Raw genomic sequence first — 114,293 nt, forward strand, 5'->3', positions numbered from 1 at the left:
TCGTCGGCGGTCGGCGGTCGGCGGGGGGAGTCGAGTTTGTGGAGGCGGCGGAGGGGACGGGTCCGTCGGTGCCGGTGCCGGTGCCGGTGTCCGTGTCGGTGGCGTCCGTGTCGTCGTCGGTCTGGGCCCGCAGCGTGCCGCGCTGGAACCCCGCGAGGGACGAGGCGGCGCGCTCGGCCGTGAAGTCGGCGTAGGCGTCGCCGGGCGCGCCCTCCGCGCCGTCCCGACGGACGCCGGGGTCCTCGTCGCGCAGCTCGGCGGCGAGGCTGGTCTGCGGCACCCGGCGGGGCAGCGGCGCCAGGCCGCCGTGCTCGTCGCTGGGCAACGAACCGTCGCGGGAGCTGCCCGGGGTGCCCGCCGCGACCGCGGACCGGCTCGGGGGCGCGGGCCGTGACGACCGCACGGGCCGCCCGCCGTGGGCCGGGTCCGCTCCCGGATCCGAAGAGGCGCCGGACGCGGCGGACACGCCGACCGGCTCGGGCGCGAGGGATTCCGGTGCCCCGGCGGCCCGGGGGACCCGGGAGGCCAGGGCGCCGGCCGCCGTGATGCCGGTGCCGTCCGCCCGGCCGGCCGGCTCGCGCACCACGATGTCGTGCGGGATCAGCACGATCGCCGTGGTCCCGCCGTACGGGGAGGGGCGCAGCGTGACGGTGATGCCGTGCCGGTGCGCGAGCCGGGCCACGACGAACATGCCGAGCCGCAGATCGTCGGCGAGGGCCACCACGTCGAACTGCGGAGCCACCGCCAACTGGGCGTTGAACGAGGCGTAGTCCTCCTCTGAGAGGCCGAGCCCGCGGTCCTCGATCTCGACCGCCAGACCCTTGGCCACCAGCGCCGCGCGCACCCCGACCGGGTTGGGGGCGGGGGAGTAGGAGGTGGCGTTGTCGATCAGCTCGGCCAGCAGGTGGATCACGTCGGCCACCGCGGGCGGGGCGAGCGCCACCTCCTCGTCGGCGTGCAGCTCCACCCGCTGGTACTCGGCGACCTCGCCGACGGCGCTGCGCAGGATGTCCACCACCGACACGGGCTCGCGCCAGGTGCGTCGGGGCTGCTCACCGCTGATGATGACGAGGTTCTCCTCGTAGCGCCGCAACTGGCTGGCCGTGGAGTCCAGTTCGTACAGGCCCTTGAGTATCTCGGGGTCCGTGTGCTCGCGCTCCAGGGCGTCCAGCTTGCCGAGCTGCATGTTGACGAGGTTCTGGCTCTGCCGGGCGATGCCCAGGATCACCTTCTGGAACCCGCGCCGGGTGTCGGCCAGTTCGACGGCGGTGTGCACGGCGGTGCGCTGCGCGGTGTTGAAGGCCTGGGCGACCTGGCCGAGTTCGTCCCGCCCGTAGTCGAGCGGCGGCGTCGCCGACTCCACGTCGACCTTCTCGCCGCGCTCCAGCCTCGCCACCACGTCGGGCAGCCGTTCCTCCGCCAGCTTGAGGGTGGCCAGCCGCAGCCCGCGCAGCCGCCGGGACAGCGAGCGGGTGATGCGCCAGGACATGACGACGCAGAGCACCAGGGCGATCAGCCCGCCCGCGCTGAGGACGCCGGCCTTGATCAGCAGGCCCCGGGCCTCCTCCGCGCTCCGGTCGAGGAGGCCGTCCGTCTGCTGCCTCACGAGCTGGGCGTACTGCGTGGAGATCGACTCGAAGGCCGTGTTCCAGCGCTGCCGCGCGTCCGGCAGGTCGATCCGCTCGTCGCCGCCGGCCGAACGGGCCTCGATCACCTGGTCCTCGACGTCCTGCAGGGACTTCCACTCGGAGCTCGCGAGGATGCGTTCGGTCTGCGTCTTCGCGCTGCCGGTCAGCGAGGGCACGATCTGGTCCTGCACCAGCCAGCGGCGGGTGTGCACCAGCTGGGCGAAGCCGTTCCACTGCTCCTCGTCCATCCGGTCGGACGGCCAGGCCAGGGTGAGCCGGGCGTCCTCCTGGGAGACCAGCTCGGCGGCGTGCTCCAGGGCGACCAGCGGACCCGCCCGGGAGGTGAGGTCACCGTCGTCGACCTGGGAGAGCTCCTGGAAGGCGTGGATCTGCTCGTCGACGATCGAGGTGTACTGGTCGAGCGCCTGCTCGGCGGTGATGTCGCTGGAGTCGTCCACCTGGTCGCGGTAGTACTCCAGGCTGCCCACCGAACCGAGCACCGAGTACAGCCGGTCCGAGATCCGGTCGGGAGCGCTCTCGATCGCGTCCGACTGGCCCACGAGCTGGGCGACCGCCTCGTCCGTCTTCTCGCGCTGCGCGTCCAGCGCCGTCCGGTCGCCGTCCGGCGCGGCCAGCCAGGCGGCCGACAGACTGCGCTCCTTCTGCAGGGCCAGGGTGGCCTCGGTGCCCATGGCCCCGGTGTCGCGGCTCAACTCGGTCTGCGCGCGCAGCCGCAGGCCCTCCGAGAAGATCTGGACCGTCGTGACGCCCCACACGGCCGCCAGGGTGACACCGGGCACCAGGGCCAGGAGGATCAGGGACAGACGTATGGAGCCGAGGCGGCGCCGGAGACCCGTCCGGCGTGCTCTTTGCGCCTCCCGAGTTCCCCGCGCCTCCGGCGTCTCCCGTGTCTCCTGCGTCTTCCGTGTCTTGCGTGCAGACATCGTCGTCCTAGGCGATCAGGTGGGGAAGGGAAGCGGGCGCGGCTGGGCGCCGTCGGCCGCGGGCCCCGGTCACCGGGTGCCGCCCGCGGCGAACTCGGCGACCGAGTCGGCGTTCGTCTTGGTCACGAACGCCGGGCCGGTCAGCACGGGGGCCACCCCGCCGCCGCTGACGTTGCCGTTGGTGCGGTACAGCCAGAGTGCGTCCACGGCGAGATAGCCCTGGAGATACGGCTGTTGGTCCACCGCGAACTGGACGTCCCCGCGTTTGACGGCGGCGACCAGGTCCTTGTCGAGGTCGAAGGTGGCGACGTGCGCCTTGCTGCCCGCCTCGTCCACGGACTCGACCGCGGTGAGGGCGAACGCCGCGCCGTTCATGACGACTTCGTCGATGCTCGTGTCCTGCCGCAGCCGGGCCGTGACCGCCGCGCCGACCGCCTTCATGTCGGTGCCCTCGACGTAGAGCATCTCGGTCTCGCCCTCGAAGGTCTTCTTCACCCCCGCGCAGCGGGCCTCCAGCGCGACGTTGCCGCGCTCGTGGATGACGCACAGGGCGTGCTTGGCCTCCAGGTCGTTCAACTTGTCGCCGACGGCCCGGCCCGCGACGCTCTCGTCCTGCCCGAAGTACTCCAGGAGACCGGTGGAACGCCAGGCGTCGATGCCGGAGTTGAGGCCGACCACGGGGATCCCGGCCGCCTTGGCCTCGGCGACCGGCGCCTTCATCGCCTGCGGTTTGGCCAGCGTCACGGCGATGCCGTCGGCCTTGTCGCGGACAGCGTCCCGCACCAGGTCGGCCTGGTCGGCGGTGTCCGCGTCACCGGCGTAGGTCAGGTCGACGCCGTCCTTGGCGGCCGCCGCCTCGGCCCCCTTGCGCACCCGGTCCCAGAACGCGTCGCCCTCACCGCCGTGGGTGACCATCACGATCTTCATCCGGTCACCGCCCGGCCCGCCCGCGGCGTCCGCCGCCGAGCCGTCCTCGTCCCCGCCGAGGGCGGAGCAGCCGGCCCCCAGCAGACAGACGGCGGCCGCGAGGGCCGCGGTGCGCAGGGGAGCGAAGGATGCGAAGGAGCGGATGGGCGGGGGAGCTGTACTCATGGGGGCGGGGGCACCTCGCTGTGCGGCCGAGCAGGAGGAACGGAGCGAGGTGGCCCGGATCAGCGGGTCGGTGCGTCAACCGGGTGAAACTCGCCTGGCCGGAGCAAACCGTGTGTGACCGCTGGTAGTCAAGTGATCAGCGAACCGTTGTCGGTTGTCGGTGCCGCATCGTGATGATCGGGACGGCGAAAGCGGGCCGAAGCGGAATGCCGAGCGGTATGTCCGGCGGTACGGGCCGGGGCCGCCCGGCGGTGGCCAGGGTGCGCGGCGGTTCCTCCGAGGCTGATCTGATGGGCAGTTAGTAAGTGAGATATCGTGTACAGGGGGTTAAGACAGGCGGCACGGTCTGTTGAGTTTCCAGCCCAGGAGAGTTCAGCCGATGGCGAGGCAGCTACGCGCCGAGCAGACCCGCGCGACGATCATCGGTGCCGCGGCCGACCTCTTCGACCGTCACGGCTACGAGTCGACGAGCCTGAGCGAGATCGTCGCCCACGCCGGGGTCACCAAGGGCGCCCTGTACTTCCACTTCGCGGCGAAGGACGATCTCGCCCACGCCATCATGGAGATGCAGTCCCGCACCTCCCGCCGGCTGGCGAAGGACCTGGAAGGGCGGGGCTACTCCTCGCTGGAGGCGCTGATGCGCCTCACCTTCGGCATGGCCCGGCTCTGCGAGGAGGGGCCGGTGCTGCGGGCCGGGCTGCGGCTGGCCACCGCGGGGGTGCCGGTGCGGCCGCCGCTGCCGCACCCGTTCACCGAGTGGCGGGAGATCGCCACGAACCGGCTGACGAACGCCGTGCGGCAGTCCGACGTGCACCCGGACGTCGACGTCGACTCCGCCGCCCACACCCTCGTCTGCTCCATCGTCGGCACCCGCGTCGTGAGCAGCACCCTCGAACCGGCCGAGCGCTGGACCCGCCGCCTCGCCGGGATGTGGTACGTCCTCATCCGGGGCATGGTCCCGGTGACCCGGCGCGCCCGCTACGTCACCCTCGCGTCCCGCCTGGAACGGGAGCCGGGCGCGGCCTGACCGGTACGGAGCCGGGCGCGGTCCGACCGGTACGGTGACGTGCATGCCCGACACCCCGTTCGAGCCCGCCCCCGTCATTCTCGGCAACGAACCCGGCTCCTTCCCCTACGGCGTGCTCGCCGAGCGGCACCCCGCCATCGTGCGGCAGGTGCGGGACGCCTTCCCCCTCGACCCCGCACGGCGGGAGGCGCTCGACGCGCTGCTCGCGAGCTGCGCCGACGGCGTGGTCGAACCGCTGCCCGCCGCGGCCGACCCGACCGGGCGGGACCGGGACCGCTGGTCCCACTGGGGCATGGACGAGTACGCCGGCCGCTCCTGGTACGACGTGCCCTGGCTGTGGGCCGAGAGCCACTTCTACCGCCGGCTCCTCGACGCCGTCGGCTACTTCGGCCCCGGCCCCTGGCAGGGCGTCGACCCCTTCCGGCCCGCCAAACTCGCCGAACTCGACGCGCCGGAGACGGACGAGGAACTCGCCGCGCTTCACGGCCTCGACGAACTGCCCGCCGACGAGCGCGCCCGGGCCCTGCTGCACGGCTCGCTCTGGGGCAACCGCGCCGACCTCGGCTTCCGCCTCTCCGACCGGGGCGCCGGCTCCCGGGGCGAGGCGGAACCCCTCGTCGCCGACGACAGCGACACCCTGTGGTCGCTGCTCCCGGCCCGTGGGACGGGCGCCGCGCGGCAGGACCCGGCCACCCTGTGCCTGGTCGCCGACAACGCCGGCCGCGAACTCGTCCCCGACCTGCTCCTCGTCTCGCACCTGCTCGCCGAGGGCCGCGTCGACCGGGTCGTCCTGCACGTCAAGCCGTACCCCTACTACGTCTCCGACGCCACGCCCACCGACGTGCTCGACGCCGTGCGGCGGCTCGTCGCCGCGGGGGGTACGGCGGCCGCGTACGGCGAGCGGCTGTGGACCGCGCTCACCGACGGCCGGGTCGGTGTCCGCGCCCACCCCTTCTCCTGCGCCCCGCTGCCGTACGCGGACATGCCGGGGGACCTGCGCGAGGACTTCGCCGCGGCCACCGTGACCGTCCTCAAGGGCGACCTGAACTACCGGCGTCTGGTGGGCGACCGGTGGTGGCCGCCGACCACCCCCTTCGCGGACGTCACCGCGTACTTCCCCGGCCCGGTCGCCGCGCTGCGCACCCTCAAGTCCGACGTGGTCACCGGACTCGACGCGAAGACCGAGGCCGCGCTGGAGGCGAGCGGCGAGCGGCACTGGCGGACCAGCGGGACACACGCGCTGATCCAGGCCAGAGTCTGAGGGAGGGCCGGGGGAGCGCCGTACGTACTGAGCGAGAGCCGGGGAGAAGTTCCCGCATCCTGGGCTGATTCACGCGATGGTGTGATCATGTGTCGCCCGGTGGATGTCTCCCAAGGGCCTTGGGTAGTGCCCGGCCATGACGCAACAGCCCTTCCGACTCCCGCACTTCTACCTGCCGCATCCCGCGCGGCTCAACCCGCATCTCGACGAGGCCCGCGCCCACTCGACGACGTGGGCGCGCGAGATGGGCATGCTGGAGGGCTCCGGGGTCTGGGAGCAGTCCGACCTCGACGCCCACGACTACGGCCTGCTGTGCGCCTACACCCACCCGGACTGCGACGGGCCGGCGCTCTCCCTCATCACCGACTGGTACGTGTGGGTCTTCTTCTTCGACGACCACTTCCTGGAGAAGTTCAAACGCAGTCAGGACCGCCTCGCCGGCAAGGCCCACCTGGACCGGCTCCCCCTGTTCATGCCGCTCGACGACGCCACGGAGATGCCCGAGCCGGAGAACCCGGTCGAGGCCGGCCTCGCCGACCTGTGGACCCGCACCGTGCCCGCGATGTCGGCCGACTGGCGCCGCCGCTTCGCCGTCGCCACCGAGCACCTGCTCAACGAGTCCATGTGGGAGCTGTCCAACATCAACGAGGGGCGCGTCGCCAACCCCGTCGAGTACATCGAGATGCGCCGCAAGGTGGGCGGCGCCCCCTGGTCGGCCGGGCTCGTGGAGTACGCGACCGCCGAAGTGCCCGCCGCCGTCGCCGGGTCCAGGCCGCTCAGGGTGCTCATGGAGACGTTCTCCGACGCCGTGCACCTGCGCAACGACCTCTTCTCCTACCAGCGGGAGGTCGAGGACGAGGGGGAGCTGAGCAACGGGGTGCTGGTCCTGGAGACCTTCTTCGGCTGCACCACCCAGGAGGCTGCCGAGCTGGTCAACGACGTCCTCACCTCCCGGCTGCACCAGTTCGAGCACACCGCGTTCACCGAGGTGCCCGCCGTCGCCCTGGAGAACGGCCTGACCCCGCCGGAGCTCGCCGCCGTCGCCGCGTACACGAAGGGCCTGCAGGACTGGCAGTCCGGCGGCCACGAATGGCACATGCGCTCCAGCCGCTACATGAACAAGGGCGAGCGTCCGGCGGCGGGCTGGCAGGCGCTGACCGGCCCCGGCACCTCCGCCGCCGACGTCGGCGCACTGCTCGCCGCGACGGTCGCCCAGCGGGCCCGCCCCTACACCAACGTGCCCTTCCAGACGGTCGGTCCGTCCGTCATCCCCGACATCCGCATGCCCTACCCGCTGGAGCTGAGCCCCGCCCTGGAGGGCGCCCGGCGGCATCTGTCCGAGTGGTGCCTGCGGATGGGCATCCTCGGCGAGGGCGTCTGGGACCAGGACAAGCTGGAGAGCTGCGACCTCCCCCTGTGCGCCGCCGGCCTCGACCCGGACGCCACCCAGGACCAACTCGACCTCGCCTCCGGCTGGCTGGCCTTCGGCACCTACGGCGACGACTACTACCCGCTGGTCTACGGCCACCGCCGTGACCTCGCCGCCGCACGGCTGACCACCGCCCGCCTGTCGGCCTGCATGCCGCTCGACGGCGAGCCGGTCCCGCCGCCCGTCAACGCCATGGAACGCTCCCTGATCGACCTGTGGGCGCGCACGACGGCCGGCATGACGCCCGAGGAGCGGCACCCCCTGAAGACGGCCGTCGACACGATGACCGAGGCCTGGGTGTGGGAGCTGTGCAACCAGATCCAGAACCGCGTCCCCGACCCGGTCGACTATCTGGAGATGCGCCGCGCCACCTTCGGCTCCGACCTCACCCTTGGCCTGTGCCGCGCCGGACACGGCCCGGCGGTGCCGCCCGAGGTCTACCGCAGCGGCCCCGTCCGCTCCCTGGAGAACGCGGCGATCGACTACGCCTGCCTGCTCAACGACGTCTTCTCCTACCAGAAGGAGATCGAGTACGAGGGCGAGATCCACAACGCGGTCCTCGTCGTGCAGAACTTCTTCGGCGTCGACTACCCGGCCGCCCTGGGCGTCGTGCAGGACCTGATGAACCAGCGCATGCGCCAGTTCGAGCACGTCGTCGCGCACGAACTGCCCGTTGTCTACGACGACTTCCAGCTCTCCCACGAGGCACGGACCATCATGCACGGCTACGTCACCGACCTGCAGAACTGGATGGCCGGCATCCTCAACTGGCACCGGAACGTCCCGCGCTACAAGGCCGAGTACCTGGCGAGCCGCACCCACGGCTTCCTGCCGGACCGGATTCCGGCCGCGCCCGTGCCGTCCATGCCGGTCCCGGTGCCGAGGAGCAGTCCCCTCCCGACGCCCTGACCGACGTTAAGTCTCACTCTTTCGTGGCTCGTCACGCGCCGATGCGCCGGGTAGAGCACCTGCCGGAGGCGATCCATGGAACAGACAGCGTTGCGTCCCAAGCCGATGCCCGGCCGGGATCCGGGGCCCGACACCGGCCTGCGGCCCCAGGCCGGGCGCCGGCGCCGGCGGCGGCTCCTCACCCTGCTGCCCGGCGTGCTCACCGCCGTCGTTCTCGTCCTCGCGGGCGTGGGGCTCGGCACGGTGGGCGCCACCGTGATCGGCATGAGCAAGCTGGCCGAGCTGCAGCGGCAGGCGGGGGCACCGGGACCCGGTGGGGCGGCCGGAGACGGGCACGGACAAGGAGGAGGAGCCGGGGCGGGCACGGACACGCGGGCCGCCCCGGCGGACCCGTCGGGCGACGCGTCCCCCTCCGTGGCGCCGGCCGGTGCGACCCTGGGCGTGGAGGCCGTCGACGACGAGCGGCCCGGGGCGCGGGTCGTGGGCGTCCACGTGCCGGGCCCGGGGTACGCGGCGGGTCTGGTGCGGGGCGACGTACTGCTGACGGTCGGAACGACCCGCGTCGACTCGGCCGCCGACCTCGCCCGCGCCGTGGCCCGCGCCGAGCCCGGCAAGGAGGTCAGGCTCACCGTGCGCCACAAGAGCGGCGGCTACCAGCAGCTGACGGCCGTACCGGGCGTCGTCACGTGACCGTGCGGAAGTGGCTCGTGAGCCGGCCGGCGTCGTCCAGCACGTGGTAGGCCAGCCCGACCGGCGCGTCCCGGTCCGCGACCTGGTCCCCCTCCCAGGGCAGCCGCAGCGTCCACGTCACCCCGGGGCCCACCACCAGCGGCCGTCCGGCGAACACGGTGGCGGCGGGCGTGTGGGCATGACCCGTGATCAGCCCGGCGATCCCCGGCCTCCGTGCCAGCAGCGCGGCCAGGCGCCCGGGCCGGCGCAGCCCGTAGGAGTCGGGCAGCGGGTGGTGCAGCGCTGCCGGCGGGTGGTGGAAGGCGAGCAGGGCCGGCCGGTCGCCGTCGAGTCCGTCGAGCGACGCCTCGATCCAGCCGTACGTCTCCTCGTCCAGCTCCCCCTCGTCGCTGCCCGGGATGCTGGAGTCGCACATCAGGACCGCGCCGCCGTCGAAGACGTGCATGCCGTTGACCGGGCCGTCGGCGGCGGGGCGGCCGAGCAGCGCCTTGCGGTAGGGAGCGCGGCTGTCGTGGTTGCCCGGGCAGGTGAGCACGGGGAACGGCGCGGAGCCGTCGCGCAGTCCCAGGACGCGGGCGGCCTCCTCGTACTCCGACTCCGTCCCGTGGTCCGCGATGTCCCCGGTCACCAGGAGGGCGTCCACCCGCCCCGGCAGCCGCCACAGCCGGTCGCGCACCCGCTCGGCGCGCTCCCTGGCCCGCGGGCTTCCGTCCAGGTGCAGATCACTGATGTGCGCGAGTACGAGCACGGTGCCGGCCTCCTCCGGACGCCCGAACCGCGACACGGCCGCGGCGCCCCCGATGTTAATGGCTTAGCGTTATCCAACCATTAGCCGGGAGGGTCGATCAACGCCAATCGGCTCGCGTCGCCCCCGCCCTGAGGGCAGGATGCTGCCCGTGTTCCCTTCACTCTTCCGCCCCGGGAGGCGCGCATGACCGGCAGCAGGGCCGCCGTCCCCTTCACCGCCGACGACTACCGGGCCCGCATGGAGCGCGCCGCGCGTGCGGCCGCCGACGCGGGCCTGGCCGGGCTCCTGGTGGCCCCGGGCCCCGACCTGGTCTGGCTCACCGGTTACGCGCCGACGGCGGACACCGAACGCCTCACCCTGCTCGTCCTCGCCCCCGGCCGCGACCCGGTGCTCGTCGTCCCGACGCTGGAGGCCCCCGACGCCGCGAAGGCGGCCGGCGCGCCCGCCCTGACCCTGCGCGACTGGACCGACGGCAAGGACCCCTACGCGGCCACCGCCGCCCTCCTCGACGGGGCCGGACGGTTCGGCATCAGCGACAACGCCTGGGCCATGCACCTGCTGGTCCTCCAGCGCACCCTGCCCGGCACGTCCTACGCCTCCCTCACCGAGGCGCTGCCGATGCTCCGCGCCGTCAAGGACGCGGCGGAGCTGGAGCTGCTGGCGGCGGCGGGCGCGGCCGCGGACGCCGCCTTCGAGGAGATCCAAAAGGTCCGCTTCGGTGGACGCCGGGAGTCCGAGGTGGCCGCCGACCTCGCCGACCTGCTGCGCCGGTTCGGGCACTCCCAGGTCGACTTCACCATCGTCGCCTCGGGACCCAACGGCGCCAACCCGCACCACGAGGTCGGCGACCGCGTCATCGAGGACGGCGACATGATCGTCCTCGACTTCGGCGGCCTCAAGGACGGCTACGGCTCCGACACCTCACGCACCGTCCACGTGGGCGGGCCCACGGACGAGGAGCGCCGGGTGCACGACCTGGTCCGCGAGGCTCAGGAGGCCGGTTTCCGGGCGGTGCGGCCCGGTGCCGCCTGCCAGGACGTCGACCGGGCCGCCCGCGCCGTCATCGCCGACGCCGGGTACGGCGAGTACTTCATCCACCGCACCGGGCACGGCATCGGCGTCACCACCCACGAGCCGCCGTACATGATCGAGGGGGAGGAGCGGCCCCTCGTGCCCGGCATGTGCTTCTCCGTGGAGCCGGGCATCTATCTGCCCGGCCGTTTCGGGGTACGCATCGAGGACATCGTCACCGTCACCGAGGACGGTGGCAGGCGGTTCAACGACACCACGCGGGAGCTGGTCCTGGTCGAGTGACCGGTGCCGGACGGACCCCGCACAGCCCGGCAGACCCGGAAGACGACGGCGCGACATGACCCAGGCACCGACACCCACCGCGGACACCGTCCGCCGACTGGTCCGCTCCCTGTTGGGCGGGAACACGGAACCCGACGTCCGGCCGGTCGCCGAGGCCGGCGAGCCCGACACGTGGTGGGTCGGCACCCGCCACGTCCTGCGGCTCGCCCCCGACCGGGAGACCGCGGTACGCAGACGCCGCGAACTGCGCCTGCGCGAACTGGTCCGGCCGTACGTCCCGGCCGCGCTGCCGGCCAGCGTGGCGCACGGGGAGTGGGCACCGGGCCTCACCTACACGCTGGACGCCAAGGTGCCCGGCGGGTCGGGTGAGGACCACGCCGTGTCCGCTCTGGGCGAGGCGGACCTCGCGGCGCTGCTCACCGGCCTGCGCGAGGTGCCCCTGCGGCAGGCCGAGACGCTCGGCGTGCCGCGGGCGGCCCCGCGCGCTCTGGAGACCCTGCGGCAGTCCGCCGAGCGCGCCGCCCGCCGCCTCGCCGCGGCCGACGAGTTCGACACCGCGCGGCCGGAGCGGCTCACCCGGGAGGCGGCGGCCCAGCTCGGCGTCCAGCCGGGCGCGATGGTCCTCGTCCACCACGGGCTGACCGGCGACCACCTCGTCGTCAGCGCCGACGGCCGGGTGCGCGGAGTCCTCGGCTGGAGCGAGGCGGTCCTCGGCGACCCGGCCGAGGACATCGCCGGCCTCGCCCTGTCCGTCGGCTCACCGGCCGCCGTCCGCGCCGCCACCCTCGCCGGCTACGGAGCCCGGCCCTGCCTGCGCGGCCTGTGGCTGGCCCGTTGCGACGCCGTCGTCCGGCTCGCCCGGGCGCTGGACGACCGCCCCGGCGCACTGCCCCGGCTCAGAACCCGGCTGCGACGGGCCTGGGAACCGATCCTCCTGGAACGCGTGACGGAGCTGCGCGACGACGGCCCCGAGGACACCGCCTGACGGCACCGGGCCGCCGGCTCACCCGGCGCTCATTCCTGTACCAGCACCACGCTCGACTCGGCCGGCACGCGCAGTATGCCGTTCTCGCCGGGGCCCTCCACCGGCTCCCACGCGGCCAGCACGCGCGCGGGGCGGTTGCCCAGCGGGATCGCCGCCGGTTCGGTGCCCAGGTTCACGGCCACCCGGATGTCGCCGCGCCGGAAGGCCAGCCAGCGCGCCGTGCCGTCGTACGCCACCCGGGTGTCGGCCAGGTCCGGGTCGGTCAGGTCCGGCTGCTCGGCCCGCAGGGCGATCAGCCGCCGGTACCAGTCCAGTACGCGCGCGTGCGGCTCGCGCTCCGGCTCCGACCAGTCGAGGCAGGAACGCTCGCGCGTCGCCGGGTCCTGCGGGTCGGGCACGTCCTCCTCGCGCCAGCCGTGCGCGGCGAACTCCCGCCGCCTGCCGCTGCGCACCGCCTCGGCGAGCCGCGGGTCGGTGTGGTCGGTGAAGAACTGCCACGGCGTGCCCGCCGCCCACTCCTCGCCCATGAACAGCATCGGGGTGAACGGCGCGGTCAGCGTCAGTGTGGCCGCGCAGGCGGCGAGACCCGGGGACACCAGGGACGCCAGACGGTCGCCCTGGGCGCGGTTGCCGATCTGGTCGTGGGTCTGGCTGTAGCCGGTCAGCCGGTGCGCTGCCGTGCGGGCGCGGTCCAGCGCACGGCCGTGCGAACGGCCCCGGAAAGTGGAGTAGGTGCCGTCGTGGAAGTACCCCCGGGTCAGCGTCTTGGCGAGCGCCGCCAGCGGATCGCGAGCGAAGTCGGCGTAGTAGCCCTGCGACTCCCCGGTCAGCGCGGCGTGCAGCGCGTGGTGGAAGTCGTCGTTCCACTGCGCGTGCACCCCCAGACCGCCTTCCGCGCGCGGGGTGACGATCCTCGGGTCGTTGAGGTCGGACTCGGCGATCAGGAACAGCGGCCGGTCCAGGTCGGCCGCCAGGCCGTCCACAGCGGTCGACAGCTGCTCCAGGAAGTGGCACGCGCGCGTGTCGACCAGGGCGTGCACCGCGTCCAGGCGCAGCCCGTCGATCCGGTAGTCCCGCAGCCACGCCAGCGCGCTGTCCACCAGATACGCCCGCACCTCGTCGGAGCCGGGCGCGTCCAGGTTCACGGCGGCGCCCCAGGGCGTGTGGTGGGTGTCGGTGAAGTACGGGCCGAAGGCGGGAAGGTAGTTGCCGGACGGGCCCAGGTGGTTGTGCACCACGTCCAGCACCACGCCGAGCCCGAGCTCGTGGGCCCGGTCGACGAACCGTTTCAGCGCCTCGGGCCCGCCGTACGGTTCGTGCACCGCCCACGGCGAGACCCCCTCGTACCCCCAGCCGTGCCGCCCGGGGAAGGGGCACAGGGGCATCAACTCGACGTGTGTGACGCCCAGTCGCACCAGGTGCTCGAGCCGTTCGGCGGCGGCCTCGAGGGTGCCCTCGGGGGTGTACGTCCCCACGTGCAGCTCGTACAGGACGCCGCCCGGCAGCGGACGCCCGGCCCAGCGGGCCCGCCACGCGTACCGGCCGTGGTCGACGACCGCGCTCAGCCCGTCGGGGCCGTCCGGCTGGCGGCGCGAGCGCGGGTCCGGCAGCACCGGCCCGCCGTCCACCGCGAAGCCGTACCGCGAGCCGTCCTGCGCCTGAGCCTCACCGCACCACCACCCCGGCCGCTCCGGATCGCGCTCCAGCGCGCGTGTGGTGCCGTCGCACTGCAACGTCACCCGGTCGGCCTGCGGTGCCCACACCTCGAACTGCACGGACGGTTCCCCTTCGTCTTCGTGAGGTAGCTCGTCCATGGTCCTGCATAAGAGATCGTTCCGCCGGGGATTGCCCCGGCTCGCGGCGAGTGTCGTGCCGCACGCAGGTGGGAGGGCCGCCGTTTCCCGCTTTCTGGACTCTTCGGCCCCGCTGACCGACAATCAGCTGCGTGACGTCGTCCTTCGAGTTCCCCACGTACCCCGCGCGGCTGTCCGACGCGGAGCGCGACAAGGCGCTGCGCGTGCTGCGGGACGGCGTCGCCATGGGGCGCCTGTCGCACGACACCTTCGTCCGCCGGATGGAACTGGCGCTCGCCGCCCGCCGCGTGGAGGAGCTGGCCGTGCTCACCGCCGACCTGCGCACCGAGAGCCGGCTGTCGCGGATGGTGTTCGGCACCGTGGAAGCGGTGTCCGGGTTCGGCGTACGGCTCGGCCGGGCGTGGCGGGCCGAGCGGCTGCCCAAGCTGCTGCTGCCCCACCCCGGCGCCGGCCCTCCGCTGCGCATAGGGCGCGACCCGGCGAGCGGGCTGCGGCTGAGCCACGAGACGGTCTCCCGGGTGCACGCGGAGCTCAGCCGCCAGGGCGGGATGTGGGTCCTGCGCGACCTGGGCTCCACCAACGGCACCACGGTCAACGGGCGGCGGGTCATCGGCGCGGCCGTCGTCCGCGAGGGCGATCAGATCGGCTTCGGCCGCATGGCCTTCCGCCTGGCCGCGAACTGACCGGGCCCGGATCCTCTTTGCTTTTCGCGGTGTTGACGTACCCTCCAACTCGTGACTGACTGTGCGTACACCGCGCACACCAGGTGAATTGACGGCCCACTTCGTGGAGGTGTGCCCTGCCGCCCCTCCTGCGCTACCCGACCGTGGACGAGCTGGGGGCCCAGGCCGCCGCATTCGTCGCCCGGCATCCCCGGCACGCCCGGCTGCGCCGTGTCGGCACCTCCCGCGCGGGCCATCCCCTGCTGCTGCTCTCCGTCGGCCACGGCAGCCGTCAGGTCCTCGTCGTCGCCGGACCGCACGCCAACGAACCCGTGGGCGGCGCCACCGCCCTGCGGCTGGCCGAGCGGGCCGTGGCCGATCCCCGGCTCACCGAAGGCGCGGACGCCACCTGGAACCTGCTGCTGTGCGCCGACCCCGACGGGCTGCGCCGCAACGAGGGCTGGCTGACCGGCCCCTACACCCTGGGCCGCTACGCCCGGAACTTCTTCCGGCCCGGCTTCCTGGAACAGCCCGAGTGGCTGCCCGACGGCCCGGACCGCGCCACGCTCCCGGAGACCCGCACGCTGCTCGCCCTCCAGGAGGAGCTGCGGCCCTTCCTGCAGTGCTCCCTGCACGGTGTGGACGTCGGCGGCGGATTCGTCGAGCTGACCCACGACCTGCCGGGCCTGCCCCAGCGCCTCTCCCACATCGCCGCCCGGCTCGCCGTACCCCGCGAACTCGGCGCCTACGACACCTTGTACTGGCCCGACCTCGGACCCGCCGTCTACCGCATCCCCCCGCCCCGCCGCGGCGACTTCACCGCCGCCATCACCGAGGCCGCCGTCGACTCGACCTGGTGCCACCCGGGCCGCTACGGCACCGTCACCGCGGTCGTCGAGGCACCCATGTGGGGCGTGGCGGCCGTGGCGGACGGCTCGCCCCCGGCCGACCGCGACACCGTGCTGCGCACCGTGAGCCGCACCCTGCGCCAGGACACCCGGCGTCTGCACCGCGTCCTGGCCCGCCTCAGGCCCCACCTCGCCACCGTGCCGGAGGCGGCGCACCTGCTCGCACCGGTCGACGACTACCTGCTGGTCTGCCCCCGGCTCGCCGACGCGTGGGACCCCGACACCGACGACGGAACGGGCCGTTCACTGCCGCCGATGAACACCTCCCACCTCGTCGCGCTGCGGCTGGCCGGACGGCGCCTGTCCCTGCGGACCGCGGGACTGCTGCACCAGCTCGTCACCCGTACCGGGGGCGATCCGGTGGGCGTCCTGCCCGAACTGGACCGGCTCGTCGACGAGGGCTGCGCCGACTACCGTGACGGCTGCGCCGCGCACTGGATACCGGTCGGGCGCCAGGTGGAGTACCAGACCCGGGTCGTACTCGCCGCGTTCGAACTGGCCGGGCGGCGTCCCGATGCGGGCTCCCGCGTGGCCGGTCCCGGCCGGGGGACCGAGGCCACGGTGCCCATGCACCGGGACTGACGCGGTCCACCCGGACCCGCGGGCCCGCGTTCTTGCGGCTCCGACTCCTGCGCCGCCCCTCACTCCTCCGCTGCCCCTCACACCTCGGCCGCCCGGCTACGCCTCCGCCGTGTCGACCCGCTCCAGCAGCGCCACCGGCATGTCCGCGAAGAGGTCCGCCACGCGTGCGTGCCCCGCGAATTCCCGCTCCGGAGCCAGCACGTCGGCCCACCGGCCGGGCGGCAGCGGCAGCGTCGTGCCGCGCCAGCCCCCCGCCTCCGCCAGCCGCAGCGACAGCCGGGTCACCGCCGTCACGGCCTGGCCTGAGCGGGCGAATGCCACGCAGTGCGCCGCCGCCGGACCTTCGGCGGGCAGCGGTTCGTACGTCGCCGCGTCACCGAACGTGCCGGGCCGCCGTGCCCGCAGCGCCAGCGCCGCCCGGGTCACCGCCGCCTTCTCCCCCCTCTCTCCGGCGCCCACGCCCGCGCCGCCGGCCCCGGCGGAGGGGAAGTCCACCGGGCGGCGGTTGTCCGGGTCCACCAGTGCCCGGTACTCGTGCTCGGTGCCCTGGTAGAGGTCCGGCACGCCCGGCATCGTCAGATGGACCAGGGCCGCGCCGAGGACGTTGGCCCTCACGTGCGGTTCGAGCGCCTTGCGCAGGGCGGCGATCCGTTCCCCCGGCGCGCCGCACGGCCCCGAGGCCACGAACCGGGCCACCGCCTCCTCGTACCCGGGGTCCTGCTCCGTCCAGCTGGTGTGCAGGCCCGCCTCGCGCACGTGCTTGAGCAGCGCCTCCCGCACCCGTTCCTCGTCCGCCGGACCCAGACCGAACACCGTCTGCCAGGCCGCCCAGGCCACCTGCCCGTCCGGCGGTCCCCCGCCCGTCCGGGCGAGTTCCGTGGCCTCCGCGAGGACGTCCGTCCACCGCGCGGGGCACTGGGTGAGCACCGCCAGCGCGGCGCGCACGTCGGCGCTGCGCTTGGTGTCGTGCGTCGAGAGCACCGTGCCCGTCGCGGGCCAGTCGCGCTGCACGCGCGCGCAGTACGCGTGGAACTCCTCGGCCGACACGGCCGGCCTGCCGGGGTCGCCGCCCACCTCGGTCGCCGACAGCAGCGGCAGGTAGCGGTAGAAGGCCGTGTCCTCGACCGACTTCGCGCGCAGCGCCGACGCGGTCTGCGCGAACCGCGTCCGGAACTCCACGTGCTCGGGACCGTCCCCGTACCGCCCCAGCACCAGGTCCCGTACGACGTCCACCGCGCCGGCCTCCTCGGGCACCGCGAAGACGAGCCGGGCCTCGGCCGCCGCCTCCTCGGTGACGACCGCCGCCGCGTCCACCGACGTGTAGGGCCGGTACACCTCCATGCGCACCAGCAGCTCCCGCAGCGCCGTGCGCAGTGCCCAGGGCGCCCGGTCGCGCAGCGCGAGGTCGGGGGCCGTGGCGCACAGGCGGTGTACGACCCGGGTCAGCCGGTCCAGCTCGGTGGCCAGCTCGTGTTCGAGCACCTCGTACGCCGCGCACCGCACCGTCGCCCCCCACTCCCCGCCCCGGTCCGCCTCGGGGCCGGAGATTCGGTGGTACGCGTCCAGCAGTCGCCCGGACCCTGCCGGGTCCGCGAACAGCCCGTCGACGTGCCGCAGGGCGTCGTACCCCGTGGTGCCGGCGACCGGCCAGGCGGCGGGCAGCCGCTCCCCGTCCGCGAGGATCTTCTCCACCACCGTCCACCGGCCGCCGCCGGCCCCGTGCAGCCGCGCCAGGTAGGTGTCAGGGTCGGCGAGGCCGTCGGGGTGGTCGACGCGCAGCCCGTCGACCACGCCCTCGCGCAGCAGCCGCAGGATCGTCGCGTGGGTGGCCTCGAACACCTCCGGGTCCTCCACGCGGACCCCGATCAGCTCCGAGATGCTGAAGAAGCGCCGGTAGTTCAGCTCGGTGCGAGCCAGCCGCCACCACACCGGGCGGTACCACTGCGCGTCCAGGAGCCGCGGCAATGGCAGGTCCGCGGTGCCCTCCCGCAGCGGAAAGGCGTGTTCGTGGTAGCGCAGCACCTCGCCGTCGACCCGGAGGTCGCCCAGCACCTCGCCGACCGGGCCGCCCAGCACCGGCAGCAGCAGCCGGCCTCCCTGTGCCCGCCAGTCGATGTCGAACCACCGCGCGTACGGCGACTCGGGGCCCTCGCGCAGCACCTCCCACAGGGCGCGGTTGTGGCGCGGCGACATCGCCATGTGGTTGGGCACGATGTCCACCACCAGGCCCAGACCGTGCTCCCGCGCGGTGCGCGACAGCGCCCGCAGCCCCTCCTCGCCGCCCAGTTCGGCGCGCACGCGCGTGTGGTCGACGACGTCGTAGCCGTGCGGCGAGCCCGGGACCGCCTCCAGGACGGGGGACAGGTGCAGGTGCGACACGCCGAGCGAGGCCAGGTACGGCACGGCCGCCGCCGCGGCCGCGAAGGGAAAGTCCGGCTGGAGCTGGAGCCGGTAGGTGGCCGACGGGACGCGGGCGGGGGGAGGGGCGGTGGAGACGGGGGAGGCCGGGGACGGCACCGGGTCGGGTCGCTCAGGTGTCATGGAGAGCTACGTACCCGCCCCGCCGCCTTTCCTGTCACCGGCCCCCTGCACGGGTGCAGGGGGCCGGCCCCGTCCCGGGCCCTACACGGGCCGCTGCAGCACCGTCAGACTCCGGTCCAACAGGGTCAGCCGGTCCCCGGCCTGTACCTTCGGGCCCGTGCCCGCGGGCACCCCCTCCGTCAGGGCGGTGTCGACGACCACCTCCCACTGCCGGCCGTGGTCGACCGGCACCACGAAGTCGAGCGGCTTCGGCGAGGCGTTGAACATCAGCAGGAACGAGTCGTCGGCGATGCGCTCCCCGCGGGTGCCGGGCTCGGAGATCGCGTTGCCGTTCAGGAAGACCGTGAGCGCCGAGGCCCGCGCCGAGTTCCAGTCCCGCTGGGTCATCTCCGCGCCCTCCGGGGTGAACCAGGCGATGTCCGAGAGCTCGTCGTGCGTGCCCTGCACCGGGCGTCCGTGGAAGAAGCGGCGCCTGCGGAAGACCGGGTGGTCCTTGCGCAGCCACACCATCGCGCGGGTGAACCGCAACAGGTCGGGGTCCTCGTCGGGCCACGCCACCCAGGCCAGCTCGTTGTCCTGGCAGTAGGCGTTGTTGTTGCCCCGCTGGGTGCGGGCGAACTCGTCGCCGTGGCTGATCATCGGGACGCCTTGGGAGAGCAGCAGGGTGGCCATGAAGTTGCGCATCTGCCGCGCCCGCAGTTCCAGCACCGCCGGGTCGTCCGTGTCGCCCTCGACGCCGCAGTTCCAGGAACGGTTGTGGCCCTCGCCGTCCCGGTTGTCCTCGCCGTTGGCGTGGTTGTGCTTGTCGTTGTAGGCCACCATGTCGTGCAGGGTGAAGCCGTCGTGGCAGGTCACGAAGTTGATCGAGGCCAGCGGGCGGCGCCCGTCGTCCTGGTAGAGGTCGGACGACCCGGTCAGCCGGGAAGCGAACTCCGCCAGCGTGCGCGGCTCCCCGCGCCACAGGTCCCGCACCGTGTCCCGGTACTTGCCGTTCCACTCGGTCCACAGCGGCGGGAAGTTGCCCACCTGGTAGCCGCCCTCGCCCACGTCCCACGGCTCGGCGATCAGCTTCACCTGGGAGACCACGGGGTCCTGCTGCACCAGGTCGAAGAACGACGACAGCCGGTCCACCTCGTGGAACTGCCGGGCCAGAGTCGCCGCGAGGTCGAAGCGGAACCCGTCCACGTGCATCTCGGTGACCCAGTACCGCAACGAGTCCATGATCATTTGAAGGACGTGCGGGGACCGCATGAGCAGCGAGTTCCCGGTCCCCGTGGTGTCCATGTAGTAGCGGGGGTCGTCGGCCAGCCGGTAGTACGAGGGATTGTCCAGGCCCTTGAAGGACAGCGTCGGGCCCAGGTGGTTGCCCTCGGCGGTGTGGTTGTAGACGACGTCCAGGATCACCTCGATCCCGGCCTCGTGCAGCGCCTTGACCGCCGACTTGAACTCCAGCACCTGCTGGCCGCGGTCGCCCCAGGAGGCGTAGGCGTTGTGCGGGGCGAAGAAGCCGACCGTGTTGTAGCCCCAGTAGTTGTTCAGGCCCATGTCCACCAGGCGGTGGTCGTTGACGAACTGATGGACCGGCATCAGCTCCAGCGCGGTCACCCCCAGCCCGGTGAGGTGCTCGATGAGCGCCGGGTGCGCGAGGGCCGCGTAGGTGCCGCGCAGCTCCTCCGGCAGGCCCGGGTGCCGCATCGTCAGGCCCTTCACATGGGCCTCGTAGATCACCGTGTGGTGGTACTCCGTACGGGGGCGCCGGTCGTCGCCCCAGTCGAAGTACGGGTTGACCACGACCGACGTCATCGTGTGCGGGGCCGAGTCGAGGTCGTTGCGCCGTTCGGGTTGGCCGAAGTGGTAGCCGTACACCTCCTCCCCCCACTGGACAGCCCCGCTGATCGCACGCGCGTACGGATCGAGGAGCAGCTTGGCGCTGTTGCAGCGCAGCCCGCGCTCCGGGGCGTACGGGCCGTGCACGCGGTACCCGTACCGCTGCCCCGGCATCACGCCCGGCAGGTACGCGTGCCGGACGAACGCGTCGCTCTCCCGCAGCTCGATCGCCGTCTCCGAGCCGTCGTCGTGCAGCAGACACAGCTCTACTCGGTCGGCGGCCTCCGTGAAGACCGCGAAGTTGGTGCCGGCGCCGTCGTACGTGGCACCCAGTGGATACGCCTCTCCAGGCCAGACCTGCATGAACACGACTCTTTCAGGTGTGGGGCGCCGGTGCGGACGCCTTGGCTCCGAGTCCCCCGGAAGTCTCCCCGAAAGTGAGGCGACCACCTGGCACGTACGTCCTCCTACCCACCCGGGAGGCGTTCCCTCCGTAACGGACCCCGCGAAGGGTGCGGAGTCGCCGTCGCGCCCCCGGCCGCGTCACCGCTATGAAACCGCTCACTCCCCGGTGTGAGCGCAGGCGGAACACGCCCGTGGATCAAGGAGGTTGGTGAAAACCGGCCCGTCCATCGGGCTGCACCGCGGACCGTCGGCGGAGTACCCTTCCTTGATCGTTGGGACGGGGTGTCCCCGGCAGTGTCCGGGGGAGCGGAAGGCGGTACTCGGGTGGGCTCGGGAGGGCTGGAGCTGCCTCCTGGTGACGAGGGTCATCAGGGGAACTCCACGGACGTCCCGCCCGGTGCGGTGTCCCTGGCGCGGCCGATGAACGCGGGCGCGATCGGTCCGGAGCTGGACTGGGACGCCGACGCCTGGCACGAGGTGCGCACCCGTGCGCAGCGGGCGGGCCGGGCCTACATCTGGCTGAACCTCGTCGAGCAGCGGCTGCGGGCGGTGGTCGCCGCCGTCCTGCGGCCGGTCTACGAACCGGTCCACGGCGACGACTGGGTGGTCGCCGCCGCCGGACCCGCCGGACAGGAGTGGGTGCAGCGCGCCGTCGCGGTCCGCGAGGTCAGCCGCCGCAAGGGCTACCTGCTCGACCCGGCCGACGACAACGTCCTCAGCTTCCTCACCCTGCCCCAGCTGCGCGAGCTGATGGTCCAGCACTGGCCCTGCTTCGAGCCCTACGTGGACGAGCGCCGCGACGTCGAACTGGCCCTGGACGAGCTGGAGGTCACCCGCAACGTCGTCTCCCGCAACCGGGCGCTGTCCGAGGCGGTCCTGAACCAGGCCGAACGGGCCTCGGCGCGGCTGCTCGAGGTCCTGGGCGCGGGCAGCGACGTGCCGTCCGCGCGCCGGCTCCCGGTGGACGCCGTGGAGGACCTGGTCGGGGACCGCTACGCCGACGTGGTCGCCGTGCACTCGGACCGGGTGCGGCTGCTGCGCCAGTTCCCCGCCGAGGACCTGTTCGGCAGCGCCCGCCGGGTGGACGCCCTCGGTATCGGCCTCAACCTGCTCGTGCAGAACTTCTCCGGCCGCCGACTGCTGCGGATGGCCGAGGCCGGCGGCCGGGTGCGGCTGCTCTTCCTGAACCCGGCCTCCAGCGCGATCAAACGCCGCGAGCGTGAACTGGGCATCAAGCGGGGCGAGCTGAGCCGCGCGGTGGAGATGAACATCCTGCACATGCGCCGGGTGCGCGCCCGGCTGCGGGACCCGGGCGCCTTCGAGATCCAGGTCTTCGACGAGACGCCTCGCTTCACCGCCTACCTCGTCGACGGGGACGGCGCCGACGGCATCGCGGTCGTGCAGTCCTATCTGCGTCGCACGCGCGGGATGGAGGCGCCGGTGCTCGTCCTGCGCAACGGGCGCAACGGCGGAAAGGTGGTGAAGTCGGACCGGCTCGACGAAGGCGGACTCTTCCCCACCTATCGCGAGGAGTTCGAACTGATGTGGGCGGATTCGCGGCCGGTGTCCTGAACGTGGCCCCCCGGGAGGCGTAAGCGGAATGCGATCCTCTGATTGTCAGTGGCCCGTGGGAAGGTGGAGACCACTGGGGGAACGCACCACCAAGAAGGGGGACCGCCCATGGGCTGGCACCGGGAGCTGCTGATCGGCTTCGACCTGGAGACGACGGGCACCGATCCGCGCGAGGCGCGCATCGTCACGGGAGCCGTGATCGAGGTCAGGGGCGCACAGCCGCTCGGCCGGCGGGAGTGGCTGGCCGACCCCGGCGTCGAGATCCCGCCGGACGCGGTGGCGGTCCACGGCATCAGCAACGAACGCGCGGCCGGTGAGGGCCGCCCCGCCGACCGGGTCGCGGACGCCATCGCCGACGTCCTCGCGGACCACTGGAAGGCCGGCGTCCCGGTCGTCGCCTACAACGCGGCCTTCGACCTCACCCTGCTCTCCGCCGAACTGCGGCGTCACGGGCTGCCGTCCCTGCGCGAGCGACTCGGCGGCCTGGAGCCCGCCCCGGTCATCGACCCGTACACCATCGACCGTGCCGTCGACCGCTATCGCAGGGGCAAGCGGAACCTGGAGGCCGTCTGCCGGGAGTACGGCGTCCCGCTCGACGCCGCCCACGACGCCACGGCCGACGCCCTCGCCGCGGCCCGGCTGGCCTGCGCGATAGCCGGCCGCCACCCCAAGGTCGCGGCCCTCGGCCCGGTGGACCTGCACCGCCGCCAGGTCGAGTGGTACGCCGAGTGGGCGGCGGACTTCCAGAGCTTCCTGCGCCGCAAGGGCGACGCCACGGCCGTCGTCGACGGAACCTGGCCGCTGCGCGAGCCGGCCGGGGAACCGGCCGACGAGCGGGTCTGAGTCGCCCTTCCCGGGGCCGCCGGCCCGATGCCGTCGGTTCGGGTCAGCCGTCCGGGGTCCCTCCCCGGCAGTAGGGGGCCTCACGTCAGAAGGGATACCACCGCACGGTCGGGTCCCCGTCCCGCAGCGACGCCACCCTGCGCTCGAACTCGGCCAGCGCCTTCGGGTTGCTCGGCGCGTGCTGCGCCACCCAGGCACAGCTCGCCGTCTCCCGGGCGCCGCGCAGCACCGCGCAGCCGTCCCACTCGCGCACGTCCCAGCCGTAGGTCGCGGTGAAGGCGTCGTGGGCCTCGGCGGGCAGCCCGTAGCGGTCCCGGCTGAGCGCCATCACCACGAGGTCGTGCTCGCGCAGGTCGGCGGAGAAGGTCTCCAGGTCGATCAGGACCGGCCCGTCGGGACCGACGTGCACATTGCGGGGCAGCGCGTCCCCGTGGATGGGACCCGGCGGCAGGTGCGGGGTGAGCGCGGCGGCGGCCGACGCGAAGCCGTCCCGGCGCTCGCGCAGATAGGCCGCGTCCGCGGGGTCGATCACGTCGCCCGCGAGGCGCAGCCAGCGCTCCACACCGCCCAGCAGCTCGCGGGGCGGCAGTTCGAAGGAGGACGGGAGGGGGAGTTCGTGGACGAGCCGGAGCAGCGCGGCCACGTCCCTGGGCTCGGTGGGCCGCACCGGGTCGGGCAGCCGGTGCCACACGGTGACCGGGTGCCCGTCGACGATGAGCGCCGCCGGCTCGGCCGCCCGCACCGCCGGTACGCCCGCCTCCTCCAGCCAGAGCGCGACGGCCAGTTCCCGGCGCGCCCGGTCGAGGAGTTCGGCGTCGCGGCCCACCTTGACCGCCAGGTCGCCGGCGGCGAACACCGCGTTCTCGCCGAGGGCCAGCAGCCGCGCCTCCCGCGCCGCCCCGGGCAGCACCTCCGCCGCGGCCAGCACCTCCCGCGCCCGTGCCTCGTCCATCGCCTCGCGCCTCCGTGTCGTACCCGTTCCGGTCGTGCCGGGGGTCAGTGTCGCATTCGCACAGGTGGGAGCGTGTACGCGGGCTCTTGACGGGACACGGTCACTTCACGACCATGACCAGGCCCGTTCGAGCCGTGCAAAGGGGCTGATTGTGTGACATCGGTGACCGAGTCGAGGAGACCGGCGCGCCGTGCGCCCGGACCGGACGCCCCACGGGGCGGACCGGACCACGGCGCCTGGTTCCTGGTGCTGCCCGCGCTGATCCCGATCCTGGTCCTCAGCGTCGGGCCGCTGCTCCACGGCATCCTGCTGGCCTTCACCGACGCCCAGTCGGGCCGCACGGAGCCCACCGAGTGGATCGGCGCCCTGAACTTCCAGGACCTGCTGCACGACACGCTGTTCTGGGAGTCGTTCCGGATCGGCCTGGTGTGGGCCGTCGGGGTGACGGCCCCGCAGTTCCTGCTCGCCCTCGGTCTCGCCCTGCTGCTCAACCAGAATCTCCGGCTGCGCTGGGCGGCCCGCGCCCTCGCGATCGTCCCCTGGGCGATGCCCGAGGTCGTCGTCGGCATCATGTGGCGGCTCGTTTACAACACGGACGCCGGCATCCTCAACGAGACGCTGCGCGACCTCGGCCTCGGCGACGGCCACGACTGGCTCAGCGGCCTCGGCACCGCCCTGCCCGCCGTCGTCGTCGTCGGCGTCTGGGCCGGCATGCCGCAGACCACCGTCGCCCTGCTCGCCGGACTCCAGAACACCCCGCGCGAGCTGCACGAGGCGGCCGCGGTGGACGGCGCGGGCGCCTGGCGCCGCTTCCGCACGGTCACCTGGCCCGCCCTCAGGCCGGTCGCCCTCGCCATCACGGCGCTCAACCTCATCTGGAACGTCAACTCCTTCGCCCTGGTCTACGTGCTCACCAACGGCGGACCGGGCGGACGTACCCGGCTGCCCATGCTCTTCGCCTACGAGGAGGCCTTCCGCTACGGCCAGTTCGGCTACGCGGCGGCGATGGGCTGCGTCATGGTCGCGGTCGTCTCGCTGCTGCTGGCCGTCTTCCTCGTCGGCCGGCTCCGCGGCTCGGACAAGGGAGGTGACGAGGCGTGAAGACCTCGACCGGGGCCCGCATGGGCCAGTACGCCGCGCTGCTCGCGTACCTGGTCTTCCTGGCCTTCCCGTTCCTCTGGCTGATCTCCGTCGCCTTCAAACCACCGCGCGAGCTGGCCAGTCTGCATCCCACCTGGATCCCGGAGCACCCCACCCTCGACAACTTCCGGCAGGCCTTCGACGAGCAGCCACTGCTGCGCGCCGGGCTCAACTCCCTGGTCGCCGCCCTCGGCGCCGCCGTGATCGCGGTGCTGATCGCGACCCCGGCGGCGTACGTCATGGCCCGCCGTCGCGGCAGGCTCACCAAGGCGGCCACCGGGTGGGTCGTGGTCAGCCAGGCCTTCCCCTTCGTCCTGCTGATCATCCCGCTGTTCCTGGTCCTCAAGAACCTCGGGCTGATCAACTCGGTGGCCGGGCTGGTGATGGTGTACGTCGTGTGGTCGCTGCCGTTCGCGCTGTGGATGCTCGCCGGATACGTCCGCGCCGTGCCGCGCGAGCTGGAGGAGGCGGCCGCGGTCGACGGCGCCGGGCGGCTGCGGACCCTGGTCTCGGTGACCGCGCCGCTGCTCGCGCCCGGGATCGTGGCGACGGCCCTGTTCGCGTTCATCACCGCGTGGAACGAGTTCTTCTTCGCGCTGGTGCTGCTCAAAACCCCGGAGAGACAGACGCTGCCCGTGATCCTCACCCACTTCATCGGCGCCGAGGGCGTCGCCGACCTCGGACCGCTCGCCGCGGCGGCCTTCCTCGCCACGCTCCCCTCGCTGGTGGTCTTCGCCCTCATCCAGCGGCGGATCACGGGCGGCATGCTCGCCGGGGCGGTGAAGAGCTGATGCGCGCCAGGACCACCACCCTGCTCCTCGCCCTCGTCCTGCTCGTCTCCGGCTGCGCGGGAGGGGGCGGCGACGGCGACGAAGGCCGGATCACCCTCCGCTTCCAGTCCCTGGCCTGGCAGGACGAGTCGGTCCGGGCCAACAAGGAACTGGTGCGGGAGTGGAACGCCGCCCACCCGGACGTGCGCGTCGAGTACGTCCAGGGCAGCTGGGACAGTGTCCACGACCAGCTCCTCACCTCCTTCGAGGGCGGCGAGGCGCCCGACATCATCCACGACGCCTACGGCGGCTACCTCGCCGACTTCGCCTACGGCGGCTACCTCGCCGACCTCACGGAACTGCTCCCCGCCCGGCTGAAGTCGGACATCCCGCAACGCAGCTGGGAGACGGTCACCTTCGGCGACGGCGTCCACGGCGTGCCGTTCCTCCAGGAACCGCGGGTGCTGATCGCCAACGCCACCCTGCTCGGCAAGTCGGGCGTGCGGATACCGACGCCGGAACACCCCTGGAGCTGGGCGGAGTTCCGGCAGGTGACGAAGGAGCTGAGCGGCGACGGCACATACGGAGTGGCCTGGCCGCTGAAGGAGCCCGTCTCCGCCACCCTCAACCTCTCCCTGTCCGCCGGCGGCAAGCTGTTCCACCGGGGTGCCGACGGCAAGGTGACGGTCCGATTCGAGGCGGGCGACCAGGTGGTGCCCCGCACCGTCCACGACCAGGTCGAGACCGACCACAGTGCCTCGCCCACCACCCTGGGCAGCGGCGGCTCCGACACGCTGCCCGGCTTCTTCGCGGGCACGTACGCGATGGTGCCGCTGGGTTTCTCCTACCGTCAGCAGATCGAGCAGCAGGCACCCGAGGGCTTCGACTGGCAGGTGCTGCCCGCCCCGGCCGGCGCCGACGGGCTCGTCCAGGGCGTCAGCCCGCAGACCCTGTCGATCGCCGAGGACAGCCCGCACAAGAGGGAGGCGGCGGCATTCGTCGACTTCCTGCTCCAGCCGGACAACATGGTGCGCCTCGCCCTCGGCGACTGGATGCTCCCCACCGGCGAGCAGGCCCTGAAGGACCCCGCCCTGCACACGTCCGAACGCGGCTGGGCCACCGGCACCGCCCTCGCCGCCCACCTGCGCTCGGCGCCCGCGCAGTCCGTGCGGGGCTACGCCGAGTGGAAGGACAAGGTGGCGACACCGGCGCTCCAGGAGTACTACAGCGGGGCGATCGACATGGCCGGACTGCGCCACAGACTGGAGGAGGACGGTAACCTCGTACTCGCCCGCTACCAGCGCTGACCGCCGCCGGCTGCCCGCGGCTCGCGGCTCGCGGAGAAGCCGGCCCACGACGGCCGGCCGCGCGGAAACCGGTTGCCCGCCGGGCGCCCGCCCGCCTAACGTCGCGTCCGTGGCAGCTTTCAACGCGATCTTCAACTCCGGTCTCGGCCGGGGCTGCACGTACGCCATCAGGATGCGTCGTGGCCCCGGAGCCCTGACCGGCCCGGGGTCCCCCCGCCGCTGACATACCCGACGCGTTCGACGCGTCCCGGTTGCGCACGGCGGGGCTGAGCCTCCGCATTCCCTTTTCGCCTTCGTCTTCCGGTCAGGGCCTTCGGCTGCCCTTTCCCCCTCCTGTCACGGAAGACAAGGACCGCAGGCCATGGCCCGCCCCACCCAGCGTGCCCGCACGCTCTCGCAGAACTTCCTCGCCGACCGCGCCACCGCCCACCACGTGGCCCGGCTCGCCGCCCCCGACCGCGCCTCCCCTCCGCTCGTGCTCGAAGTGGGCGCGGGCAAGGGTGCCCTCACCGAGCCGCTCGCCCGCCGCAGCCGCGAACTGCACGCCTACGAGATCGACCCCCGGCTCGTCCCCGGACTCCGCGCCCGCTTCGCGCGCAGCCCGCACGTCCGCGTCGTCCCCGGTGACTTCCTCGCCGCGCGGCCCCCGCGCACGCCGTTCTCGGTCGCCGGGAACGTGCCCTTCTCGCGCACGGCCGACATCGTCGACTGGTGCCTGAGCGCACCCGCCCTCACCGACGCCACCCTCATCACCCAGCTCGAGTACGCCCGCAGACGCACCGGCGACTACGGCCGCTGGACCCTGCTCACGGTCCTGACCTGGCCGCACCACGCATGGCGGCTGGTCGGCCGGGTGGACCGCCTCCGCTTCCGCCCGGCCCCGCGCGTCGACGCCGGCATCCTCCGCATCGAGCGCCGCCCGGCTGTGCTGCTCACCGGCCCCGCCGCCCTTCGCGGCTGGGCGGACCTGGTCCAACTGGGCTTCTCGGGCGTGGGCGGCTCGCTGCACGCGTCCCTGCGCCGCGCCCATCCGAGGCGCCGGGTGGACGCGGCGTTCCGTGCCGCCCGGCTCGACCCCGCCCTGCTCGTCGGCGAGCTCGCGCCCGGCGGCTGGCTCCGGCTGTACGAGGAGCTGACGGCGTGAACCGAAAGGAACTCCAGGAGATGAACCGAAAGGAGCCCCAGAGGATGAACCGAAAGGAACCCCAGGAGATGCACCGAAAAGAGTTGCACGAGACGTCTCGTCTCGCTTACGGTCGTCGCATGACCAGTCGACCCGCCCACATCGCCATGTTCTCCATCGCCGCGCACGGCCACGTGAACCCCAGCCTGGAGGTGATCCGCGAGCTCGTCGCGCGAGGGCACCGGGTGACGTACGCGATCCCGCCGCTCCTCGCGGACAAGGTCGCCGAGACGGGCGCCGAACCCAAGCTCTGGAACAGCACGCTGCCCGGCCCCGACGCCGACCCTAAGGCGTGGGGGAGCACCCTGCTGGACAACGTCGAGCCCTTCCTCGACGACGCCATTCAGGCGCTCCCACAGCTCGCCGAGGCGTACGAGGGCGACGAGCCCGACCTGATCCTGCACGACATCGGCTCCTACACCGCCCGCGTCCTCGGCCGCCGCTGGGACGTGCCCGTGATCTCCCTGTCGCCCTGCATGGTCGCCTGGGAGGGGTACGAGCAGGAGGTCGGCGAGCCCATGTGGGAGGAGCCGCTGAAGACCGAGCGCGGGCAGGCTTACTACGCCCGCTTCCACGCCTGGCTGGAGGAGAACGGGATCACCGACCACCCCGACCCGTTCGTCGGCCGCCCCGACCGTTCCCTGGTGCTGATCCCCAAGGCGCTCCAGCCCAACGCCGACCGGGTCGACGAGAAGGCGTACACCTTCGTCGGCGCCTGCCAGGGGGACCGCACCGCCGAGGGCGACTGGACGCGACCCGAGGGCGCGGAGAAGGTCGTCCTCGTCTCCCTCGGGTCCGCCTTCACCAAGCAGCCGGCGTTCTACCGGGAGTGCGTCAAGGCCTTCGGCGAGCTGCCCGGCTGGCACACCGTGCTCCAGGTCGGCCGGCACATCGACACCGCCGAGCTGGGCGACGTACCGGACAGCGTGGAAGTGCGCGAGTGGGTGCCGCAGTTGGCGATCCTCCAGCAGGCCGACCTGTTCGTCACCCACGCGGGTGCCGGCGGCAGCCAGGAAGGTTTGGCGACCGCCACGCCGATGATCGCCGTACCGCAGGCCGCGGACCAGTTCGGCAACGCCGACATGCTCCAGGGCCTCGGTGTCGCCCGCACGCTCCCGACCGAGGAGGCCACCGCCGAGGCGCTGCGCACCGCCGCCCTCGCCCTGGCCGACGACCCGGAGGTGGCGGGGCGCCTCAAGGAGATCCAGGCGCGGATGGCCCAGGAGGGCGGCACCCGGCGGGCCGCCGACCTCATCGAGGCCGAACTGGCCGCGGCGCGCGGCTGATCCGGCACAGCACGGCGCAGGGCCCGTCGGTTCCCCCGGAACCGACGGGCCCTGTGGCCGTGGTGACGTGCCGGCCGGAAGCGGTCAGACGCCGACCGGCCTTCCCCGCTCCCCGCGCTCGCCGTCCCGCACCGTCGGGGCGATCGCCTCGGGCGACTCGTCGTGGGTGAGGTCCGGCAGCCGGTGCAGCCACTTCGGCAGGTACCAGTTGCGCTCGCCGAGCAGGGACATCACGGCCGGCAGCAGGACGCCCCGGATGATCGTGGCGTCGATCAGCACCGCCGCCGCCAGGCCCACGCCCATCTGCTTCATCGACTGCATGGACAGCGTGCCGAAGATGGCGAACACGGCGACCATGATGACGGCGGCGCTGGTGACGACCCCCGCCGTGGTGACCACGCCGTGCTGGATCGCGTCCCGGGTGCTCCGCCCGCGCAGCCGGGCCTCGCGGATCCGGGAGACCACGAACACGTGGTAGTCCATCGACAGGCCGAACAGGATCACGAAGAGGAACAGCGGCAGCCACGTGATGATGGCGCCCACGCCCTCCGCGCCGACCAGCGAGGCGCCCCAGCCGTGCTGGAAGACGGCGACCAGGATGCCGTACGCGGCGCCCACCGAGAGCAGGTTGAGCACGATCGAGGTGATCGCGACCGTCAGCGAGCGGAAGGACACCAGCATCAGCAGGAAGGCGAAGACCACGACGAACGCGAAGACCGGCAGGACCGACCCGACGAGCTGGTCGTTGAAGTCCTTGTTGCCGGCCACCTGACCGGTGATCGGGGCCTCGACGCCGTCGACCCTGCCCAGCGTCGCGGGCCGCACGTCGTCGCGCAGCCTGTCCAGGCTCTCGCCCGCCTTGTCCTGGTCGGAGCCGCCGACCAGCGGGACGTACACCAGCGCGACGTTCTGCTCGTCGTGCGTCGTGATCTCCACCGGACCGCGCGAGGCGCCCGAACTGATCGCCCGCTCCCGGAAGTCGGCGAGCGCGGCCCGTACCTCGGGCGCGTTGATGTCGTCGGCCTTCACGACCACCTCGGCCGGGTCGGAACCGCCGGGGAAGGCCTCGTTGACCCGGTTGTACGTCTGCACGATGGGCAGCGAGTCGCCGAACTCCTGGTCCAGCGTCAGGTTCTGCGTCTTCATGCCCAGGGCGGGCGCGGCGACGGCCAGCAGCGCGCCGACGGCGACCACGGCGGCGAGCAGCGGCTTGGCCAGCACCCGCTTCAGCACGGCCGTCCAGAACCGGCTGCCCTCACCCGTCGAGCCGCTCGGCCGGCGCCGGCGCAGGAACGGCACGCGGCCCTTCTCCACCCGCTCGCCCAGCAGGGACAGCAGCGCCGGCAGCACCGTCACCGAGCCGACCATGGCGACCGCGACCACCATCAGCGAGGCCAGGCCCATCGCCTCGAACTCGGCGATGCCGGTGAACAGCATGCCCGCCATCGCCACGCACACCGTGACGCCGGAGACGACGATCGCCCGGCCACTGGTGGCGGCGGCGATCCTGAGCGCCGTCTGCGCGTCCCGTCCCGCGGCCCGCTCCTCACGCTCGCGGCGCAGGTAGAACAGGCAGTAGTCGACACCGACGGCCAGACCGACCAGCAGCATCACGGAGTTGGCGGTCTCGCTCATCGGCTGGAAGTGGCTGACCAGACCCATCAGCCCCATCGTCGCGATGATCGCGGTGATCGCCAGCGCCACCGGGACCAGCGCCGCCACCAGCGCGCCGAACGCGACGAGCAGGATGCCGAGGGCCACCGGGACCGCCGAGTACTCGGCCTTCTTGAAGTCGTCGCCGAACGCGTCGTCGAACGTCTTCATCATGCTGGCGCCGCCGATCTCCTCGATCCGCAGCGACTCGTGCTCCTTCTGGACGCCCTCGACCGCCTTCAGCACCGGCTCGACCCGGTCGCCCGCGGTGTCCGCCTCGCCGCGCATGTCGAACTGGACCAGTGCGCTGCGGCCGTCCTTCGAGATGGTCTTCGCGTCGTACGGAGAGGTGACGCCCGTGACCTTCCCGGTCTTCTCCACCGCCGTGACGACCGCGTCGACGGCGGCCCGGAACTCGGCGTCCGTGGCCGTCAGCCCGTCCGGCTTCGCCTGGACCAGGACCGACTCACTGGCCGGCTCGTCGATCTCCGCCTCCTCGACGATCCTGGCGGCGGTGTGCGTCTCGCCGCCCATCTGGTCGCTGTCCTTGACGTCGACCCGGCCGGCCGCCGAACCGAGGCCCATCGCCAGGACGACGAACAGCACCCAGATCCCGACGGCGGCCCAACGGTGCCGGGCGCTCCAGCCGCCCGCCCGGGCTGCTATGCCCCGCACCCGTGTCTCTCGGTTCCGCATGACCGGCCTGCCCCCTCCTGAGCGGTGCCGGCCCCCTGCCGCCACCTTGCGATTCGAAGGTATGGGCCGCGTAAGGCCGTGGCGTCGTGCTCTCCGGTGACGTGCGACGGCGCCGCTCTCATCCCTGCGTACCGCCGCACTCACCGCTGAGGAGGATCCCGGCCCCTTACATCTACCGGGGGCTTCCAGGGGCGGTGATCAGGGTCGGGTGGCGCACCGGAGCCTTTTGGAAGAGTTGTTGATTGAGTCACAGGCGTGTGTAGTGGTTGAAGCCCGCGCACCGCATCGGCGAGAGTGACGCGCACGTGCGCCCGGCGCGCGGACCCGGCCGTCGTGCCCGCCCCCACGGGGCACGACGGCCGTTCTATGGTGTGCGGATGACGACGATGTACGCGGCGCTGCTGCGCGGGGTCAACGTGGGCGGCGGCCGCAAGGTCCCGATGGCCGACCTGCGCGCGCTGCTCACCTCCCTCGGCCACGACGCCGTACGCACGCATCTGCAGAGCGGGCAGGCCGTCTTCGCGTCCGACCACGGTGACGAGGAGTCCCTGGCCCCTGAGGTGGCACAGGCGATCGAGAAGCGGTTCGGCTTCCCGGTCGACGTGATCGTGCGCGACCACGCCTATCTGAAGGGGGTCGTCGAGGCGTGCCCGTTCCCGGCCGCCGAGCTGGAGGCCAAGCAGCTGCACGTCACCTACTTCTCCGCGCCGGTCGACGCGGAGCGCTTCGCGGCGATCGACGCACCGGCCTTCCACCCGGAGGAGTTCCGCCTCGGCGACCGCGCCCTGTACCTCTACGCACCGGACGGACTCGGCCGCTCCAAGCTCGCCGAGGCCCTGGGCAGACCCCGCGTCAACAAGGGGCTGATCGCCACCAGCCGCAACTGGAACACGGTCACCAAGCTCGTGGAGCTGACCGGCGCCTGACGGGCTCCCGGGCCTCAGGCCCCGACCGCCAGCGCGACCGGCATCCGTGCCGCGTCGTAGCGTTCCAAGACGACCCGCGCCACCTCGGGTGCGGGACCCAGGACGTCCGCCAGCACGTCCGCCCCGGCCGCGCCCCGGGCGACACGGTCCGGCAGGAAACCGGGCGCCAGGACGTACGGGGCGACGGCGACGCGCGCACAGCCCAGCGCGCGCAACTGCCGTACCGCGTCCTCGGTGCGCGGAAGGGATGCGGAGGCGAACGCAGGCCGCACGGCGCACCAACCGGTGTGCCGCCACTCCCGCGCGATGTCAGCGATCACTGCGATCGCCTCCGGGTCGGAGGACCCCGCCGCGGCCAGCACGACCCCGGTCGAGGACTTGTCGGCGGGCGCCAGGCCCGCCTCGTACAGCCGCCGTTCCAGCGCCGACAGCAGCAGCGGCGAGGGGCCGAGCACCTCGGCCTGCCGGATCCGCAGACGCGGCGGCGCCGCCGCGAGGACCGCGGGGATGTCCGCCTTGGCGTGGAAGGCGCGGGTCAGCAATAGCGGGAGGGCCACCACGTCCCGCACGCCCTCGGTCTCCAGGGACTCCAGCACCCCCTGCACGGAGGGGACGTTGAAGTCCAGGAAGCCGGTCTCCACCCGCACGTTTGGACGCAGTGCCCGCACCCGGCGGACCAGGGCGTGCACGGTCGCGGCGTGCCGCGGGTCGCGGCTGCCGTGGGCGACGACGAGAAGCACCGGCGCGGACATGGCGTATCAGCCCTTCACCAGCAGACCGCGGCTGCGCAGCACCCAGCGCTCCAGCGGGCTGAAGATCAGCAGGTCGATGGCGATCCCGACGATCAGGATCAGCAGGATGGCCTCGAAGACCATGGCCATGTCGCTGGCGTTGCGGCCGTTCTCCAGCAACTGCCCGAGGCCCACGCCCAGGTCCGGGAACGAGGCGATGATCTCGGCGGCCATCAGTGAGCGCCAGGAGAACGCCCAGCCCTGCTTGAGCCCCGCCACATAGCCGGGCAGCGCGGCGGGCAGCACGATGTGCCAGGTGCCCTTCAGCCCCGTCGCACCCAGGGTGCGGCCCGCCCGCAGGAAGATCGGGGAGACCTGGTCGACGCCGGACACCAGGCCGTTGGCGATGGAGGGCACCGCGCCCAGCAGGATGACGGCGTACATCATCGAGTTGTTCAGACCCAGCCAGATCACGGCCGGCGGCACCCAGGCCACCGACGGCAGCGACTGGAGGCCGGAGAGGATCGGGCCGATCGCGGCACGCACGAACTTCACCCGCGCCACCAGCAGTCCCAGCGGGGTGCCGATGAGCAGCGCGAAGCAGAAGCCGAGCAGGCCGCGCGAGACGCTGGTCCAGATGTAGCCGAGCAACTCGCCCTGGAGCCAGGCCTGGTGCACCACGTCCCACACGTCGGAGGGGGCCGGCAGCCTGGTCGGGTCGTCGACGACGTCGAAGGAGACCAGGCCCTGCCAGAGAGCCAGCACGAGGAGCACGGCGACGGCCGGGGGCAGGATCTTCTCCACGAAGGTCTGCCGGAAGGGCTTGCGGCCCTGCTGCACCGACTCCAGTGCGTCCAGGCCCGCCTCCAGACCGGCGAGATCGCCGCTCTCCTTCGCGGGACGCGTCGTGTCAGTGCTGGCCATGGCGGCGGATCTCCCCACGCAGTTCTTCGGTGATCTCGACGGACAGCTCCGCCACGGCGGTGTCCTCGATACGGCGCGGGTGCTCGATGCCGACCGTCCACTCGCGCGCCACCCGTCCGGGACGCGAGGACAGCAGGACGACCCGCTCGGCCAGCCGCACGGCCTCGCGCACGTTGTGCGTCACGAACAGCACGGACAGCTTCGTCTCGCGCCAGATGCGGGTCAGCTCGTCGTGCAGCACGTCCCGCGTGATGGCGTCGAGGGCCGCGAACGGCTCGTCCATCAGCAGCAGCTTGCTCTCCTGCGCGAGCGCCCGGGCCATCGCCACCCGCTGGCGCATACCGCCGGACAGCTCGTGCACCCGCTTGCCGTACGCGCCCTTGAGCCGGACGAGTTCGAGCAGTTCCTCCGCCTTGTCGCGGCGCTCGGACTTGGGCACCCCCCGCAGCCTGAGGGCGAGTTCGATGTTCTTGCCCGCGGTCAGCCACGGGAACAGGGCGTGCTCCTGGAACATCAGGGCCGGCCGCCCGTCCGTGGTGATGCCGCCCGCGCTGGGCCGGTCCAGGCCGGCCACCAGGTTCAGCAGCGTGGACTTGCCGCACCCGGAGGCGCCCAGGAGGGTGACGAACTCACCGGGCGCGACATCGAGGGTGATGTCGTCCAGGACGAGCTGCTGCCCGGCGGGGCCCGCGAAGGACTTCGAGACGTGCTCGATCCGGGCGGCGTACGCGGCCGGCTCGGTGCCGTGGGCGGCCTTGGCGAGGGTCGTGGTCGTGGCCATGGTCGTCACCTCCTGGGTGGTCGGATCCGGGCTTTACTCGACGCCGAGCCCGGCGTCGTCGACCGCGGGCTTGCCCTTGGCCTTGAGGACCTTGTTCAGCAGGGTGAGGTCGTAGATGCCGTTCAGGTCGGGCCGCTCCAGCAGACCTGCCTTCACGGCGTGCTCCGCCTCGGCGCCGAGGGTGGCGGCCAGCGGGTCGTCGGTGAGCCTGATCGACTCCCAGGCCGGGTCCAGCACGTCGGCGGGCAGCGCCTTGCCGGAGTCCTTCTCCAACCGGGCGTTCGCCGCGGCCTTCGCCTCGTCCGGGTGGGTGGTGATCCACTCGTTGGTGTCGACCGACGCCCCGAGGACCGCCTCCACGGCCCCCGGGTGCTCCTCGAGGAACTTCTGCGACACGATGACGTTCGTGATCACGAACTTCTCGTCCGGCCACAGCGTCGACTCGTCGAGCAGTACCTTGCCGCCCTCGGCGACCAGCCGGGACGCGGTCGGCTCCGGCACCCACGCGCCGTCGACGGAACCGGACCTGTAGGCGTTCGGGGTCACCTTGTTGTCACTGCGGACGACCGTCACGTCGCCCTTGCCGCTCTGCGCGTCGACCTTCCAGCCCTGCTCGGCGATCCAGTTGAGGAACGCCACGTCCTGCGTGTTGCCCAGCTGCGGGGTGGCGATGCGCTTGCCCTTGACGTCCTTGAGGGACTTGATCCGGTCCGGGTTCACCACCAGCTTGACGCCGCCCGAGGCCGAACCGCCGACGATGCGCAGGTTCTTGCCGCCGGACTTGGTGTAACCGTTGATCGCCGGGGACGGGCCGATCCAGCCGATGTCGATGGAGCCCGAGTTCAGTGCCTCGATCTCGGACGGACCCGCGTTGAAGACCGCGTACTTGGCCTCGGTGCCGCCCAGTGCCTTCTGGAAGAAGCCCTTCTGGTTGGCGACCAGCGGCGTGGCGTGCGTGATGTTGCCGAAGTACCCGATCCGGACGGAGTCGAGACCGTCGATCTTCTCGGCGCCCGCGGCGATCTTCACGGTGTCGTCGTCCTTCGCCTGCGAGCCGTAGCCGCAGGCGGCCAGCGTCAGCAGGGGAAGGGCGGCTAGGACCGCCAGCGCGCGGCGCAGGGCGGAGAGGGCAGGCACGGGAGGGGTTCCTCTCGTTGGTCCGGCACGCACGCCTGTCGGTTCGTCCGAGGTGTCAGGTCGTGGCCGGGAGGTCGGCGGGTCTTCGGCTGCGGGGGGTGAGGGCGCGCGGGCGGTGCGCGTACGTCACCGCGCACATCGCGCCACCCCGCCCTGCCCGCTGCCGAGGGCGCCGCTGCCGACGCGGCCGCCCTCCTTGGCGAACGTGGAGTAGAAGTCGGGGGAGCCCATGCTCAGAAGTCCCACCCGTCGTCGTCCGCCGTGCCCTTCACGGGCTCCGGCGCGGCGAAGGACTCGCCGGCCATGCCGGCCGTGAGCGTGGTGCCGTCGGACGGGTCGATCAGGATGAACGAGCCCGTGCGCCGCGAGTCGGCATAGGAGTCGGCGGGCAACGGCTCGGCCGTGCGGATCTTCACCCGGCCGATGTCGTTGGCGACGAGCTGCCCGGGGTGCGGGTGCAGGGACAGGTCGTCCAGCGTGAGCCGGGCCGGGATGTCCTTGACGATCGCCTTGACGGTGCGGGTGCCGTGCTTGAGCAGCACCCGGTGGCCCACGGTGAGCGGCGCGTCGGCCACGTGGCAGACGGTGGCCTCGACGTCCTGGCTGGTGGCCGGGGCGTCCTCGCGGGGCACGATCAGGTCGCCGCGGGAGATGTCGATGTCGTCCTCGAGGAGCAGCGTCACCGACTGCGGCGTCCAGGCGGCCTCGACGGGGCTGCCGAGCAGGTCGATGCCGGACACCTTCGAGGTGCGGCCCGAGGGCAGCACGGTGACCTCGTCGCCCACGCGGAAGGTGCCGGCGGCGATCTGGCCCGCGTAGCCGCGGTAGTCGGGGTGCTCGGCGGTCTGCGGCCGGATCACGTACTGCACGGGCAGCCGGGCGTGGCAGTGCGCCAGGTCGTGACTGACCGGGACGGTCTCCAGGTGTTCGAGCACCGTCGGGCCGCCGTACCAGTCCATGACCGCGGAGGCCTCCACCACGTTGTCGCCCTCGAGCGCCGAGATGGGGATCGCGGTGACCTCGGGGACGCCCAGTTCGGTGGCGTACGCCGTGAACTCCTCGGCGATGGCCGCGAACACGGACTCCTGGTAGTCGACCAGGTCCATCTTGTTGACGGCGAGGACGACGTGCGGGACGCGCAGCAGGGCGGCGATCGCGGCGTGCCGGCGGGTCTGCTCGACGACGCCGTTGCGGGCGTCGACGAGGATCACCGTCAGCTCGGCCGTGGAGGCGCCGGTGACCATGTTCCGCGTGTACTGCACGTGCCCGGGGGTGTCGGCCAGGATGAACCGGCGGCGCGGGGTGGCGAAGTAGCGGTAGGCCACGTCGATGGTGATGCCCTGCTCGCGCTCGGCCCTGAGGCCGTCGGTGAGCAGGGCGAGGTCCGGGGCGTCCTGGCCGCGGCTCGCGGAGGCCCGCTCGACGGCCTCCAGCTGGTCGGTGAGGACCGACTTGGAGTCGTGCAGCAGCCGGCCCACCAGCGTGGACTTGCCGTCGTCGACCGAGCCGGCGGTGGCGAACCGCAGCAGGGTGGTCTCCGACAACTGCCAGACCGACAGCGGCTCGACGGGTTCGGTGGTGCTGGTCATGTCTAGAAGTACCCCTCGCGCTTGCGGTCTTCCATCGCGGCCTCGGACATCTTGTCGTCGGCGCGGGTGGCGCCGCGTTCGGTGAGCCGGGTGACGGCGATCTCGGCGATGACCTTCTCGATGGTGTCGGCGCCGGAGTCGACGGCGCCGGTGCAGGACATGTCGCCGACGGTGCGGTAGCGGACCCGCCGCTTCTCGATCGTCTCGCCGTCCTTCGGGCCGCCCCACTCGCCGGCCGTCAGCCACATGCCGGAGCGGGCGAAGACCTCGCGCTCGTGGGCGTAGTAGATCTGCGGCAGCTCGATGCCCTCGCGGGCGATGTACTGCCACACGTCCAGCTCGGTCCAGTTGGACAGCGGGAAGACGCGGACGTGCTCGCCCGGCGCGTGCCGGCCGTTGTACAGGTTCCACAGCTCGGGGCGCTGGCGGCGCGGGTCCCACTGGGAGAACTCGTCCCGCAGCGAGAACACCCGTTCCTTGGCCCGAGCCTTCTCCTCGTCGCGGCGCCCGCCGCCGAAGACCGCGTCGAACTTCTCCGCCTGGATCTTCTCGGTCAGCGGCAGCGTCTGGAGCGGGTTGCGGGTGCCGTCCGGGCGCTCCTTGAGCACCCCGCGGTCGATGTAGTCCTGCACGGAGGCGACGTGCAGCCGCAGCCCGTGCCTCTCCACCGTGCGGTCCCGGTACTCCAGGACCTCGGGGAAGTTGTGCCCGGTGTCCACGTGCAGCAGGGAGAACGGCACGGCCGCAGGGGCGAACGCCTTCAGCGCCAGGTGCAGCATCAGGATCGAGTCCTTGCCGCCGGAGAAGAGGATCACCGGCCGCTCGAACTCGCCCGCCACCTCGCGGAAGATGTGCACGGCTTCCGATTCGAGCGCGTCGAGGTGGGAGAGGGCGTACGGGCCGGCCGTACCCTCCCGCGCCGCTTCGGCGGTCGTCGTCATGCCAGTCCCCTTTCGGTGAGCAGGGCGTGGACCGCCGCGGCGGACTCCTGGACGGTCTGGTCCTGCGACTCGATGCGCAGGTCGGGCTTGACGGGCTCCTCGTAGGGGTCGTCCACCCCGGTGAGGCCGGTCAGCTCACCCGCGGCCTGCTTGGCGTACAGGCCCTTCACGTCGCGCACCGAGCACACCTCGACGGGGGTGGCCACGTGCACCTCGACGTACGCCGTGCCGTTCGCCTCGTGACGCTCGCGGACCGCGTCGCGGCTGTCCGCGTACGGTGCGATCACCGGGACCAGCGCCGTGACGCCGTTGCGGGCGAGCAGTTCGGCGACGAAGCCGATGCGCTGCACGTTGGTGTGCCGGTCCGCGCGGTCGAAGCCGAGGCCCGCGGAGAGGAACTCACGGATCTCGTCGCCGTCGAGCAGCTCGACGCGCCGGCCCTCCTCGCGCAGGCGGTCGGCCAGCTCGCGGGCGATGGTGGTCTTGCCGGCGCTGGGCAGCCCCGTGAGCCAGACGGTGGCTCCGGTCGTCACGTGGTTCTCCCTGGGTATCGATGGTCCGGTGGTCGTCGGCCCGGTGGCCGTCGGTCCCGTGGTGGTCGTCATGTCAGCCGTGCAGTCCGCACTCGGTCTTGGCGCGGCCCGCCCAGCGTCCGGCGCGGGCGTCCTCGCCCTCCAGCACACGGCGGGTGCAGGGCGCGCAGCCCACGGAGGCATAGCCGTCCATCAGCAGCGGGTTGGTGAGGACGCCGTGCTCGGTGACGTACGTTTGCACATCTTCCCGTGACCACTTGGCGATGGGCGAGATCTTCACCTTGCCGCGCTTCTCGTCCCAGCCGACGACCGGAGTGTTCGCCCGGGACTCCGACTCGTCGCGGCGCAGTCCGGTCGCCCAGGCCTGGTAGCCCTTCAGGCCCTCCTCCAGCGGCTTGACCTTGCGCAGCGCGCAGCACAGGTCGGGGTCGCGGTCGTGCAGCCTGGGCCCGTACTCGGCGTCCTGCTCGGCGACCGTCTGGCGCGGGGTGAGCGTGATGACGTTCACGTCCATCACGGCCTCGACCGCGTCGCGGGTGCCGATGGTCTCCGGGAAGTGGTAGCCGGTGTCGAGGAACACCACGTCCACGCCGGGCAGGGCGCGGGAGGCGAGGTGGGCGACGACCGCGTCCTCCATGGAGGAGGTCACGCAGAACCGGTTGCCGAAGGTCTCGGCCGCCCACTGGAGGATCTCCAGCGCCGTGGCCTCCTCCAGCTCACGGCCCGCCCGCTCGGCCAGCGCCCTGAGGTCCTCGGTCGTACGCTCTTCCTGAACCGCGGTCATGTCGGTTCCCCTCCCGTGGAGTCGGGCTGGAGACCCCGGGCCAGCAGCCCGAGGAACTTCAGCTGGAATGCGCGGTTGCACGCCCCGCATTCCCAGGCGCCGTGGCCCTGCTCGCCGGGACGCAGGTCCTCGTCGCCGCAGTAGGGGCAGTAGAAGGGCGCGGCGCGCTCGCTCACGACAGGGCCTCCTCGGAGGCCCGGGCCGCCCAGGCGGCGAAGCGCTCGCCGTCTTCGCGCTCTGCCTGGAAGCGGGTGAGGACGCGCTCGATGTAGTCCGGCAGCTCGTCGGAGGTCACCTTCAGGCCGCGCACCTTGCGGCCGAAGCCGGCCTCCAGGCCGAGGGCGCCGCCCAGGTGCACCTGGTAGCCCTCGACCTGCTCGCCCCGCTCGTCGAGCATGAGCTGGCCCTTGAGCCCGATGTCCGCGGTCTGGATGCGGGCGCAGGCGTTCGGGCAGCCGTTGAGGTTGATGGTGAGGGGTTCGTCGAAGTCCGGGAGGCGGCGCTCCAGTTCGTCGATCAGCGAGGCGCCGCGTGCCTTGGTCTCGACGATGGCGATCTTGCAGAACTCGATGCCGGTGCAGGCCATGGTGCCGCGCCGGAAGGTGGAGGGGCGGGCGGTGAGGTCGAGTGCCTCCAGGGACTCCACCAGGGAGTCGACCCGTCCCTCCTCGACGTCGAGGACGATCATCTTCTGCTCGACCGTGGTGCGCACCCGGCCCGAGCCGTGCGCCTCCGCCAGGTCGGCGACCTTGGTGAGGATCGTGCCGTCGACGCGGCCGACGCGCGGGGCGAAGCCGACGTAGTAGCGGCCGTCTTTCTGCCGGTGCACGCCGATGTGGTCGCGCCAGCGGCTGGTGGGCTCGGCGGGCGCCGGGCCGTCGGTCAGCTTCCGCTTCAGGTACTCGTCCTCCAGCACCTGGCGGAACTTCTCCGGGCCCCAGTCGGCGACCAGGAACTTCAGGCGGGCGCGGTTGCGCAGCCGCCGGTATCCGTAGTCGCGGAAGATGGAGATGACACCCTCGTAGACGTCGGGCACGTCCTCGATGGGCACCCAGGCGTTCAGCCGCACGCCCAGCTTGGGGTTGGTGGACAGACCGCCGCCGACCCAGAGGTCGAAGCCGGGCCCGTGCTCGGGGTGCTCGACGCCGACGAACGCCACGTCGTTGATCTCGTGCACGACGTCCTGCACCGGCGACCCGGAGATCGCGGTCTTGAACTTGCGGGGGAGGTTCGAGTAGGCCGGGTTGTTCAGCACCCGGCGCTTCATCTCCTCCAGCGCCGGTGTGCCGTCGATGATCTCGTCCTCGGCGATGCCCGCCACGGGGGAGCCGATCATCACGCGCGGCGTGTCGCCGCAGGCGGTCACCGTGGACAGGCCGACGCCCTCGAGACGGCTCCAGATCTCCGGCACGTCCTCGATCCGGATCCAGTGGTACTGGATGTTCTGCCGGTCGGTGATGTCGGCCGTGCCGCGCGCGAACTCCTGTGAGATCTCTCCGACGACGCGCAGCTGGTCCGTGGTCAGCGCGCCGCCGTCGATGCGGACCCGGAGCATGAAGTAGCGGTCGTCCAGCTCCTCCGGCTCGAGGATCGCCGTCTTGCCGCCGTCGATGCCCTGGCGGCGCTGGGTGTACAGACCCCACCAGCGCATGCGGCCGCGCAGGTCGCCGGGGTCGATCGAGTCGAATCCACGCTTGGAGTAGATCGTCTCAATGCGTGTCCGCACATTGAGACCGTCGTCGTCCTTCTTGGTCTGTTCGTTGCTGTTGAGCGGGGTGAAGTGCCCGGCCGCCCACTGGCCCTCGCCGCGGTGACGGCTCACCTTGCGGCGGGGGCTCGCGGCAGCAGGCTTCGGCGGAGTGGCGGCCATGGGTGACACGTCCTTTGAGAACAGGTGGAAAAGGGCTCTGACCTGCGCGCATGGCGCATGGCGCTACGTGGGCGTACGTGAGACACGCGTGCGCGTCATTGCGCGGGAGCGGGGTGAATGCGGGGGTTCCGGAGGTGCTGGAGAGTGCTCTCAGCGGCCCGGACAGATGGCGCTGGACATACGGCCGAGGTCGACGTGGCGCCGACTCACCAAGGCAATTCCAGTTCCAGGCATGTCGGAAGACTGGCACGGCGATCTGGACCAGGTCCAGCTTAATCCAAAATGTGGACACCCTTGTCTCGTTGAGCGAGACAAGGGTGTCGTGGGTCACATGTGCGGCGCCGTGCGGGCAGACGGCCGAAAACAGACGTGTCGGCGCAGGTCAGGTGGGGAAGGCTCCGGGCCACGGCCCCGGAGTGGCCACGTCCGCCTCCTCCTCCACCTTCGTGTCGAACAGCCGGAAGCCGCGGCGCCGGTAGTTGTCCATGGCGTACTCGCCGTCCTTGCTGCAGGTGTGCAGCCAGACCCGCTTGGTGGTGGCCAGCCCCGGCCAGCGCTCGGCCAGGTCCCAGGCGCGGGCGGTGCCGTAGGAGAGGAGGTGGCCGCCGATGCGCCGGCCGCGGAAGGCCTTGAGCAGGCCGAAGTACTCGATCTCCACGACGCCGTCGTCCCCGGGTGTCAGCTCCACGTATCCGGCTGGCGTGCCGCGGTCGTAGGCCACCCAGGTCTCCACGCCCGGCCGCTCCAGGTGCTCCCGCCAGCGGGCGTGGCTCCAGCCGAGCCGGTCCGTCCAGCGGATGTCGCCGCCGACCGAGGCGTACAGGAAGCGGCTGAACTCGGGGGAGGGCACCTCGGAGCGGACGATCCGGACGTCCCCCTCCGGGGCGGCGGCCGGCAGCAGATCGGTCGGCGCCGTCTGCTCCAGGGACCACGTGGTCACGGCGATGTTGGTCATGCCGGTCAGGGAATCATCCGCTCCGCGGGTCTGTCGATCCCCGCCCGCGCGGGCCGGTGCGACGCCCGCGACGGCGACGGCGCGTCAGCCGAGGGCGTCCTCGATCGAGGTCATCGGCAGCGCGAACAGCATCCGGCCGGACTGGGACCAGACCTCGCCGGTCGGTGCCGAGTACGACAGTGAACCCGCCGGTCCGCTCCAGCACTGCTGCGACCGGTCCGCGCCGCACTCCGAGGCCCGCGCGCCCTGCGTGTCCTGGCGCCACAGGGTGCCGCGTCCGTCCTGCCCGCCGGGCGCGCGTCCCAGGTACCAGTCCGTCCGTGTCGCGCCGGGCGGGCGGTACGACAGTACGCCGCCGACCTCGGCCGCACCGGTCTCGTACGCCTCCACCGCGTTGACGTGCCCGGTGGAGTCCGTGACCGGCAGTCCGCCGCGCTCGGGGTCGGGGCCGGCGCGCAGGGCGTAGCGCCACAGCCGGGTGGGCCGGTCGCCGTCCGCGTCCACGCGCTCGCTCGCCACCAGGCTGTCGGGGGTCGTGCCGCGGTCCAGGGAGATCGCGCCGGGGCGGGCGGCGCCGTCGAGGTCGGGGAGCCGGTAGGAGGCGATGGCGGGCAGGACGTAGCGGTGGCCGCCCGCGGCCCAGCCGCCGGGCACCCGGCCGACGGCGTCCGCCGCGGTGGTGGCGCGCTGGACCCGCCGCACGTCGTACACGTACAGCGCGTCGCGGTCCCCGGCGGCCGCGGTGACCAGCAGCTTGTCGCGGTACCAGACCATGCCGGTGACGGGGGAGGCCAGGCCCCGGTAGTCGTGACCGCCGTCGACCGGGACGGCGAGGAGCGCCGAGGTGTAGCCGAGCCGGCCGGGGTCGTCGGCGTTGACGAAGGAGACCCGGGCGAGACCGCCCTGGGGTGTGCCGTCGTCGCGGGACCAGGCGGAGAGGACGACGCGGTGGCCGCCCCAGCGGCCGTCTTTCTCCGCCTCCCCCGAGGTGGTGACGGCGCCGGGGCGCCAGCCGTCGGTGTCGGTCTCGTCCCAGCAGTAGGCGCGGGTGGCGGCGGGGGAGACCGGCAGCGCCTCGCGCTCCCCGGCCGTGCAGTCGTCGGCGTCGCGCAGGGTGCGGTCGGCGGAGTCGAGGACGGTGTCGACGCCCACCGGGTCGCCCATCGCGGCGGAGAGCCGGTCCAGCCAGGCCGTCGGCACCCGGTGCTCGGTCAGCCGCAGCGCCTCGGTGTCGGCGGCGGAGGTGAGGGGCTTGAGGGTGCCGGGATCGTCGGCGACCGTGGCCTGCGAGGCGCTGATCAGCGTGGCCGCGCCGGTCAGGGCGAGCGCGGCGCCGGTCAGGGCCGCGCGCAGTGCCCTGCCCCGTCTGCGCCGGCGGTGTCTGCCGCGCTGCTTCATACAACCTCCACGGACACCGGACCAACTGTGCTCCACGGTGGACGCGTTGACCGAGGAGCGGATGAGGCGGTCCGTAGAGGATGCTACGGCAGACGGACGGCCCGGCGGACGCAGACGATGCAAATATGCGGAATCAACCCGTCTTTACGGCCATCCGGGTCGTCCGCATCGAGGGCGGTACGAGGCGGGTCCCGTCACCCCGTCACCCCGTCGCCCCGTCGTACGTCGGCGTCGCGGGCCCCGGTCACGGCACCGTCGCCGATGCCCGTGCCTCCGTCACCGCCGGTGCCGTGGAGTGGGGGAGCAGGTCGCGCGGATCGGCCGGGAGCAGGACCTCGACCTCCGCGTCCTCGCAGAAACGATACGGCCGGTGTTCCAGGTAGGCCCCGAGGTACCTCCGCACCCGCGACATCTCCGCCCGTACCGTCACCGTGCGGGCCCGGTCGCCGAACATGTCCTCGGCCAGCCCGGCGGCGCTGCGCCCACCCCGGTGCACCGCCAGCAGGTACAGCAACTCCGCGTGCCGGGGGCTCAGTTCCCGCGTCCAGTCCTCCGCGCCGCCCAGCACCCGCACCGACCACCGGCGCGGCCGGCCGAGGTCGAGGACGATCCGGACGGCGCCCTGGGGCACCGGCCCCGCCGCGGCCCGCACCAGCCAGCCCTCCGCCAGCGGCTCCACCGTGCACGCCCCGAACCCCGGCAGCCACCGCACCCCTGCCTCCGGCGACTTGGGCAGCACCACCCGCTCCAGGTACGGCATTCCCGTGACCGCCGCCGTCCACCCGTCCCGGTCCGCCACCAGCGCCCGCCCCTCCAGTCGGGCCAGCACCGGCGCGGCCACCGCCCGCAACCGCTCCAGCGACTGCGTGTGCAGCTCCCGCAGCCGGGCCTGAGCCAGCTTGGCCACCGAGTCGACCCAGGCCAGCGTCGCCGGATGCATCGTCTCCAGCGGCCCGCTCACATCGACCACCCCGAGCAGCCGTCCGCTGCGCGGGTCGGTGATCGGCGCCCCGGCACAGGTCCAGGTGGCCTGGGACCGTACGAAGTGCTCGGAGGCGAAGACCTGTACGGGCCGCCGGGTCACCGCCGGTGTCCCCAGGCCGTTGGTGCCGACGACCTCCTCCCGCCAGTCCGCCCCGAGTTCGAACCCGAGCCCGTCGGCCCGGCGCAGCACCCGCGCGCTGCCCTCCCGCCACAGCACCCGGCCGTCCTCGTCCGCGACCACCATGATGTGGTGGGCCACGTCGGCGACCGACAGGAGCGCCTCCCGCAGCACCGGCAGGACGTGCCGCAGCGGGGAGGACTCGCGCCGCCGCCGGATCTCCTCCGGCGCCAGCAGCCCGGAGCGGAAGTCGTGCTCCGGATCGACGCCGCTGCGCAGCATCCGGTCCCAGGACTGCTCGATCACCGGCCGCGGTGCCACCGGCGCCCGCCCGCCCGAGAGTCTCGCGGAGCGGACCTCGCTGAGCATCCGCGCCGCACGCGCCGTGTCGGCGGCGGTGAACTGCGTCACGTCCATGGGCGAGAGCGCCACGGGACCTCGTCCTTCCGGAAGTCGATTGCTCGTCTCATAGTGACCGGTTGCCCACGCCGGACGGGCACAGTCCGCACACAGCCGACCGCAAGTTGCAACCCCCTGCAACCCTGGTGGACGGTCCCGCCGGTGTCCAAACTTGAACCACGCCGTCCCGAGCGGCGTACGCGGCCTGAACAGGCCCGTGTGGCGGGGGTGGTGCCGTGTCGGCGCAGCACCACCCCCGCGCCACGCGGCCGGAATCAGAGCACGGGCCGCGCCCGCTCCACCACCGCCGCCAGGTCCGGCGTCGGCGGCAGCGTGCCGAACGCCGCACCCCCGTCGCCGCCCAGCCGCGAGGCGCAGAACGCGTCGGCCACCTCCGGCGGTGCGTACCGCACCAGCAGCGCGCCCTGCAGCACCAGCGCCAGCCGCTCCGCCAGCAGCCGCGCCCGCCCCTCGGCGGCCGCCAGGTCGGCCAGCTCCGTCAGCAGGTCCCGGATCGCCGCGTCCAGCCGGTGATCGGCCCCGCGCGCCGCGCCCACCTCCGTCAGATACGCGTCCAACGTCGCCGGTTCCCGCCCCAGCGCCCGCAGCACGTCCAGCGCCTGCACGTTTCCGGCGCCCTCCCAGATCGAGTTCAGCGGCGACTCGCGCACCAGCCGGGGCAGCCCGGACTCCTCGACATATCCGTTGCCGCCCAGGCACTCGGCCGCCTCCACCGCCACCGGCGCGCAGCGCTTGGTCACCCAGTACTTGGCCGCCGGCACCGCGAGCCGCAGCAGCGCCCGCTCCCGCTCGTCCCCGGCCTCGGCTGCGTCGTGGGCGGCCGCCAGCCGCATCCCGAGGACGGTCGCCGCCTCCGACTCGATCGCGAGGTCCGCGAGCACGTTGCGCATCAGCGGCTTGTCGGCCAGCTTCCCGCCGAACGCCTCGCGGTACCCGCAGTGGTGCACCGCCTGCGCCACCGCCTGCCGCATCAGCTGGCCGAGCCCAGCACGCAGTCGAGCCGGGTCGCCGCCACCATCTCGATGACGGTGGCCACCCCGCGCCCCTCCTCACCGACCCGGCGCGCCCACGTCCCGGCGAACTCGACCTCCGCCGAGGCGTTGGACCGGTTGCCCAGCTTGTCCTTGAGCCGCTGGATCAGGAACACGTTGCGAGTGCCGTCCGCCAGGACGCGCGGCACCAGGAAGCAGGTCAGCCCCCCGGGCGCCCGGGCCAGCACCAGGAAGCCGTCCGACATGGGTGCCGAGCAGAACCACTTGTGCCCGGTCAGCGCGTACGTCCCGGCCTCGGCCAGCGGCCGCGCCGACGTGGTGTTCGCCCGTACGTCGCTGCCGCCCTGCTTCTCCGTCATGCCCATCCCGAACAGCGCCCCGGCCTTCAGGCGGGCCGGCCGCAGCTCCCGGTCGTAGACCCGGGAGGTCAGCCGGGGCACCCACTCGGCGGCCAGGTCGGGGTCGGCGCGCAGGGCGGGCACCGCCGCGTGGGTCATCGACAGCGGACAGCAGTTCCCCGCCTCCACCTGGGTCCACATCAGGAACCCGGCCGCACGGCGCACGTGCCCTCCCGGACGCGACCAGGCATCGGTCAGGCCCGCCGAGACGCCCTTGCCGAGCAGCCGGTGCCAGGCGGGGTGGAAGTCGACCTCGTCGACACGGTGCCCGTACCGGTCGTGGGTGCGCAGCACCGGAGGACTCGCGTTGGCCTGCGCCCCCCACTCCTGGGTCTGGAGCGCCCCGCAGCTGCGGCCCGTCCCCGACAGCTCGGCCAGCGCCTCCCCGCGCAGCTGGGCCGGCAGATGCCGCTCGACCGCCTCCGTCAGGGCCCGGTCGGCGGTGAAGACGTCGTAGCCGGTCAGCGGCGGCGCCTGATTCGTCACGGTGTGGGTACTGCCTGCCATGGACGTGAACCTACCGCGCGTGCGGCCCCGGCGGGCCCGCTACGGGATCACCGGGCGTCCGCGGATGAGTGCCGGCCCCCGCGCCGGATACCTTTAGGGCGTGCAGCCAGCAAGCGACTCCCCCGAACGGCCCTCGGGCCGGCTCCACCGCGCCCGGGTTCTGTACCGGAACGTCTCCAAACGCAGGACCGCCTGGCTGCTGCTCAAGGACACGGTCAACTCGTGCATGGAGTACCGCATCCTCGGTCTCGCCGCCGAGGCCGCGTTCTTCACCTTGCTCTCGGTGCCGCCCCTGCTGCTGAGCCTGCTCGGGCTGCTCGGCTACGTCGATTCCTGGATCGGCGCCGACACCACCGAGAGCCTGCGGAACAACATCCTGGACGCCTCCCGCGCGGTGCTCTCCGAGAAGGGCGTCAAGCAGATCACCGAGCCGATGCTGGACGACGTGATGAAGGGCGGCCGGCCCGACGTCATCTCCATCGGCTTCCTGTTCGCCCTGTGGTCGGGCTCCCGCGCGGTGAACGTCTTCATCGACACGATCACCGTGATGTACGGCCTCGACGGCGTCCGGGGCATCGTCCGCACCCGCCTGATGGCCTTCCTCCTCTTCATCGTGGCCCTGCTGATCGGGTCGGTCGCGCTGCCGCTGATGGTGGCGGGGCCGGACGCCGTGGTGCGGATCGTGCCGTGGTCGACGACGGTCGTCCAGGTCCTGTACTGGCCCGTCGTCATCATCCTGTCCGTGGCCTTCCTGACCACGCTCTACCACGTCTCCGTACCCGTGCGCTCCCCGTGGATCGAGGACGTCCCCGGCGCCCTGGTGGCCCTCGCCATGTGGGTGCTGGGCAGCTTCCTGCTGCGCATCTACCTCACCAGCACCGTCGAGGGCCCCACCATCTACGGCTCCCTGGCCGCGCCCGTCGCCGTGCTGCTGTGGATCGGCGTGTCCGCGTTCGCGGTGCTCGTGGGCGCGGCGGTCAACGCGGCCATCGACCGGGTGTGGCCGGCCGCCGCCACCGCCGCCGCCCGCGAGGCCAACGAACGGCTGCGCCAGGCCCAGGTCGCCGAGTACGTGGCCCGGACCTCCGCGAACGGCGAGGGCGACCCGGACATGCCCTCCGAGTTCCCGGAACGCTGGTCCCGCTTCCTGCCGCCCGAGGACGTCACGGCCCGCCTGCGCACCCACGGGAAGAACCCGCCGCCCGGGCACCGCAACCACACCCACCCTCACCACAACCACCACGACGACGGGCACGGTCACGGCCACGACAAGCCGGAGGCCTCGTAGGCCGTGTATCGAAAGTGGATCTTGCCTGCGGAATGATCGTGGGCAGAGGGGGAGGTCTCACGAACGAGGAGTGGGTGTTGGGCCCGTCGAATACGGACGGTCGAGCCGGTTCTACGACCTGTTGTGCCGATAGCAGCGGGATGGCACCTTGGCATCGGATCCTGGACGATGGCCCTCACCGTTCCGGGCGACGTCGCCGGCCTGCTGACGGCGGGCGCCGGCTCGGTGCACCTCTCCGCCCAAGACCCGGGCGACGCCCCGGCGCGCGGCCGGCTGGGTGCCCCTCGGAGCCGGCGGCACCTTGGCGGAGGACGACACCCACTTCGTCACCGACGGCGCCGTCGTCGCGGCGGCGCGGCGGGCACTGGACGCGGCGGTCGCAGGAGCGGGCCACGCCCCTGGGTGAACGGCCCGGGGGCCGAACCGGGACACTGGCACCGTGGACGCACTCGCCGGACTGCTGGAGGGCCCCCGGGCCCGTGGCGCCTTCATGATCCGCGCCTGTTTCGACCCGCCCTGGGCCGTGCGCGTCGAGGACCGGGCACCGCTGACCGTCATGCTGATGGTCCGCGGCGACGCCTGGATCGTGCCGGACACGGGGGAGCGGCTGCGGCTGCGCGCCGGGGACCTCGCCATCGCGCGCGGCCCCGACCCGTACGTCTGCGCCGACGACCCCGCCACCGCCCCGCAGGCGGTGATCCTCCCGGGCAGCGCGTGCAGTTACCCCGACGGACGCCCCCTCAACGGCTCGATGGACCTCGGCGTACGCACCTGGGGCGACCGCCCCGACGGCCGGGCGGTCCTGCTCATCGGCACCTACCTGGTCCGCGGCGAGATCGGCGGCCGGCTCCTGGACGCGCTGCCCCCGCTGCTGTCGCTCACCTCCGAGGCGTGGGACAACCCCCTCACGCCCCTGCTGATGAGCGAGGTCACGCGGGACGAGCCCGGCCAGGAGGTGGTCCTGGACCGGCTGCTGGACCTGCTGGTCATCGCCGCGCTCCGGGCCTGGTTCGCCGGTCCGTCGGCCGATGCCCCCGCCTGGTACCGGGCCCTGGGCGACCCGGTCGTCGGCCGGGCGCTGCGGCTGCTCCAGGACGACCCGGCGCACCCCTGGACCGTCGCGTCGCTCGCCGCCAAGACCGGCGTCTCCCGTGCCGCGCTCGCCCGCCGGTTCACCGACCTGGTCGGGGAACCACCGATGGGCTACCTCACCGGCTGGCGCCTCGCCCTGGCCGCCGACCGGCTGCGCGACGGCGAGGACACCCTCGGCGCGATCGCCCGCCGGGTCGGCTATGGCAGCGCGTTCGCGCTGTCCGCGGCGTTCAAGCGGGTGTACGGCGTCAGTCCGCAGGAGTACCGGACCGGGGTCCCGGGATGACGTGGCAGGAGGGCCCGCGGAACGGGGGTCCCGGCTGACCGGCGCGGTGGCGCGGGCGGGGGCGGGGCGGGTTGCGCTGCCCGGCGTTGCGGGGTGCCGCTGCGCCCACCCGTGCCGCCCCAGCGGCACGGCTGCCCGCAGCGGCGGTGGGGGAGCGGCACGACTGCCCGCAGCGGCGGTGGCGCGGGGACTGCTCGTGGCTGGGGCGGTGTGGGGACTGTCCGTGGCTGGGGCGGTACCTGTGCTGTCCGGCGTAGTCTGGCGTGCGTGTATGCGGAGTGGGGGTCTCGGCTGGCCGGTGCGGTGGTGTGGACCAACAGCCCGACCGGGTCCGGCCCCGGGCGGGTCCTGCCCGACGGCTGCATGGACCTGCTCTGGCACGACGGCCGGCTCCTGGTCGCGGGGCCCGACACCCGCGCCCACGTCACGGAGGGGACCCAGGGCCCCTGGGCCGGCGTCCGCTTCTGCCCGGGCACCGCACCCGCCCTCCTCGGCGTGCCCGCCGCCGAACTGCGCGACCGCCGCGTCGCCCTCACCGACCTCTGGCCGGCCGCCCGCGCACGCCGCCTGACCGCCCGGGTGAACGCGGCCCCCGACCCGGCGACCGGCCTGGAGGAGGCCGCGCTGTCGCGGGCCGCCGACAGCGGACCCCCCGACCCGCTGCCGGCCCGGATCGTCGCCGCCCTCGACGCGGGCCGCCCGGTTTCCGCCACCGCCGACGCCCTCGGCGTCGGAGCCCGCACACTGCACCGCCGCTCGCTGGCCGCCTTCGGCTACGGTCCCAAGACGCTGGCCCGGGTACTGCGGCTGCAACGCGCCCTCGCCCTGGCCAGGGACGGCACGCCCTTGGCGGAGACGGCCGCCCTGACCGGGTACGCCGACCAGGCCCATCTGGCGCGGGACGTACGGGACTTGACGGGGCTGCCGCCCGGCGAGCTGCTGCGCGGCTAGCTCGTGGCCGCGTCGCGCCGCCGTCCATCAGCAGCAGCGACGTGCCCACCGTGGTGTGCGCGGCCCGCGCGTGGTGGGCTTTCGGCGGCCCGCTCCAGCGGATACATGGCGCCGATCCCTGCTGCCCAGCCTCCGACCTCGAGTTGGCTCGAGGTCAAGCCGGGCCCTCCGGCAGCGGCGCGAACAGGTCGACGCCGTGGCCGTCCGGGTCGTTGACGACGGCGTACCGCTGCCCCCAGGGCGCGTCCCAGGGCTCGCGCTCGCCCTTGCACCCGCTGCCGGTCATCTCGGCGTAGAAGGCGTCCACTTCGGGCGGCGTGTCGCACAGCAGGGCGAGGGAGTGCCGCCCGCCCCCGGCCGGCGGCTGCCACCCGGGGGTGAAGGAACGAACGGAGTCCTCGGTGTCCAGGAGCAGCCGGATGCCGCCCGGCAACGAGGCCTCCGCGTGCGGCTGCTCCTCGCAGCCCTCGGGGAAGGCGAAGCCGAGCCGGCGGTAGAAGGTCACGGAGGCGGCCATGTCGGAGACGATGAGGCCGATGGCGTCGAATCGTGCGGTCATGGGGCCACCGTAGGCAGGGCCGCGCCCGCGGTCTTGAAGAAAACGGACACGTGGCTGCCGCGCCGCGTGCCTCAGAAGCTCCTCAAGTCCGTTGATCGGAACCGGGTGTCCAGCCGATCATGGCCGTATGTTCGGACGACTCGCCCCACCTGAACTCAACGTCCTCGTCCTGCGCGACACGGACGTCGTCGCCCACGGCATCCGTCAGGCGCTCGCCGAGGCGACGCCGGAGGAACGGCCCGGGCTGGAGCGCGCCGCCGCCCTGGTCGAGCAGACCGCCGCGGAGCCCGACGCGGCACTGCTCGCCCGCTGGGTCCACGAACGCCTCGCCGCGGCCGGGCACGAGGGCCCCGTCGACTCCGTGCGGGCGGTCAAGACCCTGCGCGAGGCGGTTCCCGGGCTCAGCCTGCGCCAGGCCGTCAAACTGACGAAGGACGCCGCGGCCCACCGCCCCTGAAAGCTGTCCCGCAAGTCGTGGTCGTTCGGGGTTCGGCGGTCAGTTGGGGACGGGGCGTGCTCGGCTCCGAGTGCCAGAAGGGGTGCCAGGCGCCGCCGAACCGCTCGAACCGACAAGCTCATCCCTTGATGAACTCGATGATCTGCGGGGCGATCTTCTTTGGAGCCATGACGACGGCGCCATGGTTGAGTCCGGGCACAGTGCGATGGTCGGCCTGCGGCAGGAGCTCGGTGACGGCGAGGGCGGCGCGCTGGAATGCGGCCGGACTCTTGCCACCGGTCAGCACGCGGGTGGGTAGGGCCACCTCTTTCCACTCCTCGGCATCGAGCGGCTTGCCTTGCTGGGTATCGCCCATGACCGCGATGTCATAGGGGAGAGTGCTGGCCAACTTGGTGAGGTTTGCCCACATCTTCGGCATGAGCTTCATGAAGAACACGGCGATGCCGGGCATGCCCTGCACCCTGGTCATGAAGTACTTGACCGCGTCGCTGTGCCTGCCCTCCGCAAGCAACGCAGTAATCTGCTGTGCGAGGTCCTTAGGCGGTCCGTCGTCGCCTTCGCCGACCACGAACGGCGGCTCGTACAGAGCCAGGCGGTCGACGTTGACTCCGGCCGCGGCCGCGCGCAGGGCGAGGACCGCTCCGGAGGACGAGCCGAACAGCGACGCCGAACCGCCGACGTGTTCGACCAACGCGGCGATGTCTTCAATCTCGCGGTCGGGGGCGTAAGTAGCGGTGTCCCCGCTGGCACCGCGTCCGCGCCGGTCGTAGTTGATCACAGTGAAGTGGTGGGCGAGGAGAGTCGCGAGTTTGGCTGTGTCCGAGCGGTCTGCCAGTGCCGAGGCAACCAGGACGACGGCCGGCCCGCGGCCCGACTGCTCGAATGCGATCTCGGTGCCGTCGGCGGAGGTGACTCGGGCCTCGGCTCCGGCCGACTGCTCTCGCGCTGTTGCCATGTTTGTCTCTCCGGTTCACGTAGGGGCCGTACTGCTGTGGTGTGCCTTGCTGCCGATAGGACCCCCGCAGTGCAGGAAAGTCATCGGTGCGTCAGGCCTTCGGTGCCGAAGTCGAGCTCGCGGTAGTCGTGCTCGATCCGCCGGCGCATCTTGGCCCACCGCACCAGGTCGGCGGCCGGTGTGGTGGCGGGCAGGTTCGATATCCAGTAGTCCGTCGGAGCGTCCTGGCCGTCCGGCCACTCGACCAGGAGTGTCTGGACGGGCAGGACGCCGTCCCACCGGTTGCGGCCGCCGCCCGCCTCCTGCGCTGCGGCCAGGGACTGCTTGCCCGCGGGCCGGACCGTCAGGACCGCGAAGCGTGAGGTCATCGCGCCTTTGCTGCCCTGCCTCCAGGTCACCTCGGTGAACCGGTCGGCACCGGCCTCCGCTGCGAGGACGCAGACGGTTCGCGGTGGGGTGCGGTAGCGGGGAAGGGTGGGCGGTCCGAGTCCGCCGTAAGCAGGCTGGTACGGCTCAACATCCTCCGGGTGGGCGACTTCCTTCCCGGTCAGGGCCAGGACATAGGACAGCCCTCGCTCCTCGAGGCCGAGTCGGAAGGGGGTGCTGACGCCGTAGCCGGCGTCGGCGACCACGACCGGTGCCTTCAACTGCCACTGGGCGAGTGTGTCCAGCAGGCCGAGCGCGAGACGCCACTTCTCCCGGTGCACCACGTCGTCGGGGACTCCTGCCCTGCGGCATCGCTCCGGTTCGTCCGTCCACTCACGCGGCAGATACAACTGCCACTCCAACGGGCACGAGGCCGTGTCGGTGGCGGCATGGACACTGACCGCGACCTGGTAGTTCGCCCGTTTGCCGACCGCTCCGCAGTACTGGCGGGCCACCCCGACCGACGCCTTGCCGCACTTGGGGAACGACACGTCGTCGATCACCCACACCTCGGGCCCGACAACTGCGGACAGCCGCTCGGCGATCCGCTGCCTGACCGGCAGCGGATCCCATGGCGACTGGTTCACGAACTGCTGCAGGGCCTGCATGTTCCCGTCCGGCAGCCGCTCGGCCATCGGCTGGACCGACTTACGACGGCCGTCCAGCATCAGGCCCCGCGGATAACACTCGCCCCACCGCCGCTGGTCCCGACGCGGCAGCGAGGCCAACACATCGGCAACGAACTCCGACAACTCACCCCGGAGTCGTTCCACCTCCCCCAGCCCCATGCCAGGAGAATGCCCACCCATCAGGCAAGATCACCCAACGTAACGAAGTACTACTGGGCCCTGTCCGATGGATCACGCCGGAGGACATGGTGCCCGGTACAGCGCACCCGGGGCCATACCGCCGCAAGGCACCCCTCGCCGCGACAAGGCCCACCGGGTCCGGTGGGCATCCCCCGGGCTTCGCCGGGGGCCAGCTGGGGGGCTGAGGGGAGGACAGCTGGATGGGCGTGGGCCTCCGGTGTTGATGGGATGGGGGGAACAGAAGGGGGAACACCATGCGCGTACCTGTTTCACGCCGGGCTGCCTTGACCTTCGGCATGGCCTCGGCCCTGGTGGGCTTCACCAGGGGGCCGACGGCGGCGTCAGCACCCGCCTCCAGGGGCCTGGCCACACCCGCAGCCGCCGCGACGAACGGCAATCTCCGTCGGCAGGTGAACGCGATCCTGGCCACCGGCGTTGCGGGGGTCGGCGCGGAGGTGATGTCGCCATACGGTCGGCGCCACGCGTTCACCGGGACGCCGCGCGAAGGACGGTTCCGGATTGGGAGCCTCACCAAGACGTTCACGGCGGTGGTCGCACTCCAGCTTGCCGACCTGAAACTGGATACCCTCGTACGGCACTGGCTGCCGGAGGTTGCGCGGGACATCACCGTACGGGACCTGTTGCGCCACACCAGCCGCCTGCTCGACCCCAAGATCCCGGCACTGACCAGTGCAGAGGGCTATCAGGCGGAGCGGCTGCGGAGTTATACGCCGGAGGAGCTGGCAGGCGCGGCGTTGCGGCTCGGGAGGAGACCCGAGAAGTGGTCGTACGCCAACACCAACTACCTGCTCACCGCGATGATCATTGAGCGGATCACCGGCCGGAGCTGGGCCGCGGAGATCACCGACCGGATCATCCGTCCCTTGGACCTCGACGCCACCAGCGCCCCCGGAGAGTCACCGTTCGTCCCCGGCCCACACGCGCCCGGCTGGGCATCGTTCGGCACCGAGACGCCGCTCGACGTCACGCTTCTCAACCCCAGCATGGCTGTTGGCTCTGGTGCCCTCATCAGCAGTGTCCGCGACCTCAGTGTCTTCTACGCCGCGCTGCTCGGCGGGGAACTGCTTCCCCCGGCGCGGCTCGCCGAGATGACCGCCACCGTCCCAGCGTCCGGGATCGGCATCGAGGGTGCGCGGTACGGCCTCGGCCTCGCCGAACTGCCGCTCCCCGGCGGCGGCAGCTTCTTCTCCCACTTCGGCGAACTGCTCGGCTACCACGCGTGGGCCGCTGTCACGGCGGACGGTTCGCGCACGGCGGTCGTGTATGTCACCGGCGATGTGACCGCGGCGACCATGGGCAAGATGTCCTCACTCATCGAGGGTGGCGTCGGCGGGACGCGCTGACCCGCCTGGGGGCACGGTCGCCCCCAGGCGATGCCTTCCCGAGTCGTACAGCTACTGAACTTGATCAGGGGGATCGTGTGCTTGATCTGACGTCTGCGCAGGTGACGCCTGTTGCGTCGTGACGAATACGCCTTATCGCCCCCGACACGGTCGGGCCGGGTGCGCGGTCGTCCACCTGCTTGCCGGGGCACACGGATCTCTTGCAGGACGGGGATCATCTGCAGTGCGTCCCCCCACTGGCCGGGCGTGACGACAAACCCGAGTGGGCGGCACCCCTTCCCCGGCAAGGTGGATCTTGCTTGTGAGCCCGCCTCGCGAGCGTCCCAGGGCCTCATCGGAGCGATGGCGTGCCGGGCCCCTACGCCGACCGGGGTCTTTGGTGCCGGAGTGGAGGCGCCAGCCGCGTGCTGATGAGCGCGGCACGTCGTGGAATCGACGCTGACCATGCTCCAGTCGATCCGGCCCTCGGCATCGGCGTCGGCCTGGACGGCCCGCAGAATCCTCTCCCACGTGCCGTCCGCTGACCACCTGCGATGACGGTCGTGAACCGTCTTCCGGCTCCCGAAGCAGAGAGGCAGGTCTCGCCAGGGGAGGCCGGTCCGTTGACGGAAGAGAATCCCGTTGATCACTGGACGGTGACACTGCCGGCGTCCGCCCCGCCCGCGATCTGTCGGCACGTGCGGTTCCAACCGAGCCCACTCCTGATCCGAAAGATCTCCGCGCCCCATGTCCCACGGAACGAGTTCCCCGAAGGAGCGTCACACGACCCACCGGACAGCCCTAGGCGGCCCGCCCGCCTCGTCACGCGCGCGTGGGCTTCGCCCATTCCTCGCGGAGCATCCCGAAGAGCACGCGGTCGTAGCGCTTGCCGTCCAGCAGCACGGCCGACCGGCGGCGGCCCTCCTCGCGGAATCCCAGCCCGGTGAAGGCACGCACGGCACGCTCGTTGCCGCTCCACGTGTCCAGCTCCAGCCGGTGCAGAGGGAAGGCGCCGAACAGGTGGTCCACGAGCAGCCGCAGCGCGTCGCTGCCGTGGCCGAGGCCCCAGAACTCCCGCTCGCCGATGGTGACTCCGAGCGTGGCCACGCCGGCGTACGGGTCCAGGTCCCGGTAGTCCGCCATGCCGATCACCTTCCCGCCCGCCAGGTCCTCGACCGTGAACACGGCCGACTCCCGGGGGTTCAGGCGCAGCATGGTGTCGAAGCCGAGGGCGACCGCCTCCGAGGTGACCGGGCCGAAACACGGATCGCCGGCCGTGGCCCAGTGCATCACTTCGGGGTCGTTGCGCCACCGCAGATGGTGCTCCGCGTCCTCGGGGCGCAGCGCACGCAGTCTGACCAGCCGCCCTTTGAACCTGTCGAACCTATCTTCGAACATTGCGCCACTCTAATCGATCACAAAACCACCGAAGCATGAACACCTGTGCGGCAGGATGAGCGCATGAATCGTCACGCGCGCGTGCTGCCCGTGCTGCTGCTGGTGGCCCCGCTGCTGCTCACCGCCTGCGGATCCGAGCAGGCATCCTCCACGGCGGCCGCCGGCCGCCCCTCCGGTTCGCCGGGCGCGGCGGCTCCCGCCACCGACGCGGGTGCACTCGAGGCCCGCGCCCAGGCGATGGGCGTGGCGCCCGAACTGGTCTACGTCACCGAGGCCCCCGGCTTCACCCTCGCCCAGCAGTCCGTCGGCGTCCTCGGCGACGACGGCTTCTCCGCCACCTGGGTCGACGGCGACACCGACGCGCTGCTGCGCCTCGCCGTCGACCGGGGCACCATCACCGCCGACACCTGCCCCGAGCAGCCGGTCGGCGACCTGTCCGGCGAGCACACCACCTGCGAGCGCGACGGTGACGCCTGGTACCGCACCGGCGCCGGACGGCACGAGTACGCGCTGCCCGAGAAGGGTCACGTCGTCCGGGTCTCCGCCGAGACGGACGCCGTACCGCGCGAGGTCCTGCGCGCCGCCGCCCTGGCCGCCCACCGCCCCGACGCCGCCGAGACCGACCGCCTCGTGCCCTCCGCCGACCCCGCGCCCGCCTCTCCGGTCGAGCGCGGCGACCTGCCCCGGTACGGCGACGGGGCGCCCGACAACCACGTGGACGTGGGCGGCTGACCCGGCGGCCACTCGCTCACGCCGTGAAGGACGCCACCGTGTCCAGCCCCGCCTGCCGCAGCGTCCGGTGGACTGCGGGGCGGGCGCCCCGGACGGTGAGGGCGACCGGCTCCGGCGTCCGGGTCACCGTCCGCAGCAGCGCGTAGGCGCAGGCCAGGTCGATGTGGTCCAGGTCGTTCATGTCCAGGGTCCACGATCCCGGCTCCCGCAGCCGCGGGTCGAGGAGCAGTTCCTCCAGCACGCCCAGCGCGGGCGCCTCCAGGGACCCGGAGAAGGCCAGCACCGCGTGCCGCCCGTCGGCCTCGGCGATCCTTACGGGTGCGTCCGTCACGACAGCCTCCTCGGTCGCTCGTGCGTGCGTGGCGTCCGTAGCCTCCATTGTCCCCCCGTTCGCCATGACAGGGGCGGCCCGGAATAGATCAGGCCCGGGCGGCGCTGTGCCTTGAGCGGTACGAGAGTGCGGCGAAGGGCTGGTGGGCGTATGCGGTCGGGCCAGACGAACCCCGTGGTCAGAACGGTGCACGGGGCGGTACGCGGCAGGTACGAGCACGGAGTCGCCGTGTTCCGGGGCATCCCCTACGCGGCGCCCCCCTTCGGCCCCGGCCGGTTCCGTCCGCCCGTGCCCCCCGAGCCCTGGGACGGCGTCCGCGACGCGGGCTCCTTCGGCCCCACGGCCCCGAAGCCGCCGTACTCCGAGGCCTTCGCCCGGTACCTCTCCGATCCGTCGATCCCCGGCGATGCCTGCCTCAACCTCAACGTCTGGACCCCCGAGCCGGGCCCCGGAGCCCGCCTGCCGGTCCTGGTCTGGCTGCACGGCGGCGCCCTGACCAGGGGTTCCTCCGCCGTACCGGTCTACGACGGACACACCTTCGCCCGCGACGGGGTCGTCTGCGTCTCGGTCAACTACCGACTGGGGGTGGAGGGCTACGGACTGTTCCCGGACGCCCCCGCCAACGCCGGACTGCGCGACCAGATCGCCGCCCTCCAGTGGGTGCGCGACTCCATCACCGCCTTCGGCGGCGACCCCGGCCGGGTCACCGTCGCCGGGCAGTCCGCGGGCGCCATCAGCACCGGCGCGCTCCTCGCCGCCCCCGCGGCCCAGGGGCTGTTCCGGCGGGCCGTGCTCCAGAGCGGCGCACCCGAGGCGGCCGACCGCGACAAGGTGCGGCGCATGGTCCGCCGCATGGCCTCCCGCCTCAAGATCCCCGCCACCGCCGCGGCCTTCGCCGCGGCCGACCGCGACCAGCTGCTGCGGGCCCAGGCCGAGGTGGGCCGGTTCAGCAGCCCCGTGCTCGGCGGCCCCGGCTTCGGCCTCGTCATCGACGGCGACGTCCTGCCCCGCGACCCGCTGGAGGCGCTCGTCGACGGCGCTGTGGCGCCGGGCGTCGACCTCATGATGGGCTGGACCCGCGACGAGTACCGGCTCTGGCTCGTCCCCGGCGGCCTCGTCGAACGCGTCGACCGGCTCGGCGCCGTGGCCCTCGCGGGCGCCCGGGCCCGCTGCCACTGCGGCAACGAGGTCGTCCGCGGCTACCGTACGGCGCGCCCCGACGCGGGGACCGCCGAAGTCGTGGGCCAACTGGTCACCGACCACCTGCTCCGCATCCCGATGCACCGCTTGGCCGACGCGCGGCCCGGCTCCTCGTACGTGTACGAGTTCGCCTGGCCGTCCAACCTGCCCGACCTCGGCGCCTGTCACGCCCTGGAGCTGGGCTTCGTCTTCGACTCCGGCGACGGCCCCGACGCGCGCAGGCTCGCGGGCGAGGGAGCGCCGCAGGAACTGGCCGACGCGATGCACGGAGCATGGGTGCGGTTCGTGGCGTCCGGCGACCCCGGGTGGGAGGCGTGGGACGCCACCCACCCCGTGCGGGTCTTCGGCGACGGCGACCCGCGCACGGCCTACGGCCCGCTCGACGCCGAGTACGACCTGTGGAAGGCCGACGTCATCACGCGCCGAGCGCCCCGAGGAACGCGGCCCAGGCGTCTGGTGCGACGGTGACGTGTCCCTGCGGGGCTTTGGAGTCGCGGATGTGGATGGCGGTGGGTTCCTGGGCGACTTCGATGCACTGGCCGCCTTCGCTGCCGCTGTAGCTCGACTTGAACCACCGAAGTGCGGTGCCGCTCATTGCTCTCCCGGGAGACGGTCCAGCAGATCCCTCGTGTCCTCGGGGGTGAGGGCCTGAGACCGCAGCACCGCACACTTCTGCGTAAGGATCGCCACCTCATCCGGGTCGGCGATGAGTTGGCTGCCGCGCTGGTTCTCCGTGTAGGCGAGCCGCTGGTGTTCGGGTGTCTCCAGCAGCACGAACGGGCAGTTCAGCCCCGCGTGACTCGTCCGGTCCTGAGACAGGACCTGCACCATGAGCCCTGGCAGCTCCGAGCACGCGCGCAGCTGCCGTAGCTGCTCGCGCCAGACGGTTTGCCCACCGATCGGTGCCCGAACGACCGGCTCCCAGACCACGAAGCACGTGATCGGCGGTTCCTTGCCCTGAAGGATTCCCTGCCGCTCGATGCGTGCCGCCGCCAGGTGAAGTTGGCATATCCGGCGCCGAACGGGCACTGCCACGGCCCTTCAGGGCGCCGGGAAACGGTTCTTCGGGGCACCGCCCCGCCACCGGGTGAGCAACACTGCGCCGCCCAGCAACGCCGGTCCCACCACCGCCCCGGCGGCGATCACCCGCCCGAGCCCGGAGCCGGTCCCGCTCACCGGCACCGCGGCGGCGGCCGCCACGATGCCCGCTCCCGCGCAGGCCGCCAGCGCCTCGGCCCACACACGTGCGGTCCCGCGCCCCCACCGCCACGGCCACGTCTCACTGGTCACCAGATAGCCGACCAGCAGGACGACCACGCAGCCGGCCTCCCACCAGGCCGGGTCGCCGAACGCAGCGATCACCACCACGCCCGCCGCGACCAGCGTCGTCCGGTGGCGCAGCAGCCGGGCGGACCAGCCGGCCGCCACCGACGGCCGCCGGTCCAGTGAGGGCGCCGCCCACGCCGCGAAGGCGATCGCGCCGACGAGCGGCACCGCCTGACCCGCCGTGGTCACCGTCGTCCACGGCCGCCACGCCAGCACGACGGCCGCCACCGCGATCACCCGCACCGGCACGGTGCCGATCCAGTACCCCAGGTACTCCCGAAGGCCCACCCGGGACTCCAGCGCCGTCATCCCGCGCGCCCCCTTCCGCCGACCCGCCCCGACAGCAGCGGCGCCAGCGCCGGATCCAACGACTCGCCCGGCGTGTGCCGGAGCACCGGCACCCCGCTGTCCCGCAGGGCGAAGCGCATCGCGTCGCGCTCCGCCCGCCACAGCCGCAGGCCCAGCTCGCCCGCCTCGTCCCCGGGTTCCACCCGGGGGTCGCCGCTCGGGATCTCCACGACGACCGGACGGCGCCCGCGCGCCTGGACGTCCCGCAGCACCGACAGGATCCGTGCGTCGCTGAGCGGGGTGAACACGTACACCAGGGCACCCTCCGGCAGCGCGGGCGGCGGGACCCGTTCCAGCCCGTCGCCGCCGAAGGTGCGGTCCTTGCGGACGTCGAGGACGCTCTCGACGATGCGGTAGAACGCCGCGTCCCCGGTGCCCGGCGCCAGCCAGCGGGTGGTGCCGCCGGTCGAGACGACGCCCACGCGGTCGTGGGTGCGCAGATAGGCCCGGGTGAGCCCGGCGGCGGCGCGTACCGTCTCGTCCAGGGAGGACAGCCCGGTCACCGGGTCGACGACGTCCCCGAACGCGTCCAGCAGCATCACGGTGTCGGCGGCCCGCTCGGCCGCGAACCGGTGCAGCTGCACGGCGTCGCGCCGGGTCGTCGACGGCCAGTGGATGCGCCGCTGCCGCTCCCCGGGAACCCAGGGCCCCACTCCGACGACCTCGACGCCCTCCCCGGGCTGCGGCGAGGCGTGCTCGCCCAGCCGCTGCGGCAGCCGTACCGGGATCGGGGTGAACCTCGCCTGCGCGGCGTGCGGGAACACCGACACCTCGGGGGCCTCGACCCGCACGGTGCGGCGCACGGTGCCGCCCGAGTCGTACACGTCCAGGTCCACCGGGCCGAGCGACCAGCGGCCCCAGGCCAACGCCGTATGACGCAGCGTCACCGAGGAGCGGCCGACGGCCACCTCGTCGAGGCGCAGGCCAGGGCCGAGCGTGACGCCCGGGTCGAGGCGTACGGCGTCGCCGTCGTGGGCCACCTCGACGCGGACGGTGACCGTCTCGCCCTCGAAGCAGCGCCCCGGCTCGGCGGTCACCGACGTCTCGACGCGGCGGGCGGGGGTGCGGGGCAGCGCCAGCGCGAGCAGGACCAGCGGCGCCGCCGCAAGCGCGAGCAGCCAGCCCCGCCCGGTGAGCAGGGCGGCGGCCAGCGCCACGGCGGCCACGGTCAGCAGGCGCAGCGTCCGCTCGCCCGGACGCGGCCCCCCGGGCGGCCGGGACGGCGGGGGCGCCGGCGCGGTACGGCCCTCCAGGGCGCGGTCCACCAGCGCGTCCGGCCGCGGCTCCGGTGCCGGTACCGCCTCCGGCACGGACGGGGTCACGACGGCACTGCGGCCGTACGCCGCGTCGTCGGCGTACGGACGCCGTCGACCAGCTCGCGCAGCACGTCGTCCGTGGACAGCTCGCGCACCCACAACTCCGGCCGCAGCGAAACCCGGTGGGCCAGCGCGGGCACCGCGAGATCCTTGATGTCTTCGGGGACGACGTAGTCGCGGCCGTCCAGCACGGCGCGGGCGCGGGCGAGCTGGACCAGGGCGAGGCCGCCGCGCGGCGAGGAGCCGATGCTGATCTGGGGGTGGCCGCGGGTCGCGCCGACGAGCGCGACGGCGTACTCCAGCAGGTCGTCGTCGATCTCCACCCGCTCGACGACGGCCCGCCACGCCAGCACGTCCTGAGGCCCCGCGAGCCTTCCGAGCACGGCCTCGGGCGCGGCCCGGTCGATGCGGGCCCGCAGCATCGCCAGCTCCTCCGAGGCGGTCAGGTACCCCATCCGCACCCGCAGCCGGAACCGGTCGAGCTGGGCCTCGGGCAGCGAGTAGGTGCCCTCGTACTCCACCGGGTTGGCGGTCGCGATCACCAGGAACGGGTCGGCGAGCGGCCGGGTCTCGCCGTCCACGGTCACCTGCGACTCGGCCATCGCCTCCAGCAGTGCGGCCTGCGTCTTGGGCGGCGTCCGGTTGATCTCGTCGGCGAGCAGGAGGTGCGTGAAGACCGGGCCCGGGTGGAACACCATCTCGCCGGTGCGCTGGTCGTACAGCGGCGTTCCGGTGACGTCGGAGGGCAGCAGGTCGGGCGTGAACTGGATGCGGCGGAAGTCCAGGCCGAGCGTGGTGGCGAAGGAGCGGGCGAGGAGCGTCTTGCCGAGACCGGGCAGGTCCTCGACGAGGACGTGGCCGCCCGCCAGCACGGCCAGCATCACCTGCTCGAGCGCGTCCTGCTTGCCGACGACGGCACGGCCGATCTCGCGCAGTACGGCACCGGCCTGCTCGCCGACCTGCTCGGCGGTGCGGAGCGGGGGCGTGGAGGTAGAGGTCACTTCACTTGGTCCTTACCGGTACGGGAGGTGCGGGTGCTGCTGCTGCTGGTGCGGGTGCCGGCCGGCGCGTGGTCGTGGGCGCGGTCGCGGGGTGCGCCGAGGGCTTCGAGGCGGTCGACCAGGCGGCGCAGTACCTCGACGGGTACCGCGCCCCCGGGGCCGGTGTCCGGCGGCACGGGCCCCAGCCACGGCCACAGCTCGGGGCCGACCAACTCGGCAGCCCGCTCGGGCTGGTGCTCCAGGGACACGTGGTGGTGCTCGGCGAGCGCGGCGGCGTACAGGCGGCGCAGTTCGATCCGGAGCACCGCGCGGTAGTACAGGGCGCCGTCGGGTCCGGTGGAGGTCTTCACGTTGCGCCGCCACTCGCCCATGCCCGGAGCCCGCGTCCGCAACAGCCGTACCTCGTCCCGGTACGCGGAGTCGACCGCGCCCGCCCCGGTGACGTACCGGGCGACCAGCACGGCCGCGGCCGCGAGCAGCGCCACCAGCGCACCGGCTGCCTCGGGACCGTCGAGGAGCAGGACGAGCAGCAGGCCCGAACCGGCGACCGCGCCGCCCAGCAGCCCGAGCCGGGGCAGCGACAGCACGTCCTGTCCCGCGCCGTCCTCCAGGGGCCGGTTCACCGCTCGACCTTCCCGTCCCGGGCCGGGGCAGGTTCCAGGCCCCCGAGCAGGGACGCGATCTCCTCCAGGGCGGCGGCCGCGGCCGCCCGGTGCGAGCCGTCCATCGGGTGCGACGAGTAACGGGCCTCGCGGAAGAGGGAGGTGAGACGCGGCCCGGCCGGGCCCGGGGCGAAGCCCGCGTCGGCGGCGCGGGTGAGTAGGTCGGCCGGACTGTCGGAGGCATGCCGCCGCACACCGGACGCGGCAAGGGCGTCCTCCATCGCGGCGTAACAGGCGATGACGGCGCCCCGGGCGTCGTCGTCGGTGCCGGCCAGGGCGCGGCGGCCCGAATGCACGGCGGACAGCAGCAGTCGCGCGTCGTCGTCCTGCGGTGCGGTGCTCCCCGACGGACCCGGACGGTACGGCAGACGCAGCCGGAACCGTCGCAGCCGCCGTACGACGGCCACCACGACGAGCACGGCGACGACCGCGGCCAGTGTCAGGAGCACGAGATGCAGCGGCAGGGAGGAATGGTCCCCCGAACCGCGCGGGCGCTCCGGGGGCGGCGGAGTGGCGAACGTCGGTTCGGGGGCCGGTTCGGGGGCGAGGGGCGGCGGCGGGCCGGGCGTGCCGTCGCCGGTGGAGAACCGGTGCAGGACCAGGGCCAGTACGCCGATGACGGCCGTCGCGGAGAGCAGCAGGGGCGCGGCGATCTCCCGCAGCCGCTCCTCGACCGGCGGCACATCCATGCGGTTGGCGCCGAAACGCGGGCGAAGACGCCGGACGGCCGTCCAGACCCCGATCGTCCAGGCGGCGGACGCCCCGATCGCCACGATGCCCCACTGGCCGAGCGGCCCCCGGCCGGAGTGCAGCAGCCCCTCCGCGGGCCGCAGCGCGAGCGCGGCGACCGCCAGGGCGCCGACGACTCCGACGGCCACCACCGCCCCCGGCACCGCGCGCTGTCCGGTCCGCCCGCCCCGTTCCATGCCGTTCGCCCCCCGTCGAACCCGTCGCCCCCGAACGCCTGTTCAAAGCCATCTTGGCACATGCCCGACCGGCGCCCCGGGGAGCTGCGCCGCGGCGCCCGGGGCGGTCCGGTGCGGGCGCTCCCGGCGGCGGCCCGTGCCGGTCAGCCCCGGTAGCGGGCGCGGCCCGCGGCGGCGGCCACCGTCAGCGGGACGGTGAGCACCGCCGCGGTGAGGAACAGGCCGTGGTAGGCGTGACGTTCCGCGGGACCGGCGGCGACGGTGCTGGCCAGGGCGCTGCCGACGTAGAGGGCCACCCCGAACATCGCGACCCCGGTCGCACGGGCCGCCGGGGACAGCGCGGTGGCCCAGGACTGGATCGTGGAGTGCATGAACGACCAGCCGCCGCCGAGCAGCAGGGCGCACACCACCAGCGCGGGCACCGACCGGTCGGCCGCGGCACAGCCGAACGCCACCGTCATCTGCACCCCGCCGGCCACGATCAGCCGGACCGGCGTCCACCGCCCGACCAGCCGTTTGACCAGCTGCGCCGCGGCCATCGAGCCCACGCCGTACAGCGCGGTCACCGCACCGGCCAGGGCGGCCGAGGCACCCTGGGCCTCCAGCGCCGGCGCGATGTACGTGAGGAAGCCCAGCAGCACGGCGCCCTCGAACAGCGCGACGGCCATGACGTACCACTGCCAGCGGGAGCGCAGGACGACGGCGAAGGGGGCGAGCAGCGCGCCGGGTTCCGCGCGCGGCGGTTCCGGCAGCCGGCGCAGGGCGACGACCAGGTAGGCGGCGACCAGGCCCGGCAGGGCGAACACCACGCGCCAGCTCGCGTAGTGGGCCAGCACCCCGGCAACGAGGGTGGCCACGGCGGTGCCCAGCGCGAAGGCGGTCATCAGCTCGCTGAGCGGGCCGCCGTGACGGCCGCTGACAGCGGGGCGCGGACCGCCCGCTTCATCGACGTCCACTACCACTGCGGCCCCGACGCGTATGTGCGCCGCCACACCGCGACGACCGCGGCCGCGGGCTACGCCGAGCACGGCGGCTGGGTGGTCCTCAAGAACCACCTGGGATCTACCGCCGCCCAGGCGTGGGAGGCACGGCAGCAGGGCCTGCCGGTCTCGGGTTCGATCGTCCTCAACGACCTGGCCGGCGGCTTCGGCCCGAGGGCGGTGGAACAGGCCGTCGTCCAGCACGGCGAGGACAGCGGCCTGCGGCTGATCGTCCACCTGCCCACCGTCACCGGCCGGACGCACCGCAGCCGCCTGACCCGCACCCCCTCCCACCCCCTGCTCGCCGACGGCCAGCGTCCGCTCACCGTCACCGACGACAGCGGCAGGCTGCGCCCCGACGTCCGTGACCTCCTGCGCGCCGCCCGGGACCTCCCCGTGGTCGTCTCCACCGGACACGCCGACGGCCACGAGGTGCGGCTGCTGATCGAGGAGGCCGTAAGACTCGACCTGCCCCGTCTGATGCTCAACCAGCCCGCCAACCCCATGACCGGGCTGACCTGCAAGGATCTCGCCGATCTCGTCGGCGCGGAACAGGTCTTCACCGAACAGACCGCCCTGACCCACCTCCTCGGCCACCAGCCCTGGAGCGATCTCGCCGACGTCCTGACCCTGCTGCCGAGGGTCGTCTACAGCTCCGACCTGGGCCAGCCGTCCCAGCCGGACATCACCGACTGGCTGACTCGGAGCGCCGAGTGGTTCGAACGGGCCGGCCTGGCCCCGCGACGCGTCCAGGAGGTCACCCGGGACACCCCCCTGGCGATGCTCTCGCTGTGAGTCAGGACGAGGAGGGCGCCGACGCGATCGACCTGATCGCGTCGGGCCCCACCCGGCAGCACCCCCCGACCAGCCGGGCCCCGGCCGCCCGCCACTCCCGCACCAGCCGGGGCGCGAACAGCGAACGCCCCCGCCAGGCCCGCGCCCGCGCGTCCCAGACCTCCCCGCTGTTGGGATAGGCGACGACCGGTTTCCCGGTGACCCGGTCGGCGGTCCGGACCGCGCCGGACACGTCCCCGGGAGCGCAGCAGTTGACGCCGACCGCGACCACCTCCTCCGCGTCGGCGGCCAGGGCGAAGGCCTCCTCCAGCGGCTGGCCCGCACGCGTCCGGTCCCCGTCGACGGTGTACGACAGCCAGGCGGGCACACCCAGACCGCGCACCGCCCGCAGCAGCGCGACCGCCTCGTCGGTGTCCGGGACCGTCTCCAGTGCGAGGACGTCCGGCCGTGCGGCGGCCAGCACCTCCAGACGGGGTCGGTGGAAGCGCTCCAGCTCGGCCACGCCGAGGCCGTACCGCCCCCGGTACTCGGAACCGTCCGCGAGCATCGCCCCGTACGGGCCCGCCGACGCCGCCACCCACAGCGGACGGGAGGCCTGCGCCCGGCGGGCCGCCTCCCTCGCCGACTCCACGCTGAGCGCGAGCAGTTCGGCAGCCCGCTGCCGCCCGATGCCATGCCGCGCGAAGCCCTCGAAGGTGGCCTGGTAGCTGGATGTGATCACCACGTCCGCGCCGGCCTCGAAGTAGGCGAGATGGGCCCGCGTGATCGCCTCGGGGTCGTCGGCGAGCAGCCGGGCCGACCACAGGGCGTCGCCCAGGTCGTGCCCGGCCGCCTCCAGCTGGTTGGACAGGCCGCCGTCGAGCACGAGCGGGCCCGCGGCGAGGGCGTCGGCGAAGGAGCGGACGCAAGCGCCGTCGGGGGAGTCGTCGGCGAAGTCGCTGGTCATGCGTCCGAGGCTACGACGTGCCCGCCCGGGCCCCGGGGTCTTGTCCCCCGTGCGAGCTACAGCCAGGTGTCCACCGCGAGGTGACGATCTTCGGCCGCCGGAACCGTAGCGTCCCGTGTCACAGCCCGGGGCGCCGAAGTCACGGGCCCGACCGAGGAGTTACCGTGAGGTTTGTCTGGCAGTTCCTGGCCGTACTGGCGGCCTACGCCATCGGCGGCGCCGCCATCCAGGCGGTGAAGGACGACGACTGGCTCACTCTGGTCGTCGGACTCACGGCGGCCGCGCTGGTGCTGTTCGTGTACGGGTGGGTGGTGCGGCGGACCGAGCGCCGGAAGGCCCTGGACGTGGCTCTGGAGGGCGCCGGCGCCAAGCTCGCCCGGGGGACGCTGATCGGTGCCGGGATGTTCTCGGCGGTCGTCGTGAACCTCTTCACCTCCGGGCACTACGAGGTCGACGGACTGGGCTCGGTGCAGGGCGCGATCGGCCTGGTCGGCTTCATGGCCGGAGCCGCCGCGACGGAGGAGGTCGTCTACCGCGGGGTGTTGTTCCGGATCATCGAGGAGCACATCGGCACCTATCTCGCGCTGGGCCTGACCGGCCTCGTGTTCGGGCTCTCGCACCTGCTCAACGAGGACGCCACCCTGTGGGGCGCCGTCGCCATCGCCATCGAGGCCGGCTTCATGCTCGCCGCCGCCTACGCCGCCACCCGCAACCTGTGGCTGACCATCGGCGTGCACTTCGGCTGGAACGTCGCCGCGGGCGGCGTCTTCAGCACCGTCGTCTCCGGCAACGGCGACAGCGAGGGCCTGCTGGACGCCACGATGTCGGGTCCCGAGCTGCTCACCGGCGGCGACTTCGGCCCGGAGGGCAGCGTGTACTCGGTCGGCTTCGGGGTCCTGCTCACGCTGGTGTTCCTGTGGCTGGCGCACCGGCGCGGGAACGTCGTGCCGTTCGGCGCCCGGCGCCGTGCCGCGAGTGCCGACTCCGCCGCTACACTTCCCCGGTGATCGATCGCCGACGGGTCCTGGAGCTGTGGCGCCGGCTGGACGTCACGGTCCGGGACCTCCCGCTCGGGGTGCTGCTCCTCGTCGCTTCGCTCCTGCCCGAGCTGCGCGGTCAGGGCACGGAGATCGGTGGCCTGCCGACCCGTCCCGCCGACGCGCTGGCCGGGGTGGCGGCCGTCCTGCAGTCCCTTCCCCTGGCCGTGCGCCGGCGGGGGACCCTCGTCTGTCTCGCCCTGGTCTCGCTCGGCTTCGCCCTCGACCAACTGCGCGGTTACCACCTGTTCGCGGGCGCCGCGCTCCCCATCGCGCTGATCAGCGCGGGGTCCCACCAGGAGAAGTACCGGCGTGCCACGCAGGTCGCCGCCACCCTGGCGTACGTGGCCATGGCCGTCGGGCTGAAGGCGCGCGGCGGCGACGAAACGCTGGTCGAGTACGTGACGTTCTACCTGGTCCTCGCCCTGGCCTGGGGCATCGGTGCCTGGATGCGCTCCGGGCGCGCCGCCGAGGCCGAACGCCGTGCCCGGGTCGCCGAGGACGCCCGAAACGCCGAACGCACCCGTATCGCCCGCGAGTTGCACGACGTCGTGACCCATCACGTGACGGCGATGGTCGTCCAGTCCGAGGCGGCCCGTTACCTGACCGCCGCACCGGACCGGCTCGACGAGACACTGGCCGCCGTCAGCGACACCGGCCGCCGCGCCATCACCGACCTGCGGCACCTGCTCGACCTCCTCAACCCCGACCACGGCACCGCCGAGCCCAGGACACCGCCCGTCGGCCGGGTGCTCACCCTGGTCGAGCAGACGCGCCGGGCCGGGCAGCCGGTGGAGTTCACCGAGGAGGGCACCCCGGCGGCGGCCACCGGCAGCTCCGACCTCGTGGCCTACCGCGTCGTACAGGAGGCCCTGACCAACGCCCTCAAGTACGACCACGGCGCCCGGACCGCCGTCCTGGTACGCCACGGAGAAAGAGAGATCACGGTGGAAGTGGGCACGGACGGTTCCGGCACGGGGGCCGCGTCCCCCGGCGGCAGCGGGCGGGGCCTGGCCGGACTGCGGGAACGCGTCGACGTCCTGGGCGGAGAGTTCAGCACGGACCGCCCGGCGGACGGCGGCTTCGTCGTCCGGGCCCGGATACCCGGGGGGAGCACGGCATGAGCGCGCCGGTCCGGGTCGTGATCTGCGACGACCAGGTACTGATCCGCACCGGTCTGACGACCATCGTCGACGCCCAGCCCGACCTGGAGGTGGTCGGCGAGTGCGGGGACGGGCGGACCGGGGTCGACCTGGCCCGCGAACTGCGGCCGGACGTCGTGGTGATGGACATCCGCATGCCGGTGCTCGACGGCCTCGAAGCCACCCGCCTGCTGGCCGGCGCCGGGGTGGAGCACCCCGTCAAGGTGCTCGTGGTCACCACGTTCAACCTCGACGAGTACGTCTACGAGGCGCTGCGCGCGGGCGCGAGCGGCTTCCTGCTCAAGGACGCGCCCCCCGACCGGCTGCTGCACGGCATCCGCACCGTGGCCATGGGCGCGGCGCTGCTCGACCCCGACGTGACCCGCCGCCTCGTGGGCCGGTACGCGGCCCGGATCCGCCCCGCCGAGGGCACCACCCGGGACATACCGCTGACCCCGCGGGAGATGGAGGTCCTGCGCCTGATCGCGGACGGCCTCTCCAACAGCGAGATCGCCGCCGCCCTCGTGATCAGCCCGGAGACCGTCAAGACCTTCGTCTCCCGCATCCTCACCAAGCTCGACCTCCGCGACCGCGTCCAGGCGGTCGTCTTCGCCTACCGCCACGGGCTGGTGACCTGACGCGTCGCATCGCCCAAGTGCCCCGTGCACCTCTCGGCCACAGTGTGGCGCAGGATGCGAACAACCTGGCGCGCTACGCCAACGACTTCGCCGCGCACGCTCGGCAGGATGCCGGTGTCGTACGGCACAGGCCGTACCGCGACAGGGGAGGAAAGCCTTGAGACGGATCCTGATCGCCGGCGCCGCAGCGGTGGGACTGCTGCTCGGCATGCCCGGGGCCGCGAGCGCGCACAGCACCGACGACTGGTACGACGTGGGGTCGGTGCCGAGCGGCTACGGCTACGTCGGCTCGTCGAGCAGCCACGTCAGCGGCGTCTACCAGCAGGTCCAGATGTGGCGCAGCAACAACTACGTCGTGCTGGCCGGCTATGTGTCCGACACCAAGACCGACGGCTACTGCGGAACGGCGCAGATCCGGTACGAGATCTATGACAACGGCGGCTGGGTCGGACACTGGCACTACCGGCAGATGCCCGTTTACGACTGCTCGACCGGGACGACGGGCGGCGGCAACTGGAAGAGGTACGTCAAGAGCACCTACAAGGTGCGCAACGTCTCCTCGCGCGCGTGCCACGCCACGTCCTCCGGCGGCATCATCCACTGCGAGTCCGGCTGGCACGGACCCATCTGATCCCCGGTCCGGCCGGCTCACAGGCGGTCCCAGAGCCTGCCGCAGCGGACTCGGCACGGTCCGCGCCTCCTCACCCGTCCCGGGCGTGCCCCCGGGCCCGGCCCCGGTAGGCGCTGGGAGTGGTGCCGTGGCTCGCGCGGAACGCGCGGGTGAAGTCCGCGGCGCGGTCGAAGCCCCACCGGGCCGCGATGGCGCCGATGGGCAGGTGGTCCTGAAGGGGGTCGGCCAGGTCGTGGCCGGAACGCTCCATCCGCCGGTCGCGTATCCAGGCACCGACACTGTGGCCGTGCTCCCGGAACAGCCGGTGGAGGGACCGGGTCGACATGTGGTGTGCCGAGGCGATCTCTCCCACAGTGAGGGAGGGGTCGCCGAGGTGCTGCTCGATGAACGCGGTGATCCGCAGGAACTGGGCGCGACTCCGGGAGTCGGCCGGGACGGCGTCCTCACTGTTCAGATACTGCGCGATGACGGCGGTCGCCAGGTCCACCGCGGTGTTTCCCAGCCGGGCCCTGACGAGGGGGGTGCACAGTCCGCACTCCTTGGCGGTCCCGGCGAGGAACTGCGCGAGCAGCCGCCCCGCCCCCTGACGGGCGTCCAGGCGGACGGCGAGGAGCCGGTCGAGCCGGCGTGCGGGGAACGGCAGCATGGCCTTGGGGAACTGCAACAGGGCACTCCTCGCCCCGGTGCCCGCGGCACACCTCTCCGCGGCCGAGTCGAAGGGCCGGGAGCTGTCGTACAGCACCATGTCCCCCTTCCCGACCACCGCCTGGTTGCGGGCCTGGTCGATCCGCTGGCGCCCGGACTCGATCAAGGCCACCTGGAACAGCTCCGGGTCCGACTGCCGGATGAGCCGGGGCGTGCGCTGCGACAGCAGTGCCCCGTACCTGGCCAGGGACAGCTGGGAGGCGCCGAGCCGCACGGTCCGCAGCCGCGCGGTGAAGGCGCTGTCCCGCTCCACGGCCCTGATCCGGGTCGTCACCAGCGCCAGGGCGGTGATCTCCGCCCACTGGCCGACCTCGTCGACGCACAGGTCGAGGCAGTCGTTCTCGGCGTCCCCTGCGGTGTCCCCCACGTAAGTCCTCCAACCCCACGGACCGGCACGGCGGGTCGCGGGCCATTGTGGCGCGCGGCGAGGGCGGCCGAACAGTGCGTTGTGAGCCATCGGCCGCCGACGCGACAGGCCCCGACGGCAGGGCCGTTCGAGGAGGGGCGGGAACACTTCGGCCGACGCCGAACCGACCGGCCCATAGCGTGCGGGACATGAACGACACGCGAACCGCCGCTAACCCCCTCACGCCCACCGCCGCCGTCACCGGCATGGTCGACCACGTCCTCGCCCTGGCCGCCACCTGGACCCGCTGGGACGGACGGCCCGCACACGTCGACGGCCGCGTCTACACCCCGCACAAGGCGATCCGCCGGGTGGCCGACCACATGGTCGACCACCTCGCGGAGCTGGAGGCCCGGTTGGCGGGGGAGGCGACGCAGCCCGACCACTGGCACGCCTCCACGGTCACCACGGACGCCGACCGCGCCCGCTTCACCGACGAGGATCTTGACGAGGCCCGCAGCCGCCTCACCCGGCTCGCCCGGATCTGGGCCAACCGCCTCGACGCGCTCACCGGCGAACAGCTCGACCACTCGCCCGGCGAGGGCTGGAGCTTTCGCGAACTCGCCGTCCACCTGACGGAATCCGTGTACTACGCGGACGCGGTGGGTGACCTGTCGTGACCGCGTTCGCCGCCCTGCACCGCGCCGGCGAGCCCCTGCTCCTGCCCTGCGCCTGGGACCACGCCTCGGCGCTCGCCCTCGCCGGGCTGGGCTTCCGCGCCGTCGGCACGACGAGCCTCGGCGTCGCGGCGTCGGCCGGGCGGCCCGACGGAGCCTCGGCGACCCGCGACGAGACGCTGCGGCTGGCTCTCACCCTCGGATCGGCCCCCTTCCTGCTCTCGGTCGACGCCGAGGGCGGGTACAGCGACGACCCGGACGAGGTGGGGGAGCTGGCGCGGCAGCTCGCGGCGGTCGGCGCCGTCGGCATCAACCTGGAGGACGCCCTGGGACCGGCCGACCGGCACGCCGCGAAGATCGCCGCGGTCCGCAGGGCCGCCCCCGGCCTCTTCGTCAACGCCCGTACGGACACGTACTGGTCGGGCGACGGCGACTGGTCCGACACCCTGCGGCGCCTGGAGGCCTACCGCGAGGCCGGCGCCGACGGCGTCTTCGTCCCCGGCCTCACCGACCCGGCCCGCATCGCCTCCCTCACCGCCCGCCTCGACGTCCCCCTGAACGTCCTGTACACGCCCTCCGGACCCGCCCTGGCGCACCTCGCCGACCTCGGTGTCGGCCGCGTCAGCCTCGGCTCGCTGCTCTACCGGCGCGCATTGGGCGCCGCCCTGGAGGCGGCCGCGGACCTCCGGGCGGGCCGGGAGCCGGGCGGCGGTCCGACGCCGACCTACGACGAGGTCCGGGAACTGACCGGCTAGCCGGCGGTGCCCTTCCACTCCTCGTTCTCGTCCTCTTGCCCTTCCGCCCGCGGCCAGTTCTCCAGCGCCACGTGCAGGGCGTCGACCGCCTTGTCCCAGGACGCCCGTACGTCGCGCGGGGCGCCGAAGCCCCCGGAGGCCTCCAGCGCGCAGTAGCCGTGGAAGGTGGCACGCAGCAGGCGTACGGCGTCCGTGAGGTCGGGTTCGGTCAGGCCGTAGGCGCGCAGCATGCCGTAGGTGATCTCGGCGGTGCGGCGCAGGGCGGGGGAGTCGGCCACCAGGGCCTGGTCGACACGGATCTGGGTGGCGGCGTAACGACCGGGGTGGCGCAGGGCGTACGCCCGGTAGGCGCCGGCGAAGGCGGCCAGCGCCTCCTTCCCGGCCCGGCCGGCCACCGCCTGCGCGATCTTTTCGATCAGCTCGCCGCCGGCCAGCAACGCGACCCGGACGCGCAGGTCCTGGAGGTTTTTGACGTGCGTGTACAGACTGGCGTCCCGCACTCCCAGGCGCCGGGCGAGGGCGGAGACGGTGACCGCCTCGAACCCGGTCTCGTCGGCGAGATCGGCGGCCTCGGCGACGACGCGGTCCGTGGTGAGACCCGCTCGGGGCATGGGCCACCTTCCTGCAGCCTGGGAATCCTGGGTTTCATGCTAGGTCAGGACGGGCGGCAGACACGGATCACCCGCAAGTCGTTCAACGTTCACCTTCCGCGTCGATCCTCCTCGAAGTCGCGCACGGCGGCGGTATTCAGGAGGAAGACTCATGGGGCACGGACACGGACACGGACACGGGCACGGACACGCGCACGGCCACCACCACGGACACCCGCACGGCCACGAGCACGACACCCCGTCGGCCCTGCCCGCCGCCTTCGACACCAGCGTCCCCGACGAGGCCCTGAGCCCCGAACAGCAGTCGCGGCGCGGGCTGCTGCGCCGCGCGGGCCTGCTCGGCGCCGGACTGGCCGCCGGTACCGTCCTCGCCCAGACCGGGACCGCTGCCGCCGCCCCCGCTCCGGCCGCGAGCAACGGCCGCCGCAGGAAGGGCTTCCTCTGGCTGGCCGGCGACCACCACATCCACACCCAGTACAGCAGCGACGGCAAGTACCGCGTCGTCGACCAGGTCCGCCAGGGCGCCCGCCACGGCATGGACTGGCTGGTCATCACCGACCACGGCAGCGCCACCCACGCCAGGATCGGGGTGGAGAAGGTCAACCCGGACATCCGCGAGGCCCGCGAAGCCCACGACGACACCCTCGTCTTCCAGGGCCTGGAGTGGAACATCCCGGCCGCCGAACACGGCACCGTCTTCGTCCACCCCGGCAAGCACGAGGTCTCCGTCCTCAAGCAGTTCGAGACCGACTACGACGGCGGCGTCAAGGGAGCCACCGACTCCACCCCCGCCAACGAGGCCCTTGCCATCGCCGGTCTGTCCTTCCTCGCCGAACAGGTCGAGCGGCGCAAGGTCAAGGACGCCCTGATGCTCGCCAACCACCCGGCGCGCAAGGGCATCGACTCCCCGCACGAGATCCGCGCCTGGCGCGACGCCACCCCCCGCGGCCACCAGATCGCCGTCGGCTTCGAGGGCGCCCCGGGCCACCAGGCGGGGGGCCTGCCGAAGCCGCTGGGCCCGGGCGGCGCCCGCGGCATCTACGACGGCAGCCCGAGCGCCAACTCCTTCGCCGGCTACCCGCTGGAGAGCTACCGCACCTGGGGCGGCTTCGACTGGATGACCGCCACCGTCGGCGGCCTGTGGGACAGCCTCATCGCCGAGGGCCGCCCCTGGTGGATCACCGCCAACTCCGACTCCCACCAGGTCTACGCCGACACCGGCGCCCGCGGCGGCGGCGACTTCGACACCAACGGCCGCTACGACGACCCGGTCTACGGCGGGCGGATCGACATCACCCAGAACGACTTCTGGCCCGGCCAGTACAGCCGCACCCACGTCGGCTCCGACGGCTTCTCCTACGCCGCCGTCATGGACGGCATCCGGGCCGGCCGTATCTGGGTCGACCACGGGCAGCTCATCAGCGGCCTCGACGTCCGTGTCTCGGGCGGCGGCCGCTGGGCCACGCTCGGCGGCGCCCTGCACGTCCGCAAGGGCACCCGGGTCACCCTCTCCGTCGACGTAGCCCTGGCCGGCGGCCCCAACTGGGCGGGCTTCGTCCCCGAGCTGGCCCGCGTGGACGTCATCCAGGGCGACGTCACCGGCCCGGCCGCCGACAAGGACACCTTCACCGAGCCGTCCGCCCGGGTCGTCAAGTCGTACGAGGTGAACAAGGGCAGCGGCACCGTCCGCCTCACCCACGACCTCGGTCGCGTCGACCGTCCCGTCTACCTCCGCACCCGCGGCACCGACGGCAACCGCTCCGCCGTCGGCGCGCGCGGCGCCAAGGTCGACCCGGCCGGTCCCGCGATCGACGTCGTGGGCGACGCCGACCCGTGGCGCGACCTGTGGTTCTACTCCAACCCGGTGTGGATCCTCCCGTCGTGACCCACACCGCCCACGTGCCGTACGTCCTCGGTGTCGACACGGACACGACGACGCTGCGCGAGGCCGACCACCTGCTCCGGGCGCTCGCGTCCGAACTCGCCCTTCCCGAGGGCGTCTTCGGCTGCACGCACCTGGTGCGGGACGGCCGCCCGCGGGTCGCCCTGTCCCTCGCCGCCGAGTCCGAGCCGGTCCTGCGCACCGTCCCGGACCGGCTCGTCGAGCAGGGCTACGAGGTGAGCGACGGCGCTCCCGACGAAGCCGGCCGTGCCGTCCTCTTCCCGGGCGCCGGCGCCCTCACCGGCACGCTCACGCTCGCCGAACTGCTGGCGCGCTCCGCGATCGACCGGGTGACGGTACTGGGCACGCCGGGCGAACCGGACCCCCGGACCCTGCTGGTGACCCGGGAACACGTCCGGCCGCACTGGCAGGACGGCCGCCTCGTCCTGGCCGCCATGCCCGCCGCGGGCGGCACCCTCGTACCCTTCGAGGACCCGGACCCGACACCGTGCTGCGCGGACCACTGACCGGCCGGTGACCGCGGCGCGCGGAGCGTCGGCGGCTCCGCTGGTGGTCGCGGACCTGACCGTGGGCGGCGGGGAGGCGACCGGTCCGCAGGGCGGGCCGGCCCAGGGCCCGCCGGTGCCGTTCAGCCGCCCAGCACCCCGCGCACGAACGCGTTGGTGAACTTCCCGGACGGGTCGAGCGTCCCGGCCAGCGCCCGGAAGTCGCCCAGCCGCGGGTACAGTCCGCGCAGCCGGTCCGCCGGGGTCGTGAACACCTTCCCCCAGTGCGGGCGGGCCGCGAAGGGCGCGAGCGCCTCCTCCAGCCGCCGCACCACCGGCAGCACCGCCGCCGTGTCCTCGACCCAGGTGAAGTGCGCCGCCACGGTGCTGCGGCCGTACGCCGGGCTCAGCCACTGCTCGTCGGCGGCGACCGTACGGATCTCGCAGGTCTGCAGCACCGGCGCGAGCGTCTCGCGTATCGCGTCCATCGCGTGCAGGGCGGCCACGGCGTGCTCCCGGGGCAGCAGGTACTCCGACTGCAGCTCGGCCCCGCTGCTGGGCGTGAACTCGGCGCGGAAGTGCGGCAACCGCTCGTGCCAGGGCCCCGGCACCCCGAACTGCTCGGTGCAGTTGACCGCGGGCATGCCCGGCACCGGATGCATCTTCTCGGCGGCCGGAACGGCGTACGGGAAGTCGGGCAGCGGCTGGTCGGTGCGGCGCTTCAGCCACACCTGGCGGAACCCGGGTGCCCGCCAGTCCGTGAACAGGCTCACGCTGTACGCCGCCGCCATCACCGTCTCGAACGTCGCCGGGTCCAGGCCGGCCAGCGGCAGCTCGGTGAAGACGTGCTGCTCCACCTCGTAGGCCGGCTCCAGATCGAGCGTGAGCGAGGTCACCACACCCAGTGCGCCCAGCGAGGTCACCGCGCCGCCGAAGCGCTCGTCGCCCCGCGCGAGCACCACGGTCGATCCGTCCGCGGTGACCAGCTCCACCTCGCGGACCACCGAGGCCAGCGGACCGTTGCCCACCCCCGAGCCGTGCGTGCCGGTCGCCACGGACCCGGCGACCGAGATGTGCGGCAGCGAGGCCATGTTCGGCAGGGCGAGTCCCCGCGCGTGCACCAGCCGCGCCAGCTCCGCGTACCGCACACCGCCGCCGACCCGCACCGTACGGGCGGTCGTGTCCACGTCCATCTCGGCGGGCAGGTCCGCCAGCGACAGCAGGGCGCCCCCGTCGCCCGGCTCGGCGATCTCGTTGAAGGAGTGCCCGCTGCCCAGCACCCGGACCCCGGCGCTGTCCGCCACCAGGGCCCGCAGCGCGTCCAGGGAGTGCGGCCGGAGCAGTTCCCTGGCCGTGTACGTGATGTTGCCGGCCCAGTTGGTCACCGTGATGTCGCTCATACCGTGGAACCTACCCGGCGCGCCCGGGAGGGGACCCGGGAGGGAAGCCGCTCCCGCGGGGGCATACCGTGAGAAGTCGAACGCCGGAGCTGGGAGGAGACACGGGATGGACAGCCGTACCGCGCTGGTCGAGGATCTGATGGAGCGGTTCCCGAACGTACCGCGCGAGGCCGTCTTCAAGGAGGACCTCCTGCGGGGCGGCGTCGCCTTCGACCCCTCGGCGCTGAGCGACAACGAGAGCGGCGAGGTGAAGCCGAAGTCGTACTTCATCTTCTCCTTCGACCACGGCACCCTGCCCGAGCTGGGCGAGGCCGCCCTGCGCCGCCCGCCCGAGGAGATCATCCTCACCGGCGGCCCCTACGACCTGCGCCGCACCGTCGTCTCGGTCCGCGTGAACCCGGCCTCGCCCTACCGGGTCGCCGCGAACGAGGACGGGGTCCTCGGCCTCTACCTCGACGGCAGGCGGATCGCCGACGTCGGCGTGCCGCCCATGCCCGAGTACTACCGGCACAAGCTCTCCAACGGGAAGTCCGTCATGGAGGTGGCCCCGACCATCCAGTGGGGCTACCTGATCTACCTGACGGCGTTCCGCGTCTGCCAGTACTTCGGCGCCAAGGAGGAGTGCCAGTACTGCGACATCAACCACAACTGGCGCCAGCACAAGGCGGCCGGGCGGCCCTACACGGGCGTGAAGGACGTCGACGAGGTCCTCGAGGCGCTGGACATCATCAACAGGTACGACACCGGCAGGATCTCCACCGCGTACACGCTCACCGGCGGCGCGATCACGTCCAAGGTCCAGGGTCTGGACGAGGCCGACTTCTACGGGCGGTACGCCAAGGCCATCGAGGAGCACTTCCCCGGCCGCTGGATCGGCAAGGTCGTCGCCCAGGCCCTGCCCAAGCCGGACGTCCAGCGCTTCAAGGACTACGGCGTGCAGATCTACCACCCCAACTTCGAGGTGTGGGACGAGTACCTGTTCAAGATGTACTGCCCCGGCAAGGAGCGCTACGTCGGCCGTGACGAGTGGCACCGGCGCATCCTCGACTCCACCGAGGTCTTCGGCGCCCGCAACGTCATCCCCAACTTCGTCGCGGGCGTGGAGATGGCCGAGCCCTTCGGCTTCAAGACCGTCGACGAGGCCGTCGCGTCCACCACCGAGGGCCTGCGCTTCTTCATGTCGCACGGCATCACGCCCCGCTTCACCACCTGGTGCCCCGAGCCCACCACCCCGCTCGGCAAGACCAACCCCGACGGCGCCCCGCTGGAGTACCACATCCGCCTGCTCCAGGCCTACCGCCAGACCATGGAGGACTACGGCCTCTCCTCGCCCCCCGGCTACGGCCCGCCCGGCGCCGGCAACGCGGTCTTCTCGGTCAGCTCCTTCATGGACAGCCTTCCGGCGGACGCGCCCGTGGAGGTGTGACACGTTCGTCAACGGACGGTTGCCCAAGGTCAGGGTGGAGGTCTGACTTGAGCAGGGGTGAATGCCTTCCCTTCGGCTGATGTGATCGTGCCTGGTCAGAGCCTAGTTTCTCAGTGAGACAGAGAAGCTGGAACGGCTGGGGAGCAATTCATCCATGATCACCCTGCAGGGGCTGACGAAGAGGTACGGCGATCAGACCGCCGTGGGCCACCTGTCCCTCACCATCGGAGCGGGCAAGGTCACCGGGTTCCTCGGGCCCAACGGTGCGGACAAGACCACCACCATGCGGGTGATCACGGCGATCCGGGTCCGCTCCCGCAGCCGGGCCTGGTCGATCAGGATGCGCTGCTGCAACTCCGTCTGGCGGGCGTGCTCCCAGCCCGCGAGCTGCAGTTCGTGCCGCTGCTGCCAGTAGCGGCCGGTCAGCCAGGGCAGCAGACAGGCGAAGATCAGCACCGTCAGCAGCAGGAACCAGACCGGCAGCGACAGATGGACCACGACCGCGAGCACCGAGCCGACGACGATCGTGCCGCCGACGGCCGGCAGCACCGCCGCGGCGGGCACCGGGAGCCGCCCCAGGGCGAAGCTGATGACGAAGACGGCGGGCAGGTACGGCGAGAGGACCGCCGACCCCAGGTCGTTGTCCAGGGTGCCGAGGGTCCACCACAGGGCGAGGCACAGCACGAACGAGACCAGGGGCAGGTCCCGGTGCAGCGCGACGGCGGCACCGGTGACCACGGCCCCGATCAGGATCTGCCACCACGTGTTCAGGCCGTCCGGGAACCCCGAGGACAGCAGCAGGGCCGGGACGTTGAGCGCGGCCCACACGAGTAGTGCCGGGACCAGCGAGCGCCTCCTGGGCCGCTTCTGCTCGACGGGCGCGGTGCCGGGCCGGACAGGGGTGGGGAAGGCGACTGATCCTTTCACGTCGGCAAGGCTAATTACTTCCGGCAGCCGTCGGTACTGACGAAGGTCATGAGGCCGCCGGCCCCACGGAGGGGCGCCGAGGCCGCTTCCCCGAAAACCGCTGGTGCGTGGTTCGGGGCGGCGGCTAAGGTCGTGTTCGTTCCCGCGGCTGCTCCGTAGCCGCCGTCTGCCGCGCATGACCTGGAGGTGTTGACCGATGACTGTCGCCGCGCCGGGCGCTGCCCGATTCCGGATCATCAAGTCCACCTCCGTGGCCACCGGCTGACACCACTTCCTTCCGCGCGTTTGTGCACGCGCCGCCGGGGCCGCCCTTGTGAAGGGTCACCCTTGACTTCCCACTCCGCTTCCTCCTCCCTGCCCTCCTCCACCCTGACGTCCTACGGCTGGGACGACGACTGGGCCGACGCGTTCGCGCCGCACGCCGCCGAAGGGCTGCTGCCCGGCCGGGTCCTCCGCGTCGACCGGGGTCAGTGCGACGTCGTCACCGCGGACGGCGTCCTGCGGGCCGACACCGCGTTCGTCACCCCCAACGACCCCCTGCGCGTCGTCTGCACCGGCGACTGGGTCGCCGTCGACCCCGAGGGCGGCACTCCGCGCTACGTACGCACGTATCTGCCGCGCCGTACCGCCTTCGTGCGCTCCACCTCCTCCAAGCGGTCCGAGGGGCAGATCCTCGCGGCCAACGTCGACCACGCCATCGTCGCCGTGTCGCTCGCGGGGGAGCTGGACCTCGCCCGGATCGAACGGTTCCTCGCCCTCGCCTGGGAATCCGGGGCGCAGCCCCTGGTCGTCCTCACCAAGGCCGACCTCGTGCCCGACCCGGTGACCCTGGCGCACCTCGTCCAGGACGTGGAGACGGCCGCGCCCGGCGTGCCGGTGCTCTCCGTCAGCGCCGAGCAGGGCGAGGGGCTCGACGTCCTCGCCGCCGTCGTCTCCGGCGGCACGGCCGTGCTGCTCGGGCAGTCCGGCGCCGGCAAGTCCACCCTCGCCAACGCGCTGATCGGCGAGGACGTCATGGGGGTGCAGGCCATCCGCGACGTCGACGGCAAGGGCCGGCACACCACCACCACGCGCAACCTCCTCGCCCTGCCCGGCGGGGGAGTGCTGATCGACACCCCCGGTCTGCGGGGCGTCGGGCTCTTCGACGCGGGCGGCGGGGTCGGGCAGGTGTTCGCCGAGATCGAGGAGCTGGCCGAGGGCTGCCGGTTCCACGACTGCGCCCACGAGTCCGAGCCGGGCTGCGCCGTCCTCGCCGCCATCGACAGCGGGGAACTGCCCGTGCGACGGCTGGAGAGCTACCGCAAGCTCGTGCGGGAGAACCAGCGCATCGTCGCCAAGACCGACGCCCGGCTGCGGGCCGAGATCCGCAAGGAATGGAAGCGCCGGGGCGCCATCGGCAAGGCGGCGATGGAGGCCAAGCGGGGCGGCCTGCGTTAGGGGGCGTCGTTCGGATCGGGTCGGCTGCAGGCAACGGTGCCTCGTGGCCGACCCGAGTGGGGGCGATGGGGCCCCTCCCGCGCGAGCCAAGCCGAGCGTGGGGGAGCGTGCGGCTGCGAGGTGGAGGAGGGTGCCGGGGCGGAGCCCTGGCAACCGACGACAACGCCGCTGGGGCCCCTCCCACGGCCTTCAGGCAGTGGAAGAGCGCGTGCCAGGCCCCGCGACCCCGGCACGATCCAAACGACGCCCCCCAGCCCCGCTGCCGCTCCAACGTGGTGTCCGATTTCCGCCAGCCCGGTCCGCCGGTCCGGCGGAGACTGGACTGCGTGACAGGGACAGCGCAGTACGAGAAGACGCACGAGGACGGCAGGTACGAGGCCGTGCGGAGCCGGGACGCCCGGTTCGACGGCGCGTTCTTCTTCGCCGTCGAGACGACCGGCATCTACTGCCGCCCCAGCTGCCCGGCGGTCACGCCGAAGCGGCACAACGTGCGGTTCTTCCCCACGGCCGCCGCCGCGCAGGGCTCGGGTTTCCGGGCCTGCCGGCGGTGCCGTCCCGACGCCGTGCCGGGCTCCGCCGACTGGAACGTCCGCGCCGACGTCGTGGGCCGGGCCATGCGGCTGATCGGCGACGGCGTCGTCGACCGCGAGGGCGTCGCCGGACTGGCCGTCCGGCTCGGCTACAGCGCCCGCCAGGTGCAGCGCCAGCTCACCGCCGAGGTCGGCGCGGGACCCGTCGCCCTCGCCCGAGCCCAGCGGGCGCACACCGCACGCGTCCTGCTGCAGACCACCGGCCTGCCGGTCACCGAGATCGCCTTCGCGTCCGGCTTCGCCAGCGTGCGGCAGTTCAACGACACGATCCGGGCCGTGTACGCGGCCACCCCGAGCGAGCTGCGCGCCGCCGCCCCGGCCCACGACCGCGCCGCCCGGCGCACGGCCACCCCCACCGCCGGCGTCCCGCTGCGCCTCGCCCACCGCGGGCCCTACCAGCCCGGTCCCGTCTTCGACCTGCTCCAGCGGGAGGCCGTCGCCGGGGTCGAGGAGGTGAGCGGCGCACCCGGCCGCCGCGTCTACCGGCGCACCCTGCGCCTGCCGTACGGCACCGGGATCGTCGCCGTCCAGGAACGGCCGGGGCGCCAGGACCGGCCGGACCGGGCGGGCCGGACCGGCAGCGGCGGCTGGCTGGAGGCCCGCCTCCACCTCACCGACCTGCGCGACCTCACCACCTCCGTACAGCGGCTGCGGCGGCTGTTCGACCTCGACGCCGACCCGTACGCCGTCGACGAGCGGCTCGGCGCCGACCCCCGGCTCGCCCCGCTGGTCGCCGCCCGCCCCGGGCTGCGCTCACCGGGCACCGCCGACCCCGACGAACTCGCGGTACGGGCCCTGGTGGGGCGCGCGGAGTCCGAGCGGCTCGTCCAGCGGTACGGCAAGGCACTCGACGCGCCCTGCGGCACCCTCACCCACCTCTTCCCCGAACCGGCCGTCCTCGCCGAGGCCGCGCCCTGTGGCGCCCCGGGCGCGCTCGCCGCCGCCCTCGCCGACGGCGCCGTACGCCTGGACCCGGGCGCCGACCGGGACGACGCCGAGCGCGCCCTGCTCGCCGTGCCCGGCCTCGACGCCCGTACCGTCGCCGTCGTGCGCACCCGCGCCCTCGGCGACCCGGACGTCGGCCCGCCCGGCCCCGCCGTCCCCGACACCTGGCGCCCCTGGCGCTCGTACGCACTGAACCACCTGCGCGCAGCAGGAGAGTGGGAGAACGACCGATGACCACCCCCGCCACCACCTACTGGCACGAGATCGGCAGTCCCGTCGGACGGCTGCTGCTGACCGCCGGACCCGACGGGGCGATCACCTCCCTGTCCGTGCCCGGGCAGAAGGGCGGCCGCAGCGTCCAGGACGGCTGGCGGCACGACGCCGGGCCGTTCCGGGCGGCCCGGGAGCAGCTCGGCGCCTACTTCGCCGGGGAGTCGACCGGATTCCGGCTGCCGCTGCGCGCCGAGGGCACCGCCTTCCGGGAGCGCGTCTGGGCGGCCCTGGACGACGTGCCCTACGGGGCTACGACCACGTACGGCGAGATCGCCGCGCGCATCGGGGCCTCGCGGCCCGCGGTACGCGCCGTCGGGGGCGCGATCGGCGCCAACCCGCTGCTGATCCTGCGCCCCTGCCACCGGGTGATCGGCGCCGACGGCTCCCTGACCGGGTACGCGGGCGGCCTGGAACGCAAGACGCGGCTGCTGACGCTGGAGGGCGCCCCGGTCAGCCGGCCAGCACCGCTCCCAGCCACGCCCCGGTGATCAGCAGGCACGCGAACAGCTCCGTCAGCAGGTCGGTGCCGCCGTGGCGCATCGCCGTCCGCAGCGACGCCATCGCCTCGCCGTGCCGCCCGAGCCGCAGCCGCTCGGCGAGGTAGACGCCGCCCAGGAAGCCGGGGATCGCGCCCAGTACGGGGACGACCACGAAACCGAGGACGGCGCCGGCGCCCCCGTACGCCGTCAGTCGGCGCATGGCCTCGTCCCGGCGTCTCCTGCGGCGCGGCAGCGCCCAGCGCACCGCCCGGGACAGCAGCAGCACGACGGTGGCGCCGACGAGGACGGCCCACGCGAGCGGCTGCGGGTCCTTCAGCGCCCACCACAGGACCCCGGCCCACACCAGCCACGACCCGGGCACGCCGGGGAGCAGGACGCCGCACAGCCCGAGCAGGATGACCAGGCCGGCCAGCAGGAGGTCCCACGCTCCCATCTGTCCAGGGTGCCGGAGTCCGGCCCGGTCCGCAGAAGTCCGGCACGGCGGGGGTGGGGGAGGCGGCCTCTCAGGGCTTCCGGGCCACCCAGTCCCGTTCGTAGGCGTGCCAGCCCAGCTGGAGCCGGGTGGTGACACCGGTCAGTTCCATCAGGCGCTTCACCCGCCGCTGTACGGTCCGCAGGCCCAGGTCGAGCTGCTTGGCGACGCTCGCGTCGGTCAGACCGGCGAGCAGCAGGGAGAGGATCTCCAGATCGGTGCCGTCGGGCCCGTCCGGGCCGTGCTCGGTCACCCCGGAGGCGCCCAGCCGCAGCGGCAGGGCGTCCTGCCACACCGCCTCGAAGAGGCCCGACAGGAGTTCGAGCAGGCCGCTGGCGTGCACGACCAGCGCGGTGGGCTCCGAGGAGTGCGCGGTGAGCGGCACCAGGGCGAGGGAGCGGTCGGCGACGACCAGCTTGGTCGGCACCCGGTCCACGACCCGGACCTGTTCGTCGCGGCCCAGCGCGGCGGTCAGCTCGGTGATGCCGTGCGGCAGGTCGAGCACCGACCGCTCGACCACCACGCGGTAACGGACACCGCGTCCGGTGGCCTGCTCCTCCGCGTCGTTCTCCATGCCGGTCACGGCGACCGGCCGGTCGGTGACCAGCGCGCAGACCTCGTCGCTCGCGCCGAGCTGCAGCTGGAGGAAGCGCCGGGCGACGGCCTCCGCACCGGTCACCACCTCCACCAGGTCGTGCACGGCCGGCTCGGCCGCAGCCGCCCGGTACTCCTCCGCCAGCAGCGCCGCCGCCAGTTCCGCCCGGTCCAGCTCGTGCCGCTGCTGGGTGAGCAGGGCGCCCAGCGCGACGCCCGGCGGGGCCGCGACCCAGCGTCCCGGACGGGCCGAGGACTGCGCGGCGAGCCCGTGCTGCTCCAGCCGGCGCAGCGCGCGCTCGGTGTCCTGCTCGCCGAGCGTCAGCCGCCGCGCCAGATCGGGCACGTCGGCGGCGCCCACCGACACCAGCGCCCGGTACGCCGCCTCCTGCGTGTCCTCCAGTCCCAGCACTCCCAGCATCAGGCGTCGCCCCTCCCCGAACCCATGAACATCACCAGCCGCGGGGACGTCCGTGGCGGAAAACGGCCACGGCGTAAACCCGCCCGCGGACATCATCGCCGTACCGCCGGTCACTCTGCCAAGGTGGCGTCGCCGGGCGGTCCTCCCGTGGGGGGTGGGGCCGCCCGGCCGCCCCGCCTCGGAGAAGCGTTCGACGCGTCCCCCGACACGCCGCCCGGCGCGCGTCGGCCCGCCCGAATTTCCCGATGCCCCGTTCTCACCCGGCTCCCTCGGTGGACAATCGGGAGCATGAGTCAGCAGGGGGGAAGGCCCACCGGTCCCACCGGTCCTGAGGACGACTGGTGGGGTCAGCTGTACGACGACTCCACCGACGACACCGGCCCCACGGCCGCACCCGATTCCCTGGACGACCGCTTCGCCTCGGCGTCCGGCACGGTGGCCCGCCGTCCGGCCGACGGCACCGAGGACGCTGCGGCCCCGCCCCCGCAGGACCCCGTCCCGCCCGGACCCCGGTCTCCGTGGTGGGCGTCCCCGGCGAACACCCCGGACATCCCCGGCCCCCGCGGCGCGGGCCCGGCAGGCGCCGACGGGCCACTGCGGTCCGGTGCCGGGCCTTCGCCGGGGAACGACGGGTCCGGCGCCGTGCTGCCGGAGAACGGGGTGCCCGGCGCCGTGCCGCCCGCAGCGGCCCCGCAGGGGACCGGCGTCGCGGAGTCCGCGCCCCCGGTACCGCCTGCCCCGGCATCCGGCGGCCGGGGGCGAGGGGGCGGACCGCGCGGGCTCACCACCTCGGGCACCGGAGCCGCCGACCTCACGGAGCCACCGGCCGCCGTTTCGCAGCCCCGGACCGCGTCCGGCCTGCCCCCGCTCCCGCCCGCATTCCTCCCCTCGGCGCCGACCGAAGCGGACGGCGCCGACCCCGGCTACGTCGGCAGCGGACCGCCCACCTACGACGCCGAGCCCACCGCGTTGCCGCCCGCCGATCCCGACGGTCTCGACGGGCTGGTCCCCGACACCGTGCTGGAAGGCGCCCGGTACGGGACGTGCACGCTGCGGGCCGTCTCCGTGCGCGGGGACTCCGCGCGGTACCGGGGCGAGCCACGGCGCGACGCGCTGCTCGTCGCCCGGTTCGGCGCCGGCGAGCAGGCGCTGGTCCTGGTGGCGATGGCGACCGGCGCCCGCGCCACCGCCGGGGCGCACCGGGCGGCGGCCGAAGTGTGCCGGTGGATCGGGCGGGCCGTCGGACACAGTCACGCACGGCTCGCCGAGGACCTGCGGGCCGCCCGGCGCGGCGACCTCAAGTCCGGCCTCCACCGCCTCACCGACCGCAGTCTCGGCCGACTCCGCGCCGGCGCCGCCGAACAGGGTCTCGAGCCGCACGAGTACGCGGCCACCCTGCGCTGCCTGCTGCTGCCCGCCGACCCCGAGTGCCGCACCCGGGTGTTCTTCGGCGTCGGCGCGGGCGGACTGCTCCGGCTGCGCGACGGCGCGTGGCAGGACATGGAGCCGGACGTCGGCGACGTCACCGGTGAACCCGTCCTCGGCTTCGGTTCCGCGCCCCGGGGAACGCCCGGAAGCGCCCCCGGCGGCACGCCCGACGACGCGCCCGCCGAGACGCCCGACGGCGACCGGCTCACCGTGGACCTCGGCATCACCACGGCCCCGGGACCCCACGACGGCCCGCCCGCCGAACCGCCCCGCGAGCCCTTCCGCTTCCGGGCCTCCGTAGCCCGCCCGGGTGACGTGCTCCTGATGTGCACCGCGGGCCTCGCCGAGCCGCTGCTGAACGAGCCGGGTCTGGGCGAGCTCCTCGCCCGTAGATGGACGGGCCGCCCGGCGCCCGGACTCGGGGAGTTCCTCGCCGACGGCCGCGTCCGGGTCAAGGGATACGCGGACGACCGTACGGCCGCCGCCGTTTGGGAGGCGTGAGACCGCTCGCTGTGGCATAGCTGGACCCATGGCCAAACAGAACGTCGCGGAACAGTTCGTCGACATCCTCACCCGCGCCGGGGTCGAGCGCCTCTACGGAGTCGTCGGGGACAGCCTCAACCCCGTCGTGGACGCCGTGCGCCGCCACTCCGGCATCGAATGGGTGCATGTGCGGCACGAGGAGACCGCCGCCTTCGCCGCCGGCGCGGAGGCGCAGATCACCGGCAAGCTGGCCGCGTGCGCCGGCTCCTGCGGACCCGGCAACCTCCACCTCATCAACGGGCTCTACGACGCCCACCGCTCCATGGCCCCCGTCCTGGCCCTCGCCTCCCAGATCCCGTCCAGCGAGATCGGACTCGGCTTCTTCCAGGAGACCCACCCGGACCAGCTGTTCCGCGAGTGCAGCCACTACAGCGAGCTGATCTCCAGCCCGAAGCAGATGCCCCGGCTGCTGCAGACCGCCATCCAGCACGCCGTCGGCCAGGGCGGCGTCAGCGTCGTCTCGCTGCCCGGCGACATCGCGGACGAGCCCGCCCCGGAGCGGGCCGCGCAGACGGCTCTGGTCACCTCCCGGCCCACCGTCCGGCCCGGCGACGAGGAGATCGACCGGCTGGTGCGGATGATCGACGACGCCGAGCGGGTCACCCTGTTCTGCGGCAGCGGCACCGCGGGCGCGCACGCCGAGGTCATGGAGTTCGCCGGGAAGCTCAAGGCCCCGGTGGGGCACGCCCTGCGGGGCAAGGAGTTCATCCAGTACGACAACCCCTACGACGTCGGCATGAGCGGACTGCTCGGCTACGGCGCCGCCTACGAGGCCACCCACGAGTGCGACCTGCTGCTCCTGATCGGCACCGACTTCCCGTACAACGCCTTCCTGCCGGACGACGTGTTGATCGCCCAGATCGACGTCCGGCCCGAGCACCTGGGCCGGCGCTCCAGGCTGGACCTCGCGGTGTGGGGCGACGCCCGGGAGACGCTGCGCTGCCTGATCCCGCGGGTGAAGGAGAAGAAGAGCCGCCGCTTCCTCGACCGGATGCTGAAGAAGCACGCGGACGCGCTGGAGGGCGTCGTCAAGGCCTACACCCGCAAGGTCGACAAGCACGTCCCGATCCACCCCGAGTACGTCGCCGCCGTGCTCGACGAAATGGCCGACGACGACGCCGTGTTCACCGTCGACACCGGGATGTGCAACGTCTGGGCGGCGCGCTACATCTCGCCCAACGGCCGGCGCCGCATCATCGGTTCCTTCTCCCACGGCTCGATGGCGAACGCGCTGCCGATGGCGATCGGCGCCCAGTTCACCGACCGGCGCCGGCAGGTCGTGTCGATGTCCGGCGACGGCGGGTTCACCATGCTGATGGGCGACTTCCTCACGCTCGTCCAGCACGACCTGCCGGTGAAGGTCGTACTCTTCAACAACTCCTCGCTGGGCATGGTCGAGTTGGAGATGCTGGTCGCCGGCCTGCCCTCGCACGGGGTGGCCAACAAGAACCCCGACTTCGCCGCCGTCGCCGAGGCCTGTGGCGCCTTCGGCGTACGGGTGGAGAAGCCCAAGGACCTGGCGGGGGCGCTGAAGGCGGCGTTCAAGCACAAGGGTCCCGCCCTCGTCGACGTCGTCACCGACCCCAACGCCCTGTCCATTCCGCCGAAGATCAGCGCCGAGATGGTCACCGGCTTCGCCCTGTCCGCCTCGAGGATCGTCCTGGACGGCGGCGTCGGCCGCATGCTCCAGATGGCCCGCTCCAACCTGCGCAACGTCCCCCGGCCGTGACCGATCGGACCGTCCGCCCGAAACTCGATGACTGCCCGGGGCCCGAACGGGCAAGGCTTTCCCCGTGAAGATGTTCGACCCGGACGGGACGGACGCGACAGACGGGGGGAAGCGACATCAGCGCGCCGACGGGGGACATGAAGGACGAGGCGGTGTCACAGCTCAGGCGACGGCTCGGCCGGGCCGATCTGCGGGCGGTGCCGGAGGCCCGGCGGGCCCTGCGTGACCTGCTGCGGCACTGGGGCGGGCCCGGACAGTCGGAGGTCGCGGAGCTGCTCACCAGCGAGCTGGTCACCAACGCGCTCGTCCACACCGACGAGGGCGCCGTCCTGACCGCGACGGTCGGGCCGCGTGCCCTGCGGGTCGAGGTGCGGGACTTCACCGGCCGCGGTCGGCAGCCCAGACCGCGCGCCCCGCAGGAGGGGAGGACCAACGGCAGAGGCCTGTTCCTGGTCGAGTCGCTCGCCGACGACTGGGGCGTACGGCCCTGCGATGCGGGCAAGTCGGTCTGGTTCGAGCTGGGCGCGGAACCGGGCGGGGAAGCAGGCGCGGAAGCGGCCTGAGGCGCCGGGATGCCCCGACGCCCCAGGCAGTCGCCACGGTGTCGCTCGGACCAGCCCTAACCGAACTGCTGCTCCAGATCCTTGAGCTTGCGCTCCAGGGAGTCCAGGCGGGGCAGGGCCTGTGTGTCGTCCTCCGCGGTGAGGTCCACGGTCTCCACCCTCATCTGCTCAGACCCGCTCCGCACGGGCTGCAGGGAGGGGCGCCGGCTCGCCGGGGGCAGCTGCTCCGGGGGCGATATGGCAGGCTCCGCGGAGGCGCGTTCCGAGCCGCGCTCGACCTGCTGCACCTCGACCTCGACCTGGCGGCCGCCGCGGCCCGGGAAGCCGCGATGGCCGTGTCCCCGGCTGATCGCCTTGAGCTGCGCCCGCTCCAGCCGCTCCTGCTCGCGCCGCCGCAGCTTCTTCTCCTCCTTCTGGCGCCGGTCGTCGCGCACCTCCTCGACCGCCTCGTCCAGGCTGCGCACGCCCTCCAGGAGCATCAGCGACCAGGCGCGGTACGTCTCCCGGGGCGCGCGCAGCCAGCGGACCATGCGGATCTGCGGCAGCGGACGGGGCACCAGACCCTGCTCGCGCAGGGCGGCCCGGCGGGTCTGCTTCAGCGCCCGGTCGAACAGCACCGCCGCCGACAGGGACATGCCCGCGAAGAAGTGCGGGGCACCCGCGTGCCCCAGGCCGCGCGGCGCGTGCACCCAGTTGAACCAGGCCGCGGCGAAGGCGAAGGCCCACACGAGTATCCGCGAGCCGAGCGCCGCGTCACCGTGGCTGGCCTCGCGCACCGCGAGGACGGAGCAGAACATCGCCGCGCCGTCGAGCCCGAACGGGACCAGGTACTGCCAGCCGTCGCTCAGGCCGAGGTTCTGCTCGCCGAAGCCGACCAGACCGTGGAAGGAGAGCGCCGCGGCGACCGCGGCACAGCAGAAGAGCAGGACGTAGGAGAAGGTGCCGTAGAGCGCCTCCTTGCGCCGGCGGCGTTCCTCCATCCGCTCCCACGAGTCGTCCGCGCCCGCGTCCTTCCCCGAGGAACGCTTGCCGCGCGCGAGCACCGCCACCGCCGCCAGCATGCCCAGGAGCAGCACGGCGCCCGGAAGCAGCCAGTTCAGCGATATGTCGGTCAATCTCATCTGGGGTCCCTTGCAGTGGGATAGGGCGTAACGCCCGCCATGGTGGCCCAAACCCAGCGGCCCTCAGGGGGTTTCGGGGCAAGAGGCCGCCAAGGAAGTGCAGAGAGAGTGCCCAGGGCGGCGTTCTGCTCGAACTGCCGCGTGAGGGGCGGGAGTTGAGTTCGAATAAGACTACCCGTACGGGTGGTTCCACGGAAAGTTCCCGTGACGGGTGGGGGAGTTGTGAAACAACGCCGATGATCTTAGCCGACGGTGGGTCAGCCGGCTGCGGCGAGCAGCTTCTCGACGCGGTCCGCGTCGCAGGTGCGCGGGCAGGTGGCGCAGGTGTCCTCCGGGCGCAGGGTGTAGAACAGGCAGCAGCTCGCCCGGTCCCGGGTGTGCAGCGGTGTGCCGTCCGGCCCCTTCAGCTCGCGGAACGCCGCGTCGCCGACGTACGGCTTGGTGGCGCCCGGCAGCAGCAGTTCCAGCTCGTGCCGCGCCCGCTCCTGCTCGCCGAGCAGGTGGGCGACGTACCACAGGCCCTCGACGACCTCGTCGGTCGCCATGCCCCACAGGGCGCGTCCGCGCCGCCGCATCCGGGGGCCGAATCCGGCCAGGACCGGTTCGATGTGCTCGGCGACCGCCGCCCGCACTTCGGCGCGCAGCGCCTCCTCGTCGGCGACCACCCGGGCGCCCGGCGAAGCGGCGGCCGGATCGCCCGGCAGACAGGCGAACGAGGTGGCGCGCACCGCCATCCGGCCCAGGGGGAGCCCGGCGGCCGTGCGGTCGTAGGCCACGTGGGTCGCGGGAAGGCGCGGCACCCGGCGGTGCAGGAACCACGGCACGGTGATCAGCAGGCAGGCCGGCCACGCGTACCGGTGCAGGCCGAAGCTGGCGATCACGTCCGGCCGGGCCCGCTGCCCGTAGTCCCGCAGCACCTGCGCCTCGTCCCGGGCGAGGAACGCCGCCAGCTCCGCCCCGTCCGAGGCGAGCGAGGCGGCCGTGAACCAGCCGTCGCCGCTCGGGATCCCGTCGGCCGCGCCCAGTTCGGTGACGCCCAGCCCGGGGAGGACCTCGGACAGGCGCGCGTAGGCGTCCGTGAAGGCCGTACGGGCGACAGGCATGCGGGACCACCGATCCACGTCGGGACAACAGGCTGCTTAAAGGTAAGCCTTACCTTACCCAAGTGTTCCGGGGATTTGAACTGGCGGCCCCTGCGCCTATGGTGCTTGACGGACAGGTCACAACCCGCCGCAATGACCTCAAGTACCGACACGTCCCGCAGGAGGACCCGTGAAGCACAGCGCGCAGGGCGCCGCAGGAACCGGTGCGGGTACGGCGGCGGCAACGGTGCGGATTCCGGTGCAGCCCTCGGCGGCGGACCGCACGCGTGCCGGCGGGGAACCGGACGGCTCGGCGCGCGGCGAGCACACCCACGGCGAACCGTCCGCACCGTCCGTACCCGGCCCTTCCACGCCCCGCCCGCGCGCCCTCGTCCAGCGTTCCTCCGTGCGCGGGCAGGTCCTCGACGCCCTGCGCGCCGCGCTGGTCACCGGCGAGCTGCGGCCCGGCGAGGTCCACTCGGCGCCCGTGCTCGGCGAGCGGTTCGGCGTCTCGGCCACCCCCGTGCGGGAGGCCATGCAGCAGCTCGCCCTGGAGGGCGCCGTCGAGGTCGTCCCCAACCGCGGCTTCCGCGTCGTCGAACGCGGCGACCGGGAACTGGCCGAGCTGGCCGAGGTCCGGGCCCTGATCGAGGTCCCGGTGTGGCTCCGGCTGGCCCGTACGGTGCCCGCCGAGCGCTGGGCGGAGCTGCGCCCCCTCGCCGAGGTCACCGCTCGCGCCGCCTCCTTGGGCTGCCCGGCCACCTATGCCGAGGCCGACCGCGCCTTCCACCGCGCGGTGCTCGCCCTGGCCGGCAACGAGGAGCTCGTCCGGATCGCCGGTGACGTGCACCGCCGCGCCCAGTGGCCGCCGGCCGGCGCGCCCGCCGCGCGCGGGCGGGCCGACCTGGTCGCCGACGCGCACGAGCACACCGCGCTCCTCGACGCGCTGATCGCCGGCGACCCGGACGTGGTGCGGGCCCTGGTCGGGCAGCACTTCGCGGGCGCGCGCCAGGACTCCGGGGTCCTGGGGCTCTGAGCGGGGGCGCCCCCGCTCAGAGCCGGGGGCGGCCACGCGTCCCTCCGGACCGTCCGTCCCTAGAGGGCCTCCTGCCGTTCCGTGCGGCTCGCGGGGACCTGCTTGTCGGTCTTCCCGGCCCCCTGCCCCTTGCCGCCCTTGCGGCGCGCCGAGCGGGACCCGGTGCCGCGGTCGTGCAGCTCGATGGCCAGGGGAGAGGCCGTGAAGACCGACGAGTACGTCCCGACTCCCACGCCGATCAGCAGCGCGAGTGCGAAGTCGGTGAGCGAGTCGTCGGCCAGGACCGCCAGCGAGGCCAGGATGAGCACCGCGCCCATGCCGGTGTTGACCGTGCGCGGCAGGGTCTGCAGGATCGCGTCGTTGGTGAGCCGGGCGAACGGCGCCTTCCGCTCCCTGCCCAGCAACTCCCGGACGCGGTCGAAGAGGACCACCGAGTCGTTCACCGAGTAGCCGATCACGGTCAGCAGCGCGGCCAGGAACACCCCGTCGATCGGCTTGCCCAGCCAGGCGAACACACCGACCAGGATGACCACGTCGTGGGCGAGCGCACTGACCGCCGCCGTGCCGAACAGCAGGCGGAAGCGGACCGCGAGGTAGGCCAGCTGGGCGGCCAGGGCGAGGCCGAGGGCGATCAGGGCGTCCCGGCGCAGCTCCTCGCCGAGGCTCGGACCGATCAGCTCGTCGCGGACCTTGTCCGTCTCGCCGCCCAGTTCGGCGACGGCCTTGGTGACGGTCGCCGCCTCGGCGTCGGTCAGCTCCTCGGTGCGTACCGTGAGGTCGCCGTCCCCGGAGGACTGGACGACGGCGCGCGGGAAGCCCGCGTCGGCGAGGGCGTCCCGGGCCCGGTCGGGATCGACCTGGTTCGCGGTGGAGTACTCGATGAGCCGGCCGCCGGTGAACTCGATGCCGAAGTTCAGGCCGCGCACCAGGATGCCGGAGCCCGCCACCACCATGACGATCAGGGACGCCGCCAGCCAGCGGCGCGGCCGGGCCATCAGGAACGGGTTGCGGCGCAGCAGCGCGTCCCGGACCGGCCCGGTGGTCGAGATGCCGGTGATGCCGGGGCGGCGGAAGACCGCCGGGCGGCTCGCGGCGAACTCGGCCAGCACTCGGGTGATCACCAGGGCGCTGACCATCGAGGCGAGCACACCGATGCCGAGCGTGACGCCGAAGCCCTTGACCGGGCCGGAGGCCAGGAAGAACAGCAGGGCGGCGGCGATCAGCGTGGTGATGTTGGAGTCGGCGATCGCGCTGAAGGCGCTGCGGAAACCGGCGGTCAGCGCCGACCGGGTACTCGGACGGGTCCGGGCCGCCTGTTCCTCGCGGGCCCGTTCGAAGACCAGGACGTTGGCGTCCACCGCCATGCCGATCGCCAGGACGAAGCCGGCCAGTCCCGGCAGGGTCAGGGTCGCGCCGACCGCGGCCAGGGCGGCGTAGGAGATCAGGCCGTAGCAGAGCAGGGCCACGGTCGCCAGGGCGCCCATCAGGCGGTAGACGACGATGATGAACAGCGCGGTCAGCGCGGTGCCGATGACGGCGGCCCAGGCGCCGGCGTTGATGGCCTCGTCGCCCAGGGTGGCGCCGATGGTGCGCTGTTCGATGGTCTCGACCGGCACGGGCAGGGCGCCGCCCTGGATGAGCAGGGCCAGTTCGCGCGCCTCGGCGTCGTCGAAGGAGCCGGTGATCTGCGTGGAGCCGCCGGTGATGCCCGCCCCGCAGGACACGGAGGGGTCGACCTGGGGCGAGGAGATGATCTTGTCGTCGAGCACGATGGCGACCCGGCGCTCGGGGGCACCGGCCGGATTGCAGGCCGCCTCGCCGGTCACCTGGGCCCAGCGGTCGCCGCCGGAGTCCTTGAAGTCGACGGTGACGGTCCAGCCGGCGCCGTTTCGCTGGTCGAAGCGGGCGTCGGCGCCCTTGACGTCCTGCCCGGTCAGCGCGGCGGCCCTCAGCCGCAGGGACTGCCCGGACTCGTCCGGCAGCACCCGCTCGCCGTTCTCGGCGGCCTCGGTCCTGCCGTCGGCGGCGTCGGCGGGGTTCTCCGCCGGGCCGAGCACCGAGTGGACGGTGAGCTGCGCGGTGCGGCCCAGCACGTCGGCGGCCTGCTTCGGGTCCTGTACGCCCGGCAGCTCGACGACGACCCGGTTCTCGCCGGAGCGGACGATGGTCGGCTCGGCGACGCCGAGGGCGTCGATGCGGCCGCGCAGCACCTCCACGGTGCGGTCGGTGGCCTCGCGGTCGGCCGTGGTGGTCTCGGTGGACTGGGTCTCCAGCACGATCTGGGTGCCGCCGCGCAGGTCGAGCCCGAGGCGGACCGGCATGGTCAGCGCGAGGGCGACGGACGCGGCCAGCACGGCGAGCGCGAGGAGTGCGCGGACGCTCAGGGAGCGGGAACGCGAGCGCGAACGGGTGCGGGAAGGGGGACGGGAGCGTTTCAACACGGGCCTCCGGCGGGCACGCCGCGGCGGCGGCCGAGCGCGGCCGCGGCGGAAGAAGGTGAAAGGAAGGAGTGGTGTCTCAGGTGCCGGAGGACAGGGGTGGCGCCCGGCCGCTGTCGTGGCTCGCGCGGCCGGGGGAGACCGGCACCGGGCCGGGCGCGAACGACGTCCGTGCGTGGCCGCCGGGGGCGGCGCCACCCCCGGGGTACGGGGTGGTCGCCGGGTGCTGGTCCGGTGCCGTGGGACGACCGGCCGGCTGGTCGTGCCGGGCCCGGGGCTGGGTGGCGCAGACCGGCGTGCAGCCGTCGTCGGCGTGGAGGTCGAGGGCCGGGTGCGGCACGGCCGTGGCGGCCGCCGCCGCGAGGGGACCGCTCGGACCGACGTGCGCACCGGCCGCGGGCCAGGCCGGGACCAGGGGCAGCAGGACGGTCAGCAGGACGGTGAGCACGCACGCGAGCCGTCGTCGCATGCACCGTCCCCTTTCGTGGTGGATGAGCGGGCCTGGCGGGTGGGGGAGCCCGGGGCTCCGGCCGGGGAGTGGGCGGCCAGAGCCACGGGCGGTCCGGGGGAGCGTCAGGGCTCGATGAGCCCGGCGCGGATGGCGTACCGGGTCAGCTCCAGGCGGTCGCGCAGGCCGAGCTTCTGCAGCAGGTTCGCCCGGTGCCGCTGGACGGTCTTGATGCTGATGAAGAGCATCTCGGCGATCTCCTTCGAGGAGTGGCCCTCGGCGACCAGCTTGAGGACCTCCTCCTCGCGGGGCGTGAGGATGTGGTCGGAGGTCTCCTCGCCGTGCCGTACCCGGTCGAGGTAGTTGCGGATGAGTGCCGTCACCGCACCCGGGTAGAGGAAGGGCTCGTCGCGCATCGCGGCCCGGCAGGCGGCGACGAGATCCCGGTCGGCGACCGACTTGAGCACGTATCCGCAGGCACCCGACTTCAGCGCCTGGAACAGGTACTGCTCGTTGTCGTGCATCGTCAGCATCAGGATGCGCAGTCCCGGCTTGAGCGCCGCCAGCTCGCGGGCCGCCTGCAGACCGGTGAGGCGGGGCATCGCGATGTCCAGGACCGCGAGGTCGGCCTCGTGGGCCCGCGCCATGTCGATGGCCTCCGCGCCGTCCCCGGCCTCGGCGACCACCTCGAGGTCCGGCTCGCGGTCGAGGATGAGGCGCACACCGCGGCGTACCAGCGCGTGGTCGTCGGCGAGCAGGATGCGGATCTTCGCCGGGGCGGATGCCTGGGACGGGCCGTACGCGGATGCCTGGGACGGGCCGTCCGCGGACGTCGCGAACGCGGCGGTGCGGTCGGACGCGGACGGCTCGGGCAGGGACGGGTCGGGCATGGTCGGGGCTACTTCCTGGGAAGGGGCGCGGTGAGCCGGATACGGGTGCCGGCGCCGGGCGCCGACGTGATGTCGAGGGCGGCCCCGACGAGCAGGGCCCGTTCACGCATGCCGCGGATGCCGGCGCCCTCGTGCGCCGCCTCGATGCCGCGGCCGTCGTCGGCGACGGTCAGGGTCACCGCGCCGTCGGCGCGGGCCAGGCCCACCTCCAGCCGTTCGGCGTCCGCGTGGCGGGCGGCGTTGGTCAGGCTCTCCTGCGCCACCCGGTAGAGGACCAGTTCGGTCTCGTGGTCCAAGGCCGGCAGGTCGGCGTCGAAACGGCGCACCACCCGCAGGCCGGTGTGGGTGGCGAAGTCGTGCGTGAGCGAGGACAGCGCACTGATCAGACCGAGGTCGTCCAGGACGCCGGGCCGCAGCCGGCGCACCAGACGGCGGACCTCGTCCAGGCTCTCCCGGGTGATCTCCTGCGCCTGGTGCAACTCGTCGCGCAGCGGCTCGTCGGCGTCGTCCGCGGCGCGCCCCAGGACCAGCAGGATCGCCGTCATGCTCTGCCCGACCTCGTCGTGCAGCTCCTGGGCGATACGGCGCCGCTCCGCCTCCTGGGCGAGCAGGACGCGGGCACTGCTCGTGGCCCGCTCGTTCTCGAGGCGGTCCAGCATGGCGTTGAACGTGCGGATCAGCTCGGGGATCTCACCGCCCCCGGAGACCGGCAGCCGCTGCCCGGGACGCAGCAGGTCGACGGTGGTCATCAGCCCGGTGAGCCGCTCCAGCGGCGCCAGGCCCCAGCGCAGCAGCGCGCCGTTGGCCACCAGCATGACGCCCATGCCGAGCACGAGGACGACGGCCTCGGTCAGCAGGATCGGCACGGAGACGGTCACCGGAGCCCACAGCAGCAGCGCCGTGGCGAAGCCCAGCACCACCGCGTTGAGCCCGAAGATCCGCCAGAACAGGGACACCGGGGGTACGCCTCCTTCAGCGACGTGTCGACTGGTACGCCTCTACTGTCGCGCACCCTCGGTGGGAGCTGCGGCCCAGGTAGCGACCGGGCAAGCGACCAGCTTGCGCCTCGCGGACCCGTCCGGTCGATGGGCTCCGACCCCCATTTCCCGCTCGCCGCGCACCCATACGGCCGCCCCGGCACACCGGCGTGTGGATCCCGCGCCCCCGTGCAAATGGGTCCTGCGCCCGATGGGTTTCCCGGGGCCGCCCGGCCAAGGTTGAGGACGACCGGGTCCGATCGGCCCGGCACTCGGCATACCGGCAGAACCTTCGCGATCTCCATAACCCTCGCGAATGCGCAGAACCTTCCGAGAACCCGAAGAACCCTCCGAGAACCCGCAGAACCTTCCGAGAAAAGGACCCTTCACCGTGTCGCTCGACGCCTCCCGCATCGAATCCCGCCCCGAGCGGCTGACCGCTCACGAGGCGCGCCAGCGTCTCGAACACGCCCGCAACACCCGGATGACCCAGCTGCAGGCCCTCGGCGAGAGCGGCCAGGCGGACGACCAGCTCATGTCCGCGCAGCAGGCCGCGATCGAGCGCGTGCTCAAGGAGATCGACGAGGCCTTCGCCCGGGTCGGGGAGGGCACCTACGGCACCTGCCTGGGCTGCGGCAAGCCCGTACCGGGGGAGCGCCTGGAGATCCTTCCCTACACGAGGTACTGCGTCGCCTGCCAGCGCCGCGCCGCCGCCTGACCGCGCCCTTGCGTCCCGTACTCGTCCCTCCCGCCCTGCCCAAGGGGTGAAGTGGTGAACAACCAGATCATCGACGACCGCGACACGCGTCTGTCGCCCCTGTCTCCCCAGGACCTCGCCGCGCTCCGGGAGAACCTCCAGGAGCAACGGCTGTTCCGCGAGGACCAGCTGCGGCGGATGGCGGCGGGCCCGTCCCGTACCGACGAGCTGATCCGGCGGCGGTCCGCCGCGCAGACCGAGGTCCGGGTCAAGCCGGCGGCCTCCGCGCGCATGGTCCTCGCCGACGTCGAGGCGGCCCTCGACCGCATGGCCGAGGGCCGGTACGGCCGATGCCATCTGTGCCGGCGCACCATCGACCGCGACCGGCTGATGATCGTGCCGCAGGCCCGCTACTGCGCCCGCTGCCAGCAGGTGCGGGAGGCCGGGCGATGACCGTGCTCCGGCGGCCCCGCGCCGCGCTGTCCCGGCCCCGGCCGCGGCCGCTGTGCCGGCGGTGCAGCGGCGTCGCCCTCGACATGGGCAGCGCCCGTACCCGCGTCTGGGTCGCCGGGCGCGGCATGATCCTCGACGTGCCGACGGTGACCTTCCCCGGGGCGGGCGCGGTGTACCCCATCCAGCGGGGCTCCATCGTCGACACCCAGGGCACCGCCCGGATGCTCGACCGGCTGCTGGGCCACCGGCTGCCCCGCTTCGCCCGTCCGGTGGTCGTGGTGACCGCGCCGGTCCTCGACGGGCTGGCCTACCGCACCGAGGCCCGTACGGCCGTGGAGGTGCTGCGCCCGCGCAGTGTGCTGACCGTTCCCAGCGCGCGGGCGGTGGCCCTCTCGGCGGGCGCCGACCTGACCCGGCCGCTGCTCGTCATGGACATCGGTGCCCATCTCACGGAGGTGGTGCTCCTGGTCGACGGCGCCGTCTTCGACGCGCGCCGCACGGCGCTGGGCACGGGGGACATCGACGACGCGACTGAGCCCTCGCGGATCGGGGAGGCGCTGGCCGACATGACGACCTCGATGCTCCGGCAGGACGGCACGTCCCTCACCGTCGACGCGCTGGGCCGGGGGCCGCTGCTGGCGGGCGGCGGAGCGCTGCGCCCCGAGATCACCTGCCGGCTCGCCGACCGGCTGCACGTACCGCTGCGCGCGGTGCCGGCCCCGCACACGGCCGCGGTGCGCGGCGCCGCGAAACTCCTGGACGCGGCGCACACCCATCCGTCCGCCACGGGCACGGACCCACCGGAGGTCCACCCGCACTGATCCGGCACCCGCCCCGTCGCCGGCCCCCTGCGGAACCGCCCGACACCCAGTCGCCGACCCCCTCCGTCGGGCGCCCCCGCCCCGCCCGTCGCCTGCAGTGACTCCGGCCTCCGGCCGTATCCGTTCCCTCGTCCGTACTCCGTCCCGTCGCCTGCAGTGACTCCGGCCTCCGGCCGCATCCGTCCCCGCGCCCGTGCCCCGTCTCCCGCCCGCGCTGCCCCCGTCCCCCCGCCCGCCCCGTCCTCCGGCCGCATCCATCCCCCCGCTCGCACCGCTCCCGCCCCCGCTCGTACAGCCGACGCCCGCCCCGGCGTCGGCCGTGGACCGCCCCGCAGCCCATGTGCGCGATCCCGAGACGATCCCGGCGCGCCCCCGCCCGACAGACCGCCGTCCCAGGAAGGAGACACACCGTGGCTGGAGAGATTCCCCCCGCCCAGCCGCCACCCGCCGTTCCCGAACCCGAACCCGGGCCCGTGCGGCACCCGTACCTCCTGTTCTGGCGGTGGCGGCGCAACCCGCTGCGCAGGCCGAGTGACCGGCTGCGGGCCTGGGTCTCGCTCGGGCTCGTGCTCGCCGTGCTGGTGGCCGCCCCGGCGGCGATGTCCGGCGTCGGCGACAGCGCCTACCGGCACTACCGGAGCGTCGCCGAGCACGAGGAGCGGACCCGGGACCACCGCCCCGCCGTCCTGACCCACGACGCCCCGCGCCACCCCGAGCCGGGATCGGACGAGGCGAGGGAGACCCGCTACCCGGTCCCGGTCCGCTACACCGGCCCCGACGGGGTGAGCAGGACCGGGACGACCGAGGCCGAACCGGGGCTGCCGGCGGACAGCACCGTCCTGGTCTGGGTCGACGACGAGGGCCGTATCACGGAGCCGCCGCTGACCGCGGAGCAGATCCGCAGCCGCACCATGGGCTGGGCGATCCTCGCCTTCCTCGGCCTCGTCGTCACCGGCCTCGCGGTCCACGCCGCCACGGGCCTCGTGCTGCACCGGCGCAACCTCGCCCAGTGGGACGCGGCCTGGGCCAACACGGCCCCGCGCTGGAGCAGATTCCCGTGACGCACGCCCGATGCCCCCACGGCTCCCTCAGGCCGTCGCCGCGCCCGCCGCCGGCGGCGCCAACTGCCGGGCCAGCCAGGTCGGCACCCCGCCGAGCAGCCGGAACAGCCGCCGCGCCTCCTCCCGCAGCCGGGACGCCTCCGGCTCCGACTCGGCGTCGGCGAGCGAGGCCAGCGCCGGAGCCGTACCGACGAGGTACCCCAGCTCCTCCCGGATGCGCAGCGACTCGGCGAACCCGTGCCGCGCCTCGGTCAACTCCCCCTCGCGCAGGGCGAGACCGGCCAGATGCCGCCAGGTGAAGGACAGCAGCAGCGGCTCGGCGTGCGCCGTGGCGCCGGCGTGCGCGCGCCGGTACGCCGCGCGGGCGGCCTGCGGGGACCTGGTCAGGTTCTCCGCGAGCAGCCCGCGCCGGAAGTCGAGCAACGCCCGCCCCTTCGCCCCCGGCGCGACCAGCGCCGCCGCCCGGCCCAGCGCGGCCCGCGCCTCGTCGGCCCGGTCGCGCACCCCGTGCACCGTCGCGGCGTACGCGAGCTGCCCCCGTTCGCAGGCGGCGGCCCCGCGCTCGTCGTCGCTGTCGGCGAGCGCCTCCGCGGTGCGCAGCGCGTCCTCGGCCTCGGCCCAGCCCTGCTCCGTGTACAGGCACCGCTCCACCAGCAGCTCGGTCCGCTGCAAGGCGGTGTCCGCGGTGACCGGCTCCAGCAGGGCCGCCGCGTCGGCCCAGCAGCCGCGCGAGCGCAACCGCCATACCGCGGTCTGGAGCGGATCGTCACCCTCGGTCGTTCCCCAGCCAGAACCAGCCATGGCGGAATGCGCCACGTCGCCCTCCCCTTAGCACGCCATCGAGCTCTCGAGTGGTGGCCGCATCTCAGCACGGATACGGCGGCCCGGCCAAGGGGATGGGTGAAACTTTTCACAAAGTCGTGGACTTCGTGCCGTCGAGGTTTGGGAGCGCGTCGGGCCCTTCCGCGGCCTCCGCGCGCCCCGGGCCTCAGCTCATCCGCAGCGCCAGGAAGAAGTCGAGTTTGTCCTCCAGCCGCGACAGGTCGCGCCCCGTCAACTGCTCGATCCGTCCGACGCGGTAGCGCAGCGTGTTGACGTGCAGGTGCAGCCGGTTCGCGCAGCGCGTCCAGGAGCCGTCGCTGTCGAGGAACGCCTCCAGCGTCGGGATCAGCTCGGCGCGGTGGCGGCGGTCGTAGTCCCGCAGCGGGTCGAGCAGCCGGGCGGTGAAGGCGCGCCGCACGTCGTCGGGGACGAAGGGGAGCAGCAGCACGTGCGAGGCCAGCTCCTGGTGGCCGGCCGCGCAGACCCGGCCGGGGCGCGCCGCGGCGACCCGGCGCGCGTGCCGGGCCTCCTCCAGCGCCCCGCGCAACCCCTCCGCCGAGTGCACGGCCGCACTGACGCCGAGCGTGACCCGCCCGTCCCCGTCGAGACCGGCCGACAGCGGTTCCCGTACGGACTCCAGCAGCGCTTCCGCGAGGACCCCGGCCTCGGAGCCGTCGTGCTCGGTGGAGACCGCCGGCAGCGGTACGAGGGCGACCGCCTCCTCGCCGGTGTGCGCCACGGCGATACGGTCCGACTGCTCGGGCCCGGTGGCGTGCGGGTCGACGAGGATCTCCTCCAGCAGAGTCTGCGCGACCCGGCCGGTCTGCGCGTCGCCGTCCGCCCACTCCACCCGGGCCACCACGACCTGCCAGTGCGGTGCCGCCCCGAGGCCCGGCAGCAGCACCGGCGCCGCCACCCGGAGCCGGGCCGCGATCTCGGCGGGCGCCGCGCCCGTCTGCACCAGCTCCAGCACCTCCTGGGCGAGCCGCCGCCGCACCGTGCGCGCCGCGTCCCGCCGGTCCCGCTCGACCGCGATCAGCTGGGTGACGCCGTACAGCAGGTCGAGGCGCTCCTCGGCCCAGTCCCCGGCGTCCGCCTCCACCACGAGGAGCCAGTCGGACAGCACCGTCTCGCGCACCTCCCGACCCGACGCCGCACCCGGCGCGACCCGCGTCCCCGCGGCCGTCGCCGGGAGCTGCCCCCGGCCCCGCACCGGGAAGAGGCTGTACGTCGTGGAGCCCACGGACACGCGGTGCGGCGCCCGCCGGCCCGTACGGGTGGCCGAGAGGTGCTCGGCCGCCAGCTTGGCGCACACCTCGGTGGAGAGCGCGGGCTCCGCGTCCTTCGGACCGGCGACCTGCCGGCCGGTGGGGGAGAGGACCCACGCGCGCAGGTCGAGGTCGGAGCCGAGCAGGTCCAGGACCACGTCGGGGCCACCGCCCGCCGGTCCCGAGGTCATCATCCGGCGGTGCCGGTCCACCACGGCGGCCAGGTCCCCGGCCCGCTCGCCCGACACCTGGCGCACGACGTGCTCGGTGATCGTCGCGAACGCCACCGACTCGTGCACCGCGAACAGCGGCAGCCGGTGCCGCGCGCAGGCCACCACCAGGTCCTCCGGCACGCTCCCCAGCTCCGCCTCACCGGCGGCCAGCGCGGCCACCTGGGCCTGCACCAGGAGACGTACGAACGGCTCGGAGTCGGCGGGGCCCCGGCGCCAGGCAAGGCCGGTGAGCACCAGTTCGCCGCCCGAGAGATAGCGGCTGGGGTCCCGCAGGTCGGTGGTCATCACGCCGCGGACCGTGCGGTCCAGCTCGTCCTCGCCGCCGAGCAGCTTGAGGCCCAGCGCGTCGGTGTCCAGCAGTGCGCGCAGCCGCATTCTCGTCGCCGCCGTTCTTTGTCTCGAAGTGTTCCAGGTCACGCGGCTGTGTCGCCCGATTCCGGAGAAGAACAGGGAGGCTTCTGAGCACCTCCGTTCATACGAATCTACAAGATGCCCGCCCTGGCCAGCCAACTCCTTCATGGTTTCTGCGACTGACCCTGGTGGAGCACGCAACGGTGTACTGAGTCCGTTCCAGGTGAACAGCACATGAACGAGCCGGCCTCCCGAACCGGCATGTGGCTCGATCCGTACGCCCCCGGTCATCCCCACCGCCCCCGATCAGACGAGGAGGAGAGCCGGTCATGGACTTCCTTCGCCCCGCCAGTTGGGAGGAGGCGCTCGCCGCGAAGGCCGAGCACCCCACCGCTGTGCCGATCGCGGGCGGTACCGACGTGATGGTCGAGATCAACTTCGATCACCGCAGGCCCGAGTACCTCATGGACCTGAACCGCGTCGCCGACCTGACCGAGTGGGAGGTCGGCCGGGACTCCGTACGGCTCGGTGCCTGCGTGCCCTACACCGGGATCATGGAGAACCTGAGCACCGAGCTGCCGGGTCTCGCCCTCGCCTCGCACACGGTCGCCTCCCCGCAGATCCGCAACCGCGGCGGCGTGGGCGGGAACCTCGGCACCGCCTCCCCGGCCGGCGACGCCCACCCGGCGCTGCTCGCCGCCGGCGCCGAGGTCGAGGCCGAGTCGGTGCGCGGCAGGCGCCTGATCCCGATCGACGCGTTCTACACCGGCGTCAAGCGCAACGCGCTGGAGCCCGACGAGCTGATCCGCGCCGTGCACATCAGGAAGGCCGAGGGGCCGCAGCAGTTCTCCAAGGTCGGCACCCGCAACGCCATGGTCATCGCCGTGTGCGCCTTCGGCCTCGCCCTGCACCCCGACACGCGTACCGTCCGCACCGGCATCGGCTCGGCCGCGCCGACCCCGGTCCGCGCGACGGCCGCCGAGGAGTTCCTGAACGCGGCGCTCGACGAGGGCGGCTTCTGGGACAACGGGAAGATCATCACGCCGTCGGCCGTCAAGCGGTTCGCGGACCTGTGCGCCGCCGCCTGCAATCCGATCGACGACGTCCGCGGCACCGCCGCCTACCGCCGCCACGCGGTCGGCGTCATGGCGCGCCGGACGCTCACCTGGACCTGGGAGTCGTACCGCGCCCCCCGCCGCACCACGGAAGGAGCCGCGTGATGCGCGTCAACTTCACCGTCAACGGACGTCCGCAGGAGGCCGACGACGTGTGGGAGGGCGAGTCCCTGCTGTACGTGCTGCGCGAGCGGATGGGCCTGCCCGGCTCCAAGAACGCCTGCGAGCAGGGCGAGTGCGGTTCCTGCACGGTCCGCCTGGACGGCGTGCCGGTCTGCTCCTGCCTGGTCGCGGCCGGACAGGCCGAGGGCCGCGAGGTCGTCACCGTCGAGGGCCTGGCCGAGTACGCCCGGCAGCGCGCCGGGGGCGGCACCACGACGGGTGCCCGCGCCGGCGAGAGCGCCTCGCTCGACGAGGCCCGGCGGTGGCAGGCCCGGGGCACCGACTCGCAGACCGGCGAGAACATCGGACTGGCGCCGATCCAGCAGGCGTTCCTCGACGCCGGCGCCGTCCAGTGCGGCTTCTGCACGCCCGGACTGCTGGTCGCCGCCGACGAGATGCTGGAGCGCCACCCGGACCCGAGCGACGAGGACATCCGCGAGGCGCTGTCCGGCAACCTGTGCCGCTGCACCGGCTACGAGAAGATCATGGACGCGGTCCGCCTCGCCGCGGCCCGCCGATCCGAGGGGGCCCGGTCATGACCGCCATCGGCGCACCCACCGGTGTCACCCAGGGCTCCCGGACCAAGGGCGGCATCGGCGAGTCCACGCTCCGCCCGGACGGCGTCCTCAAGGTCACCGGCGAGTTCGCGTACTCGTCCGACATGTGGCACGAGGACATGCTCTGGGGGCAGATCCTGCGCTCCACCGTCGCGCACGCCGAGATCGTCTCCGTCGACACGGGCGAGGCGCTCGCCACCCCCGGCGTGCACGCCGTCATGACGTACGACGACCTGCCCACCGACGTGCGCCACTACGGACTGGAGATCCGCGACACCCCGGTCCTCGCCCACGGCAAGGTCCGCCACCACGGCGAGCCGGTCGCGATCGTCGCCGCCGACCACCCGGAGACCGCGCGCCGTGCCGCCGCCAAGATCAAGGTGGAGTACCGCGAGCTGCCCCTCGTCACCGACGAGGCCTCCGCGACCGCCCCCGACGCGATCCTGGTCCACGACAACCGCGACGACCACCACAGCGCCCACGTCCCGCACCCCAACATCGTGCACCGCCAGCCGATCGTGCGCGGCGACGCCGAACGGGCCGCCGAGCGCGCCGACGTGATCGTCACGGGCGACTACCACTTCGGTATGCAGGACCAGGCCTTCCTCGGCCCGGAGTCGGGTCTCGCGGTGCCCGGCGAGGACGGCGGCGTCGACCTCTACATCGCCACCCAGTGGCTCCACTCCGACCTGCGCCAGATCGCCCCCGTGCTCGGCCTGCCCGAGGACAAGGTGCGGATGACGCTGTCCGGCGTCGGCGGCGCCTTCGGCGGGCGCGAGGACCTGTCGATGCAGATCCACGCCTGCCTCCTCGCCCTGCGCACCGGCAAACCCGTCAAGATCGTCTACAACCGCTTCGAGTCCTTCTTCGGCCACGTCCACCGCCACCCGGCCCGGCTCCACTACGAGCACGGCGCCACCCGGGACGGCCGGCTCACCCACGTCAAGTGCCGCATCGTCCTCGACGGCGGCGCCTACGCCTCCGCCTCCCCGGCGGTCGTCGGCAACGCCGCCTCGCTCTCGGTCGGACCGTACGCGGTCGACGACGTGGACATCGAGGCCCTCGCCCTCTACTCCAACAACCCGCCCTGCGGCGCCATGCGCGGCTTCGGCGCGGTCCAGGCGTGCTTCGCCTACGAGGCGCAGATGGACAAGGTGGCCGCGGAACTCGGCCTGGACCCGGTGGAGTTCCGCCGGATCAACGCCATGGAGCAGGGCACGCTCATGCCCACCGGCCAGAGCGTCGACTCCCCGGCGCCGGTCGCCGAACTCCTGCGCCGTGTCAAGGCGATGCCGATGCCGCCGGAGCGCCAGTGGGAGTCCAGTGAGGGCGCCGACGTACGGCAGCTGCCCGGCGGTCTGTCCAACACCACCCACGGCGAGGGCGTCGTACGCGGCGTCGGCTATGCGGTCGGCATCAAGAACGTCGGCTTCTCCGAGGGCTTCGACGACTACTCCACCGCCCGGGTCCGCCTGGAGGCCGTGGGCGGCCGGCCCGTCGTCACCGTGCACACCGCGATGGCGGAGGTCGGCCAGGGCGGCGTCACCGTCCACGCGCAGATCGCCCGCACCGAGCTGGGCGTCGCCGAGGTCACCATCCGGCCCGCCGACACCCGGGTGGGCTCGGCCGGCTCCACCTCGGCCTCCCGGCAGACCTACGTCACCGGCGGCGCCGTCAAGCACGCCTGCGAGCTGGTGCGCGAGAAGGTCCTGGAGACCGGCCGCCGCAGACTCGGCTCCCACCACCCCGCCTGGGCCACCGCCGAACTCCTGCTGGAGGACGGCAAGGTCGTCACCGACGGCGGCGAGGTCCTCGCCGACCTCGCGGACGTGCTGGAGGACGAGGTGGTCGAGGTCGAGGAGGAGTGGCGGCACCGGCCGACCGAACCCTTCGACCTGCGCACCGGCCAGGGCAACGGCCACGTCCAGTACTCCTTCGCCGCGCACCGCGCGGTCGTCGAGGTCGACACCGAACTGGGCCTGGTCAAGGTGATCGAGCTGGCCTGTGCCCAGGACGTCGGCAAGGCGCTGAACCCGCTCTCCGTGGTCGGCCAGATCCAGGGCGGCACCGTCCAGGGCCTGGGCATCGCGGTGATGGAGGAGATCGTCGTCGATCCCGTGACCGCGAAGGTCAGGAACCCGTCCTTCACGGACTATCTCCTCCCCACGATCCTCGACACGCCGGCCCTACCGGTCGACGTGCTCGAACTCGCCGACGACCACGCGCCCTACGGGCTGCGCGGGGTCGGCGAGGCACCCACCCTGTCGTCCACCCCGGCGGTCCTCGCGGCCGTCAGGGACGCGACCGGGCTGGCGCTCGACCGCACGCCGGTACGACCGGAACACCTCACCGGTACGGCTGCGGACCAGGACCCTCCGGGCGGCGCACGGAACGTCACACCCTCCGCGCCGCCCGGAGCACCGGCCAAGTCCCGCTCCGCTCGCGAGGCTTGAAGCACCACCAGCGTCACCAGTACCGCCAGCATCACCAGTACCAGTACCACCACACATGCGTTCGTCTCGGGCCGTCCCCCGGGTCGTGCATATCCCAAATCCCGCGGCCGCCCCAGCGGCCGGCCGGGTGCACCTATGAACCTTGGGAGACGGCCCCATGACCCAGCAGTCAGTGGAGCCCGAGATCACCGCCGAAGACGCGGGCGCGGGTTCCCGCGTCCCCGGCGGACGGTCTTGGCTCGACCGGTACTTTCACATATCCCACCGGGGATCCACGGTCGCGCGTGAGGTGCGCGGCGGCATCACCACCTTCATGGCGATGGCGTACATCGTCCTGCTCAACCCCGTGATCCTGTCCGGCAAGGACGCGGCGGGCGACACCCTGGGCCAGAAGGCCCTGATCACCGCGACGGCGTTCGCCGCGGCGCTCACCACGCTCCTGATGGGCTTCGTCGGCAAGGTGCCGCTGGCCCTGGCCGCCGGGCTCTCGGTCTCCGGCGTGATCGCCGGGCAGGTCGTCCCGCAGATGACCTGGCCGCAGGCCATGGGCATGTGTGTGATGTACGGCGTGGTGATCATGTTGCTCGTGGTCACCGGGCTCCGCGAGATGATCATGAACGCGATCCCGCTCGCCCTCAAGCACGGCATCACCATGGGCATCGGCCTGTTCATCGCCATCATCGGCCTGGTCAAGGGCGGCTTCGTGCACGCGGGCAAGTCCACCCCGCTCACCCTCGGCCCGGCCGGGGAGCTCGCCGGCTGGCCGGTCCTGCTCTTCGCGGGCACCCTGCTGCTGATCTTCATGCTCCAGGCCCGCAACATGCCCGGCGCCATCCTGATCGGCATCGTCACCGGCACCATCGTCGCCGCGATCCTGAACGCCACCGGGGTCATCGACCCCGGGCAGTGGGCCAACGGCGCCCCCGAGCTGCACGGCAGCGCTGTCTCCATGCCGGACTTCTCGCTCTTCGGCAGCCTGGAGTTCGGCGGCTGGGGCGAGGTCGGCGCGATGACCGTCGGCATGATCGTCTTCACGCTGGTGCTCGCCGGGTTCTTCGACGCGATGGCCACCATCATCGGCGTCGGCACCGAGGCGAAGCTCGCCGACGACAAGGGCCGGATGCCGGGTCTGTCGAAGGCGCTGTTCATCGACGGCGCCGGCGGTGCCATCGGCGGTGTGGCGGGCGGCTCCGGCCAGACCGTCTTCGTCGAGTCCGCGACCGGCGTCGGCGAGGGCGCCCGCACCGGGCTCGCCTCGGTCGTCACCGGCGTGTTCTTCGCGGCCTGTCTCTTCTTCACCCCGATCACCGCGATCGTGCCCCAGGAAGTCGCCTCCGCCGCCCTGGTGGTCATCGGCGCGATGATGATGATGAACGCCCGGCACGTGGACTGGGCCGACCGGGCCACCGCGATCCCGGTCTTCCTGACCGTCGTCCTGATGCCGTTCACGTACTCCATCACGGCCGGGGTCGCCGCCGGTGTCATCTCCTACGTCGCCATCAAGGTCGCGCAGGGCAAGGCGCGGGAGATCGGCGCGTTCATGTGGGGCCTGACGGTGATCTTCCTCGTCTACTTCGCGCTCAACCCGATCGAGAGCTGGATGGGCGTGCACTAGCCGCCACGACGGGAACCCTGCACGTACCCGTTGTCCGAGGAGGCCGGAAGGTCCGGGAGGACCGGAAGGTTCGAGGAGGACCGACAGATGCTGGACATCGCCGACGAGCTGCACCGGTGGGTCGAGCAGGGGCGCGACTTCGCCGTGGCCACCGTGGTGGCCGTCGGCGGCAGCGCCCCCCGGCCGACCGGCGCCGCCCTCGCGGTGGACGCCGACGGCACGGTGGTCGGCTCGGTCTCCGGCGGGTGCGTGGAGGGAGCCGTGTACGAGCTGTGCCGGCAGGCCCTCCAGGACGGCGGCACCGTCGTGGAGCGCTTCGGGTACAGCGACGAGGACGCCTTCGCCGTGGGACTGACCTGCGGCGGGGTCATCGACGTCCTCGTCGCCCCGGTACGGACGGCCGACCCCGCCCGTCCGGCCCTGGCCACGGCCCTCGCCGCCGCCGCACACGGGGAGAGGGCGGCCGTGGCACGGGTCGTGAGCGGCCCGGCCGAGCTGCTGGGCCGCGCGTTGGTCGTCCGGGCGGACGGTTCCCGCACCGGCGGCCTCGGCGGCCGCCCCGAGCTGGACCGCACGGCGGCCGCCGAGGCGGGCGCCTTCCTGGACGCCGGGCGCACCGGCACGCTGGAGATCGGCGAGCAGGGTTCGCGCTGCGGAGCACCGCTCACCCTGCTGGTCGAGTCCTCCGTCCCGGCACCCCGCATGATCGTCTTCGGCGCGATCGACTTCGCCTCGGCGCTGGCGCGGGTCGGCACGTTCCTCGGCTACCGCGTGACGGTGTGCGACGCCCGCCCGGTCTTCGCCACCCCGGCCCGCTTCCCGGACGCGGACGAGGTCGTCGCCGAGTGGCCCCACGAGTACCTGGCGCGTACCGAGGTCGACGCGCGCACCGTCCTGTGCGTCCTGACCCACGACGCCAAGTTCGACATCCCGCTGCTCCGGCTGGCGCTGCGCCTCCCGGTGGCGTACGTCGGCGCGATGGGCTCCCGCCGCACCCACCTGGACCGCGAGGCCCGGCTGCGCGAGGCCGGCGTGAGCGATCCGGAGCTGGCCCGCCTCAGGTCGCCGATCGGCCTGGACCTCGGCGCCCGCACCCCCGAGGAGACGGCCCTGTCCATCGCCGCCGAGATCGTCGCGGCCCGCCACGGCGGCACGGGCGCCGCCCTGACCGGCGCCCACACCCCCATCCACCACGACGGCCCGGCGAACCCGGCGGCGCGCGTCGGCCCGGTGGCGTAGTCCTCTCGTCCCCGGCACCGGCCACGGGCTGCGCGGAGCCGCCGGACTCAGTTCCGGCCCGGTCCCTTCCTCACCAGGGACACCTCCGCAACCACCGGCCGGTGGTCCGAGGCGGTGGGCTCCGGCGGTACGGCGGCGTCGCGCACCCGTACGCCCTCGCCCACGGCCACGTAGTCGATCCGCTTGACCGGCGCCTGGGCCGGATACGTGTCCGGGGTCCCAGCTCCCGCGTCGCGCAGCTCCTTCCACAGTGGCGCCAGTTCGGGGGCCGAGGGCTCGGTGTTGAAGTCGCCGAGCAGGAACTGGCGGGCGCCCGGCATCTCCGCCCGCTCCCGGGCCATGATCCGCCGGGTGTCGGCGACCTGGGCCTCGCGCACCGCCGGGTCCGCGCGGTAGTCGAGGTGGGTCACGAACACCTGCACCGGCACGCCGCGCACCTTGAGCGTCACCTCGCCGAAGCCGGGCGCGGGGGCCGGCACCGGGTTCTCGTCCTGCGTGGACAGGCGGGTGATCTCGTGGTTCGCCGCGGAGCGGATCGGGAAGCGGGACAGCACCGCCACGCCGTACTCGCGCCGGGGTTCCCCGGCCGTCGCCGGGTCGAGGCTGTAGATCGGCGCGAACGAGACCCGCATGCCGAGCCGCTCGGCCAGCTCCCCGGCCACGTCGAGCCCCTGGCTGCGGGCTCCCCAGTGCACGTCGACCTCCTGGAGGCCGATCACGTCAGCGTCGAGGGCGCGCAGTGCGGCGGCCTGCCGGTCGAGGTCGAAGACGCCGTCCGAGCCGGCCCCGGCATGGATGTTGTAGGTGGCGACGCGCAACGGGACCGAGTGGCCCCGGTCGGCGGCGGAGGCGGGCGGGGCCGCCACGGCCAGCGTCAACAAAGCACCTGCGAGGGACAGTTGATTGAAGGTGCGCGCTCCGAGAGACATGCCGGCACGGTACGCGGGAAACGGCGTCCGCGAGGCGTGTGGCACGATCTCGTCCGCGCCCCGTACCCGGACCGCAACCGCTTGTTCACGGGTGCCGCAGCAGGTGGTCGACCGTGCGGCCGAAGACGAGGCGCCCCGAGCGGACCAGGACGCCGTCGAGGAGGGACGGGAGGAGCCGCACGTCCAACTCCTCGCGCCACACCACCCGCGCCCGCCCGCCGGGTGCCGCCGATACCTCGATCTCCGCCCAGCCCCGGACCACCCGGCCGCGCTTGTCCATCCGGCACCGGCCGGGGGCGTCCTCGCGCGGCGGCTGCCAGACCGTCACCTCCATCGGGTCGTCGAAGGCGAGCGGCCCGGCACCCGTACGGGCCACGACCAGCGTGCCCCGGCGGGTGGGACCGGGCGGATCGGCGGTGACCCGGGTCAGTGGCACGGTGTCGCCGTGCCGCTCCCACCGGGTGAGCCGGCGCCAGGCCTCGTCCGGGGCGAGCGGGACGGCACGGTCGAGCGAGAAGGTGGCCACCCGACGATCGTCGCACGTCCGTCAGCGGTACACCTTGCCCGGCTCGGCCTTCCCGGGGGCCAGGAGCTGGGGGACCGTCACGAAGACGTAGCCGCGCTTCTTGAGCGCGTCGATGATGCCGGGCACGGCGGGCACGGTGCCGTCGTAGATGTCGTGCAGCAGGATGATGCCGTCCCGCGACGACTGGTCCAGTACCCGCTCGGTGATCAGGTCGGAGTCGTTCGTCTTGTAGTCCTTGGCGGTCACGCTCCACAGCACCTCGGCGAGGCCCAGCTCACGGCAGATGTCGTGCACCGTGTCGTCCGTGCGGCCCTGCGGCGGGCGCATCAGCGTGGGGCGCTTGCCCGTGAGGCGCTCTATCTCCTTGTTCGGGCGCTCCAGCTCCTCGCGTATCCGGTCCGGGTCGGCGTCCGTGAGGATCTTGTGCGTCCAGGTGTGGCTGGCCACCTCGTGGCCCTCGTTGGCCATGCGCCTGACAAGCTCGGGATAGGTGTCGATGTGGCGCCTGCCCAGCAGGAAGAAGGTCGCCGGAACCTGCTTCTCCTTGAGTATGTCGAGCAGCCTGGCGGAGTTCTCGCTCGGGCCGGCGTCGAAGGTGAGTGCGATGCACTTGGTGTGCGCGCAGTCGACGGTGCCGAGCGAGGCCGCCCGGGCCTGGGTGCCGGCGGCGTTCCGGACGGAGCTGGGAGAGTCGGTCTCCAGCTTGGTGCAACCGCTCAGCGCGAGCGTCAGCGAGGCGGCGGCGGCGAAGGTCGCGAGCGCGCGCAACCTGGTCCCCGTTTTCGTCATCTTCCTGGTCAGCGAAAGCATGCGAGGACTATACGCGGCGAGTATATACGCGGTTCATAGTGCCCCCTGGAGCGCACTTTCGAATTGCTGTTCGGGGTAGCGGGGGGTCGGCCTGGCTACTCAAACCGACACATGCGTGACGGTTTGGGAGTGAGGAGGACCTCGTGAGCGAGACCCCCGTGAGCGTGAGCCCCGTCGGCGGACGCGTCTGGCGCCGGGCCCTGGTGACCGGCGGAGCCGGGTTCGTCGGGTCGCACCTGTGCGGCCGCCTGCTCGACGCCGGTACCGACGTCGTCTGCCTCGACAACCTGGCCACGGGCTCCCGCGCCAACGTGGCCGACCTGGAGCGGCGGCGCGGATTCCGGTTCGTCCGGGCCGACGCCAGTGACCCGACGGCCCTGCGCGGCCTGCCCGGCCGCTTCGACCTGGTCCTGCACTTCGCCTGCCCCGCCTCGCCCGCCGACTACCTCCGGCTGCCCCTGGAGACCCTCGACGTCGGCAGCGCCGGCACCCGCAATGCCCTGGAGCGGGCCCACGTCGACGGCGCCCGCTTCCTGCTCGCCTCCACCTCCGAGGTCTACGGCGACCCGCTGGAGCACCCGCAGCGCGAGACGTACTGGGGCAACGTCAACCCCGTCGGCCCGCGCAGCGTCTACGACGAGTCCAAGCGCTTCGCCGAGGCCCTGGTCACCGCGCACCGCCAGGTGCACGGCACCGACGCCGCCATCGTCCGGATCTTCAACACGTAC

Annotated in this window: 100 protein-coding genes and 6 pseudogenes (2 of these 106 running past the window's edge); 52 read left to right on the forward strand and 54 right to left on the reverse strand. The window is 73.2% G+C overall.

All coding sequences use genetic code 11. The annotated features are described in order from the left end of the window. A protein-coding gene (locus tag AB0P07_RS17775) for a nitrate- and nitrite sensing domain-containing protein (RefSeq protein ID WP_365551511.1) crosses the window boundary here: on the reverse strand, window positions 1–2,572 show its 5' portion. Its footprint begins 14 nt before the window's first position; 2,572 of the gene's 2,586 nt are visible here — the first part of the coding sequence; it begins with the start codon at window positions 2,570–2,572; its stop codon lies beyond the left edge, outside the window. A gap of 69 nt (window positions 2,573–2,641) precedes the next feature. After that, on the reverse strand, window positions 2,642–3,664 hold the full coding sequence (locus tag AB0P07_RS17780; RefSeq protein WP_365551514.1) for a substrate-binding domain-containing protein: 1,023 nt from the start codon (window positions 3,662–3,664) through the stop codon (window positions 2,642–2,644). A gap of 379 nt (window positions 3,665–4,043) precedes the next feature. Here AB0P07_RS17780 and AB0P07_RS17785 point away from each other — a divergent pair, with 379 nt between their 5' ends. The 4 genes from AB0P07_RS17785 to AB0P07_RS17800 all read left to right on the forward strand — a co-directional run bounded on the left by AB0P07_RS17785 (window position 4,044) and on the right by AB0P07_RS17800 (window position 8,980). After that, complete coding sequence (locus AB0P07_RS17785) at window positions 4,044–4,691, forward strand: ScbR family autoregulator-binding transcription factor (RefSeq protein ID WP_365551517.1); 648 nt, start codon at window positions 4,044–4,046, stop codon at window positions 4,689–4,691. Window positions 4,692–4,734: 43 nt separating this feature from the next. Further along, the gene (locus AB0P07_RS17790; protein ID WP_365551520.1) at window positions 4,735–5,952 is read left to right on the forward strand and encodes a damage-control phosphatase ARMT1 family protein; all 1,218 of its coding nucleotides are present in this window, start codon (window positions 4,735–4,737) and stop codon (window positions 5,950–5,952) included. 136 nt (window positions 5,953–6,088) lie between these two features. Further along, window positions 6,089–8,290, forward strand: coding sequence for a germacradienol/geosmin synthase Cyc2 (cyc2, locus tag AB0P07_RS17795; RefSeq protein ID WP_365551523.1), 2,202 nt, complete (start codon window positions 6,089–6,091; stop codon window positions 8,288–8,290). Window positions 8,291–8,365: 75 nt separating this feature from the next. After that, window positions 8,366–8,980, forward strand: a complete 615-nt coding sequence (locus tag AB0P07_RS17800; RefSeq protein WP_365551526.1) for a PDZ domain-containing protein — start codon at window positions 8,366–8,368, stop codon at window positions 8,978–8,980. Here AB0P07_RS17800 and AB0P07_RS17805 read toward each other — a convergent pair. Then, entirely contained in the window at window positions 8,973–9,728 is a 756-nt protein-coding gene (locus tag AB0P07_RS17805; protein ID WP_365551529.1) for a phosphodiesterase, read from the reverse strand. The genes AB0P07_RS17800 and AB0P07_RS17805 overlap by 8 nt on opposite strands. A 183-nt stretch (window positions 9,729–9,911) precedes the next feature. Between AB0P07_RS17805 and AB0P07_RS17810 the strand changes: the two genes are divergently transcribed. After that, window positions 9,912–11,042 (forward strand): aminopeptidase P family protein, encoded by a 1,131-nt coding sequence (locus AB0P07_RS17810; protein ID WP_365551532.1) that lies wholly within the window; start codon window positions 9,912–9,914, stop codon window positions 11,040–11,042. 55 nt (window positions 11,043–11,097) lie between these two features. Next, a complete protein-coding gene (locus AB0P07_RS17815) occupies window positions 11,098–12,027 on the forward strand; it encodes an aminoglycoside phosphotransferase family protein (protein ID WP_365551535.1) in 930 nt (309 codons plus the stop codon). 29 nt (window positions 12,028–12,056) lie between these two features. On the opposite strand, the gene treZ is transcribed toward AB0P07_RS17815, so the two are convergent. After that, complete coding sequence (gene treZ, locus AB0P07_RS17820) at window positions 12,057–13,802, reverse strand: malto-oligosyltrehalose trehalohydrolase (protein WP_365551537.1); 1,746 nt, start codon at window positions 13,800–13,802, stop codon at window positions 12,057–12,059. A 170-nt stretch (window positions 13,803–13,972) separates the two neighbouring features. Between treZ and AB0P07_RS17825 the strand changes: the two genes are divergently transcribed. Together AB0P07_RS17825 and AB0P07_RS17830 are read left to right on the forward strand one after the other, a co-directional pair. Beyond that, window positions 13,973–14,524, forward strand: coding sequence for a DUF1707 and FHA domain-containing protein (locus tag AB0P07_RS17825; protein ID WP_365551539.1), 552 nt, complete (start codon window positions 13,973–13,975; stop codon window positions 14,522–14,524). Window positions 14,525–14,667: 143 nt separating this feature from the next. After that, window positions 14,668–15,993 carry a M14 family zinc carboxypeptidase gene (locus AB0P07_RS17830; RefSeq protein WP_365551542.1) on the forward strand — a complete coding sequence of 442 codons (1,326 nt, stop codon included), beginning with the start codon at window positions 14,668–14,670 and terminating at the stop codon, window positions 15,991–15,993. Between the two features lie 96 nt (window positions 15,994–16,089). Here AB0P07_RS17830 and treY read toward each other — a convergent pair whose 3' ends face one another. Both treY and glgX read right to left on the reverse strand, forming a co-directional pair. Next, entirely contained in the window at window positions 16,090–18,534 is a 2,445-nt protein-coding gene (gene treY / locus AB0P07_RS17835; protein WP_365551545.1) for a malto-oligosyltrehalose synthase, read from the reverse strand. A gap of 81 nt (window positions 18,535–18,615) precedes the next feature. Then, the gene (glgX, locus tag AB0P07_RS17840; RefSeq protein ID WP_365551548.1) at window positions 18,616–20,724 is read right to left on the reverse strand and encodes a glycogen debranching protein GlgX; all 2,109 of its coding nucleotides are present in this window, start codon (window positions 20,722–20,724) and stop codon (window positions 18,616–18,618) included. Between the two features lie 366 nt (window positions 20,725–21,090). On the opposite strand from glgX, the gene AB0P07_RS17845 reads away from it, so the two are divergent. Both AB0P07_RS17845 and AB0P07_RS17850 read left to right on the forward strand, forming a co-directional pair. After that, a complete protein-coding gene (locus AB0P07_RS17845; RefSeq protein ID WP_365551550.1) occupies window positions 21,091–22,338 on the forward strand; it encodes an SAV2148 family HEPN domain-containing protein in 1,248 nt (415 codons plus the stop codon). A 108-nt stretch (window positions 22,339–22,446) separates the two neighbouring features. Beyond that, a complete protein-coding gene (locus AB0P07_RS17850) occupies window positions 22,447–23,181 on the forward strand; it encodes a 3'-5' exonuclease (RefSeq protein ID WP_365551553.1) in 735 nt (244 codons plus the stop codon). Between the two features lie 85 nt (window positions 23,182–23,266). Here the strand turns inward: AB0P07_RS17850 and AB0P07_RS17855 are convergent, their stop codons facing one another. Further along, window positions 23,267–24,133, reverse strand: a complete 867-nt coding sequence (locus AB0P07_RS17855) for an aminoglycoside phosphotransferase family protein (RefSeq protein WP_365551556.1) — start codon at window positions 24,131–24,133, stop codon at window positions 23,267–23,269. Window positions 24,134–24,286: 153 nt separating this feature from the next. Between AB0P07_RS17855 and AB0P07_RS17860 the strand changes: the two genes are divergently transcribed. The 5 genes from AB0P07_RS17860 (at window position 24,287) to AB0P07_RS17880 (ending at window position 29,819) form a co-directional block, all read left to right on the forward strand. Next, entirely contained in the window at window positions 24,287–25,234 is a 948-nt protein-coding gene (locus tag AB0P07_RS17860; RefSeq protein WP_365551559.1) for a sugar ABC transporter permease, read from the forward strand. Further along, window positions 25,231–26,064, forward strand: coding sequence for a carbohydrate ABC transporter permease (locus tag AB0P07_RS17865; RefSeq protein ID WP_365551562.1), 834 nt, complete (start codon window positions 25,231–25,233; stop codon window positions 26,062–26,064). The genes AB0P07_RS17860 and AB0P07_RS17865 overlap by 4 nt, the downstream gene beginning before the upstream one ends. After that, window positions 26,064–27,350, forward strand: coding sequence for a sugar ABC transporter substrate-binding protein (locus tag AB0P07_RS17870; RefSeq protein ID WP_365551565.1), 1,287 nt, complete (start codon window positions 26,064–26,066; stop codon window positions 27,348–27,350). Before AB0P07_RS17865 ends, AB0P07_RS17870 begins: the two co-directional genes overlap by 1 nt. 361 nt (window positions 27,351–27,711) lie before the next feature. After that, complete coding sequence (gene erm(O), locus AB0P07_RS17875) at window positions 27,712–28,494, forward strand: 23S rRNA (adenine(2058)-N(6))-methyltransferase Erm(O) (RefSeq protein ID WP_365551568.1); 783 nt, start codon at window positions 27,712–27,714, stop codon at window positions 28,492–28,494. Window positions 28,495–28,562: 68 nt separating this feature from the next. Further along, on the forward strand, window positions 28,563–29,819 hold the full coding sequence (locus AB0P07_RS17880; RefSeq protein WP_365552021.1) for a glycosyltransferase: 1,257 nt from the start codon (window positions 28,563–28,565) through the stop codon (window positions 29,817–29,819). An 84-nt stretch (window positions 29,820–29,903) separates the two neighbouring features. On the opposite strand, the gene AB0P07_RS17885 is transcribed toward AB0P07_RS17880, so the two are convergent. Next, window positions 29,904–32,168 (reverse strand): MMPL family transporter, encoded by a 2,265-nt coding sequence (locus AB0P07_RS17885; protein WP_365551571.1) that lies wholly within the window; start codon window positions 32,166–32,168, stop codon window positions 29,904–29,906. Between the two features lie 377 nt (window positions 32,169–32,545). Between AB0P07_RS17885 and AB0P07_RS17890 the strand changes: the two genes are divergently transcribed. Beyond that, window positions 32,546–33,094: a DUF1697 domain-containing protein gene (locus AB0P07_RS17890; protein ID WP_365551574.1), complete on the forward strand. Its 549-nt coding sequence runs from the start codon at window positions 32,546–32,548 to the stop codon at window positions 33,092–33,094. Between the two features lie 14 nt (window positions 33,095–33,108). On the opposite strand, the gene AB0P07_RS17895 is transcribed toward AB0P07_RS17890, so the two are convergent. From AB0P07_RS17895 to AB0P07_RS17965, 15 genes and pseudogenes are all read right to left on the reverse strand, one after another. Then, the gene (locus tag AB0P07_RS17895) at window positions 33,109–33,846 is read right to left on the reverse strand and encodes a sirohydrochlorin chelatase (RefSeq protein WP_365551577.1); all 738 of its coding nucleotides are present in this window, start codon (window positions 33,844–33,846) and stop codon (window positions 33,109–33,111) included. Window positions 33,847–33,852: 6 nt separating this feature from the next. After that, on the reverse strand, window positions 33,853–34,749 hold the full coding sequence (locus AB0P07_RS17900) for an ABC transporter permease (protein ID WP_365551580.1): 897 nt from the start codon (window positions 34,747–34,749) through the stop codon (window positions 33,853–33,855). Then, window positions 34,736–35,530, reverse strand: coding sequence for an ABC transporter ATP-binding protein (locus AB0P07_RS17905; RefSeq protein WP_365551583.1), 795 nt, complete (start codon window positions 35,528–35,530; stop codon window positions 34,736–34,738). Before AB0P07_RS17905 ends, AB0P07_RS17900 begins: the two co-directional genes overlap by 14 nt. A gap of 33 nt (window positions 35,531–35,563) precedes the next feature. Continuing rightward, window positions 35,564–36,667, reverse strand: coding sequence for an aliphatic sulfonate ABC transporter substrate-binding protein (locus AB0P07_RS17910; RefSeq protein WP_365551586.1), 1,104 nt, complete (start codon window positions 36,665–36,667; stop codon window positions 35,564–35,566). A gap of 233 nt (window positions 36,668–36,900) precedes the next feature. Then, on the reverse strand, window positions 36,901–38,256 hold the full coding sequence (locus AB0P07_RS17915) for a GTP-binding protein (protein WP_365551589.1): 1,356 nt from the start codon (window positions 38,254–38,256) through the stop codon (window positions 36,901–36,903). A 2-nt stretch (window positions 38,257–38,258) separates the two neighbouring features. Next, the gene (gene cysD / locus AB0P07_RS17920; protein ID WP_365551592.1) at window positions 38,259–39,197 is read right to left on the reverse strand and encodes a sulfate adenylyltransferase subunit CysD; all 939 of its coding nucleotides are present in this window, start codon (window positions 39,195–39,197) and stop codon (window positions 38,259–38,261) included. Then, complete coding sequence (gene cysC, locus AB0P07_RS17925) at window positions 39,194–39,802, reverse strand: adenylyl-sulfate kinase (protein ID WP_365551595.1); 609 nt, start codon at window positions 39,800–39,802, stop codon at window positions 39,194–39,196. Before cysC ends, cysD begins: the two co-directional genes overlap by 4 nt. A gap of 1 nt (window position 39,803) precedes the next feature. After that, a complete protein-coding gene (locus AB0P07_RS17930; protein WP_365551598.1) occupies window positions 39,804–40,514 on the reverse strand; it encodes a phosphoadenylyl-sulfate reductase in 711 nt (236 codons plus the stop codon). Then, window positions 40,511–40,690, reverse strand: coding sequence for a hypothetical protein (locus AB0P07_RS17935; protein ID WP_061441935.1), 180 nt, complete (start codon window positions 40,688–40,690; stop codon window positions 40,511–40,513). The genes AB0P07_RS17930 and AB0P07_RS17935 overlap by 4 nt, the downstream gene beginning before the upstream one ends. After that, complete coding sequence (gene sirA / locus AB0P07_RS17940) at window positions 40,687–42,384, reverse strand: sulfite reductase SirA (protein ID WP_362477570.1); 1,698 nt, start codon at window positions 42,382–42,384, stop codon at window positions 40,687–40,689. The genes AB0P07_RS17935 and sirA overlap by 4 nt, the downstream gene beginning before the upstream one ends. Window positions 42,385–42,534: 150 nt before the next feature. Further along, window positions 42,535–42,618 (reverse strand): putative leader peptide, encoded by an 84-nt coding sequence (locus tag AB0P07_RS17945; RefSeq protein WP_309475039.1) that lies wholly within the window; start codon window positions 42,616–42,618, stop codon window positions 42,535–42,537. A gap of 148 nt (window positions 42,619–42,766) precedes the next feature. Continuing rightward, entirely contained in the window at window positions 42,767–43,339 is a 573-nt protein-coding gene (locus AB0P07_RS17950) for a GNAT family N-acetyltransferase (RefSeq protein ID WP_365551602.1), read from the reverse strand. 84 nt (window positions 43,340–43,423) lie between these two features. Then, entirely contained in the window at window positions 43,424–44,737 is a 1,314-nt protein-coding gene (locus AB0P07_RS17955; protein WP_365551605.1) for a hypothetical protein, read from the reverse strand. Window positions 44,738–44,981: 244 nt separating this feature from the next. Further along, entirely contained in the window at window positions 44,982–46,271 is a 1,290-nt protein-coding gene (locus AB0P07_RS17960) for a GAF domain-containing protein (RefSeq protein ID WP_365551608.1), read from the reverse strand. A gap of 242 nt (window positions 46,272–46,513) precedes the next feature. Next, a pseudogene (locus AB0P07_RS17965) lies at window positions 46,514–48,156 on the reverse strand (acyl-CoA dehydrogenase family protein). 100 nt (window positions 48,157–48,256) lie between these two features. On the opposite strand from AB0P07_RS17965, the gene AB0P07_RS17970 reads away from it, so the two are divergent. From AB0P07_RS17970 to AB0P07_RS17985, 4 genes and pseudogenes are all read left to right on the forward strand, one after another. Continuing rightward, window positions 48,257–49,444, forward strand: coding sequence for a YihY/virulence factor BrkB family protein (locus AB0P07_RS17970; RefSeq protein WP_365551611.1), 1,188 nt, complete (start codon window positions 48,257–48,259; stop codon window positions 49,442–49,444). Between the two features lie 186 nt (window positions 49,445–49,630). After that, window positions 49,631–49,850, forward strand: a pseudogene (locus AB0P07_RS17975) (copper homeostasis protein CutC); the annotation flags it as partial. A 33-nt stretch (window positions 49,851–49,883) separates the two neighbouring features. Then, entirely contained in the window at window positions 49,884–50,822 is a 939-nt protein-coding gene (locus AB0P07_RS17980; protein WP_365551613.1) for an AraC family transcriptional regulator, read from the forward strand. 267 nt (window positions 50,823–51,089) lie between these two features. Then, window positions 51,090–51,773, forward strand: a complete 684-nt coding sequence (locus AB0P07_RS17985; protein ID WP_365551615.1) for a helix-turn-helix domain-containing protein — start codon at window positions 51,090–51,092, stop codon at window positions 51,771–51,773. A gap of 154 nt (window positions 51,774–51,927) precedes the next feature. Here AB0P07_RS17985 and AB0P07_RS17990 read toward each other — a convergent pair whose 3' ends face one another. Continuing rightward, entirely contained in the window at window positions 51,928–52,332 is a 405-nt protein-coding gene (locus tag AB0P07_RS17990) for a VOC family protein (RefSeq protein ID WP_365551618.1), read from the reverse strand. Window positions 52,333–52,459: 127 nt separating this feature from the next. Here AB0P07_RS17990 and AB0P07_RS17995 point away from each other — a divergent pair, with 127 nt between their 5' ends. After that, a complete protein-coding gene (locus tag AB0P07_RS17995) occupies window positions 52,460–52,789 on the forward strand; it encodes a hypothetical protein (protein ID WP_365551621.1) in 330 nt (109 codons plus the stop codon). Between the two features lie 118 nt (window positions 52,790–52,907). Here the strand turns inward: AB0P07_RS17995 and AB0P07_RS18000 are convergent, their stop codons facing one another. After that, window positions 52,908–53,744: an alpha/beta hydrolase gene (locus AB0P07_RS18000; protein ID WP_365551624.1), complete on the reverse strand. Its 837-nt coding sequence runs from the start codon at window positions 53,742–53,744 to the stop codon at window positions 52,908–52,910. Window positions 53,745–53,857: 113 nt separating this feature from the next. Next, window positions 53,858–54,958 (reverse strand): annotated as a pseudogene (locus AB0P07_RS18005) (IS701 family transposase); the annotation flags it as partial. 275 nt (window positions 54,959–55,233) lie between these two features. Here AB0P07_RS18005 and AB0P07_RS18010 point away from each other — a divergent pair. Further along, window positions 55,234–56,343, forward strand: coding sequence for a serine hydrolase domain-containing protein (locus AB0P07_RS18010; RefSeq protein WP_365551627.1), 1,110 nt, complete (start codon window positions 55,234–55,236; stop codon window positions 56,341–56,343). Window positions 56,344–56,468: 125 nt separating this feature from the next. Here AB0P07_RS18010 and AB0P07_RS18015 read toward each other — a convergent pair. After that, window positions 56,469–57,071 (reverse strand): annotated as a pseudogene (locus tag AB0P07_RS18015) (IS5 family transposase); the annotation flags it as partial. 73 nt (window positions 57,072–57,144) lie between these two features. Beyond that, entirely contained in the window at window positions 57,145–57,720 is a 576-nt protein-coding gene (locus AB0P07_RS18020) for a GNAT family protein (protein WP_365551630.1), read from the reverse strand. Window positions 57,721–57,783: 63 nt separating this feature from the next. Here AB0P07_RS18020 and AB0P07_RS18025 point away from each other — a divergent pair, with 63 nt between their 5' ends. Then, the gene (locus tag AB0P07_RS18025) at window positions 57,784–58,452 is read left to right on the forward strand and encodes a hypothetical protein (RefSeq protein ID WP_365551632.1); all 669 of its coding nucleotides are present in this window, start codon (window positions 57,784–57,786) and stop codon (window positions 58,450–58,452) included. A 16-nt stretch (window positions 58,453–58,468) separates the two neighbouring features. On the opposite strand, the gene AB0P07_RS18030 is transcribed toward AB0P07_RS18025, so the two are convergent. Further along, on the reverse strand, window positions 58,469–58,783 hold the full coding sequence (locus tag AB0P07_RS18030) for an STAS domain-containing protein (protein ID WP_365551635.1): 315 nt from the start codon (window positions 58,781–58,783) through the stop codon (window positions 58,469–58,471). Between the two features lie 150 nt (window positions 58,784–58,933). Here AB0P07_RS18030 and AB0P07_RS18035 point away from each other — a divergent pair, with 150 nt between their 5' ends. Beyond that, window positions 58,934–60,451 (forward strand): carboxylesterase family protein, encoded by a 1,518-nt coding sequence (locus AB0P07_RS18035; protein ID WP_365551638.1) that lies wholly within the window; start codon window positions 58,934–58,936, stop codon window positions 60,449–60,451. Here AB0P07_RS18035 and AB0P07_RS18040 read toward each other — a convergent pair. The 8 genes and pseudogenes from AB0P07_RS18040 to AB0P07_RS18075 form a co-directional block, all read right to left on the reverse strand. Further along, window positions 60,399–60,578 carry a DUF397 domain-containing protein gene (locus AB0P07_RS18040; protein ID WP_365551641.1) on the reverse strand — a complete coding sequence of 60 codons (180 nt, stop codon included), beginning with the start codon at window positions 60,576–60,578 and terminating at the stop codon, window positions 60,399–60,401. The genes AB0P07_RS18035 and AB0P07_RS18040 overlap by 53 nt on opposite strands. Next, window positions 60,575–60,979, reverse strand: a pseudogene (locus AB0P07_RS18045) (DUF5753 domain-containing protein); the annotation flags it as partial. The pseudogene AB0P07_RS18045 and the gene AB0P07_RS18040, both read right to left, overlap by 4 nt. A 45-nt stretch (window positions 60,980–61,024) precedes the next feature. Then, complete coding sequence (locus AB0P07_RS18050) at window positions 61,025–61,618, reverse strand: hypothetical protein (protein WP_365551644.1); 594 nt, start codon at window positions 61,616–61,618, stop codon at window positions 61,025–61,027. Continuing rightward, window positions 61,615–62,979, reverse strand: coding sequence for a DUF58 domain-containing protein (locus AB0P07_RS18055; protein ID WP_365551647.1), 1,365 nt, complete (start codon window positions 62,977–62,979; stop codon window positions 61,615–61,617). The genes AB0P07_RS18050 and AB0P07_RS18055 overlap by 4 nt, the downstream gene beginning before the upstream one ends. Then, a complete protein-coding gene (locus AB0P07_RS18060) occupies window positions 62,976–63,974 on the reverse strand; it encodes a MoxR family ATPase (RefSeq protein WP_365551650.1) in 999 nt (332 codons plus the stop codon). The genes AB0P07_RS18055 and AB0P07_RS18060 overlap by 4 nt, the downstream gene beginning before the upstream one ends. Next, window positions 63,971–64,597, reverse strand: coding sequence for a hypothetical protein (locus AB0P07_RS18065; RefSeq protein WP_365551653.1), 627 nt, complete (start codon window positions 64,595–64,597; stop codon window positions 63,971–63,973). The genes AB0P07_RS18060 and AB0P07_RS18065 overlap by 4 nt, the downstream gene beginning before the upstream one ends. Further along, window positions 64,594–65,562, reverse strand: coding sequence for a DUF4129 domain-containing protein (locus tag AB0P07_RS18070; protein WP_365551656.1), 969 nt, complete (start codon window positions 65,560–65,562; stop codon window positions 64,594–64,596). The genes AB0P07_RS18065 and AB0P07_RS18070 overlap by 4 nt, the downstream gene beginning before the upstream one ends. 143 nt (window positions 65,563–65,705) lie before the next feature. Beyond that, window positions 65,706–66,446: an MFS transporter gene (locus AB0P07_RS18075; protein WP_365551659.1), complete on the reverse strand. Its 741-nt coding sequence runs from the start codon at window positions 66,444–66,446 to the stop codon at window positions 65,706–65,708. A 21-nt stretch (window positions 66,447–66,467) separates the two neighbouring features. Here AB0P07_RS18075 and AB0P07_RS18080 point away from each other — a divergent pair, with 21 nt between their 5' ends. Next, window positions 66,468–67,337, forward strand: a complete 870-nt coding sequence (locus AB0P07_RS18080) for a DUF6282 family protein (RefSeq protein ID WP_365551661.1) — start codon at window positions 66,468–66,470, stop codon at window positions 67,335–67,337. Between the two features lies 1 nt (window position 67,338). Here AB0P07_RS18080 and mmuM read toward each other — a convergent pair whose 3' ends face one another. Next, a complete protein-coding gene (gene mmuM, locus AB0P07_RS18085; protein ID WP_365551664.1) occupies window positions 67,339–68,283 on the reverse strand; it encodes a homocysteine S-methyltransferase in 945 nt (314 codons plus the stop codon). 164 nt (window positions 68,284–68,447) lie between these two features. On the opposite strand from mmuM, the gene AB0P07_RS18090 reads away from it, so the two are divergent. From AB0P07_RS18090 to AB0P07_RS18105, 4 genes are all read left to right on the forward strand, one after another. After that, window positions 68,448–69,290 (forward strand): type II CAAX endopeptidase family protein, encoded by an 843-nt coding sequence (locus AB0P07_RS18090; protein ID WP_365551667.1) that lies wholly within the window; start codon window positions 68,448–68,450, stop codon window positions 69,288–69,290. Then, on the forward strand, window positions 69,287–70,444 hold the full coding sequence (locus AB0P07_RS18095) for a histidine kinase (protein WP_365551670.1): 1,158 nt from the start codon (window positions 69,287–69,289) through the stop codon (window positions 70,442–70,444). Before AB0P07_RS18090 ends, AB0P07_RS18095 begins: the two co-directional genes overlap by 4 nt. After that, window positions 70,441–71,100 carry a response regulator transcription factor gene (locus tag AB0P07_RS18100; RefSeq protein WP_365551673.1) on the forward strand — a complete coding sequence of 220 codons (660 nt, stop codon included), beginning with the start codon at window positions 70,441–70,443 and terminating at the stop codon, window positions 71,098–71,100. The genes AB0P07_RS18095 and AB0P07_RS18100 overlap by 4 nt, the downstream gene beginning before the upstream one ends. A 157-nt stretch (window positions 71,101–71,257) precedes the next feature. Continuing rightward, complete coding sequence (locus AB0P07_RS18105) at window positions 71,258–71,731, forward strand: hypothetical protein (RefSeq protein ID WP_164412358.1); 474 nt, start codon at window positions 71,258–71,260, stop codon at window positions 71,729–71,731. A gap of 70 nt (window positions 71,732–71,801) precedes the next feature. Here the strand turns inward: AB0P07_RS18105 and AB0P07_RS18110 are convergent, their stop codons facing one another. Then, window positions 71,802–72,803: a helix-turn-helix domain-containing protein gene (locus AB0P07_RS18110; RefSeq protein WP_365551676.1), complete on the reverse strand. Its 1,002-nt coding sequence runs from the start codon at window positions 72,801–72,803 to the stop codon at window positions 71,802–71,804. A gap of 188 nt (window positions 72,804–72,991) precedes the next feature. On the opposite strand from AB0P07_RS18110, the gene AB0P07_RS18115 reads away from it, so the two are divergent. After that, the gene (locus tag AB0P07_RS18115; RefSeq protein WP_365551679.1) at window positions 72,992–73,462 is read left to right on the forward strand and encodes a hypothetical protein; all 471 of its coding nucleotides are present in this window, start codon (window positions 72,992–72,994) and stop codon (window positions 73,460–73,462) included. Further along, a complete protein-coding gene (locus AB0P07_RS18120; RefSeq protein ID WP_365551682.1) occupies window positions 73,459–74,214 on the forward strand; it encodes an isocitrate lyase/phosphoenolpyruvate mutase family protein in 756 nt (251 codons plus the stop codon). Before AB0P07_RS18115 ends, AB0P07_RS18120 begins: the two co-directional genes overlap by 4 nt. On the opposite strand, the gene AB0P07_RS18125 is transcribed toward AB0P07_RS18120, so the two are convergent. Continuing rightward, complete coding sequence (locus AB0P07_RS18125; RefSeq protein ID WP_365551685.1) at window positions 74,211–74,825, reverse strand: WHG domain-containing protein; 615 nt, start codon at window positions 74,823–74,825, stop codon at window positions 74,211–74,213. The genes AB0P07_RS18120 and AB0P07_RS18125 overlap by 4 nt on opposite strands. A 151-nt stretch (window positions 74,826–74,976) precedes the next feature. On the opposite strand from AB0P07_RS18125, the gene AB0P07_RS18130 reads away from it, so the two are divergent. Next, on the forward strand, window positions 74,977–76,710 hold the full coding sequence (locus tag AB0P07_RS18130) for a PHP domain-containing protein (RefSeq protein WP_365551688.1): 1,734 nt from the start codon (window positions 74,977–74,979) through the stop codon (window positions 76,708–76,710). Further along, window positions 76,707–77,234 carry a hypothetical protein gene (locus tag AB0P07_RS18135; RefSeq protein WP_365551691.1) on the forward strand — a complete coding sequence of 176 codons (528 nt, stop codon included), beginning with the start codon at window positions 76,707–76,709 and terminating at the stop codon, window positions 77,232–77,234. Before AB0P07_RS18130 ends, AB0P07_RS18135 begins: the two co-directional genes overlap by 4 nt. 122 nt (window positions 77,235–77,356) lie before the next feature. Here AB0P07_RS18135 and AB0P07_RS18140 read toward each other — a convergent pair whose 3' ends face one another. Beyond that, complete coding sequence (locus AB0P07_RS18140) at window positions 77,357–78,613, reverse strand: FAD-binding protein (RefSeq protein ID WP_365551694.1); 1,257 nt, start codon at window positions 78,611–78,613, stop codon at window positions 77,357–77,359. Between the two features lie 106 nt (window positions 78,614–78,719). Between AB0P07_RS18140 and AB0P07_RS18145 the strand changes: the two genes are divergently transcribed. From AB0P07_RS18145 to AB0P07_RS18165, 5 genes and pseudogenes are all read left to right on the forward strand, one after another. Next, on the forward strand, window positions 78,720–80,039 hold the full coding sequence (locus AB0P07_RS18145) for a radical SAM protein (RefSeq protein ID WP_365551697.1): 1,320 nt from the start codon (window positions 78,720–78,722) through the stop codon (window positions 80,037–80,039). 154 nt (window positions 80,040–80,193) lie between these two features. Then, window positions 80,194–80,334: pseudogene (locus AB0P07_RS18150) on the forward strand (ABC transporter ATP-binding protein); the annotation flags it as partial. Between the two features lie 959 nt (window positions 80,335–81,293). Further along, window positions 81,294–82,403, forward strand: coding sequence for a ribosome small subunit-dependent GTPase A (rsgA, locus tag AB0P07_RS18155; protein WP_365551699.1), 1,110 nt, complete (start codon window positions 81,294–81,296; stop codon window positions 82,401–82,403). A 326-nt stretch (window positions 82,404–82,729) separates the two neighbouring features. Continuing rightward, window positions 82,730–84,172, forward strand: coding sequence for an AlkA N-terminal domain-containing protein (locus AB0P07_RS18160; protein ID WP_365551702.1), 1,443 nt, complete (start codon window positions 82,730–82,732; stop codon window positions 84,170–84,172). Beyond that, complete coding sequence (locus AB0P07_RS18165; protein ID WP_365551705.1) at window positions 84,169–84,699, forward strand: methylated-DNA--[protein]-cysteine S-methyltransferase; 531 nt, start codon at window positions 84,169–84,171, stop codon at window positions 84,697–84,699. The genes AB0P07_RS18160 and AB0P07_RS18165 overlap by 4 nt, the downstream gene beginning before the upstream one ends. Here AB0P07_RS18165 and AB0P07_RS18170 read toward each other — a convergent pair. Next, window positions 84,662–85,144 carry a DUF456 domain-containing protein gene (locus AB0P07_RS18170; RefSeq protein WP_263547541.1) on the reverse strand — a complete coding sequence of 161 codons (483 nt, stop codon included), beginning with the start codon at window positions 85,142–85,144 and terminating at the stop codon, window positions 84,662–84,664. The two genes, AB0P07_RS18165 and AB0P07_RS18170, sit on opposite strands and share 38 nt — an antisense overlap. A gap of 70 nt (window positions 85,145–85,214) precedes the next feature. After that, window positions 85,215–86,198, reverse strand: coding sequence for a helix-turn-helix domain-containing protein (locus AB0P07_RS18175; RefSeq protein ID WP_365551708.1), 984 nt, complete (start codon window positions 86,196–86,198; stop codon window positions 85,215–85,217). Between the two features lie 288 nt (window positions 86,199–86,486). On the opposite strand from AB0P07_RS18175, the gene AB0P07_RS18180 reads away from it, so the two are divergent. The 3 genes from AB0P07_RS18180 (at window position 86,487) to AB0P07_RS18190 (ending at window position 90,461) form a co-directional block, all read left to right on the forward strand. Beyond that, on the forward strand, window positions 86,487–88,127 hold the full coding sequence (locus AB0P07_RS18180; protein ID WP_365551711.1) for a protein phosphatase 2C domain-containing protein: 1,641 nt from the start codon (window positions 86,487–86,489) through the stop codon (window positions 88,125–88,127). Between the two features lie 28 nt (window positions 88,128–88,155). Then, window positions 88,156–89,898 (forward strand): pyruvate dehydrogenase, encoded by a 1,743-nt coding sequence (locus AB0P07_RS18185; protein ID WP_365551713.1) that lies wholly within the window; start codon window positions 88,156–88,158, stop codon window positions 89,896–89,898. Window positions 89,899–90,035: 137 nt separating this feature from the next. Continuing rightward, on the forward strand, window positions 90,036–90,461 hold the full coding sequence (locus tag AB0P07_RS18190) for an ATP-binding protein (protein ID WP_365551716.1): 426 nt from the start codon (window positions 90,036–90,038) through the stop codon (window positions 90,459–90,461). A gap of 56 nt (window positions 90,462–90,517) precedes the next feature. Here AB0P07_RS18190 and AB0P07_RS18195 read toward each other — a convergent pair whose 3' ends face one another. Beyond that, on the reverse strand, window positions 90,518–91,582 hold the full coding sequence (locus AB0P07_RS18195) for a DUF2637 domain-containing protein (RefSeq protein WP_365551719.1): 1,065 nt from the start codon (window positions 91,580–91,582) through the stop codon (window positions 90,518–90,520). A gap of 257 nt (window positions 91,583–91,839) precedes the next feature. Next, window positions 91,840–92,685 carry a (2Fe-2S)-binding protein gene (locus AB0P07_RS18200; RefSeq protein WP_365551721.1) on the reverse strand — a complete coding sequence of 282 codons (846 nt, stop codon included), beginning with the start codon at window positions 92,683–92,685 and terminating at the stop codon, window positions 91,840–91,842. A 169-nt stretch (window positions 92,686–92,854) separates the two neighbouring features. On the opposite strand from AB0P07_RS18200, the gene AB0P07_RS18205 reads away from it, so the two are divergent. After that, the gene (locus AB0P07_RS18205; RefSeq protein ID WP_365551724.1) at window positions 92,855–93,700 is read left to right on the forward strand and encodes a GntR family transcriptional regulator; all 846 of its coding nucleotides are present in this window, start codon (window positions 92,855–92,857) and stop codon (window positions 93,698–93,700) included. Window positions 93,701–93,759: 59 nt separating this feature from the next. Here the strand turns inward: AB0P07_RS18205 and secD are convergent, their stop codons facing one another. The 4 genes from secD to AB0P07_RS18225 form a co-directional block, all read right to left on the reverse strand. Beyond that, the gene (secD, locus tag AB0P07_RS18210; RefSeq protein WP_365551726.1) at window positions 93,760–96,138 is read right to left on the reverse strand and encodes a protein translocase subunit SecD; all 2,379 of its coding nucleotides are present in this window, start codon (window positions 96,136–96,138) and stop codon (window positions 93,760–93,762) included. A 79-nt stretch (window positions 96,139–96,217) separates the two neighbouring features. Then, a complete protein-coding gene (locus AB0P07_RS18215) occupies window positions 96,218–96,607 on the reverse strand; it encodes a hypothetical protein (protein ID WP_365551729.1) in 390 nt (129 codons plus the stop codon). A gap of 104 nt (window positions 96,608–96,711) precedes the next feature. Continuing rightward, window positions 96,712–97,476, reverse strand: coding sequence for a response regulator transcription factor (locus AB0P07_RS18220; RefSeq protein ID WP_365551731.1), 765 nt, complete (start codon window positions 97,474–97,476; stop codon window positions 96,712–96,714). An 8-nt stretch (window positions 97,477–97,484) separates the two neighbouring features. Then, window positions 97,485–98,432: a HAMP domain-containing sensor histidine kinase gene (locus AB0P07_RS18225; protein WP_365551734.1), complete on the reverse strand. Its 948-nt coding sequence runs from the start codon at window positions 98,430–98,432 to the stop codon at window positions 97,485–97,487. Window positions 98,433–98,844: 412 nt separating this feature from the next. Between AB0P07_RS18225 and AB0P07_RS18230 the strand changes: the two genes are divergently transcribed. The 4 genes from AB0P07_RS18230 to AB0P07_RS18245 all read left to right on the forward strand — a co-directional run bounded on the left by AB0P07_RS18230 (window position 98,845) and on the right by AB0P07_RS18245 (window position 101,485). Next, complete coding sequence (locus AB0P07_RS18230; RefSeq protein WP_365551737.1) at window positions 98,845–99,171, forward strand: TraR/DksA C4-type zinc finger protein; 327 nt, start codon at window positions 98,845–98,847, stop codon at window positions 99,169–99,171. Between the two features lie 51 nt (window positions 99,172–99,222). Next, window positions 99,223–99,603, forward strand: a complete 381-nt coding sequence (locus AB0P07_RS18235; RefSeq protein ID WP_365551740.1) for a TraR/DksA C4-type zinc finger protein — start codon at window positions 99,223–99,225, stop codon at window positions 99,601–99,603. Beyond that, a complete protein-coding gene (locus tag AB0P07_RS18240; RefSeq protein ID WP_365551742.1) occupies window positions 99,600–100,424 on the forward strand; it encodes a rod shape-determining protein in 825 nt (274 codons plus the stop codon). The genes AB0P07_RS18235 and AB0P07_RS18240 overlap by 4 nt, the downstream gene beginning before the upstream one ends. A gap of 410 nt (window positions 100,425–100,834) precedes the next feature. Further along, complete coding sequence (locus AB0P07_RS18245) at window positions 100,835–101,485, forward strand: hypothetical protein (RefSeq protein ID WP_365551745.1); 651 nt, start codon at window positions 100,835–100,837, stop codon at window positions 101,483–101,485. Window positions 101,486–101,512: 27 nt separating this feature from the next. Here AB0P07_RS18245 and AB0P07_RS18250 read toward each other — a convergent pair whose 3' ends face one another. Beyond that, the gene (locus tag AB0P07_RS18250) at window positions 101,513–102,301 is read right to left on the reverse strand and encodes a hypothetical protein (protein ID WP_365551748.1); all 789 of its coding nucleotides are present in this window, start codon (window positions 102,299–102,301) and stop codon (window positions 101,513–101,515) included. Between the two features lie 172 nt (window positions 102,302–102,473). Further along, window positions 102,474–104,183: a PucR family transcriptional regulator ligand-binding domain-containing protein gene (locus AB0P07_RS18255; RefSeq protein WP_365551751.1), complete on the reverse strand. Its 1,710-nt coding sequence runs from the start codon at window positions 104,181–104,183 to the stop codon at window positions 102,474–102,476. A gap of 305 nt (window positions 104,184–104,488) precedes the next feature. Here AB0P07_RS18255 and AB0P07_RS18260 point away from each other — a divergent pair, with 305 nt between their 5' ends. The 5 genes from AB0P07_RS18260 (at window position 104,489) to AB0P07_RS18280 (ending at window position 111,300) form a co-directional block, all read left to right on the forward strand. Continuing rightward, complete coding sequence (locus tag AB0P07_RS18260; protein WP_365551753.1) at window positions 104,489–105,379, forward strand: FAD binding domain-containing protein; 891 nt, start codon at window positions 104,489–104,491, stop codon at window positions 105,377–105,379. Continuing rightward, window positions 105,379–105,975 (forward strand): (2Fe-2S)-binding protein, encoded by a 597-nt coding sequence (locus tag AB0P07_RS18265; protein ID WP_365551755.1) that lies wholly within the window; start codon window positions 105,379–105,381, stop codon window positions 105,973–105,975. The genes AB0P07_RS18260 and AB0P07_RS18265 overlap by 1 nt, the downstream gene beginning before the upstream one ends. Then, on the forward strand, window positions 105,972–108,446 hold the full coding sequence (locus tag AB0P07_RS18270; RefSeq protein WP_365551756.1) for a molybdopterin cofactor-binding domain-containing protein: 2,475 nt from the start codon (window positions 105,972–105,974) through the stop codon (window positions 108,444–108,446). Before AB0P07_RS18265 ends, AB0P07_RS18270 begins: the two co-directional genes overlap by 4 nt. Before the next feature lie 157 nt (window positions 108,447–108,603). After that, on the forward strand, window positions 108,604–110,061 hold the full coding sequence (locus AB0P07_RS18275) for an NCS2 family permease (protein WP_365551758.1): 1,458 nt from the start codon (window positions 108,604–108,606) through the stop codon (window positions 110,059–110,061). An 87-nt stretch (window positions 110,062–110,148) separates the two neighbouring features. Beyond that, the gene (locus AB0P07_RS18280) at window positions 110,149–111,300 is read left to right on the forward strand and encodes an XdhC/CoxI family protein (protein WP_365551759.1); all 1,152 of its coding nucleotides are present in this window, start codon (window positions 110,149–110,151) and stop codon (window positions 111,298–111,300) included. Between the two features lie 47 nt (window positions 111,301–111,347). On the opposite strand, the gene AB0P07_RS18285 is transcribed toward AB0P07_RS18280, so the two are convergent. The 3 genes from AB0P07_RS18285 to AB0P07_RS18295 all read right to left on the reverse strand — a co-directional run bounded on the left by AB0P07_RS18285 (window position 111,348) and on the right by AB0P07_RS18295 (window position 113,565). Then, the gene (locus AB0P07_RS18285; RefSeq protein WP_365551761.1) at window positions 111,348–112,229 is read right to left on the reverse strand and encodes an endonuclease/exonuclease/phosphatase family protein; all 882 of its coding nucleotides are present in this window, start codon (window positions 112,227–112,229) and stop codon (window positions 111,348–111,350) included. An 85-nt stretch (window positions 112,230–112,314) separates the two neighbouring features. Further along, on the reverse strand, window positions 112,315–112,755 hold the full coding sequence (locus tag AB0P07_RS18290) for an SRPBCC family protein (protein WP_365551763.1): 441 nt from the start codon (window positions 112,753–112,755) through the stop codon (window positions 112,315–112,317). A 21-nt stretch (window positions 112,756–112,776) separates the two neighbouring features. Further along, window positions 112,777–113,565 carry a polysaccharide deacetylase family protein gene (locus AB0P07_RS18295; RefSeq protein WP_365551764.1) on the reverse strand — a complete coding sequence of 263 codons (789 nt, stop codon included), beginning with the start codon at window positions 113,563–113,565 and terminating at the stop codon, window positions 112,777–112,779. Between the two features lie 143 nt (window positions 113,566–113,708). Between AB0P07_RS18295 and AB0P07_RS18300 the strand changes: the two genes are divergently transcribed. After that, window positions 113,709–114,293, forward strand: the 5' portion of a protein-coding gene (locus tag AB0P07_RS18300) for an NAD-dependent epimerase/dehydratase family protein (RefSeq protein WP_365551766.1). It continues 408 nt past the right edge of the window; the window shows 585 of its 993 coding nt (coding positions 1–585); the start codon lies at window positions 113,709–113,711; its stop codon lies off the right edge, out of view.

The sequence above is a fragment of the Streptomyces sp. NPDC085944 genome (assembly GCF_040686295.1).
GTDB lineage: Bacteria > Actinomycetota > Actinomycetes > Streptomycetales > Streptomycetaceae > Streptomyces > Streptomyces salinarius.

Coding starts and splice junctions, on each gene's coding strand:
- AB0P07_RS18220 (WP_365551731.1), bottom strand. CDS start 97,476: ATGCCCGACCCGTCCCTGCCCGAGCCGTCCGCGTCCGACCGCACCGCC.
- AB0P07_RS17915 (WP_365551589.1), bottom strand. CDS start 38,256: ATGACCAGCACCACCGAACCCGTCGAGCCGCTGTCGGTCTGGCAGTTG.
- AB0P07_RS18020 (WP_365551630.1), bottom strand. CDS start 57,720: ATGTTCGAAGATAGGTTCGACAGGTTCAAAGGGCGGCTGGTCAGACTG.
- AB0P07_RS17850 (WP_365551553.1), top strand. CDS start 22,447: ATGGGCTGGCACCGGGAGCTGCTGATCGGCTTCGACCTGGAGACGACG.
- AB0P07_RS18170 (WP_263547541.1), bottom strand. CDS start 85,144: ATGGGAGCGTGGGACCTCCTGCTGGCCGGCCTGGTCATCCTGCTCGGG.
- AB0P07_RS17895 (WP_365551577.1), bottom strand. CDS start 33,846: ATGTCCGCGCCGGTGCTTCTCGTCGTCGCCCACGGCAGCCGCGACCCG.
- AB0P07_RS17885 (WP_365551571.1), bottom strand. CDS start 32,168: ATGCGGAACCGAGAGACACGGGTGCGGGGCATAGCAGCCCGGGCGGGC.
- AB0P07_RS18255 (WP_365551751.1), bottom strand. CDS start 104,183: ATGCGGCTGCGCGCACTGCTGGACACCGACGCGCTGGGCCTCAAGCTG.
- AB0P07_RS18050 (WP_365551644.1), bottom strand. CDS start 61,618: ATGACGGCGCTGGAGTCCCGGGTGGGCCTTCGGGAGTACCTGGGGTAC.
- AB0P07_RS18185 (WP_365551713.1), top strand. CDS start 88,156: ATGGCCAAACAGAACGTCGCGGAACAGTTCGTCGACATCCTCACCCGC.
- AB0P07_RS17880 (WP_365552021.1), top strand. CDS start 28,563: ATGCACCGAAAAGAGTTGCACGAGACGTCTCGTCTCGCTTACGGTCGT.
- AB0P07_RS17790 (WP_365551520.1), top strand. CDS start 4,735: ATGCCCGACACCCCGTTCGAGCCCGCCCCCGTCATTCTCGGCAACGAA.
- sirA (WP_362477570.1), bottom strand. CDS start 42,384: ATGGCCGCCACTCCGCCGAAGCCTGCTGCCGCGAGCCCCCGCCGCAAG.
- AB0P07_RS17945 (WP_309475039.1), bottom strand. CDS start 42,618: ATGCCTGGAACTGGAATTGCCTTGGTGAGTCGGCGCCACGTCGACCTC.
- AB0P07_RS17780 (WP_365551514.1), bottom strand. CDS start 3,664: ATGAGTACAGCTCCCCCGCCCATCCGCTCCTTCGCATCCTTCGCTCCC.
- AB0P07_RS18165 (WP_365551705.1), top strand. CDS start 84,169: ATGACCACCCCCGCCACCACCTACTGGCACGAGATCGGCAGTCCCGTC.
- AB0P07_RS18000 (WP_365551624.1), bottom strand. CDS start 53,744: ATGGCAACAGCGCGAGAGCAGTCGGCCGGAGCCGAGGCCCGAGTCACC.
- AB0P07_RS18025 (WP_365551632.1), top strand. CDS start 57,784: ATGAATCGTCACGCGCGCGTGCTGCCCGTGCTGCTGCTGGTGGCCCCG.
- mmuM (WP_365551664.1), bottom strand. CDS start 68,283: ATGACCAGCGACTTCGCCGACGACTCCCCCGACGGCGCTTGCGTCCGC.
- cysC (WP_365551595.1), bottom strand. CDS start 39,802: ATGACGACCACCACGGGACCGACGGCCACCGGGCCGACGACCACCGGA.
- AB0P07_RS18010 (WP_365551627.1), top strand. CDS start 55,234: ATGCGCGTACCTGTTTCACGCCGGGCTGCCTTGACCTTCGGCATGGCC.
- cysD (WP_365551592.1), bottom strand. CDS start 39,197: ATGACGACGACCGCCGAAGCGGCGCGGGAGGGTACGGCCGGCCCGTAC.
- AB0P07_RS17900 (WP_365551580.1), bottom strand. CDS start 34,749: ATGGCCAGCACTGACACGACGCGTCCCGCGAAGGAGAGCGGCGATCTC.
- AB0P07_RS18215 (WP_365551729.1), bottom strand. CDS start 96,607: ATGCGACGACGGCTCGCGTGCGTGCTCACCGTCCTGCTGACCGTCCTG.
- AB0P07_RS18100 (WP_365551673.1), top strand. CDS start 70,441: ATGAGCGCGCCGGTCCGGGTCGTGATCTGCGACGACCAGGTACTGATC.
- AB0P07_RS18270 (WP_365551756.1), top strand. CDS start 105,972: ATGACCGCCATCGGCGCACCCACCGGTGTCACCCAGGGCTCCCGGACC.
- AB0P07_RS18035 (WP_365551638.1), top strand. CDS start 58,934: ATGCGGTCGGGCCAGACGAACCCCGTGGTCAGAACGGTGCACGGGGCG.
- AB0P07_RS18295 (WP_365551764.1), bottom strand. CDS start 113,565: ATGCTTTCGCTGACCAGGAAGATGACGAAAACGGGGACCAGGTTGCGC.
- AB0P07_RS17855 (WP_365551556.1), bottom strand. CDS start 24,133: ATGGACGAGGCACGGGCGCGGGAGGTGCTGGCCGCGGCGGAGGTGCTG.
- AB0P07_RS18075 (WP_365551659.1), bottom strand. CDS start 66,446: ATGACCGCCTTCGCGCTGGGCACCGCCGTGGCCACCCTCGTTGCCGGG.
- AB0P07_RS18175 (WP_365551708.1), bottom strand. CDS start 86,198: ATGCTGGGAGTGCTGGGACTGGAGGACACGCAGGAGGCGGCGTACCGG.
- AB0P07_RS17990 (WP_365551618.1), bottom strand. CDS start 52,332: ATGACCGCACGATTCGACGCCATCGGCCTCATCGTCTCCGACATGGCC.
- AB0P07_RS18130 (WP_365551688.1), top strand. CDS start 74,977: ATGGGGCACGGACACGGACACGGACACGGGCACGGACACGCGCACGGC.
- AB0P07_RS17950 (WP_365551602.1), bottom strand. CDS start 43,339: ATGACCAACATCGCCGTGACCACGTGGTCCCTGGAGCAGACGGCGCCG.
- AB0P07_RS18115 (WP_365551679.1), top strand. CDS start 72,992: ATGAACGACACGCGAACCGCCGCTAACCCCCTCACGCCCACCGCCGCC.
- AB0P07_RS17995 (WP_365551621.1), top strand. CDS start 52,460: ATGTTCGGACGACTCGCCCCACCTGAACTCAACGTCCTCGTCCTGCGC.
- cyc2 (WP_365551523.1), top strand. CDS start 6,089: ATGACGCAACAGCCCTTCCGACTCCCGCACTTCTACCTGCCGCATCCC.
- AB0P07_RS17890 (WP_365551574.1), top strand. CDS start 32,546: ATGACGACGATGTACGCGGCGCTGCTGCGCGGGGTCAACGTGGGCGGC.
- AB0P07_RS18070 (WP_365551656.1), bottom strand. CDS start 65,562: ATGGAACGGGGCGGGCGGACCGGACAGCGCGCGGTGCCGGGGGCGGTG.
- AB0P07_RS18265 (WP_365551755.1), top strand. CDS start 105,379: ATGCGCGTCAACTTCACCGTCAACGGACGTCCGCAGGAGGCCGACGAC.
- glgX (WP_365551548.1), bottom strand. CDS start 20,724: ATGCAGGTCTGGCCTGGAGAGGCGTATCCACTGGGTGCCACGTACGAC.
- AB0P07_RS18140 (WP_365551694.1), bottom strand. CDS start 78,613: ATGAGCGACATCACGGTGACCAACTGGGCCGGCAACATCACGTACACG.
- treY (WP_365551545.1), bottom strand. CDS start 18,534: ATGACACCTGAGCGACCCGACCCGGTGCCGTCCCCGGCCTCCCCCGTC.
- AB0P07_RS18040 (WP_365551641.1), bottom strand. CDS start 60,578: ATGAGCGGCACCGCACTTCGGTGGTTCAAGTCGAGCTACAGCGGCAGC.
- AB0P07_RS17815 (WP_365551535.1), top strand. CDS start 11,098: ATGACCCAGGCACCGACACCCACCGCGGACACCGTCCGCCGACTGGTC.
- AB0P07_RS17785 (WP_365551517.1), top strand. CDS start 4,044: ATGGCGAGGCAGCTACGCGCCGAGCAGACCCGCGCGACGATCATCGGT.
- AB0P07_RS18190 (WP_365551716.1), top strand. CDS start 90,036: ATGAAGGACGAGGCGGTGTCACAGCTCAGGCGACGGCTCGGCCGGGCC.
- AB0P07_RS18240 (WP_365551742.1), top strand. CDS start 99,600: ATGACCGTGCTCCGGCGGCCCCGCGCCGCGCTGTCCCGGCCCCGGCCG.
- AB0P07_RS17810 (WP_365551532.1), top strand. CDS start 9,912: ATGACCGGCAGCAGGGCCGCCGTCCCCTTCACCGCCGACGACTACCGG.
- AB0P07_RS18280 (WP_365551759.1), top strand. CDS start 110,149: ATGCTGGACATCGCCGACGAGCTGCACCGGTGGGTCGAGCAGGGGCGC.
- AB0P07_RS18125 (WP_365551685.1), bottom strand. CDS start 74,825: ATGCCCCGAGCGGGTCTCACCACGGACCGCGTCGTCGCCGAGGCCGCC.
- AB0P07_RS18275 (WP_365551758.1), top strand. CDS start 108,604: ATGACCCAGCAGTCAGTGGAGCCCGAGATCACCGCCGAAGACGCGGGC.
- AB0P07_RS18285 (WP_365551761.1), bottom strand. CDS start 112,229: ATGTCTCTCGGAGCGCGCACCTTCAATCAACTGTCCCTCGCAGGTGCT.
- AB0P07_RS17955 (WP_365551605.1), bottom strand. CDS start 44,737: ATGAAGCAGCGCGGCAGACACCGCCGGCGCAGACGGGGCAGGGCACTG.
- AB0P07_RS17800 (WP_365551526.1), top strand. CDS start 8,366: ATGGAACAGACAGCGTTGCGTCCCAAGCCGATGCCCGGCCGGGATCCG.
- AB0P07_RS18180 (WP_365551711.1), top strand. CDS start 86,487: ATGAGTCAGCAGGGGGGAAGGCCCACCGGTCCCACCGGTCCTGAGGAC.
- AB0P07_RS17930 (WP_365551598.1), bottom strand. CDS start 40,514: ATGACCGCGGTTCAGGAAGAGCGTACGACCGAGGACCTCAGGGCGCTG.
- AB0P07_RS17870 (WP_365551565.1), top strand. CDS start 26,064: ATGCGCGCCAGGACCACCACCCTGCTCCTCGCCCTCGTCCTGCTCGTC.
- AB0P07_RS18200 (WP_365551721.1), bottom strand. CDS start 92,685: ATGCCTGTCGCCCGTACGGCCTTCACGGACGCCTACGCGCGCCTGTCC.
- AB0P07_RS18260 (WP_365551753.1), top strand. CDS start 104,489: ATGGACTTCCTTCGCCCCGCCAGTTGGGAGGAGGCGCTCGCCGCGAAG.
- AB0P07_RS17905 (WP_365551583.1), bottom strand. CDS start 35,530: ATGGCCACGACCACGACCCTCGCCAAGGCCGCCCACGGCACCGAGCCG.
- AB0P07_RS18145 (WP_365551697.1), top strand. CDS start 78,720: ATGGACAGCCGTACCGCGCTGGTCGAGGATCTGATGGAGCGGTTCCCG.
- AB0P07_RS18195 (WP_365551719.1), bottom strand. CDS start 91,582: ATGAGATTGACCGACATATCGCTGAACTGGCTGCTTCCGGGCGCCGTG.